Annotated in this window: 90 protein-coding genes, 1 tRNA gene, 2 rRNA genes and 2 pseudogenes (1 of these 95 running past the window's edge); 62 read left to right on the forward strand and 33 right to left on the reverse strand. The window is 71.6% G+C overall.

Features of this window, described 5'->3' with window-relative positions; all coding sequences use genetic code 11:
• From ACZ3IJ_RS00005 to ACZ3IJ_RS00015, 3 genes are all read left to right on the forward strand, one after another.
• A 23S ribosomal RNA gene (locus tag ACZ3IJ_RS00005) occupies positions 1-94 on the forward strand; the annotation flags it as partial.
• Positions 95-180: 86 nt separating this feature from the next.
• Positions 181-297, forward strand: a 5S ribosomal RNA gene (gene rrf, locus ACZ3IJ_RS00010).
• Between the two features lie 4 nt (positions 298-301).
• Positions 302-377: transfer RNA gene (locus ACZ3IJ_RS00015), tRNA-Thr, on the forward strand.
• A 260-nt stretch (positions 378-637) separates the two neighbouring features.
• Here the strand turns inward: ACZ3IJ_RS00015 and ACZ3IJ_RS00020 are convergent.
• Positions 638-3,289, reverse strand: a complete 2,652-nt coding sequence (locus ACZ3IJ_RS00020; RefSeq protein ID WP_467465348.1) for a SpoIIE family protein phosphatase — start codon at positions 3,287-3,289, stop codon at positions 638-640.
• Between the two features lie 268 nt (positions 3,290-3,557).
• Here ACZ3IJ_RS00020 and ACZ3IJ_RS00025 point away from each other — a divergent pair, with 268 nt between their 5' ends.
• The 10 genes from ACZ3IJ_RS00025 to ACZ3IJ_RS00070 all read left to right on the forward strand — a co-directional run bounded on the left by ACZ3IJ_RS00025 (position 3,558) and on the right by ACZ3IJ_RS00070 (position 18,522).
• The gene (locus ACZ3IJ_RS00025; RefSeq protein WP_467465349.1) at positions 3,558-9,053 is read left to right on the forward strand and encodes a HAMP domain-containing protein; all 5,496 of its coding nucleotides are present in this window, start codon (positions 3,558-3,560) and stop codon (positions 9,051-9,053) included.
• Positions 9,054-9,294: 241 nt separating this feature from the next.
• Positions 9,295-9,969, forward strand: a complete 675-nt coding sequence (locus tag ACZ3IJ_RS00030) for a response regulator (protein ID WP_352191990.1) — start codon at positions 9,295-9,297, stop codon at positions 9,967-9,969.
• Between the two features lie 127 nt (positions 9,970-10,096).
• Positions 10,097-12,934, forward strand: a complete 2,838-nt coding sequence (locus ACZ3IJ_RS00035; RefSeq protein ID WP_467465350.1) for a DNA translocase FtsK — start codon at positions 10,097-10,099, stop codon at positions 12,932-12,934.
• Positions 12,935-13,195: 261 nt separating this feature from the next.
• A complete protein-coding gene (locus ACZ3IJ_RS00040) occupies positions 13,196-14,026 on the forward strand; it encodes a helix-turn-helix domain-containing protein (protein WP_391801090.1) in 831 nt (276 codons plus the stop codon).
• 73 nt (positions 14,027-14,099) lie between these two features.
• The gene (gene rimO, locus ACZ3IJ_RS00045) at positions 14,100-15,590 is read left to right on the forward strand and encodes a 30S ribosomal protein S12 methylthiotransferase RimO (protein WP_467465351.1); all 1,491 of its coding nucleotides are present in this window, start codon (positions 14,100-14,102) and stop codon (positions 15,588-15,590) included.
• Positions 15,587-16,411, forward strand: coding sequence for a CDP-diacylglycerol--glycerol-3-phosphate 3-phosphatidyltransferase (gene pgsA, locus ACZ3IJ_RS00050; protein WP_467465352.1), 825 nt, complete (start codon positions 15,587-15,589; stop codon positions 16,409-16,411). The genes rimO and pgsA overlap by 4 nt, the downstream gene beginning before the upstream one ends.
• A complete protein-coding gene (locus ACZ3IJ_RS00055; RefSeq protein ID WP_391801093.1) occupies positions 16,408-16,917 on the forward strand; it encodes a CinA family protein in 510 nt (169 codons plus the stop codon). The genes pgsA and ACZ3IJ_RS00055 overlap by 4 nt, the downstream gene beginning before the upstream one ends.
• A gap of 109 nt (positions 16,918-17,026) precedes the next feature.
• Positions 17,027-17,410, forward strand: a complete 384-nt coding sequence (locus ACZ3IJ_RS00060) for a helix-turn-helix domain-containing protein (RefSeq protein WP_019889909.1) — start codon at positions 17,027-17,029, stop codon at positions 17,408-17,410.
• A 163-nt stretch (positions 17,411-17,573) separates the two neighbouring features.
• Complete coding sequence (locus tag ACZ3IJ_RS00065; RefSeq protein WP_467465353.1) at positions 17,574-18,044, forward strand: Dps family protein; 471 nt, start codon at positions 17,574-17,576, stop codon at positions 18,042-18,044.
• Between the two features lie 133 nt (positions 18,045-18,177).
• Positions 18,178-18,522 (forward strand): hypothetical protein, encoded by a 345-nt coding sequence (locus ACZ3IJ_RS00070; protein ID WP_467465354.1) that lies wholly within the window; start codon positions 18,178-18,180, stop codon positions 18,520-18,522.
• On the opposite strand, the gene ACZ3IJ_RS00075 is transcribed toward ACZ3IJ_RS00070, so the two are convergent.
• From ACZ3IJ_RS00075 to ACZ3IJ_RS00085, 3 genes are read right to left on the reverse strand one after another with little or no spacing between them, the layout of a single operon-like run.
• Positions 18,470-19,234, reverse strand: a complete 765-nt coding sequence (locus ACZ3IJ_RS00075; protein WP_391801096.1) for an SDR family NAD(P)-dependent oxidoreductase — start codon at positions 19,232-19,234, stop codon at positions 18,470-18,472. The genes ACZ3IJ_RS00070 and ACZ3IJ_RS00075 overlap by 53 nt on opposite strands.
• Positions 19,235-19,270: 36 nt before the next feature.
• A complete protein-coding gene (locus ACZ3IJ_RS00080) occupies positions 19,271-20,059 on the reverse strand; it encodes an Fpg/Nei family DNA glycosylase (protein ID WP_467465355.1) in 789 nt (262 codons plus the stop codon).
• 18 nt (positions 20,060-20,077) lie between these two features.
• Positions 20,078-24,715 carry an ATP-dependent helicase gene (locus tag ACZ3IJ_RS00085; RefSeq protein ID WP_467465356.1) on the reverse strand — a complete coding sequence of 1,546 codons (4,638 nt, stop codon included), beginning with the start codon at positions 24,713-24,715 and terminating at the stop codon, positions 20,078-20,080.
• A 91-nt stretch (positions 24,716-24,806) separates the two neighbouring features.
• Between ACZ3IJ_RS00085 and ACZ3IJ_RS00090 the strand changes: the two genes are divergently transcribed.
• From ACZ3IJ_RS00090 to ACZ3IJ_RS00100, 3 genes are read left to right on the forward strand one after another with little or no spacing between them, the layout of a single operon-like run.
• Positions 24,807-25,739, forward strand: coding sequence for an AraC family transcriptional regulator (locus tag ACZ3IJ_RS00090; RefSeq protein WP_467465357.1), 933 nt, complete (start codon positions 24,807-24,809; stop codon positions 25,737-25,739).
• A 10-nt stretch (positions 25,740-25,749) separates the two neighbouring features.
• A complete protein-coding gene (locus tag ACZ3IJ_RS00095) occupies positions 25,750-26,523 on the forward strand; it encodes an AzlC family ABC transporter permease (RefSeq protein WP_467465358.1) in 774 nt (257 codons plus the stop codon).
• A complete protein-coding gene (locus ACZ3IJ_RS00100) occupies positions 26,520-26,828 on the forward strand; it encodes an AzlD domain-containing protein (RefSeq protein WP_467465359.1) in 309 nt (102 codons plus the stop codon). The genes ACZ3IJ_RS00095 and ACZ3IJ_RS00100 overlap by 4 nt, the downstream gene beginning before the upstream one ends.
• A 74-nt stretch (positions 26,829-26,902) precedes the next feature.
• Here ACZ3IJ_RS00100 and ACZ3IJ_RS00105 read toward each other — a convergent pair whose 3' ends face one another.
• Entirely contained in the window at positions 26,903-27,832 is a 930-nt protein-coding gene (locus ACZ3IJ_RS00105) for a hypothetical protein (RefSeq protein WP_467465360.1), read from the reverse strand.
• Between the two features lie 79 nt (positions 27,833-27,911).
• On the opposite strand from ACZ3IJ_RS00105, the gene ACZ3IJ_RS00110 reads away from it, so the two are divergent.
• Entirely contained in the window at positions 27,912-28,106 is a 195-nt protein-coding gene (locus tag ACZ3IJ_RS00110; RefSeq protein ID WP_352192006.1) for a DUF3046 domain-containing protein, read from the forward strand.
• Positions 28,107-28,369: 263 nt separating this feature from the next.
• Positions 28,370-29,515, forward strand: coding sequence for an AI-2E family transporter (locus ACZ3IJ_RS00115; RefSeq protein ID WP_467466233.1), 1,146 nt, complete (start codon positions 28,370-28,372; stop codon positions 29,513-29,515).
• A gap of 73 nt (positions 29,516-29,588) precedes the next feature.
• On the opposite strand, the gene ACZ3IJ_RS00120 is transcribed toward ACZ3IJ_RS00115, so the two are convergent.
• From ACZ3IJ_RS00120 to ACZ3IJ_RS00140, 5 genes are all read right to left on the reverse strand, one after another.
• The gene (locus tag ACZ3IJ_RS00120; RefSeq protein WP_467465361.1) at positions 29,589-31,766 is read right to left on the reverse strand and encodes an MMPL family transporter; all 2,178 of its coding nucleotides are present in this window, start codon (positions 31,764-31,766) and stop codon (positions 29,589-29,591) included.
• A 21-nt stretch (positions 31,767-31,787) separates the two neighbouring features.
• Entirely contained in the window at positions 31,788-32,564 is a 777-nt protein-coding gene (locus ACZ3IJ_RS00125) for a cytochrome d ubiquinol oxidase subunit II (RefSeq protein ID WP_467465362.1), read from the reverse strand.
• A gap of 11 nt (positions 32,565-32,575) precedes the next feature.
• Positions 32,576-33,889, reverse strand: a complete 1,314-nt coding sequence (locus ACZ3IJ_RS00130; RefSeq protein WP_467465363.1) for a cytochrome ubiquinol oxidase subunit I — start codon at positions 33,887-33,889, stop codon at positions 32,576-32,578.
• Between the two features lie 269 nt (positions 33,890-34,158).
• Positions 34,159-34,824 carry a response regulator gene (locus ACZ3IJ_RS00135; RefSeq protein WP_467465364.1) on the reverse strand — a complete coding sequence of 222 codons (666 nt, stop codon included), beginning with the start codon at positions 34,822-34,824 and terminating at the stop codon, positions 34,159-34,161.
• A complete protein-coding gene (locus tag ACZ3IJ_RS00140; protein ID WP_467465365.1) occupies positions 34,821-36,047 on the reverse strand; it encodes a sensor histidine kinase in 1,227 nt (408 codons plus the stop codon). Before ACZ3IJ_RS00140 ends, ACZ3IJ_RS00135 begins: the two co-directional genes overlap by 4 nt.
• A gap of 228 nt (positions 36,048-36,275) precedes the next feature.
• Between ACZ3IJ_RS00140 and recA the strand changes: the two genes are divergently transcribed.
• The gene (recA, locus tag ACZ3IJ_RS00145) at positions 36,276-37,415 is read left to right on the forward strand and encodes a recombinase RecA (RefSeq protein WP_467466234.1); all 1,140 of its coding nucleotides are present in this window, start codon (positions 36,276-36,278) and stop codon (positions 37,413-37,415) included.
• Between the two features lie 4 nt (positions 37,416-37,419).
• Positions 37,420-37,986 carry a recombination regulator RecX gene (recX, locus tag ACZ3IJ_RS00150; protein WP_467465366.1) on the forward strand — a complete coding sequence of 189 codons (567 nt, stop codon included), beginning with the start codon at positions 37,420-37,422 and terminating at the stop codon, positions 37,984-37,986.
• A 75-nt stretch (positions 37,987-38,061) separates the two neighbouring features.
• Here recX and ACZ3IJ_RS00155 read toward each other — a convergent pair whose 3' ends face one another.
• The 8 genes from ACZ3IJ_RS00155 to ACZ3IJ_RS00190 all read right to left on the reverse strand — a co-directional run bounded on the left by ACZ3IJ_RS00155 (position 38,062) and on the right by ACZ3IJ_RS00190 (position 44,560).
• Positions 38,062-38,487, reverse strand: coding sequence for a rhodanese-like domain-containing protein (locus ACZ3IJ_RS00155; protein WP_467465367.1), 426 nt, complete (start codon positions 38,485-38,487; stop codon positions 38,062-38,064).
• The gene (locus ACZ3IJ_RS00160; protein ID WP_467466236.1) at positions 38,484-39,005 is read right to left on the reverse strand and encodes a cupin domain-containing protein; all 522 of its coding nucleotides are present in this window, start codon (positions 39,003-39,005) and stop codon (positions 38,484-38,486) included. Before ACZ3IJ_RS00160 ends, ACZ3IJ_RS00155 begins: the two co-directional genes overlap by 4 nt.
• Positions 39,006-39,148: 143 nt before the next feature.
• Positions 39,149-39,235 (reverse strand): putative leader peptide, encoded by an 87-nt coding sequence (locus ACZ3IJ_RS00165; protein WP_361441868.1) that lies wholly within the window; start codon positions 39,233-39,235, stop codon positions 39,149-39,151.
• Between the two features lie 32 nt (positions 39,236-39,267).
• Positions 39,268-40,980 (reverse strand): FAD-dependent monooxygenase, encoded by a 1,713-nt coding sequence (locus ACZ3IJ_RS00170; RefSeq protein ID WP_467465368.1) that lies wholly within the window; start codon positions 40,978-40,980, stop codon positions 39,268-39,270.
• Positions 40,981-41,143: 163 nt separating this feature from the next.
• Entirely contained in the window at positions 41,144-42,061 is a 918-nt protein-coding gene (locus ACZ3IJ_RS00175) for an amino acid ABC transporter permease (protein ID WP_467465369.1), read from the reverse strand.
• Positions 42,058-42,705 carry an amino acid ABC transporter permease gene (locus ACZ3IJ_RS00180; RefSeq protein WP_352192457.1) on the reverse strand — a complete coding sequence of 216 codons (648 nt, stop codon included), beginning with the start codon at positions 42,703-42,705 and terminating at the stop codon, positions 42,058-42,060. The genes ACZ3IJ_RS00175 and ACZ3IJ_RS00180 overlap by 4 nt, the downstream gene beginning before the upstream one ends.
• 88 nt (positions 42,706-42,793) lie before the next feature.
• On the reverse strand, positions 42,794-43,711 hold the full coding sequence (locus ACZ3IJ_RS00185; RefSeq protein ID WP_383311614.1) for a glutamate ABC transporter substrate-binding protein: 918 nt from the start codon (positions 43,709-43,711) through the stop codon (positions 42,794-42,796).
• 63 nt (positions 43,712-43,774) lie between these two features.
• Positions 43,775-44,560: an amino acid ABC transporter ATP-binding protein gene (locus ACZ3IJ_RS00190; protein ID WP_391801115.1), complete on the reverse strand. Its 786-nt coding sequence runs from the start codon at positions 44,558-44,560 to the stop codon at positions 43,775-43,777.
• 263 nt (positions 44,561-44,823) lie between these two features.
• Here ACZ3IJ_RS00190 and ACZ3IJ_RS00195 point away from each other — a divergent pair, with 263 nt between their 5' ends.
• Together ACZ3IJ_RS00195 and ACZ3IJ_RS00200 are read left to right on the forward strand one after the other, a co-directional pair.
• Complete coding sequence (locus tag ACZ3IJ_RS00195; protein ID WP_467465370.1) at positions 44,824-45,528, forward strand: response regulator transcription factor; 705 nt, start codon at positions 44,824-44,826, stop codon at positions 45,526-45,528.
• Between the two features lie 15 nt (positions 45,529-45,543).
• Positions 45,544-46,941, forward strand: a complete 1,398-nt coding sequence (locus ACZ3IJ_RS00200) for a sensor histidine kinase (protein WP_467465371.1) — start codon at positions 45,544-45,546, stop codon at positions 46,939-46,941.
• A gap of 57 nt (positions 46,942-46,998) precedes the next feature.
• On the opposite strand, the gene ACZ3IJ_RS00205 is transcribed toward ACZ3IJ_RS00200, so the two are convergent.
• Together ACZ3IJ_RS00205 and ACZ3IJ_RS00210 are read right to left on the reverse strand one after the other, a co-directional pair.
• The gene (locus ACZ3IJ_RS00205; protein ID WP_467465372.1) at positions 46,999-47,997 is read right to left on the reverse strand and encodes a TAXI family TRAP transporter solute-binding subunit; all 999 of its coding nucleotides are present in this window, start codon (positions 47,995-47,997) and stop codon (positions 46,999-47,001) included.
• A gap of 120 nt (positions 47,998-48,117) precedes the next feature.
• The gene (locus ACZ3IJ_RS00210; RefSeq protein ID WP_467465373.1) at positions 48,118-49,077 is read right to left on the reverse strand and encodes a LysR family transcriptional regulator; all 960 of its coding nucleotides are present in this window, start codon (positions 49,075-49,077) and stop codon (positions 48,118-48,120) included.
• 163 nt (positions 49,078-49,240) lie between these two features.
• Between ACZ3IJ_RS00210 and ACZ3IJ_RS00215 the strand changes: the two genes are divergently transcribed.
• From ACZ3IJ_RS00215 to ACZ3IJ_RS00240, 6 genes are read left to right on the forward strand one after another with little or no spacing between them, the layout of a single operon-like run.
• Entirely contained in the window at positions 49,241-50,425 is a 1,185-nt protein-coding gene (locus tag ACZ3IJ_RS00215; RefSeq protein WP_467465374.1) for a four-carbon acid sugar kinase family protein, read from the forward strand.
• The gene (gene pdxA / locus ACZ3IJ_RS00220) at positions 50,422-51,456 is read left to right on the forward strand and encodes a 4-hydroxythreonine-4-phosphate dehydrogenase PdxA (RefSeq protein ID WP_467465375.1); all 1,035 of its coding nucleotides are present in this window, start codon (positions 50,422-50,424) and stop codon (positions 51,454-51,456) included. Before ACZ3IJ_RS00215 ends, pdxA begins: the two co-directional genes overlap by 4 nt.
• Positions 51,428-52,111: a HisA/HisF-related TIM barrel protein gene (locus ACZ3IJ_RS00225; protein ID WP_467465376.1), complete on the forward strand. Its 684-nt coding sequence runs from the start codon at positions 51,428-51,430 to the stop codon at positions 52,109-52,111. Before pdxA ends, ACZ3IJ_RS00225 begins: the two co-directional genes overlap by 29 nt.
• Positions 52,112-52,158: 47 nt before the next feature.
• Positions 52,159-53,679 carry a tRNA (N6-isopentenyl adenosine(37)-C2)-methylthiotransferase MiaB gene (gene miaB / locus ACZ3IJ_RS00230; protein WP_467465377.1) on the forward strand — a complete coding sequence of 507 codons (1,521 nt, stop codon included), beginning with the start codon at positions 52,159-52,161 and terminating at the stop codon, positions 53,677-53,679.
• Between the two features lie 36 nt (positions 53,680-53,715).
• A complete protein-coding gene (locus ACZ3IJ_RS00235) occupies positions 53,716-54,084 on the forward strand; it encodes a hypothetical protein (protein WP_467465378.1) in 369 nt (122 codons plus the stop codon).
• A 28-nt stretch (positions 54,085-54,112) separates the two neighbouring features.
• Positions 54,113-54,820, forward strand: a complete 708-nt coding sequence (locus tag ACZ3IJ_RS00240) for a class III extradiol dioxygenase subunit B-like domain-containing protein (RefSeq protein WP_467465379.1) — start codon at positions 54,113-54,115, stop codon at positions 54,818-54,820.
• A gap of 186 nt (positions 54,821-55,006) precedes the next feature.
• Here ACZ3IJ_RS00240 and ACZ3IJ_RS00245 read toward each other — a convergent pair whose 3' ends face one another.
• Entirely contained in the window at positions 55,007-55,303 is a 297-nt protein-coding gene (locus ACZ3IJ_RS00245; protein ID WP_467465380.1) for an antitoxin, read from the reverse strand.
• A gap of 53 nt (positions 55,304-55,356) precedes the next feature.
• On the reverse strand, positions 55,357-55,593 hold the full coding sequence (locus tag ACZ3IJ_RS00250) for a gliding motility protein (protein WP_467465381.1): 237 nt from the start codon (positions 55,591-55,593) through the stop codon (positions 55,357-55,359).
• Positions 55,594-55,852: 259 nt separating this feature from the next.
• Between ACZ3IJ_RS00250 and miaA the strand changes: the two genes are divergently transcribed.
• The 6 genes from miaA (at position 55,853) to hflX (ending at position 63,914) form a co-directional block, all read left to right on the forward strand.
• Positions 55,853-56,791, forward strand: coding sequence for a tRNA (adenosine(37)-N6)-dimethylallyltransferase MiaA (gene miaA, locus ACZ3IJ_RS00255; protein WP_467465382.1), 939 nt, complete (start codon positions 55,853-55,855; stop codon positions 56,789-56,791).
• A 107-nt stretch (positions 56,792-56,898) separates the two neighbouring features.
• A complete protein-coding gene (locus ACZ3IJ_RS00260) occupies positions 56,899-57,363 on the forward strand; it encodes a hypothetical protein (RefSeq protein WP_383228591.1) in 465 nt (154 codons plus the stop codon).
• Between the two features lie 64 nt (positions 57,364-57,427).
• Positions 57,428-58,303: a diaminopimelate epimerase gene (gene dapF / locus ACZ3IJ_RS00265; RefSeq protein WP_467465383.1), complete on the forward strand. Its 876-nt coding sequence runs from the start codon at positions 57,428-57,430 to the stop codon at positions 58,301-58,303.
• Positions 58,304-58,520: 217 nt separating this feature from the next.
• Complete coding sequence (locus tag ACZ3IJ_RS00270) at positions 58,521-60,659, forward strand: RelA/SpoT family protein (protein ID WP_467465384.1); 2,139 nt, start codon at positions 58,521-58,523, stop codon at positions 60,657-60,659.
• Between the two features lie 138 nt (positions 60,660-60,797).
• On the forward strand, positions 60,798-62,291 hold the full coding sequence (locus ACZ3IJ_RS00275) for a M1 family metallopeptidase (protein WP_467465385.1): 1,494 nt from the start codon (positions 60,798-60,800) through the stop codon (positions 62,289-62,291).
• Positions 62,292-62,420: 129 nt separating this feature from the next.
• A complete protein-coding gene (gene hflX, locus ACZ3IJ_RS00280; RefSeq protein WP_467465386.1) occupies positions 62,421-63,914 on the forward strand; it encodes a GTPase HflX in 1,494 nt (497 codons plus the stop codon).
• A gap of 149 nt (positions 63,915-64,063) precedes the next feature.
• Here hflX and ACZ3IJ_RS00285 read toward each other — a convergent pair whose 3' ends face one another.
• Together ACZ3IJ_RS00285 and ACZ3IJ_RS00290 are read right to left on the reverse strand one after the other, a co-directional pair.
• The gene (locus ACZ3IJ_RS00285; RefSeq protein WP_467465387.1) at positions 64,064-65,224 is read right to left on the reverse strand and encodes a trypsin-like serine peptidase; all 1,161 of its coding nucleotides are present in this window, start codon (positions 65,222-65,224) and stop codon (positions 64,064-64,066) included.
• A gap of 157 nt (positions 65,225-65,381) precedes the next feature.
• Positions 65,382-66,557: a trypsin-like serine peptidase gene (locus tag ACZ3IJ_RS00290; RefSeq protein ID WP_467465388.1), complete on the reverse strand. Its 1,176-nt coding sequence runs from the start codon at positions 66,555-66,557 to the stop codon at positions 65,382-65,384.
• A 320-nt stretch (positions 66,558-66,877) separates the two neighbouring features.
• Between ACZ3IJ_RS00290 and ACZ3IJ_RS00295 the strand changes: the two genes are divergently transcribed.
• From ACZ3IJ_RS00295 to ACZ3IJ_RS00315, 5 genes are all read left to right on the forward strand, one after another.
• Positions 66,878-68,389, forward strand: a complete 1,512-nt coding sequence (locus tag ACZ3IJ_RS00295) for a diaminobutyrate--2-oxoglutarate transaminase (RefSeq protein ID WP_467465389.1) — start codon at positions 66,878-66,880, stop codon at positions 68,387-68,389.
• A gap of 41 nt (positions 68,390-68,430) precedes the next feature.
• Positions 68,431-70,320 (forward strand): IucA/IucC family protein, encoded by a 1,890-nt coding sequence (locus ACZ3IJ_RS00300; protein ID WP_467465390.1) that lies wholly within the window; start codon positions 68,431-68,433, stop codon positions 70,318-70,320.
• 247 nt (positions 70,321-70,567) lie between these two features.
• A complete protein-coding gene (locus ACZ3IJ_RS00305; RefSeq protein WP_467466237.1) occupies positions 70,568-71,242 on the forward strand; it encodes a GNAT family N-acetyltransferase in 675 nt (224 codons plus the stop codon).
• Between the two features lie 61 nt (positions 71,243-71,303).
• Positions 71,304-73,175 carry an IucA/IucC family protein gene (locus ACZ3IJ_RS00310; protein WP_467465391.1) on the forward strand — a complete coding sequence of 624 codons (1,872 nt, stop codon included), beginning with the start codon at positions 71,304-71,306 and terminating at the stop codon, positions 73,173-73,175.
• Between the two features lie 37 nt (positions 73,176-73,212).
• Positions 73,213-75,186, forward strand: a complete 1,974-nt coding sequence (locus tag ACZ3IJ_RS00315) for an ATP-dependent DNA helicase (RefSeq protein WP_391801138.1) — start codon at positions 73,213-73,215, stop codon at positions 75,184-75,186.
• Between the two features lie 157 nt (positions 75,187-75,343).
• On the opposite strand, the gene lexA is transcribed toward ACZ3IJ_RS00315, so the two are convergent.
• A complete protein-coding gene (gene lexA, locus ACZ3IJ_RS00320; protein WP_383168531.1) occupies positions 75,344-76,135 on the reverse strand; it encodes a transcriptional repressor LexA in 792 nt (263 codons plus the stop codon).
• Between the two features lie 479 nt (positions 76,136-76,614).
• Between lexA and nrdR the strand changes: the two genes are divergently transcribed.
• From nrdR to ACZ3IJ_RS00335, 3 genes are all read left to right on the forward strand, one after another.
• Entirely contained in the window at positions 76,615-77,127 is a 513-nt protein-coding gene (gene nrdR, locus ACZ3IJ_RS00325; RefSeq protein WP_391801140.1) for a transcriptional regulator NrdR, read from the forward strand.
• Positions 77,128-77,287: 160 nt separating this feature from the next.
• Positions 77,288-80,176, forward strand: a complete 2,889-nt coding sequence (locus ACZ3IJ_RS00330; protein ID WP_467465393.1) for a vitamin B12-dependent ribonucleotide reductase — start codon at positions 77,288-77,290, stop codon at positions 80,174-80,176.
• Between the two features lie 436 nt (positions 80,177-80,612).
• The gene (locus ACZ3IJ_RS00335) at positions 80,613-81,497 is read left to right on the forward strand and encodes a hypothetical protein (RefSeq protein ID WP_467465394.1); all 885 of its coding nucleotides are present in this window, start codon (positions 80,613-80,615) and stop codon (positions 81,495-81,497) included.
• 117 nt (positions 81,498-81,614) lie between these two features.
• Here the strand turns inward: ACZ3IJ_RS00335 and ACZ3IJ_RS00340 are convergent, their stop codons facing one another.
• Entirely contained in the window at positions 81,615-82,145 is a 531-nt protein-coding gene (locus tag ACZ3IJ_RS00340) for a TerD family protein (RefSeq protein WP_467465395.1), read from the reverse strand.
• Positions 82,146-82,286: 141 nt separating this feature from the next.
• Here ACZ3IJ_RS00340 and ACZ3IJ_RS00345 point away from each other — a divergent pair, with 141 nt between their 5' ends.
• The gene (locus ACZ3IJ_RS00345; protein ID WP_389574873.1) at positions 82,287-82,892 is read left to right on the forward strand and encodes a YdbC family protein; all 606 of its coding nucleotides are present in this window, start codon (positions 82,287-82,289) and stop codon (positions 82,890-82,892) included.
• Positions 82,893-83,039: 147 nt separating this feature from the next.
• Here the strand turns inward: ACZ3IJ_RS00345 and ACZ3IJ_RS00350 are convergent.
• A pseudogene (locus tag ACZ3IJ_RS00350) lies at positions 83,040-83,675 on the reverse strand (TetR/AcrR family transcriptional regulator); the annotation flags it as partial.
• A gap of 97 nt (positions 83,676-83,772) precedes the next feature.
• Between ACZ3IJ_RS00350 and abc-f the strand changes: the two are divergent.
• From abc-f to ACZ3IJ_RS00380, 6 genes are all read left to right on the forward strand, one after another.
• On the forward strand, positions 83,773-85,413 hold the full coding sequence (gene abc-f / locus ACZ3IJ_RS00355) for a ribosomal protection-like ABC-F family protein (RefSeq protein WP_467465396.1): 1,641 nt from the start codon (positions 83,773-83,775) through the stop codon (positions 85,411-85,413).
• A gap of 9 nt (positions 85,414-85,422) precedes the next feature.
• A complete protein-coding gene (locus ACZ3IJ_RS00360) occupies positions 85,423-86,082 on the forward strand; it encodes a histidine phosphatase family protein (protein ID WP_467465397.1) in 660 nt (219 codons plus the stop codon).
• Positions 86,083-86,094: 12 nt separating this feature from the next.
• Positions 86,095-87,006 (forward strand): ADP-ribosylglycohydrolase family protein, encoded by a 912-nt coding sequence (locus ACZ3IJ_RS00365; protein ID WP_467465398.1) that lies wholly within the window; start codon positions 86,095-86,097, stop codon positions 87,004-87,006.
• A 216-nt stretch (positions 87,007-87,222) separates the two neighbouring features.
• Complete coding sequence (locus ACZ3IJ_RS00370) at positions 87,223-89,010, forward strand: DUF4153 domain-containing protein (RefSeq protein ID WP_467466238.1); 1,788 nt, start codon at positions 87,223-87,225, stop codon at positions 89,008-89,010.
• A gap of 209 nt (positions 89,011-89,219) precedes the next feature.
• Complete coding sequence (locus ACZ3IJ_RS00375) at positions 89,220-89,930, forward strand: ribonuclease HII (RefSeq protein ID WP_467465399.1); 711 nt, start codon at positions 89,220-89,222, stop codon at positions 89,928-89,930.
• A gap of 91 nt (positions 89,931-90,021) precedes the next feature.
• The gene (locus ACZ3IJ_RS00380; protein WP_467465401.1) at positions 90,022-90,639 is read left to right on the forward strand and encodes a hypothetical protein; all 618 of its coding nucleotides are present in this window, start codon (positions 90,022-90,024) and stop codon (positions 90,637-90,639) included.
• Positions 90,640-90,719: 80 nt separating this feature from the next.
• Here the strand turns inward: ACZ3IJ_RS00380 and ACZ3IJ_RS00385 are convergent, their stop codons facing one another.
• Together ACZ3IJ_RS00385 and ACZ3IJ_RS00390 are read right to left on the reverse strand one after the other, a co-directional pair.
• Positions 90,720-91,346, reverse strand: coding sequence for a hypothetical protein (locus ACZ3IJ_RS00385; RefSeq protein ID WP_467465402.1), 627 nt, complete (start codon positions 91,344-91,346; stop codon positions 90,720-90,722).
• Positions 91,347-91,563: 217 nt separating this feature from the next.
• Positions 91,564-93,747, reverse strand: coding sequence for a RecQ family ATP-dependent DNA helicase (locus ACZ3IJ_RS00390; protein ID WP_467465403.1), 2,184 nt, complete (start codon positions 93,745-93,747; stop codon positions 91,564-91,566).
• A 134-nt stretch (positions 93,748-93,881) separates the two neighbouring features.
• Here ACZ3IJ_RS00390 and ACZ3IJ_RS00395 point away from each other — a divergent pair, with 134 nt between their 5' ends.
• From ACZ3IJ_RS00395 to ACZ3IJ_RS00425, 7 genes are all read left to right on the forward strand, one after another.
• Positions 93,882-95,321, forward strand: a complete 1,440-nt coding sequence (locus tag ACZ3IJ_RS00395; RefSeq protein ID WP_467465404.1) for a DUF4192 domain-containing protein — start codon at positions 93,882-93,884, stop codon at positions 95,319-95,321.
• 118 nt (positions 95,322-95,439) lie between these two features.
• Complete coding sequence (locus ACZ3IJ_RS00400) at positions 95,440-97,491, forward strand: glycogen debranching N-terminal domain-containing protein (RefSeq protein WP_467465405.1); 2,052 nt, start codon at positions 95,440-95,442, stop codon at positions 97,489-97,491.
• 109 nt (positions 97,492-97,600) lie between these two features.
• Positions 97,601-98,368: an NUDIX hydrolase gene (locus tag ACZ3IJ_RS00405; protein ID WP_467465406.1), complete on the forward strand. Its 768-nt coding sequence runs from the start codon at positions 97,601-97,603 to the stop codon at positions 98,366-98,368.
• A 128-nt stretch (positions 98,369-98,496) separates the two neighbouring features.
• Positions 98,497-100,242 (forward strand): ATP-binding cassette domain-containing protein, encoded by a 1,746-nt coding sequence (locus ACZ3IJ_RS00410; RefSeq protein WP_467465407.1) that lies wholly within the window; start codon positions 98,497-98,499, stop codon positions 100,240-100,242.
• 160 nt (positions 100,243-100,402) lie between these two features.
• Positions 100,403-101,290, forward strand: a complete 888-nt coding sequence (locus ACZ3IJ_RS00415) for a FadR/GntR family transcriptional regulator (RefSeq protein WP_467465408.1) — start codon at positions 100,403-100,405, stop codon at positions 101,288-101,290.
• 374 nt (positions 101,291-101,664) lie between these two features.
• A complete protein-coding gene (locus tag ACZ3IJ_RS00420; RefSeq protein WP_467465409.1) occupies positions 101,665-103,212 on the forward strand; it encodes an RNA polymerase sigma factor in 1,548 nt (515 codons plus the stop codon).
• 131 nt (positions 103,213-103,343) lie between these two features.
• Entirely contained in the window at positions 103,344-104,162 is an 819-nt protein-coding gene (locus tag ACZ3IJ_RS00425) for a S1 family serine peptidase (protein ID WP_467465410.1), read from the forward strand.
• A 104-nt stretch (positions 104,163-104,266) separates the two neighbouring features.
• On the opposite strand, the gene ACZ3IJ_RS00430 is transcribed toward ACZ3IJ_RS00425, so the two are convergent.
• Positions 104,267-104,497, reverse strand: a complete 231-nt coding sequence (locus tag ACZ3IJ_RS00430) for a DUF7455 domain-containing protein (protein WP_137992866.1) — start codon at positions 104,495-104,497, stop codon at positions 104,267-104,269.
• A gap of 432 nt (positions 104,498-104,929) precedes the next feature.
• Between ACZ3IJ_RS00430 and ACZ3IJ_RS00435 the strand changes: the two genes are divergently transcribed.
• From ACZ3IJ_RS00435 to ACZ3IJ_RS00455, 5 genes are all read left to right on the forward strand, one after another.
• Complete coding sequence (locus ACZ3IJ_RS00435) at positions 104,930-107,047, forward strand: DNA gyrase/topoisomerase IV subunit B (protein WP_467465411.1); 2,118 nt, start codon at positions 104,930-104,932, stop codon at positions 107,045-107,047.
• Between the two features lie 100 nt (positions 107,048-107,147).
• On the forward strand, positions 107,148-108,368 hold the full coding sequence (locus ACZ3IJ_RS00440; protein ID WP_467465412.1) for a sensor histidine kinase: 1,221 nt from the start codon (positions 107,148-107,150) through the stop codon (positions 108,366-108,368).
• Entirely contained in the window at positions 108,365-109,105 is a 741-nt protein-coding gene (locus ACZ3IJ_RS00445; RefSeq protein WP_467465413.1) for a response regulator transcription factor, read from the forward strand. The genes ACZ3IJ_RS00440 and ACZ3IJ_RS00445 overlap by 4 nt, the downstream gene beginning before the upstream one ends.
• 98 nt (positions 109,106-109,203) lie before the next feature.
• Entirely contained in the window at positions 109,204-109,719 is a 516-nt protein-coding gene (locus ACZ3IJ_RS00450; protein WP_467465414.1) for a DUF485 domain-containing protein, read from the forward strand.
• On the forward strand, positions 109,716-111,314 hold the full coding sequence (locus tag ACZ3IJ_RS00455; protein WP_467465416.1) for a solute symporter family protein: 1,599 nt from the start codon (positions 109,716-109,718) through the stop codon (positions 111,312-111,314). Before ACZ3IJ_RS00450 ends, ACZ3IJ_RS00455 begins: the two co-directional genes overlap by 4 nt.
• A gap of 116 nt (positions 111,315-111,430) precedes the next feature.
• On the opposite strand, the pseudogene ACZ3IJ_RS00460 reads toward ACZ3IJ_RS00455, so the two are convergent.
• Both ACZ3IJ_RS00460 and ACZ3IJ_RS00465 read right to left on the reverse strand, forming a co-directional pair.
• A pseudogene (locus tag ACZ3IJ_RS00460) lies at positions 111,431-112,084 on the reverse strand (response regulator); the annotation flags it as partial.
• Complete coding sequence (locus tag ACZ3IJ_RS00465) at positions 112,081-113,883, reverse strand: sensor histidine kinase (RefSeq protein WP_467465417.1); 1,803 nt, start codon at positions 113,881-113,883, stop codon at positions 112,081-112,083. The gene ACZ3IJ_RS00465 and the pseudogene ACZ3IJ_RS00460, both read right to left, overlap by 4 nt.
• A 277-nt stretch (positions 113,884-114,160) precedes the next feature.
• On the opposite strand from ACZ3IJ_RS00465, the gene ACZ3IJ_RS00470 reads away from it, so the two are divergent.
• Positions 114,161-115,228 (forward strand): CobW family GTP-binding protein, encoded by a 1,068-nt coding sequence (locus tag ACZ3IJ_RS00470; protein WP_467465418.1) that lies wholly within the window; start codon positions 114,161-114,163, stop codon positions 115,226-115,228.
• On the opposite strand, the gene ACZ3IJ_RS00475 is transcribed toward ACZ3IJ_RS00470, so the two are convergent.
• Positions 115,225-115,343: the end of a DNA gyrase/topoisomerase IV subunit A gene (locus tag ACZ3IJ_RS00475; protein WP_467465419.1), read on the reverse strand. It continues 2,338 nt past the right edge of the window; 119 of the gene's 2,457 nt are visible here — the last part of the coding sequence; its start codon lies off the right edge, out of view — the gene reads right to left on this strand; it ends in the stop codon at positions 115,225-115,227. The two genes, ACZ3IJ_RS00470 and ACZ3IJ_RS00475, sit on opposite strands and share 4 nt — an antisense overlap.

A 115,343-nucleotide genomic window follows, 5' to 3' on the forward strand; every position in this document is an offset into this window, starting at 1 on the left:
AGGCTCCCAGTAGACGACTGGGTTGATAGGCCGGATGTGGAAGCCCAGTAATGGGTGGAGCTGACCGGTACTAATAGGCCGAGGGCTTGTCCTCAGTTGCTCGCGTCCACTGTGTTAGTTCTGAAGTAACGAACACGCCCCCCTATTGGTCAGGGGCGCGGCGGTTCAACTTCATAGTGTTTCGGTGGTCATAGCGTTAGGGAAACGCCCGGTTACATTCCGAACCCGGAAGCTAAGCCTTTCAGCGCCGATGGTACTGCAGGGGGGACCCTGTGGGAGAGTAGGACGCCGCCGAACTCCCGCCCTTTTAGCTCAGTCGGTAGAGCGTCTCCATGGTAAGGAGAAGGTCAACGGTTCGATTCCGTTAAAGGGCTCCAGTGAAACAGAAAAAGGCCCCCGCCTCATGGCGGGGGCCTTTTTCTGTTTCTGTCCGAATGACAGAAGCCCGCTTCGGTGGGCAACCCGGCCGCTCTGGCCGACGCCGCGGCGGTCCAGGAGTCTCGGCAACGAGACCCTGGACCGGGCCAGTTCGGTGAAGGGCGGGCTCGCGCCGGCCGGTCGCCGGGCGGGCGCTCCGCCGGCGCCGGGACGCCGGGGAGGGCTGAGGGCGGGGTGGGAGAGGCCGGAGAGCCTGTCGTCAGTCGGTGTCGATGGGTTCCGGGAGGCGCATCGCCAGGATCGCCATGTCGTCCGACGCGGGCTCCTGGGCGAAGCGTTCGACCGCACGCAGGATACGGGCGGCGACCGCGCCGGCCGTCAGGCCCGTACAGGTCTTGAGGACTTCGATCAGGCCGTCGTCGCCGAGCATCCTCGTGCCCTCGCGGCGTTCGGTGACGCCGTCGGTGACGCAGAGGAGGACGTCGCCCGGTTCGAGGGTGATGGTCTGCTCGTACAGCTCCAAGTCGTCGAGGACTCCGAGGAGCGGCTGGGGATCGGCGGCCGGGACGACCGTGCCGTCCTGCCGCAGGCGCAGCGGCAGCGGATGGCCGGCGCAGACGACCTTGAGAATCGCGGAGCCGTCCTCCTGGGGCCACATCTCGCCGTACAGCAGCGTCAGGAAGCGGCTGCGGGCGCCCTCGTCGAGGATGGCCGCGTTGAGGCGTTCCAGGACGGCGGGTCCGCCGAAGCCCTCGCGGGCCAGGAGGCGCAGGGCGTGCCGGGCGAGACCCGTGACGGCCGCCGCTTCCGGGCCCGTGCCGCAGACGTCGCCGATGGCGAAGCCGTACGCGTTGTCGCGGATGGGGAAGAGGTCGTAGAAGTCGCCGCCGACCTCGTTGCCCTCGCCGGCGGCCCGGTAGATGACCTCGACCTCGACGCCGTCGATCTGGGGGAGGCCGGGCGGCAGCAGGCTGCGCTGGAGGGACTGGCTGATCGCCATGCGCTCCGAGTAGAGGCGGGCGTTGTCCAGGGCGAGGGCGGCTCGGCGTGAGAGGTCCTCGGCGAGTTCCAGGATCTCCTGGCGGAAGTGGTCGTCGGAGGGCTTGCCGAGGGTCAGCATGCCGATGACGCGGTTGCGGGCGACCAGCGGCAGGACCACCGTCTCGCCGCCGACGGCGGAGGCGGTGGCGAGTGTCGTGTCGATGCCCGAGGACAACGGGCCACTGCCGTGGCCGAGTTCGCGCCTGGAGGTGGAGAGCGCGGCCCGGTGGGCGGCCTCGCCGGGCGCGGACCAGACGCGGGCGCCGAGTGTGGGCACCGGGTCCGGCGGGGCGATCGAGGACAGGAGGGCCTTCAGGCCGTCGATGCGGTCCTCGTCCTCGTGCAGGACGTAGGAGAGGTACGGGTCCGAGGCCTGGTCGGCGATCGTGTAGACGGCGCACCAGGTGGCGAGCGTCGGCACGGTCATCTGGGCCATGAGGGCCAGGGTCTGGTCGCGGTCGAGGGTGCCGGCGAGCAGGTCGGAGGCCTCGACGAGGAAGCTGAGGGAGCCGCGGCGGAGTCGTTCGAGCTCGCCGAGGCGCGCCGACTCGACGGCGAGCGCGATGCGGTCGGCCGCGAACTGGAGGCGCAGGGCCTCCTCGTTGGAGTAGCGGTTGGAGCCTTCGGCGGCGACGCCGAGGGAACCGGTGAGCCGGCCCTCCACCTTGAGCGGCACGGTGACGACGGAGCGCATGCCGGTGCCTTCGAGGAGGGGGACGGCTCCGGGGACGGCGGCCAGGTCCTCGTGGACGGCCGGCATCCTGGCGGAGCCGTAGCGGCTGGCGCCGGTCTCGACGGGGACGCGGGCGAACCGCTGGCGGGCCGACGGGAGGCCGGTGGTCGCCCGTACCTCGAGTTCGGTCTCGTCGTCGGTGGCGAGCAGGAGGAACGCGGCGTCGCCGTCGAGCATGTCGCGGGCGCGCTCGACGGTCCGCTGGAGGAGGCCGTCGAGGTCGTCGGGGGCCGGGGAGCCGATGAAGACCTCGAAGGGGTCCGTGGACCGGTTCTCGGCGCCGGGGTCGGAGACCGCGGGGCGGTGCGGGGTCTGGAGGACGGCCCGTTCGTACTCCCGTACCAGCAGACAGACCGTGGAGGGCTCGCCCGCGGTGTCGCGGACGCGGAGGTGGGAGGCGTAGACGGGGATGACGCGGCCGTCGGCGCAGCGGATGCCGTAGCTGCCCTCCCAGCGGGAGAGGCGCAGGGCCTCGGCGAGGCCGGTGCTGATGCCGGGGGTGTGGGGCCAGGCGGCGAGGTCGCCGAGCGGCTTGCCGGTGACCTGTTCGGCGGCGTAGCCGAAGAGCTCCTCGGCGTCCTCGTTCCAGGCGGTGATGGCTCCGCCGCGGTCGATCTGGGCGACGGCGACGCGGACGCGGCTGTCGGCGGTGGGGAGGAGGGCGTCGGGGAGGACCGGTCCCGCGGAGCGGGTGCCGATCGTGCGTTCGGGGAGGTCGAGCTGGAACCAGACACGTTTGTGCGTCGGGGTGTACTCGACTCCCCAGCGGGCGGCGAGGGCGGCGCACAGGAGGAGGCCCCGGCCGTTCTCGCGGTCCGGGTGGGCGACGGTGCGTCCGCCCTGGAGGGGGATCTCGCGCTCGGGGTAGCGGTCGGCCACCTCGACCCGGATCCCGTCCTCGCTCCGCAGGCAGAGGACGTCGGCCGCCGTGCCGGCGTGGATGACGGCGTTGGTGACGAGTTCGCTGGTGAGGACGACGGCGTCGTCGACGACCTCGGCGTATCCCCAGCCCTGGAGGGTGTCCCGGACGAAGGCCCGGGCGGTCGCCACGGACCGCCCTACGGGGTCGAAGGTGGCAGCCGCCCGCGCGGTGATCACAGAACTCCTCGTACGCGTCTCGACGCCCGGCTCCGCCATGGTCGGTCCTGTCCCTCCCGCTGCCCGGTGGTCGTTTCGCGCCACCCGGCCCCTGCCGGGCGGACGGGGGCGGTTGGACAGCCGGATGCCAGGTTACTTACCTTCGCTGTCCGAGCGGATGCCGGTCGCCGCTGTTTCCGTCCCCCGAGGGTGGGGACGCTATGCGAAGCTGCCGAACTGTTATCGCCAGGTTCGCCAGCGGTGAAACACTGGGCAGGCTTGTGGTGACGGCCCGGGCAGAACGGTCAACCCCTTCGGGAGGGACACGGTGGAGTCTGGCACGGCGGCGCGGCGCGGCGGTGGCACTACGCGCGCGAAGGGCGGGCGGCCCCGGGGCGGCGGGACGGTTCAGGTGGACGCTGCGGCCATGGACCGGCTGCTCGCGGCCCTGGTCTCGATGCGGGACGGGAACTTCCGTAAGCGGCTGACCGTGTCCGGCGACGGGGTGATGGCCGAGATCTGTGCCGTCTTCAACGAGGTCGCCGACCGGCAGATGCATCTGACCGGCGAGTTGTCGCGGGTCAGGCGCATGGTGGGGCGCGAGGGCAAGCTGTCGGAGCGGCTGGAGGCGGGTCCCAGCGAGGGTGCCTGGCTGGCGGCGATCGAGCATGCGAACGCGCTGGTCGACGACATGACGCGGCCGGTCTCGGAGGTGGGGCGGGTTCTGTCGGCGGTGGCCGAGGGCGACCTCGGTCAGCGGATGGACCTGCGTTCGGACGGCCCTGACGGACGCCCGCTGCGCGGGGAGTTCCTGAAGGTCGCCCGTACGGTGAACAACCTGGTCGACCAGCTGTCCGCGTTCACGGACGAGGTGACGCGGGTCGCACTGGAGGTCGGTACGGAGGGCATCCTGGGCGGCCAGGCCCAGGTGCGCGGTATGTCCGGTTCGTGGAAGGACCTCACGGATTCGGTCAACACGATGGCGTACCGGCTGACGGCGCAGGTACGTGACATTGCTCTCGTGACGACGGCCGTGGCCCGGGGTGACCTGTCCAACAAGGTCACGGTCCATGTGGCCGGCGAGATGCTGGAGCTGAAGAACACCGTCAACACGATGGTGGACCAGCTGTCCTCCTTCTCCTCCGAGGTGACCCGGGTCGCGCGCGAGGTGGGTACCGAGGGCGAGCTGGGCGGTCAGGCCGAGGTCGCCGGGGTCGGCGGTGTGTGGAAGGACCTCACCGACTCCGTCAACACGATGGCGGGAAACCTCACCAATCAGGTGAGGGGTATCGCCGAGGTGACCACGGCGGTCGCCAACGGCGACCTGTCGCAGAAGGTCACCGTCAGCGCGCGCGGCGAGGTCGCGCAGCTCGCGGACACCATCAACCAGATGACCGAGACGCTGCGGACGTTCGCCGACGAGGTGACCCGGGTGGCGAGCGAGGTCGGTGCCGAGGGTGTGCTCGGCGGCCAGGCGCAGGTGCCCGGCGCGGCCGGTACCTGGAAGGACCTGACCGACTCCGTCAACACCGTCTTCCGGAACATCACCACGCAGGTGCGGGACATCGCGCAGGTGACGACGGCGGTGGCCAACGGTGACCTCTCGCAGAAGGTCACCGTCGACGTGGCCGGCGAGATGCTGGAGTTGAAGAACACCGTCAACACGATGGTCGACCAGCTGTCCGCCTTCGGCTCCGAGGTGACGAGGGTCGCGCGGGAGGTCGGTGTCGAGGGTCTGCTCGGCGGCCAGGCGCACGTCCCGGGCGCGGCGGGCACGTGGAAGGACCTCACCGATTCGGTGAACACGGCGTTCCGGAACCTGACGGGTCAGGTGCGGGACATCGCGCAGGTGACGACGGCGGTGGCCAACGGTGACCTCTCGCAGAAGGTCACCGTCGACGTGGCCGGCGAGATGCTGGAGCTGAAGAACACCGTCAACACGATGGTGTCCCAGCTCTCGAACTTCGCCGACCAGGTGACGCGCATGGCGCGTGACGTGGGCACGGAGGGCCGCCTCGGCGGTCAGGCGCGGGTCGACGGCGTCTCCGGTACGTGGAAGGAGCTCACCGACTCCGTCAACTTCATGGCCGGCAACCTGACGTCCCAGGTGCGGCAGATCGCCCAGGTGACGACGGCGGTGGCGCGCGGTGACCTGTCGCAGAAGATCGACGTGGACGCGCGCGGCGAGATCCTGGAGCTGAAGAACACCATCAACACGATGGTCGACCAGCTCTCCGCCTTCGCGGAGCAGGTGACCCGGGTGGCCCGTGAGGTGGGTACGGACGGCCGGCTCGGGGGCCAGGCGCAGGTGCCCGGCGTCGCCGGTGTGTGGCGCGATCTGACCGACTCGGTGAACGGCATGGCCGGGAACCTCACCGCCCAGGTCCGCAACATCGCGGGTGTCGCGACGGCGGTGGCGCGCGGTGACCTGTCGCAGAAGATCGACGTGGACGCGCGCGGCGAGATCCTGGAGCTGAAGAACACCCTCAACACGATGGTCGACCAGCTCTCCAGCTTCGCGGAGCAGGTGACCCGGGTGGCCCGTGAGGTGGGTACGGAGGGCATCCTGGGCGGTCAGGCCGAGGTGCAGGGGGTCTCCGGCACCTGGAAGGACCTCACCCAGTCCGTGAACTTCATGGCGAACAACCTGACCAGTCAGGTGCGCAACATCGCCGAGGTCACGACCGCGGTCGCCAAGGGCGATCTGTCGAAGAAGATCACCGTCGACGCCAAGGGCGAGATCCTGGAGCTGGTGACGACCGTCAACACGATGGTCGACCAGCTGTCCAACTTCGCGGACGAGGTGACGCGAGTCGCCCGTGAGGTGGGTACGGAGGGCATCCTCGGCGGTCAGGCGCGGGTGCGCGGGGTCACCGGAACGTGGAAGGACCTGAGCGACAACGTCAACCTGATGGCCAACAACCTGACGAGTCAGGTGCGGAACATCTCCCGGGTCTCGGCGGCTGTCGCCAACGGCGATCTGACGAAGAAGGTGACGGTCGAGGCGCGGGGCGAGGTCGCCGAGCTCGCCGACACCGTCAACACGATGGTGACGACCCTGTCGTCCTTCGCGGACGAGGTGACGCGAGTCGCCCGCGAGGTGGGTACGGAAGGTGAACTGGGCGGCCAGGCAAGGGTCCCGGGTGTCTCGGGTACCTGGAAGGACCTGACCGAGTCGGTGAACTCCATGGCCTCGAACCTGACGGGTCAGGTGCGCCAGATCGCCACGGTCACCACCGCCATCGCCAAGGGCGATCTCACCAAGAAGATCGACATCGACGCCCGCGGCGAGATCCAGGAGCTGAAGAACACCATCAACACGATGGTCGACCAGCTGTCCAACTTCGCCGAGGAGGTCACGCGCGTGGCCCGCGAGGTGGGCACGGACGGGCAGCTCGGCGGCCAGGCCCGGGTCCGTGACGTCGACGGCACCTGGCGGGACCTGACCGAGTCCGTGAACGAGATGGCCGGAAACCTGACCCGGCAGGTGCGCGCGATCGCGGCCGTGGCCACCGCGGTGACCCGCGGCGACCTGAACCTGAAGATCGACGGAGTGGACGCCGCGGGCGAGATCCAGGCACTCCAGGACAACATCAACACCATGATCGCCAACCTGCGCGACACCACCCTCGCCAACGAGGAGCAGGACTGGCTCAAGGGCAACCTGGCCCGTATCTCGGGTCTGATGCAGGGCCGGCGCGATCTGGACGACGTCGCCTCGCTCATCATGAGCGAGCTGACCCCGGTGGTCTCCGCCCAGCACGGCGCCTTCTTCGTGGCCGTGCCGAGCGGTTCGTCGACGGTCAGCCCCGAACTGGGCGGCCAGGGGGAGGGCTCGTACGAGCTGCGGATGCGCGGCAGTTACGGCTACTCCGCCGGTTCCATGCCCACCTCGTTCCGCCCGGGCGAGACGCTCATCGGGACGGCGGCCGAGGAGAAGCGCACGATTCAGGTCAATGTTCCGCCGGGCTATCTGAAGATCTCCTCCGGCCTCGGCGAGGCCGCCCCTGCGCATGTGATCGTGCTCCCCGTCCTCTTCGAGGGGAAGGTGCTCGGCGTGATCGAGCTGGCCTCCTTCCAGCCGTTCACCCAGATCCAGCGGGACTTCCTCAACCAGCTCGCCGAGCTGATCGCGACGACCGTCAACACCATCAGCGTCAACACCAAGACCGAGGTGCTGCTGAAGCAGTCGCAGGAGCTCACCGAGCAGCTGCGCGAGCGCTCGGCGGAGCTGGAGCACCGGCAGAAGGAGCTCCAGGGCTCCAACGCCGAGCTGGAGGAGAAGGCCGAACTGCTCGCCCGGCAGAACCGGGACATCGAGGTGAAGAACACCGAGATCGAGGAGGCCCGGCAGGTCCTGGAGGAGCGGGCCGAACAGCTCGCCGTCTCGATGCGGTACAAGTCCGAGTTCCTGGCGAACATGTCGCACGAGCTGCGCACCCCGCTCAACTCGCTGCTGATTCTGGCCAAGTTGCTCGCCGACAACGCGGACCACAACCTCTCGCCCAAGCAGGTCGAGTTCGCCGAGACCATCCACGGCGCGGGCTCCGACCTGCTCCAGCTGATCAACGACATCCTCGACCTGTCCAAGGTCGAAGCGGGCAAGATGGACGTCTCGCCCACCCGTATCGCACTCGTCCAGCTCGTCGACTACGTGGAGGCGACGTTCCGGCCGCTGACGGCGGAGAAGGGGCTCGACTTCTCGGTCCGCGTCTCGCCCGAGCTGCCCGCCACGCTCCACACCGACGAGCAGCGTCTGCTCCAGGTGCTGCGCAACCTGCTCTCCAACGCGGTGAAGTTCACCGACTCCGGCGCGGTGGAGCTGGTCATCCGGCCCGCCGGGACGGATGTGCCGCAGTCGATCCGGGAGCAGCTCCTGGAGTCCGGCTCACTGCGCGACCCGGAGGCCGAGCTGATCGCCTTCTCGGTGACGGACACCGGCATCGGGATCGCCGCGGGCAAGATGCGGGTCATCTTCGAGGCGTTCAAGCAGGCGGACGGCACGACCAGCCGCAAGTACGGCGGTACGGGCCTGGGGCTGTCGATCAGCCGGGAGATCGCCCGGCTCCTCGGCGGCGAGATCTACGCGGCGAGCGAGCCGGGCCGCGGCTCGACGTTCACGCTCTACCTGCCGCTGAGCCCTGTCGAGCTGCCGCCGCACGGCTACGGGGCGGGGGAGCCCGACCCCATGGGGCCGCGGCAGGGCCTGGAGGACGGCTCGGCCGACGAGTCCGGGTCGGGCTTCGCGCCGACGTCCAAGGCGGCCGACCTGCGTTCCGGCGCCGGGGCGCTGTTCCGGCACCGTCGCAAGGCGGTCCAGGCCGGTGCCGAGGAGCGGCCGGCGCTGCCGGGGCAGCCCGGGAGGGTGGCACAGGCCGAGCAGGCGGCCGAGGACGACCGCGTGGAGTCCGAGCCGCGCCGCACGTTCACCTTCGGCGGCGAGAAGGTGCTGATCGTGGACGACGACATCCGTAACGTCTTCGCGCTCACCAGCGTCCTGGAGCAGCACGGCCTGGCGGTGCTGTACGCGGAGAACGGCCGTGAGGGCATCGAGGTGCTGGAGCAGCACGACGACGTGACGGTCGTTCTGATGGACATCATGATGCCGGAGATGGACGGATACGCGACGACGACGGCGATCCGCCGGATGCCGCAGTTCGCCGGACTGCCGATCATCGCGCTCACCGCCAAGGCGATGAAGGGCGACCGGGAGAAGGCGATCGAGTCGGGTGCCTCCGACTACGTCACCAAGCCGGTCGACCCCGATCACCTGCTGTCCGTGATGGAGGAGTGGATGCGCGGAAACGGAACGGGGGGTTGTTGACGGACTGTGGCCGCGGGCGTGTGAGAGGGCTGGATCCGGGGAACCTTCTGGTCTCTCACCACGTTTCTGCTATGTGCACAGTGACATCGTGGTGACAGGGTGTGGCGACAGGCGGGGTGCGGCTACCATGACCGGCACAAGGACGGACGGCGCATGGGAGTCGTCTTCTGGGGCGGCGCCCGGTGCTTCCCCCGGCTCGGCGAGTCGGGGAGAGCCGTTGCCGGGGCGAGGAGGACGGGGCATGGTGCAGAAAGCCAAGATCCTCCTGGTCGATGACCGGCCGGAGAATCTGCTGGCGCTGGAGGCCATTCTCTCCGCGCTCGATCAGACGCTGGTACGGGCATCGTCCGGGGAGGAAGCGCTCAAGGCGCTGCTGACCGATGATTTCGCGGTCATTCTGCTGGATGTCCAGATGCCGGGAATGGACGGATTCGAGACCGCCGCGCACATCAAGCGGCGGGAGCGGACGCGTGACATCCCGATCATCTTCCTGACCGCGATCAACCACGGCCCGCACCACACCTTCCGGGGTTACGCGGCGGGGGCGGTCGACTACATCTCCAAGCCGTTCGACCCGTGGGTGCTCCGCGCCAAGGTCTCGGTCTTCGTCGAGCTGTACATGAAGAACTGCCAGCTCCGTGAGCAGGCCGCGCTCCTCCGGCTCCAGCTGGAGGGCGGTGGTCACGGGGGTCACGCCAAGGAGTCCGCCGGACTGCTCGCCGAGCTCTCGGCCCGTCTCGCGGCGGTCGAGGAGCAGGCGGAGGCGCTGTCCAAGCAGCTCGACGACGACTCGGCCGACGCCGCCGCGGTCGCCACGGCCGCACACCTGGAGCGCAAGCTCACCGGGCTGCGGCGGGCCCTGGACGCCCTGGAGCCCGGTGCGGGCGGCCCGCCCGTTCTCCCCTCGCAGAGCTGACGCAACGTCACGTCACGACCGCCGGTGGTGAGCGGGCGTCAGTTTCGGCCCCCTGTACGTTCGACACGAACGGGTGAGCCCGGACGGGCACGTGTCCGACACGGCTCACACCGGTAACCTCAGCACCATGGCCTCACGTACGTCCGGCAAGGGTTCCCAGGGCACGGCGGGCACCGCGAAGCCGCGCGCCGGCCGTACGAGCGGTGCCGCGAAGAAGGCGGCGCCCGCGAAGTCGCCCGCCAAGCCCCCCGTGAAGAAGACCGCGGCGAAGAAGGCCGCGCCCGCGAAGCGCGCACCCGCGAAGAAGACCGCGGCCAAGAAGGCGGCGCCCAGGCCCGCGCCGTCCCCGACCGGAGGCGTGTACCGGCTGGCGCGCGGGCTCTGGCTCGGCCTCGCTCACGGAGTGGGAGCGATGTTCCGGGGCATAGGACGCGGAGCCAAGGGCCTCGACCCCGCCCACCGCAAGGACGGTCTGGCGCTGCTGCTGCTCGGCGTCGCGCTGATCGTCGCCGCCGGGACCTGGTCCAACCTGCGCGGCCCCGTCGGCGACCTCGTCGAGATGCTCGTCACCGGAGCGTTCGGCCGGCTCGACCTGCTCGTACCGCTGCTCGTCGGCGCCATGGGCGTCCGGCTGATCCTCTATCCGGAGAAGCCGGAGGCCAACGGCCGCATCGTCATCGGTCTCTCCGCCCTCGTCATCGGCGTCCTCGGACAGGTCCACATCGCCTGCGGCTCCCCGGGCCGCGGCGAGGGGACCAAGGCCATGCAGGACGCCGGCGGCCTCATCGGCTGGGCCGCGTCCAAGCCGCTGATCTTCATGATGGGCGAGGTCCTCGCCGTACCGCTCCTGGTGCTGCTCACGATCTTCGGTCTGCTCGTGGTCACCGCCACTCCCGTCAACGCCATCCCGCAGCGCCTGCGGCAGCTCGGCGCCAAGCTCGGTCTGGTCGAGCCGGCGTACGACCCCGAGGCCGAGGGGGAGGCGTACGACGAGGACTGGCGCGAGAGCGACCCGCAGCCCGCCGCGCGCGCCCGGCGCAGGACGCCCGGACCGGACCGGGTGTACGACGTGGACCAGGCGGAGGAGGAGGCGCTCACCCGGCGCAGGCGCCCTCGCCGCCCCTCGGCGCAGCCCGCCTTCGACCGGCCCATGGACGCCGTGGACGTCGCCGCCGCGGCGGCGGCGGCGCTCGACGGCGCCGTGCTCAACGGCATGCCGCCCTCCCCGCTGGTCGCCGGCCTGACCCGGGACGTCACCGCGGAGCGCGCCGCCGCGGTCGCCGCCACGGCGGCCGCGGCCCAGGCCGCCGAAGCCGAGGCCGCGAACGGGGCCGAGGAGGCCGCCGGTACCTCGGGCTCCGCGCCGGTGCCGTCAGCCCGCGGCGGCGCGAAGGCCGGCCGCGTTCCCGGAGGCGTACCGGATCTCACCAAGCCGGCCCCCGAGCACACCGAGCTGCCGCCCCGCGCGGAGCAGCTCCAGCTCTCCGGGGACATCACGTACGCGCTCCCCTCCATGGACCTCCTGGAGCGCGGCGGGCCGGGCAAGACCCGCAGCGCGGCGAACGACGCCGTCGTGGACGCGCTCTCGAACGTCTTCTCCGAGTTCAAGGTCGACGCGGCCGTCACCGGCTTCACCCGGGGTCCGACGGTCACGCGGTACGAGGTCGAGCTCGGCCCGGCCGTGAAGGTCGAGAAGATCACGGCCCTCACGAAGAACATCGCGTACGCCGTGGCCTCGCCGGACGTGCGGATCATCTCGCCGATCCCGGGCAAGTCCGCGGTCGGCATCGAGATTCCGAACTCGGACCGGGAGATGGTCAACCTCGGCGACGTGCTGCGGCTCGCGGACGCGGCGGGCGACGACCATCCGATGCTGGTGGCGCTCGGCAAGGACGTCGAGGGCGGCTATGTGATGGCCAACCTGGCGAAGATGCCGCACATCCTGGTCGCCGGTGCCACGGGCTCCGGAAAGTCCTCGTGCATCAACTGCCTGATCACCTCCGTGATGATAAGGGCGACCCCCGAGGACGTCCGGATGGTGCTGGTCGACCCCAAGCGGGTCGAGCTCACCGCGTACGAGGGCATCCCGCACCTGATCACCCCGATCATCACCAACCCCAAGCGGGCCGCCGAGGCGCTGCAGTGGGTGGTGCGCGAGATGGACCTGCGCTACGACGACCTGGCGGCCTTCGGCTTCCGGCACATCGACGACTTCAACGAGGCCATCCGCAACGGCAAGGTCAAGCTGCCCGAGGGCAGCGAGCGCGAGCTGAAGACCTACCCGTACCTGCTGGTGATCGTGGACGAGCTGGCCGACCTGATGATGGTCGCCCCGCGTGACGTCGAGGACGCCATCGTCCGCATCACCCAGTTGGCGCGCGCCGCCGGCATCCATCTGGTGCTCGCCACCCAGCGGCCGTCGGTGGACGTCGTCACCGGTCTGATCAAGGCGAACGTGCCCTCGCGGCTCGCCTTCGCCACCTCGTCGCTGGCCGACAGCCGGGTCATCCTCGATCAGCCCGGAGCCGAGAAGCTCATCGGAAAGGGTGACGGTCTGTTCCTGCCGATGGGGGCGAACAAGCCCGTCCGCATGCAGGGCGCCTTCGTCACCGAGGCCGAGGTCGCGACCGTCGTCCAGCACTGCAAGGACCAGATGGCCCCGGTCTTCCGGGACGACGTGACCGTCGGCACCAAGCAGAAGAAGGAGATCGACGAGGAGATCGGCGACGATCTCGACCTGCTGTGCCAGGCCGCCGAGCTGGTCGTCTCCACCCAGTTCGGCTCCACCTCGATGCTCCAGCGCAAGCTGCGCGTCGGCTTCGCCAAGGCCGGCCGGCTGATGGACCTGATGGAGTCGCGGAACATCGTCGGGCCGAGCGAGGGGTCCAAGGCGAGGGACGTGCTCGTCAAGCCGGACGAGCTGGACGGGGTGCTGGCCGTGATCCGCGGGGAGTCCGACGCCTGATCGGGGGTACACGGGACGGGCGGGTGAGTCCGCCGGTCGGGCCGGGGTCCGGGCGCGCGCCGGAACGAGACCGGGTCGAGACTCACTCGTAAGGGAACCAGGGCAACCGTTTCCCTTGGTCGTACGTCAAGTTGGAGGGAGGGACAGAAGGATGTCCCAGCCTCATGGCGTACAAACTGCGTCCGCCCGGTTGCCCCACCCTTTCGTACCACCCATAGACTGAACGTCCAGCAGGTGGTTACACGCTCGAAAGGCGCTCTCGTGTCCATCGGCAACTCCCCCGAATCCCCCGAAGACGACCGGAACTCCCCGGCAGACGACCGGGATTCGATCGGTCGTGCACTCCAGCAGGCCCGGATCGCCGCCGGTCTCACCGTCGACGAGGTCAGTGCCTCCACGCGGGTCCGCATCCCGATCGTGCACGCGATCGAGGAGGACGACTTCTCGCGCTGCGGTGGCGATGTCTACGCCCGCGGGCACATCCGCACGCTCGCCCGTGCCGTCGGCATCGATCCCGCGCCGCTGATCGAGCAGTACGAGTCCGAGCACGGCGGCCGGCCCGCGCCGACCCCCGCGGCGCCGCTCTTCGAGGCGGAACGCATCCGACCCGAGCCGCGGCGCCCCAACTGGACCGCGGCGATGGTGGCCGCGATCGTCGCCGTCGTCGGTTTCGTCGGCTTCACCATGTTCAGCGGGAACGACACCCAGGGCGGCGCAGGCGCGGTCGCCGAGGGTCCGGCCCCGGAGAAGAAGACCACCAGCCCCACCACGAAGCCCACCAAGACCCCCGGGACCAAGCCGGCGCCCAGCGCCATCGCGGCCGTCCCGAAGGACAAGGTCACGGTCAAGCTGACCGCGATCGACGACAAGAGCTGGATCTCCGCCAAGGCCAGCGACGGCAAGCTCCTCTTCGACGGGCTCCTCCTCGAGGGCGAGTCCAAGACCTTCCAGGACGACGAGCGCGTCGACCTGATCCTCGGCAACGCCGGCCCGATCGAGCTCTTCGTGAACGGCAAGAAGATCGAAGAGAAGTTCGAGTCGGGCGCCGTCGAGCGGCTCTCGTACACCAAGGGCGCCCCCGAGTCCGGGTGACCTTCGGCGCAGCCGTCGCGCAGGTGAACCCTGCGCGGCGGGGGTACGGCCGGGACGAAGTAGTCTTGAGTCCATGCCCGAACGCCGTACCGTCGCCCTTGTCACTCTTGGCTGCGCCCGTAACGAGGTGGACTCGGAGGAGCTCGCAGGCCGCTTGGCAGCGGACGGCTGGGAGCTCGTCGAGAACGCCGAGGACGCCGATGTCGCCGTCGTCAACACCTGTGGGTTCGTCGAGGCCGCCAAGAAGGACTCCGTCGACGCCCTCCTCGAAGCCAATGATCTGAAGGATCACGGCAAGACCCAGGCCGTCGTCGCCGTCGGCTGCATGGCCGAGCGGTACGGCAAGGAGCTCGCCGAGGCCCTGCCGGAGGCCGACGGAGTGCTCGGCTTCGACGACTACTCCGACATCTCCAACCGCCTCCAGACCATCCTCAGCGGTGGCAGTGTCGAGGCCCACACCCCGCGCGACCGCCGCAAGCTGCTCCCGCTCTCCCCGGTGGAGCGCCAGCAGGCCGCCGCCGACGTGGCCCTCCCCGGCCATGGCGCCGCCGAAGCCCCCGAGAACGTGCCGGCGGACCTGCCCGAGGGCCTCGCGCCCGCCTCCGGGCCGCGCGCCCCGCTCCGGCGCCGCCTGGACACCAGCCCCGTCGCCTCGGTGAAGCTCGCCTCCGGCTGCGACCGCCGCTGCTCCTTCTGCGCCATCCCGTCGTTCCGCGGCTCCTTCGTCTCGCGACGTCCCTCCGACGTCCTCAACGAGACGCGGTGGCTCGCCGAGCAGGGTGTGAAGGAGATCATGCTGGTCTCCGAGAACAACACCTCGTACGGCAAGGACCTCGGCGACATCCGCCTCCTGGAGTCCCTGCTGCCCGACCTCGCGGCCGTCGACGGCATCGAGCGCGTCCGGGTCAGCTACCTCCAGCCCGCCGAGATGCGGCCCGGCCTGATCGACGTGCTCACCTCGACCGAGAAGGTCGTCCCGTACTTCGACCTGTCCTTCCAGCACAGTGCGCCGGCCGTCCTGCGCGCCATGCGCCGCTTCGGCGACACGGACCGCTTCCTGGAGCTTCTGGAGACGATCCGCGGCAAGGCCCCGCTGGCCGGTGCCCGGTCCAACTTCATCGTCGGCTTCCCCGGCGAGACCGAGGCCGACTTCGCCGAGCTGGAACGCTTCATCACCCACGCGCGGCTGGACGCCATCGGCGTCTTCGGCTACTCCGACGAGGACGGCACCGAAGCCGCCACCTACGAGCAGAAGCTCGACCAGGACGTCGTGGACGAGCGGCTCGCCCACCTCTCCCGGCTCGCCGAGGACCTCACCGCCCAGCGTGCGGAGGAGCGGATCGGAGAGACCCTGGAAGTACTCGTCGAATCGATCGACGAGGAGGACGGCGTCGTGGGCCGCGCGGCCCACCAGGCGCCCGAGACGGACGGCCAGGTCGTTCTCACCGCGGACTCCGCCGCGCGCCGGGACCTGGCTCCCGGCCGTATGGTCGTGGCGAAGGTCGTGGGCACGGAAGGCGTCGACCTGGTGGCCGAGTGTCTTTTCGAGGAGGCGGGCAGATGACGGGAGCCCCGGCATCCGCGACGGGCGGGACCGGTAGGCCCGCGCCCGGCGGCAAGCTGGGCTCGGCGGCCGTCAACCAGGCCAGCCTCTGGAACATCGCCAACATCCTCACCATGATCCGCCTGGTCCTCGTGCCCGGCTTCGTGCTGCTGCTCCTGCAGGACGGCGGGCACGACCCGGTCTGGCGCGCCTGGGCCTGGGCCGCGTTCGCCGTCGCCATGATCACGGACGTCTTCGACGGCCATCTGGCGCGGACGTACAACCTGGTCACGGACTTCGGGAAGATCGCCGACCCGATCGCCGACAAGGCGATCATGGCGGCCGGGCTGATCTGTCTGTCGTCGCTCGGTGACCTGCCCTGGTGGGTGACGGCCGTGATCCTCGCGCGGGAGCTCGGGATCACGCTGATGCGGTTCTGGGTGATCCGGCACGGGGTGATTCCGGCCAGCCGCGGCGGCAAGATGAAGACATTGGCGCAGGGGACGGCGGTCGGCATGTACGTGCTGGTGCTGACCGGTCCACTTGCCACGTTGCGCTTCTGGGTGATGACGGTGGCCGTCGTGCTGACGGTCGTCACCGGTCTGGATTATGTGCGACAGGCGATCGTCCTCCGGCGCCGCGGCCTGGCGGCGGAGCGCGCCGAGCGCGCTGCGGGGGCGGGTGCCGCCGGTGCTCCGCAGCAGGGTGTCGTCGGGTCTCCGCAGGCGAGTGCCGCCGGTGCGATGCCGGGGCCGGCGGGGGCGCCCGCGGACGAGGCGCCCGGTGTGCCCGAGGTCTCCGACACGTCCGCGAAGGGACCGGCGGCGGGGTCGGCGCGATGAGCACGGCCGCCCGGGTGCTGGGGCTGCTTGCGGAGCGTGGTCAGACCCTCGCCGCCGCGGAGTCCCTCACGGGCGGTCTGGTGGCCGCGGAGCTCACTTCCGTACCAGGGGCGTCGGCGTCGTTCCGCGGGTCCGTCACGGCGTACGCCACGGCCCTCAAGCGGGATCTCCTCCAGGTCGACGGGACCCTCCTGGCGGAGCGCGGAGCGGTCGATCCCGAGGTGGCGCTGCAGATGGCGGCCGGTGCCCGCCTCCGGCTGGGCGCCGACTGGGGTGTCGCGACGACCGGCGTGGCCGGGCCCGAGCCGCAGGACGGACAGCCCGTCGGCACCGTCTACGTGGCCGTGGCGGGGCCCGTAGGGGCCGGGAAAGTGGCGGCGTTGCGGTTGAACGGCGATCGTGCGGAAATCCGTAGAGAGAGCGTACGGAGCGTGCTGGAACTGCTCGGCGACGAACTCTCGGGAAATGGGCGGGCACAGGATACGGAACAGAACGGGGGGAATTGATGTTTGCAGCCCTGAGTGAACACGACATCGCTCCCCGCACGGCCGCAGCGCGAGGCGGTACGGTGGGGCGTGAAGGATGCGGCTACGCGGTCCGAGGAGGGAGCCACCGATGATTCTGCTCCGTCGCCTGTTGGGTGACGTGCTGCGTCGGCAGCGCCAGCGCCAGGGCCGTACTCTGCGCGAAGTCTCCTCGTCCGCCCGAGTTTCGCTCGGCTATCTCTCCGAGGTGGAGCGGGGGCAGAAGGAGGCTTCCTCCGAGCTGCTCTCCGCGATCTGCGACGCGCTGGACGTACGGATGTCCGAGCTCATGCGTGAAGTGAGCGACGAGCTGTCGTTGGCCGAACTGGCCGAGTCGGCAGCGGCGAGCGAACCGGTGCCTGCGCCGGTACGCCCGATGCTCAATTCGGTGTCGGTGACGTCGGTGGCAGGTGTGCCCACCGAGCGGGTGACCATCAAGGCGCCCGCGGAAGCGGTGGACGTCGTCGCTGCCTGACGCTAAGTGGGCTAAGGCCCCGGAGGGTGTCCCATGTGGGCATCCACCGGGGCTTTAGTGCTGTTGAGGGGGGTTGGCGGAGTTCTTTCGGCTGGGTTTGAGATGCCCGATTTCGGTCAGGCGTGCCATGGTGGGAAACCGTACGACTGGTTGGAGAACACGCATGTCCGTGGTGAAGAGTTCGCTTTCCGAGGCCGACCGGAAGACGGTCGGCGATGCCCTGCAGGGGGCGCTGGTCGATCTGGTCGACCTCAGCCTCGTCGCCAAGCAGGTGCACTGGAACGTGGTCGGACCGCGCTTCCGCTCGGTCCATCTGCAGCTCGACGAAGTCGTCGTCACCGCACGTCAGCACTCCGACGTGGTGGCTGAACGGGCGTCCGCGATCGGTGTCAACCCGGACGGCAGGGCCGCCTCCGTGGCCTCCGGAAGCGCCATCGGCGACGTCCCGACCGGTTGGATCAAGGACGTCGAGGCCGTGAAGATCCTGGTCGACGCCCTGGTCGCGGTGATCGCCCGCATGCGCGAGCGCATCGAGGCCACGGACGAGCCGGATCCGGTGACGCAGGACATCCTGATCGCGCTCACCGCCGACCTCGAGAAGCATGCCTGGATGTTCCAGGCCGAGAGCGCCTGACGTGGCGCCCCGTTCCGTGCCGGGCGCGCCTGGTGTGGCGCCCGCGTCGTGCGCTTTGTGCGCCGGGTCTGCCTCCGGTGCGCCCTCCCGCCGGGTGATACCTCCGGTCTAGCGTCGACCGCAGGAGGCGGCCATGGTACGGCGACGGGTTCCGCTGGTGGTGCTCGCGTGGGTGGCGGGCGGGCTGGTGGCCGGCGGGCTGTGGTGGTGGGCGGTGCTGCGACTGGTGCTGGTTCCCGATCAGGCGGGACTGGTGGAGGGGGCGGTCGCGGCCGGCGGCTGGGGGCTGAGTCTGCTGCCGGTGCACGTGACGGCGTCCGCCGCCGCGGGCGGACGGGTGAGCGCCGGACGCGGGGGCGTCGGCGGTCCGCACGCTGTTCGGGGGGATGGCGGACGGGCCGTGGAGGGCGCAGCGGGCGCACAGGTCACCACGGCATCGCGACGCCGCCGTTGGGGCGGAGGATCTGACCCGTCGTGAAGGAGGCGGCGTCGGACGCGAGGTGGAGGACCGCGTGCGCGATGTCCTCCGGTTCGCCCACCCTGCCCAAGGGGGAGTGGCGGGCCATGGCCGCCTCCGCCTGCTCCTGGGCGGCGGGCTCGTGCCGGTCGGTCATGGGGGTACGGATCCAGCCGGGGGCGATCGCGTTGACCCGGATGCCGTGCCGCCCGACCTCGGTGGCCAGCGTCTTGGTGAGCTGGACGACGGCCGCCTTGGTGACGCTGTAGCAGAGCAGGCCCGGGCTCGCGGTGTCCATGGCGCCCGAGGCCATGGTGACGATGGAGCCCGGGGTCCCGGTCGCGATCATCGAGCGGGCCGCCTCCTGGCAGGCGTGGAGTACCCCCTTGAAGTTGACCGCGAGGATGCGGTCGAGGTCCTCGTCGCGGGTCTCCAGGACCGAGCTCGTATGCATGATCCCGGCGACGGCGGCCATGGTGTGGAGCGTGCCCGCGCTCGCGACGGCGGTGGCGAGGGCCGTGCGGTCGGTGACGTCGAGGACGTGGGTGTGCGCGGTGCGGCCCTGTTCGGTGACGAGTTTCGCGGTCTCACGCAGGCCGAGTTCGTCGCGGTCCGCGCAGTGGACGGTGGCGCCCGCCTGGGCGAGGAGCACGGCGGTCGCGCGGCCGATTCCGCTCGCTGCGCCGGTGACGAAGGCGGTGCGGCCGGTGAGGTCGTACGCGGTGAGGGCCATGACGGGACCGTACGACCAAATCTGACGGCCCGTCAATTAGTGGGTCGGTCCCTCCTGGCAGCCGGGGCACCAGTACGTGACGCGGTCCCCCAGCTCGGCGCGGCGTACGGAGGCGCCGCAGCGCAGGCAGGCGCGGTGCTCGCGTCCGTAGACGTAGAGGGGGTGCGCCGGATGGCGGGTCGTGGTCGTGCGCCGCTCCGGACGGTCCTTGTTCGCCTCCAGGAGACGGTGGGCCGTGGCGACCAGCCGTTCGGGGACGTCCGGAGCGAGCTCGCCCACCGGGAGCCAGGGCGTGACAGCGGCCAGGAACGCCAGCTCGGACTTGTAGACATTGCCGATGCCCGCGAGATTCCGCTGGTCGAGCAGGGCCTCGCCGAGCGTACGGGCGGGGTCGGCGGTGAGTCGCCGTACGGCCTCCGCCGGATCCCAGTCCGGGCCGAGGAGGTCCGGGCCCAGATGGCCGACGACGCTCTGCTCGTCGGCCGTGCGGATCAGCTCCAGGACGGGGAGGCGGTAGCCGACCGCGGTGTGCTCGGTGTTGCCGAGGATCGCCCGGATCTGGTGTGCCGGGCCACCGCTCCAGCGCTCACCGGTGGCGAACACTCGCCAGGAGCCGTCCATCCGTAGATGCGAGTGGAGCGTCAGCCCGTCCTCGAACCTGGTCAGGAGGTGCTTGCCGCGCGGAGTCACGTCCAGGACGGCGCGACCGGTGAGATCGGCGGTGGCGAAGCGGGGCACCCGCAGATCGGACCGGGTCAGGACGCGGCCCGCCAGCGCGGTGTGCAGACGGTGCGCGGTCCGCCAGACGGTGTCTCCTTCGGGCATGGCTCCATGATGGATCTCTTACGGGCGCAGGCGCAGCCCTCGCGGCGTGGCGTGGAACCCGGCCCCCTCCAGCGGGCGGGCGAGCGGAGAGGTGAGCGCGGGGGAGCCGTTGACCCGCTCCACCGTGACCGTGCCGAGCGACCCCGCGAGCGCCGCGGCGGCCAGGGCCTCGGCCGCGGCTCTCAGCGCCGGGTCCTCGGGGTCGGCGGGCCAGCACAGCAGCGTCTTGCCTCCGCGCTCCATGTAGAGCGTGAGCTCCCCGTCGACCAGCACCACCATCGAGCCCGCCTTGCGGCCGGGCTTGTGCCCCGCGCCGCTGGGCGGCTCGGGCCAGGGCAGCGCCGCCCCGTACGCGTTGGCCGGGTCGGCGGCGGCCAGTACGACCGCGCGCGGGCCCGTCCCGGCCTCGGCGCCCCTGTCCCGGGCGGTCGCCGAGGCGCGGAGCCGGTCCACGGCCCCGTCCATCGCGAACTGGGCGGCGCCCAGACCCTCCACCACATAGCCGCGCCGCGCCTGCCCGCTGTCCTCGAAGGCGGACAGGATGCGGTACGTCGCCGAGAACCCGCCCTCGACACCTTCGGCGGCCACGGCGCCCCGCGTGACCACGCCGTGCCGGTCCAGGAGCGTGCGGGCGAGCGCGTGGGCGCGGTGCGTCGCCTCCGGCTCGACGGGCGGAAGGAGGGACCAGCGGCCGCTGACCGTCGGCGGGCCGGTCCGGGAGACGGGCCGGGCGGCCGCCGTGAGCGTGCCGTAGCGGCCGCGCGGGATCGTGCGCTTGGCGCGGTGGGCGGTGGATCCCGCCGTACGGCCCGAGCCGAGGAGGGAGCGCAGGGGCGCGAGGGTGTCGTTGGTGAGCCGGCCCGACCAGGCCAGGTCCCAGACCGCGTCGGAGAGTTGGGGATCGGTCGCGTCGGGGTGGGTGGTGGCCCGGACCTGGTCGGCGATCTGGCGGAAGAACAGGCCGTACCCGCCGGAGAGGGCGGTGAGCACCGATTCGTGGAGGGCGGTCAGCTCCAGCGGATGCGGAGGCGGGATCAACAGCGGGGCCGCGTCGGCCAGATAGAGCGAGATCCAGCCGTCCTTGCCCGGCAGGGCTCCCGCCCCCGCCCAGACGACCTCGCCGGTGGTCGTCAGCTCGTCCAGGAGACCGGGGGAGTAGTCCCGGACCCGGGACGGCAGGATGAGCTTCTCCAGGGCCGAGGCCGGTACGGGCGCGCCCTGCAACTGCTCGACGGCACGGGCCAGTCCGTCGATCCCGCGCAGGCTGTTGCTCCCCAGGTGCTGCCACTGGGGGAGGAACGTGGCGAGCGCGGCCGGAGCCACGGGCTCCAGTTCGTGCCGGAGGGCGGCGAGCGAGCGGCGGCGCAGGCGGCGCAGCACGGCCGCGTCGCACCACTCCTGGCCGATCCCGGACGGGTGGAACTCGCCCTGGACGACGCGCCCCGCCGCGGCCAGCCGCTGGAGAGCTCCGTCGGTGACGGCGGCGCCGAGACCGAAGCGGGCGGCGGCCGCGGCGGAGGTGAACGGGCCGTGCGTGCGCGCGTGCCGGGCCAGGAGATCGCCCAGGGGGTCCTTCACCGGCTCGGTGAACGCCTCGGGCACACCCACCGGCAGGGCCGTGCCGAGGGCGTCCCGCAGCCGGCCGGCGTCCTCGATCGCCGCCCAGTGCTCCGTGCCCGAGATCCGGACCCGGATGGCCCGGCGGGCGGCTCCCAGCTCGTGGACCCAGTCCGGCTCGCCGCCGCGCTCGGTCAACTCGGCCTCGGTGAGCGGGCCGAGGACCCGCAGCGCGTCGGCGACGCCCTCCGCGTCCTTGATCCGGCGGTCCTCGCTGAGCCACTGGAGCTCCCGCTCCAGCTCCGTCAGCACCTCCGCGTCGAGCAGTTCGCGCAGCTCCGCCTGGCCGAGCAGCTCGGCCAGGAGCCGCGAGTCCAGGGAGAGCGCGGCCGCCCTGCGCTCGGCGAGCGGGGAGTCTCCCTCGTACAGGAACTGGGCGACATAGCCGAAGAGCAGGGAGCGGGCGAACGGCGACGGCTCGGTCGTGGTCACCTCGACCAGACGGACGCGGCGGGACTCGATGTCGCCCATCAGCTCTTCGAGTCCGGGAACGTCGAAGACGTCCTGGAGGCACTCGCGGACCGCTTCCAGGACGATCGGGAAGGAGCCGAACTCGCTGGCGACCTGGAGCAGCTGGGAAGCGCGCTGGCGCTGCTGCCAGAGCGGGGTGCGCTTGCCCGGGTTGCGCTTCGGCAGCAGCAGGGCGCGGGCCGCGCACTCGCGGAAGCGGGACGCGAACAGGGCGGAGCCGCCGACCTGGTCGGTGACGATCTGGCCGATCTCGCCCTTGTCGAAGAGCGCGTCCGCCGCGCCGATCGGGGCCCGGTCGGCGTCGAACGTGGTGTCCAGGTGCCGCCCGGGGTCGACCGGCTCCTGGTCCAGCAGGTCCAGGCCCATCAGATCGGCGTCCGGCAGACGCAGCACGATCCCGTCGTCGGCGTGCATCACCTGGGCGTCCATGCCGTACCGCTCGGAGAGCCTGGCCCCCAGGGCCAGCGCCCACGGGGCGTGCACCTGGGCCCCGAACGGTGAGTGGACGACGACCCGCCAGTCCCCCAGCTCGTCGCGGAACCGCTCCACCAGGATCGTCCGGTCGTCCGGCACATGCCCACATGCCTCGCGCTGCTCGGCCAGATAGGCGAGGACGTTGTCGGCGGCCCAGGCGTCGAGACCGGCGGAGACCAGCCGGAGCCGGGCGTCCTCCGGTTCGAGCGAGCCGACCTCGCGCAGGAACGCGCCCACCGCGCGCCCCAGCTCCAGCGGGCGGCCGAGCTGGTCGCCCTTCCAGAACGGCAGCCGGCCCGGTACACCGGGAGCCGGGGTGACCAGGACCCGGTCCCGGGTGATGTCCTCGATCCGCCAGGTCGTGGTGCCCAGCGTGAAGACGTCGCCGACCCGGGACTCGTACACCATCTCCTCGTCCAGCTCCCCGACCCGGCCGCCGCCCTTCTTGGGGTCGGAACCGGCGAGGAAGACCCCGAACAGGCCACGGTCGGGGATGGTCCCGCCGGAGGTGACGGCGAGCCGCTGGGCACCGGGACGGCCCGTGACCGTCCCGGCCACCCGGTCCCAGACCACGCGGGGACGCAGCTCGGCGAACGCGTCGGAGGGATAGCGGCCGGCCAGCATGTCCAGGACGGCCGTGAACGCGGACTCGGGCAGCGAGGCGAAGGGCGCCGCGCGGCGGACCGTCGCCAGCAGGTCGTCCACCTGCCAGGAGTCCAGGGCCACCATCGCCACGAGCTGCTGGGCGAGCACGTCCAGCGGGTTGGCGGGGATACGCATCGACTCGATGGACCCGCTGCGCATCCGCTCGGTGACCACGGCGGCCTGGACCAGGTCACCGCGGTACTTCGGGAACACCACGCCCGTGGAGACCGCCCCGACCTGGTGTCCGGCGCGGCCCACGCGCTGGAGACCCGAGGCGACCGACGGCGGCGACTCGACCTGGACGACCAGATCGACCGCGCCCATGTCGATGCCCAGCTCCAGGCTGGACGTGGCCACCACGGCGGGCAGCCGGCCCGCCTTCAGGTCCTCCTCGACCTGCGCGCGCTGCTCCTTGGAGACCGAGCCGTGGTGGGCGCGGGCGAGGAGCGCCGGCGCGCCCTGGGCGGCGCCCGACTGTGCCATGATCTCGGCCGGCGGCGACCCTTCCGGAAGGGGCTCGCCCGTCGCCCGCTCGTACGCGATCTCGTTGAGCCGGTTGCAGAGGCGCTCGGCGAGCCGGCGCGAGTTCGCGAAGACGATCGTGGAGCGGTGGGCTTGGACGAGATCGGCGATGCGCTCCTCGACGTGCGGCCAGATCGACGGCTTGTCGCCGCCGTCCGTGCCCTCGGAGGCGGGTGAGCCTCCGAGCTCCCCCATGTCCTCGATCGGCACGACGACCGACAGGTCGAACTCCTTGCCGGACGGCGGCTGGACGATCTCCACCTTGCGCTGCGGGGAGAGATAGCGGGCCACCTCGTCCACCGGCCGGACGGTCGCCGACAGGCCGATGCGGCGCGCGGGACGGGGCAGCAGCTCGTCGAGACGTTCCAGGGAGACCGCGAGATGCGCGCCGCGCTTGGTCCCGGCCACGGCGTGGACCTCGTCCAGGATCACCGTCTCGATCCCGGCGAGCGCGTCCCGCGTGGCGGACGTCAGCATCAGGAACAGCGACTCGGGGGTCGTGATCAGGATGTCCGGCGGCTTCGTGGCCAGCGCGCGCCGCTCGGCGGGCGGGGTGTCGCCCGAGCGGATCCCGACCCGGACGTCCGGCTCGGGCTGCCCGAGCCGGACCGACTCCTGACGGATACCGGTCAGCGGGGAGCGGAGGTTGCGCTCGACGTCGACGGCCAGGGCCTTCAGCGGCGAGACGTACAGCACGCGGCAGCGCTTCTTGGGGTCGGCGGGCGGTGGGGTGGAGGCCAGCCGGTCGAGGGAGGCGAGGAAGGCGGCCAGGGTCTTGCCGGACCCCGTCGGGGCCACCACGAGCACGTCCGAGCCCGCGCCGATGGCCTGCCAGGCGCCCTCCTGCGCGGCGGTGGGCGCGTGGAAGGCCCCGGTGAACCAACCGCGGGTCGCGGGGGAGAACGAGTCGAGCGCGGACCTGACCATGCCACCCATCGTGCACCCCGCCACTGACAACCGCCCGGACCTGGGGAAACCGGGTTGGTGGCGGCGCCGGTCCGTGGCGGAGAATGGAGACATGGCGACTGGGGAGCGGGCACGGTACTGGCAGTACTCCGAGCTGCCGGGGGTCGATCTGCTGCACGCCCACTACGTCCGCAAGGCCTTCGCCCGGCACACGCACGAGTCCTTCGTCTTCGCCGCCATCACCGACGGCGTCGAGGCGTTCCACTACCGCGACGACCTCGTGCACGCCGGGCCCGGCCAGATAGCCCTGGTCAACCCCGACACCCCGCACACCGGCCACGCGGGCGTGCCCGAGGGCTGGACGTACCGGACGATCTACCCCGACGCGGAGCTGATCCGGTCCATCGCGGCCGACACCATCGCGCTGCGGGGGGACGTCGGGTTCACCGACCCGGTCGTGGACGACCCGTACGCGGCGCAGCTCGTCATCGGGGTCCACCGGGCCGCCGAGGAGGGCAACGCGCTGGCCGCCGACAGCCTCCTGCGGCTGGTCACCGCCAGGATGCTGCGCAGCCACGGGGGCCGGATCGCACCGCTCGCCCCGCGCTCGGCCGGCGCCCGTAACGCGGCACGCGCGCGTGCGGTCCTGGAGGAGCGGATGATCGACCCGCCGACCCTGGAGCGGCTCGCCGCCGATCTCGGCACCAGTCCCTTCGCCCTGCTGCGGGCCTTCCGGGACGCGTACGGGATGCCGCCCCACACCTGGCTCACCGACGCGCGCGTGCGGAGGGCCCGCCACCTGCTCGACACCGGGACGGCACCGGCGGAGGCGGCCGTCACGGTCGGCTTCACCGATCAGTCGCACCTCAACCGGCACTTCGTACGGAGTGTGGGCGTCCCGCCGGGGGCGTACCAGCGCTCGCGGGGTGGCGCGGGCTCGCGCGAGAGTGGGGGCCCGCGGGGCGGCGCGGCGGAGACAGGGACCGCCGGGGCGGGAACGTGGGGTGCAAGAACGTACAAGACCGCAGGCGGCCGGCGTACGTAACGTCGTCGGCGTGGCAGAACAGACAGCAACCCCAGTCATACGGGAGAGCGCCGGCAAGACGGACTCGGCGGTGGTGCGCGACGCGCTCGGCGTCGGGATCGCCGTCGGCCTCTCCGGCTTCGCCTTCGGCGTGACCGCCGCGGGATCCGGCCTCACCCTGCTCCAGACCTGCGTGCTCAGCCTGCTCGTCTTCACCGGCGCCTCGCAGTTCGCGCTGGTGGGAGCGCTCGCGGCCGGCGGGAACCCGTTCACGGCCGCGGCGGGCGCCTTCTTCCTGGGCACCCGCAACGCGTTCTACGGCCTGCGCCTGTCCCAGCTCCTCGCCCTGCCCCGCGCGGTCAGGCCGTTCGCCGCGCAGTGGGTCATCGACGAGACGACCGCCGTGGCGCTCGCCCAGCCGACACGGCGGGCCGCGCGGATCGGCTTCACCGTCACCGGACTCACGCTCTACGTCCTGTGGAACCTGACGACCCTGCTCGGCGCCCTCGGGGCCGAGGCCATCGGCGACACCGAGGCGTGGGGCCTGGACGCGGCCGGGCCCGCGGTGTTCCTCGCGCTGCTCGCGCCCATGCTGAAGACGGCGACGGAGCGGTACACGGCGGGGCTCGCCGTCCTGCTCGGCCTCGGGCTGCTGCCCGTACTTCCGGCCGGCGTCCCGGTCCTCGCGGCGGCGCTCGCCGCACCGGCGGTGCTGTGGCTGCGAGGCCGGCGCATGGCCGGTGGGACGGACGGGACGGACGGTCCGGGCGCTTCGGGCGGCTCCCGGAAGGGGGAGGAGCGATGACCGTCTGGATCGCGATCGGTCTCACCGTCGTCGGCTGCTACCTGGTCAAGCTGCTCGGGCTCCTGGTGCCCGCCGGCACCCTCGAACGACCGCTCGTCCAGCGTCTGGCGGCCCTGGTGCCCGTGGCGCTGCTGGCGGCACTCACGGCCCAGCAGACCTTCGGCGCGGGGGCCGGCCTCACCCTGGACGCCCGCGCGGCGGGGGTGGCGGCCGCGGCCGTGGCCCTGGTCCTGCGGGCCCCCTTCCTGGTCGTCGTGGCCGCGGCCGTCCTCGTCACGGCGGGGGTACGGGCGCTGGGCGGCTGACGGCGCGCCCCTCGGACCGACCGAGCCGCCCGCTCCCACCCCCTCGCGCCCTCCGCGATTCCGCGGCACGCGCCTCAGGCGATGGGTCGGCCGTGGGCGCGCAGGGTGCGCAGGGCCTCGATCGTCACCATCGGACGTGCCTCCAGGGCCGTGCCCGGGGCCCACTCGCGCCAGGTGACGGGCCAGCCGCCGTCCTCCTGCTGGCCGGCCGCCAGGTGGTCGAGGGAGCGCGCCATCTCCTCCCCCGTGAACCAGCGGCGCGCCAGCGAGTCCGGCACGCGCGCGTAGTCGTACGGGAAGTGGTGCTCGCCCGGCGCGTACCCCGGCGCGACGGGGAGCTCGTCGAGCCGGTCGGGATCCAGGGCCGCCAGACCCTGGTCCCGCACCAGTCGCCCGAGCCGGTCGGCCACCGACTGCGCCCGTGACCGGTCGGGGACCCCGTCGAGGAAGGCGACGGCGGCCTCGATCTCGTACGGGTGCGACTTCTCCAGCGACTCGACCGCCGACCAGCAGAACTCGGTCGCACGGAACAGCCAGGCGTGCCAGACCTGGTTCCGGTGGAGCAGTCCGACCACGGGGCCCGTGGACAGCAGCGCGCTCGGCGGGTTGTCGACGATCGGTACGAAAGGCGCGCTCGGATAGCCGCGCTGCGACGGATGGATCGCGGGCAGCGCCCCGTCGAGCGTGGACACCTCGGTGAGGTAGCGGCAGATCCGTTCGACCCGCAGGCCGCCGCAGCGGCCGATGGAGTCCAGGACCCGCAGCGCGTGCACGGTGTGGAGCGGCTGGCTGACCGGACCGCGCAGATCCGGTTCGAGCGCGTGTCCGTAACCGCCGTCCTCGTTGAGGTACGCGGTGAGCGCGACCTCGACGGGCTCCGCCCCGCCGCGGAGGAAGTGGTAGGCGAACCGGCGCTGTTCGAGCACACGGGCCGTCAGCCAGACGAACTGTTCGGCGCGTGCGAGCGGCGTGGGGTGCGGTACCGCGAGAGGAGTTCCAGCCATGGTCCGACCGTAGGCCGCCCGGGACGTGTGACAAGGCATACCGGCCCGGCTGCACTCTTGGGGGCGGGATACTGGGGTCATGCGGTTGACGATTTTCTGGGAGCGGATGGCGGACCACTTCGGTGGCTCCTACGCCGAGTCCTTCGCACGGGACCATGTGATGTCCGAACTGGGCGGACGTACGGTGCACGAGGCACTGGACGCCGGCTGGGAGGCGAAGGACGTGTGGCGGGCGGTCTGCGCGGCCATGGACGTACCGGCCGAGAAGCGCTGACCCGGCCCGGGCGGGGAGGGAATGTCCGCGCGGTGCGCGAGACTGGCCGGGTGGCTCCGACTGACGAAACCGACGAGACAGGCACGACGACCGCCGACGGGCCCCCCGGCCAGGCCGTGACCGGCCGTCCCCCCAAGGCGCGGTCGGCCGCGGACAGCGACCCCGGGCCCGCGACGCCCGGGCCCGTGGCGGCGGCCGCGGCGGATGGGGGATCCGGCTCCGGTGGGCCGGGCTCCGGCGGCGTGTCCGCGCCCCCCGCCCGGATGCCCCGCTGGCTGCCGCGCGCCCTGGTGCTCGCCCTCGCGCTCTACGCCTGCTTCCAGCTCGGCAGCTGGGCGTTCTACCAGCTCGTCGGGCTCCTCATCAACGTCCTGGTCGCCTTCTTCCTGGCCCTCGCCATCGAACCCGCCGTCGGGCGGATGGCCGCCCGTGGCATGCGGCGAGGACTCGCCACGTTCCTGGTGTTCCTCGCCGTCCTGGTGTTCGGGGTCGGCTTCGTCGTCCTGCTGGGCTCCATGCTCGCGGGCCAGATCGTCGACATGGTCGAGAACTTCCCGAAATACCTCGACTCTCTGATCAACTGGACGAACCAGCACTTCCACACGGAGCTGTCCCGGGTCGAGGTGCAGGACAGCCTGCTGCGCTCCGACTGGCTGCAGAAGTACGTGCAGAACAGCGCCTCCGGTGTCCTGGACGTCTCCGCCACCCTCCTCGGCGGTCTGTTCAAGCTCCTGACGATCTTCCTCTTCGCGTTCTACTTCGCGGCCGACGGGCCCCGGCTCCGCAGGGCGCTGTGCTCCGTCCTGCCGCCGGCCAAGCAGACCGAGGTGCTGCGGGCCTGGGAGATCGCGGTCGACAAGACCGGTGGCTACCTGTACTCGCGCGGCCTGATGGCACTGATCTCCGGTGTGGCGCACTTCGTGCTCTTCGAGATCCTCGACGTGCCGTACGCGCCCGCGCTCGCCGTGTGGGTCGGCCTGGTGTCGCAGTTCATCCCGACCATCGGCACCTACCTCGCGGGCGCGCTGCCGATGCTGATCGCCTTCACCGTCGACCCCTGGTACGCGCTGTGGGTGCTGGGCTTCGTCGTGATCTACCAGCAGTTCGAGAACTACGTCCTCCAGCCCAAGCTGACGTCCAAGACCGTCGACATCCACCCGGCGGTGGCGTTCGGCTCGGTGATCGCCGGTACGGCGCTGCTCGGCGCGGTCGGCGCGCTGATCGCGATCCCGGCCGTCGCCACGCTCCAGGCCTTCCTCGGCGCCTACGTGAAGCGCTACGACGTGACCGACGATCCGCGCGTCCACGGCCACCGGCGCTACGGCGAGGCCGTCGTGGCCCGGGTGCAGAAGGCGCTGCACCACAAGAAGAAGCAGGGCCAGGCGGCGTCCGGGGAGGACGGCACCTGACCCTGCCGGCCGATCCGGCACCCGCGACCGGGTCACGCGCGGGGGTGACCGCCCGCGTGGCCGGCCGCCCGCGTCAGTGGTGCTCCAGCCGCACCTTCGGCAGCATCCGCTCCAGCGGGGCCGGGAGCCACCACGCGCGCCGCCCGAGCAGCTGCATGACCGCCGGCACGATCAGACAGCGGATGACCACCGCGTCCAGCAGGATCGCCACCGCGAGGCCGAGGCCGAACTGCTGGAGCATCCGGTCGGGGCTGAGGACGAAGGCCGAGAACACCACGATCATGATCGCCGCGGCGGCCGTGATGACCTTCCCGGTCGCCGCGAGGCCCTCCCGTACCGCGCCCTGCGGGTCCCTGGTGCGCTCCCACTCCTCATGGATCCGGGAGAGCAGGAAGACCTCGTAGTCCATCGAGAGTCCGAAGACGATCGCGAAGATCATCACGGGGATGAACGCCTCGATCGGGCCCGGCTGCACGCCGAACCAGCCGTGCTGGAAGACCAGGGTGATCACCCCGAGGGCCGCTCCGATGCTCACGAGGTTGAGCAGCGCCGCCTTGACCGGGATGAGGACGGACCGGAAGACGAGGAGCAGCAGGAGCGCCGAGAGACCGACGACGATCGCGACGAAGAGCGGCATCCGGTCCGCGACGGTCGCGGCGAAGTCCTCGGTCGCCGCCGTCGGACCGCCGACCAGCAGATCGGCGCCCGTCGCCCGCTCCACCGGCGGCAGGACGTCGGACCGCAGCCGGTCGACGAGCTCCGAGGTCGCCTCGGCCTGGGGAGCGGACTCGGGGAAGGCGATGACCGTGGAGACCGCCGCGTCCTTCGTCGGGATCGGGGCGCTCGCCGCCGCGATGCCCTCCGTGTTCTCCAGGGCCTGGCGCAGGGCGCTCGCGGCCCGCTCGCCGCCACCGTCCGCGACCACGATCAGCGGCCCGTTGAGGCCCGGCCCGAAGCCCTCGGCCAGCAGGTCGTACGCCTGCCTGCTGGACTTCGCCGGGGCGTCGTTCCCCGCGTCGGCGAAGCCGAGCCGCATGTCGAGCGCCGGCGCCGCCAGCGCACCGAGGGCCGCCACCGAGACCAGCAGCGCCGCCCAGGGCCGCTTCTGCACCGCCGTCGCCCAGCCGCGCCACCGGGCGCCCTCCTCGCGCGTCGCCTTCGCCGCGCGCCTGGCGACCTGCCGCCGGACGCGCCGGCCGAAGATCCCGAGCAGCGCAGGGAGCAGCGTGAGCGAGGCCGCCATCGTGACGAGGACGGTCAGGGCGACGGCGAGCGCCACGCCCTGCAGCGAGCCCAGTCCGAGCGCGACCAGACCCATCAGCGCGATGATCACCGTGCAGCCGGCGAAGAAGACCGTGCGCCCCGCCGCGTCCAGTGCGGTGCGCGCCGCCCGCTCGGGCTCCGCGCCGTGCAGCAGCTCGCCCCGGTAGCGGGAGAAGATCAGCAGCGCGTAGTCGATGCCGACGCCGAGGCCGACCAGCATCATGATCGGCGGGGTGAAGTCGGCGACGTCCGCGAGGTGCGAGGCGAGGGCGATCAGCCCGATGGAGCTGCCGACCGCGAAGACCGCGGTCACCACGGGCAGGCTCGCCGCGACCAGGGAGCCGAACAGGAAGACCAGGATCACCAGCGCTCCCAGCATGCCCGCGCCCTCGGCCGCTCCGCCGCCGCCCTCCTCGGCGCCGCGGGCCGCGTCCCCGCCGACGGCGGCGGTCAGCCCGTCGCCCTGTGCCGCCCGTACGGTGTCGATGATCTTCAGGACCTCGGCGCGGTCGGTGTTCTCCGCCGGTCCCTCGAGGGTGACGGTCGCGTACCCGACGGCTCCGTCCCCGGAGACCGCGGCCCTCTCCTCGTACGGACCGCGCACGTCCGTCACTCCCGGGAGATCCTCGACCGTGTCGAGAAGACCCTCCACGCGCGCCTGGACCGTCTTCTCACGGACACCCCGCTCGTCCTTGACGACGATCTGCAGCGTGGCGTCCGTGGCCTGGGCGGAGCCGTGCCGTTCCAGGACGGTCCGCGCGGACTGCGAATCGGTGCCGGGCAGCGAGAAGTCGTTGTGGTAAGCGCTGCCGACGGCCGTCGAGGCACCGGTCGCCGCGACCACGACCACGATCCACAGCAGCACGGCGGACCAGCGGTGGCGGTACGAGAAGGTGGCCAGGCGCTCGAAGACGCTTCCCCGCCGGGCCGGTGGCTTCGGCGGACTCGCCGGGTTCGTCGTGGGACCGGTGTCCCGCGTGCTGGTCATGATGGTTTCCCCTTCTGGGAGTCACAGGTACGAGGGACGGGTCACCCGGTGCCGGAAAGTGCGCCAGGTCCACACCTGGGCGGCGGCGATGAGCGGGGTGACGCCGAGCAGAGCGGGGACGAGCAGGGCGAGCGTGGCGCCGTCGGCGGCCCGCTCGGTGAGCGGAAGGGCCGTACCGGCGAGGAGCGGCAGGGCTCCGAGGAGGACCGCGGTGAGGGCGAACGACTGCCGGGGCCCGGTCCGCCCCACCAGGAGCCGGGCGCGTTCGTACGGCGCTCCGGTGAGCCGGAGAGCGGCGAAGCCGAGCCCGTGCGCGGCGAACAGGGCGGCCACGGCGAGAGCGACGAGGACCGCGGTGGGCCCGGAGGCCCGCTCGTACGGCGCGCCGGTCAGCGGTGCGGCCAGCAGCCACCCCCAGGCCAGCGCGACCGTCCAGCTGCCGCAGACGACCACCCCGTCGCAGACCGCCCGCCAGCGGGGCCCCGGCCCGCGTCCGCGCGACCAGAGTCCGGCGTCACGGAGGATCCAGCCGGTCAGGAGGGGCACGACCACCGTGAACTGGCCGGACAGCAGCTCCCCTTCGACGTCCGGGAAGCAGCCGACGAGGACGCCCGCGGTGGCGATCAGCCACACCTCGTTGCCCAGGAAGAAGGGCGCGAAGGAGGTGATGACGAGGCGCCGCTCGTGGTCGGTGCGGCCGAGGTACGGAGTGAGCATTCCGGTTCCGATGTCCGCGCCCGCGAGTACGAAGTAGCCGGTGGCGAAGAAGGCGAGCAGGGCGATGGCGAGGGTTTCCACGGCCGGTCTCCTCAGTAGCGGGTGGCGGGCAGGGAGTCGGCGGGATCATCGGGACCGTCCGGATCCTCCGGGCCGCGCCGGTCGCCGTTCCGGTCGTCGTGACCGAGCCCCTGGTCGACCGGGCCCCGGCGGGCGTGCCGGGCGAGCAGCCACGCGTTGAGGACGACGAGCAGGCCGAAGAGGGTGGTGAAGACGATCAGGGAGGCGCGCATCGCGCCGGGGGAGAGGTCGGAGACCGCGTCCTCGGTCTTCAGGAGGCCGTACACGACCCAGGGCTGGCGGCCCGTCTCGCGGAAGACCCAGCCGCTGATCATCGCGAGATAGGGCAGCGGGACGGCCGCCATGAGGACCAGGTGCCAGAGCCGGAAGCGGAAGACGACCTTCTTGAAGCAGGCGAGGATCACGCCGGCGAAGGTGAGGTACATCATCAGGGCGAAGCTGAGGAGCATGACCAGGCCGCCGCCACGGGTCCACGCCTCGGAGGGGACGTAGTCGCCGGGGCCGAAGCGGACGACCATGTCCGCCTGTATCTGAGCGATTTCGGCCGACTTCTGGCTGAACACCGCGGACTTCATGGGCTGGAGGGTGCGGAGTGCCGCCAGCTGGACGCCTCCGAACGCGGCCGTGACCACCAGTGCCGGGAAGGAGAGGAAGACCCCGATCCGCAGGCTCCGCCCGAAGAACTCCCACTCGGGCGACCGCCGGAACAGGTGGTACGCGCTGACACCGGCCACGAAGAAGCCGGCCGTGAGCAGCGCCCCGGCGACGATGTGCCCGAAGGCGAGCAGCGCCGACGGGTTGGTGAGCACGGCGACCGGATCGTCCAGGACGAGCTTGCCGGCCTCGGTCCGGTACCCGACCGGGTTGTTGAGGAAGCCGTTGGAGACGAGGATCCAGTACGCCGAGAGGTACGCGGTCAGGGTGACGACCCAGATCATCGCCAGGTGGACCCAGCGGTTGAAGCGGTGCCAGCCGAAGATCCACAGGCCGAGGAAGGTCGACTCGACGAAGAACGCCACGATCGTCTCGACCGCGAGCGAGGCGCCGAGGACGTTGCCCGCGAAGTGCGTCAGGCCGCTCCAGCTCAGCCCGAACTGGAACTCCATCACGATGCCCGTGACGATCCCGACCGCGTAGTTGATCACGTACAGCTGGCCCCAGTAGCGGACCATGCGCGCGTGCAGCGGTTTCCGTCCGACGGTCGCCACCGTCTGGAGGACGGCGACCACGGTCGCGAGCCCCAGCGTCAGCGCGACGAAGAGGAAGTGGCCGCCCGCCGTGAGGGCGAACTGCAGCCGGGCGAGATCGAGGACGTCTGGATTCACCCCGCAAGCGTCGGCGTACGGCTCCGGGGCCCGCGTCGCCCGGCGGTGGTCAGTGGGCGTACCCCCGCGGTTGCGCCGCCCCACGCGCGTGTACCCCAGGAGTTGCGACCAGGCGCGCGTGCCCCCTAGGGGACGGTGTCCAGGTGGGCGTGCCCCTTAGGAGCCGGCGCCCATGCGCGGCTGCCCCTGGAGGGCGGCGCCCAGGCGCGGCCGTCCGCAAGGGGGCGGCGTCCACGCGCGGCTGCCCCCTAGGGGGACGCCGGCGCGCGTCACCCCAGCCAGCCGGGCGTGATCATCCCCGACTCGTACGCCAGGATCACCAGCTGCGCCCGGTCGCGCACGTCCAGCTTGGTCATGATCCGGCTGACATGGGTCTTGGCCGTGGCCGGGGAGAGGACGAGGCGCCGGGCGATCTCGTCGTTGGAGAGCCCCGCCCCGACCAGGCCCATCACCTCGCGTTCCCGCTCCGTGAGGGCGTTCAGGCGCGGGCCGGGATCCGGCTGCTTCGAGCGGCCGGCGAACTCCGCGATGAGCCGGCGGGTGACCGCGGGGGCGATCAGCGCGTCGCCGCGTGCCACCACCCGTACGCCGTGGAGCAGTTCCATCGGCTCGGTGTCCTTCACGAGGAAACCGCTCGCCCCGGCGCGCAGCGCGCCGTAGACGTGGTCGTCGACGTCGAAGGTGGTGAGGATGACCACCCGGACGCCTTCGAGGCGGGTGTCGGCGGTGATCCGACGGGTGGCTTCGAGACCGTCGAGCCCCGGCATCCTGATGTCCATCAGGACCACGTCCGGACGCAGTTCGCGGGCGAGGGCGATCGCCTGCTCGCCGTCCGCGGCCTCCCCGACCACCTCGATGTCGTCCTCGTCGGTCAGGATCGAGCGGAACCCGGCGCGGACCAGTGTCTGGTCGTCGGCGAGTACGACGCGGATCATCGGGAGTCCCCCTCGGACGTGGTGGTGGTCGACGCGGGTGCGCCGATCGGGAGCCGGGCGTCGACCCGGAAACCCTCGGTGGTGCTGAGGGCGGTCAGTTCGCCGCCGAACGCCCGCGCGCGTTCGGCCATGCCCCGGATGCCACTGCCCAGCGGCCGCTCCTCCGGAGCACCCTCCCCGCCGTCCTCGATGCGAAGGCGCAGCTCGTCCGCGCGCCAGTCGAGCGCGACCGTGACCGTGCGGGCACCGGAGTGCCGGGTCACGTTGGTCAGGGACTCCTGCACGATCCGGTACGCGGCGAGATCGACCGGCGGCTCGAGCGGTACGGGGGCGCCGGTCACCTCCGTGCGGACGTCGAGCCCCGTGCCCCTGGCCCGCTCCACCAGCTCGCCGAGAAGGGCGAGGCCGGAGGTCGGTCCGGTCGGCGCGGGCTCGTCGGCCTGGCGCAGCACTCCGAGCGTGGCGCGGAGCTCGCGCAGCGCGTCCTTGCTGGTGGCCTTCACCGCTTCGAGGGCCTCCTCGGCCGCGGCCAGCGCGACCTCCGGCTCGGGCTTCTTGCTCAGCCGGTGCAGCACGGCGCCCGACTGCACGTTGATCAGCGAGATGCTGTGGCCGAGCACGTCGTGCAGTTCCCTGGCGATCCGCAGCCGCTCCTCGGTGGCGCTCTGCAGGGCCCGTGCCTCCTGCTCCCGCTCGGCGGCGAGCGCCCGCTGCTCCACTTCGTGGAGATAGGCGAGCCGGGTCCGCTGGGCACGGCCCACGGCGACGAGGCTGATCAGCCAGCCGGCCAGCATCGCGAGCGAGGTGTCGTCGATCTGGCGGTGGCCTTCCTCCTGCCGGATCTCGCCGAGCCCGACGGCGAGCAGCGTGACCGAGGCGAGCGCGACGGCGGCGGCGAACCGGCCTTCGGCCGCCGTGGTGTACAGCGCGAGCGCGAAGGCGATCATCAGCGGACCGTCCTGCGCGGACGCGGGGTAGTAGACCGCGCAGGCGAGGAGGGTGACGACGGCGACCGTGACAGGGGCCCGCCGCCGGAAGGCGAGGGCTCCACAGCCGACCGCGATCAGCGCCCAGCCGATGACCGTACGGCTCACGGGCTCGCTCGAGTACCGGGCGGACACCAGCGTCCAGACGACCACGACGAGGGTCACGACGAGCGCCACGACGGCGTCGGCGACCCGCGGGGACATGCGGCCGCCACGGTCGTGGAAGGGGAGGGCCATGCCAGGAAGGATAGGCGGGCGCCGGGCGGCGGGGCCCCGCCGAAGGATGGCCGCGGGCCCGCGTGGTGCGCTTGACACCAAAATCGAACATCCATTCTTATGGGGTTCCGGCCCTTGGAATCGCGGGGTTGTGGGCGAGTTATCCACAGGTCGGAGGGACGTCGGGGCCCATTGTCAGTGGCAGGGGTTAGCGTCTTTCACATGAAGCGATCGACTCAAGCAAACCGGGTGGAACCCATGGCAGGTACCGACCGCGAGAAGGCCCTCGAAGCCGCGCTCGCTCAGATTGAACGGCAATTCGGCAAGGGTGCCGTGATGCGCATGGGCGACCGCACCCAGGAGCCGATCGAGGTGATCTCCACCGGTTCGACCGCCCTCGACGTCGCGCTCGGCGTCGGCGGACTGCCCCGCGGCCGTGTCGTGGAGATCTACGGACCGGAATCCTCCGGTAAGACGACCCTGACCCTGCACGCCGTGGCGAACGCCCAGAAGGCCGGCGGTCAGGTCGCCTTCGTCGACGCCGAGCACGCCCTCGACCCCGAGTACGCGAAGAAGCTCGGCGTCGACATCGACAACCTCATCCTGTCCCAGCCGGACAACGGTGAGCAGGCCCTCGAGATCGTCGACATGCTGGTCCGCTCCGGCGCCCTCGACCTCATCGTCATCGACTCCGTCGCGGCGCTCGTCCCGCGCGCCGAGATCGAGGGCGAGATGGGCGACTCGCACGTCGGTCTCCAGGCCCGGCTGATGAGCCAGGCGCTCCGGAAGATCACCAGCGCGCTCAACCAGTCCAAGACCACCGCGATCTTCATCAACCAGCTCCGCGAGAAGATCGGCGTGATGTTCGGCTCGCCGGAGACCACGACCGGTGGCCGCGCCCTGAAGTTCTACGCCTCGGTGCGCCTGGACATCCGCCGCATCGAGACCCTCAAGGACGGCACGGACGCGGTCGGCAACCGCACCCGCGTCAAGGTCGTCAAGAACAAGGTCGCGCCGCCCTTCAAGCAGGCCGAGTTCGACATCCTCTACGGCCAGGGCATCAGCCGCGAGGGCGGCCTGATCGACATGGGCGTGGAGCACGGCTTCGTCCGCAAGGCCGGCGCCTGGTACACGTACGAGGGCGACCAGCTCGGCCAGGGCAAGGAGAACGCCCGCAACTTCCTGAAGGACAACCCCGACCTCGCCAACGAGATCGAGCGGAAGATCAAGGAGAAGCTGGGCGTCGGCGTCCGGCCGGGCGCCGAGACGGCCGAGGCGGCTACGGACGCCGCGGGTGCCACGGAGCCGGTCGCCGCGGACGACACGGCCAAGTCCGCCCCGGCGGCCAAGGCCACCAAGGCGACCAAGGCCCCGGCGGCCAAGAGCTGAGCCAGTGACCGGTCGCACCGAATGGCCGGGCGACAGCGCCGACTCGTCGAGGGCCGAGAAGGAGCTGTCGCCCCAGGATCCGGCTGAGCGGGCGCGGGCGATCTGCCTGCGCCTGCTCACCGGGACCCCTCGTACCCGCAAGCAGCTCGCCGACGCCCTGCGCAAGCGCGAGATCCCCGACGACGTCGCGGAGGAGGTCCTCTCGCGTTTCGAGGACGTCGGGCTGATCGACGACGCCGCGTTCGCCGACGCCTGGGTCGAGTCCCGGCACCACGGGCGCGGGCTCGCCCGCCGCGCCCTCGCCCGCGAGCTGCGCACCAAGGGCGTCGACGCCTCCCTCATCCAGGAGGCCGTGGGGCAACTGGACTCCGAGCAGGAGGAGATCACCGCGCGCGAGCTCGTGGACCGCAAACTCCGCGCCACCCGTGGCCTCGAGCGGGACCGCCGGCTGAGACGGCTCGCGGGCATGCTCGCCCGCAAGGGCTACCCGGAGGGCATGGCCCTGCGGGTCGTCCGCCAAGCCCTGGAGGCCGAGGGCGAGGACGCCGAGGGCCTGGACGAACCCTTCTAGCGGGAGCGGCACCGGGGGAATTGCGCCGACGTCACGCCGCCCGGGAGGGCGTCGGCGTCGGTGTTCGCGTACCGGTCAGGCCGTTGCCGCGCTGTCCGGCCGTACGACCGGGAGGCCCGCTGCCTTCCAGGCCTGGAAGCCGCCGATCACGTCCGTCGCCCGGTGCAGGCCCAGCTGCCGCAGCGAGGCCGCCGCCAGCGAGGACGCGTACCCCTCGTTGCAGAACACCACCACGCGCAGGTCGTGGCTGTCCGCCTCCGGCGCGCGGTGGCTGCCCAACGGGTCGAGCCGCCACTCCAGTTCGTTGCGCTCCACGATCAGCGCGCCCGGGATCACCCCGTCCCGCTCACGCAGCGCCGCGTACCGGGTGTCCACCAGAAGCGCGTCACCCGCCTCGTACGCCTCGTGGGCCACGCGCGGCTCGATCCGGTCGAGCCCGGACCTGACCCGCTCGAGAAGCTCGTCGATTCCCACCCGTTCGGCCGTCTCGTACTCGCTCACTGCCAGTCCTCCGGACGCTCGACCTGCTCAAGACGGAGCACCGCGCCCGACCGGCTGAAGCGCCGGATCAGCGGGAGCGGCGGATAGTACGCGTGGACCGACACCGCGTGCGTGTCGCGGGACCCGTTGAGCACCTCGTGCACATGGTGCTGCCCGAACGCGCGCCCCTTGCCCGCCGGCAACCGCCGCTCACGGTCGACGCCGTCGGCCAGTTCCAGGGTCTTCCAGCCACTCGAAGGCAGCCGCACCGCGAGGGAGTTCTCCGTCAGGGTTCCCCGCGCCGTGGCGAACGCGCCCTGGGACTCGGCGTGGTCGTGCCACCCGGTGCCCGTGCCGGGCGGCCACCCGATGAGCCACGCCTCGCTGCCGCCGGGGCCCTCCAGCCGTACCCAGGTACGGCCCTCGGGGTCGAGCGGCAACGAGTCGATCAGCTCGGTGTCGTCCGCCGTGCGGCGGACGAAGTCCAGTAGATCGGCGGCGGTGGGCGGGGCCGACGCTGCGGTGGGCGCGGCCGACAGCGCGGAGGCGGAGTCGGAGGACGCGCCGGAGGGAGCGGAGACATGCTGGGGCACGGGGGACCGTCCTGAGGGTTCGCGGGAGAAGCGCGTCACACGGCGCGCCGAACGCGTCGGCGGCGGAGATCACGCGAAGGGGGGCGAATTCAGCAGGACGGGCGACACACGCAGCCCGCGAAACGGAGGAGATCCATATGGACCCTCCGCCACAGGCGCACATCGGTGTCGGTCACGCTCCGGAGTACACCATGTGCGCCCGTGAGGGTCAATTGATGTCCGCGGTACGGTCGCTCGTCGCCGTCCGCGAGGCGGCCCCGCTCTCCCCGGTACGGGCGCTCTTCGCCGCCTCCGGGACGACGCCGCTCTCCGTGGGCTCCGCCTTGCCGCCCCGGGTCGCGTCCGCCGCCGCGTACAGCTCGTCGGGCCGGACCCCGGGGAACGAGGCGACCAGATGCCCGTCCGGACGTACGAGCAGGACCGTGTGGGCCACGGCCCCCGGATAGGCCTCCGTGACCAGCAGCTCCGCCTTCACCGGCAGGGCCCGCACCGCCTCCACGAGCCGCGGCATCACGCCCGCGCTCATCCAGTGCCGACGGTCCCAGACACCCGTGCCGGGCGCGACGAGCACCACGAGCAGCCGGCCACGGCCGAGCCGGTCCCGGAGCCGTACCGTCGTGCCGTCCGGCGCCGTCACGCGGACGTCCTCGACCGGCGCGCCGGTCCCCGTGCCCACCGCGCTCCGGGATGTCCCGGCGTCCTGGGGCGCGAGGGGGGAGTGCGGGTAGGCGGGGGGCGCGCCCAGCGGGCCGCGCCCCAGGTGACCATCCGTCAGCAAGGTGTCGTGGCCACGCGAGCCACCGGGCAGATACGTCCGCAGCCCTCCGCCACCGCGCAGTACCGGCAGCGACTGGTCGGCGGCTCGCAGCCGGGAGGCGACGGCGGCCCGCCGCTCGCTCTGGTAACTGTCGAGGAGCGTGTCCGAGGCCCCGTGGTGCCAGGCGTACGCGAGCTTCCAGGCCAGGTTGTCGGCGTCCCTGAGCCCCTCGTCGAGGCCCTGCGTCCCGACCGCCCCGAGGAGGTGGGCCGCGTCGCCGGCCAGGAACACCCGGTCCACGCGCCAGCGCCGCGCGAGCCGGTGGTGCAGCGTGTGGACACCGGTGTCGATCAACTCGTACGGAGGCGTCTCCCCGCCGCACCAGCCGGCCAGCGTCTCCCGGATCCTGGAGACGAGCGCGTCCGGTGTGACGAGATCGCCCCGCGGGGGCAGCAGCCAGTCGATCCGCCAGACCCCGTCCGGCAGCGGACGGGCCGTGACCTCCTCGCCGCCGCCCCGCCACGGCGGCTGACGGTGCAGCAGGGCCTCACCCGGCCAAGGCAGTTCCACGCGCAGCGCCGCCACCGCGTGCCGCTCCACCGCCGTACGGCCGGGAAAGCGGATCGAGAGCAGTTTGCGTACCGTGGACCGGGCGCCGTCGCAGCCGACCAGGTGGCTGCCGCGCCACCACGTCCCCTTGCCGCCGGAGTCGGGGCCACGGGTGTGCGCCGTGACGCCGCGCTCGTCCTGCTCGATCGTGTCGAGGCGGGCGTCGCCGACGAGCTTGATCAGCTCCTGCCCGGCGATCGCGTCGCGCAGGCCACGGGCGAGCGCGTGCTGGGGGATGTGCAGCGGAGCCGCCGGGCCGGCGTCGTCACTCTCCGTACCGCCGAGACCGAGGCTCAGCTCGATGTGCCTCATCTGTTGCTTCCGGCGCAGAGAGCGCCAACCGACCCAGCGGACTCCCTCGTCACGCAGCGTGGCGCAGCCCAGCCGCTCCACCATCGCGGCCATGTCGGCACGGAGCACGACGGTCCGTGCGGGGCGTGGCTCGTCCTTGCCGGGGCCCTCGTCGAGCACGACGGAGGGGACGCCCTGCGAGGCCAGGGCAAGGGAGAGCGCGAGGCCCACGGGCCCCGCGCCGACGATGATCACCGGGTCCACGGCGCGGCTCCTGAAGGCCGTTCGGTCATGCGGGTAGCACAGCGAAGTGTGGCGCGAGCCCGGTGCGTGATCACAGAACGTATGCAACCCATTGCGGGTGCTTGCGTCAAGCGACGGGGGCAGCGGCGCGACCGCCACTGCCCCCGGATGATGTCACATACTGTCAGTTCTTCGTGATGCCAGGACGGTCGGGACCGGCGTCCACGCCACCGCCGCCGCCCGCGGGGTCGCTGCTCAGCACGATCGCCTCCGCCCTGGCGGCAGGGATGGCGATCCCCGTCTTGGCCCGACGGCCCCGCTTCTCGATCCAGGTGGCGAGCGCGGAGAGCGCCAGACACAGCGCGATGTAGATGGCGCCGAAGACCACGATCGTGGAGACGTACGGGTACTGGCCGTTGACCTGCGTGTTGGAGGCGATCAGCCGGGCCGAGTAGAGCAGCTCGGGGTAGAGGATGACGAAGCCGAGGGAGGTGTCCTTCAGGGTGACCACCAGCTGGCTGATGATCGTCGGCAGCATCGCCCGGACGGCCTGCGGCATCAGGACCGTCGTCATGACCTGCGTCTTGCTCATGCCCAGGGCGTACGCGGCCTCCCGCTGCCCCTTCGGCACGGCGTTCACGCCGGCGCGCAGGACCTCGGCCTGGACACAGCCGTTGTAGATCGACAGGCCGATGGCCAGCGCCCACATCGAGTAGTCGGTGAGGAACGCGACCCAGACGGCGTAGATCGTGATCAGCAGCGGGATCGAGCGGAAGAGCTCGATGAATCCGGTGGCCACCAGGCGGACCGGGGCGTGGTCGGAGAGCCGGGCGACGGCGAGCAGGACACCGAGGACGAGCGAGCCGACCGCCGCGAGGCCGAAGGCCTTGAGGGTGGCGACGAGGGCGTCGGCGATGTTCTGCCGGATACCCGCGTAGTTGAAGATGTCCCACATCGCGGGGTCGAGGTGACCCTTGTCGGCCAGCCGGAGCACGCTCACGGCGAGCAGCGCGACGATGACGAGGGTGCCCACGACGGCGAAGATCCGGTTGCGGACGCGCGCCTTGGGGCCGGGGGAGTCGTAGAGAACGCTGGCACTCATCGGGCGACCTCCATGCGGCGCTCAAGGAGACGGAAGATCCCGCTGATGGTGAAGGTGACGACCAGGTACGCGGCGGCCACCCAGGCGAAGATGGGGCCGATGGCGTAACCCTGCTCGCTCATCAGCGTCTGCCAGCCGAAGAGTTCGGTGACGCTGAACGCGCCCGCGATGGCCGAGTTCTTGGTGAGCGCGATGAAGATCGAGCTCAGCGGCGGCAGTACGGTCCGGGTGGCCTGCGGCAGCACGATCATCCGCAGGGTCTGCGAGAAGGTCATGCCCAGCGAACGGGCGGCCTCCGCCTGGCCGAGCGGCACCGTGCTGATGCCGGAGCGGACGGCCTCGCAGACGAACGCCGAGGTGTAGAAGCCCAGCGCGAGCGAGCCGAGCACGAAGGGGCTCATACCCGGGAAGAGGATCTCGGGGACGACGAAGAACGAGACGAGGAAGAGCAGCGTCAGCGGGGTGTTGCGCAGGAGCGTGACCCAGGCGGTCCCGAAGAAGCGCAGCGGCGGGACGGGCGACACCCGGAAGCCGGCGACGACGACGCCGAGGACCAGCGCGATGACCGAGCTGACGGCGGTGATCGACACGGTTCCTATGAAGCCGTCGCGGAACTCCGGGAAATGGTCGAGCAGTACGTTCATGAGGTCTCCGCGTCGGCTGTCAGCGGCTTACGGGCAGGAGGAGCGGCGCCCCGTACTCCCGTACGGGGCGCTCGACTTCAGGTGAGGATCAGTAGCGGACGAGCGCCGGCGGCTCGACGTACGTGGAGCCGGAGAGACCCAGGGTCGCCTCGTAGATCTTCTTGTACGTGCCGTCCTTGGTGTACTTCTCGAGGATGTCGCTGATCTTGTCGCGCAGGACCTTGTCGTCCTTGTTCATGCCGACGCCGTAGGGCTCCTCGGTGAACGGCTTGCCGACGACCTTGAGCTTGCCGGCGTTGGCGGCGGCGTAGCCCTTGAGGATCGCGTCGTCGGTGGTGACCGCGTCGACCTGCTTGGTGAGCAGCTGCTGCACGCAGTCGGAGTACTTCGCCAGCTCGGTGGTCTGGGCGCCGTACTGCGGCTTCTTGATCTCCTGCAGCGGGGTCGAGCCCGTGATGGAGCAGACCTTCTTGCCCTTGAGGGTCTCCGGACCGGTGATCGCGGTCTCGTCCTTGCGGACCAGGAGGTCGGCGCCGGCCTTGTAGTACGGACCCGCGAAGCCGACCTGCGCCTTGCGCTTGTCGTTGATCGTGTACGTGCCGACGTAGTAGTCGACCTGGCCCGTCGAGATCGCCGTCTCACGGAGCTTGGAGTCGACGGTCTTCCACTCGATCTTGTCCTCGGTGAAGCCCAGGTCGGCCGCGATCATCTTCGCGATCTCGACGTCGAAGCCGGACCGCTCCTTGGTGGCCTGGTCCTCGAAGCCGAGGTACGGCTGGTCGGCCTTGGAGCCGATGATCAGCTTGCCGCGCTTCTGCGCCTCCTTGAAGGTGGGCGACTCCAGCTTCACGTCGGTGGCGACGATGTACTTGGGGAGCTGCGGGGCGCTCGAGTCGCCGGGCTTCACGGCGGGCTTGTCGCCGGCGGAGCCCTCCTTGCCCCCACAGGCGGTCGCGGTGAGCGCGAGCACGGCGACGGCCACGGCCGCGGACTTGCGGAGCTTCATGGTGAACATCCCTTGGTTCGTGGGTTGTTGGTCAGCAGGGTGAATGATGAAGGCTGACCGTCGTCAGTGGTGGAGGATTTTCGAGAGGAAGTCCTTCGCCCGGTCGCTGCGCGGGTTGCTGAAGAACTGGTCCGGCGTGGCCTGTTCGACGATCTTGCCGTCCGCCATGAACACCACGCGGTTGGCGGCCGAACGCGCGAAACCCATCTCGTGGGTGACGACGACCATCGTCATGCCGTCGCGCGCCAGCTGCTGCATGACCTCGAGGACCTCGTTGATCATCTCGGGGTCGAGGGCCGACGTCGGCTCGTCGAACAGCATCACCTTCGGCTCCATCGCCAACGCACGCGCGATCGCGACACGCTGCTGCTGACCTCCGGAGAGCTGCGCCGGGTACTTGTCCGCCTGGGTGCCGACACCCACCCGGTCGAGCAGGGTGCGGGCCGTGGACTCGGCGTGCGCCTTCGTCGTCTTGCGGACCTTGATCTGGCCCAGCATCACGTTCTCGAGCACGGTCTTGTGTGCGAAGAGATTGAAGGACTGGAACACCATGCCGACGTCGGCGCGCAGCCGGGCCAGCTCCTTGCCCTCCTGGGGCAGTGGCCGGTTGTCGATCGTGATGGTGCCGGAGTCGATCGTCTCCAGGCGGTTGATGGTGCGACACAGTGTGGACTTACCGGACCCCGAAGGCCCGATGACGACCACGACTTCGCCCCGGGCGATCGTCAGGTCGATGTCCTGGAGCACATGCAGCGCGCCGAAGTGCTTGTTCACGTTGGACAGTACGACCAGGTCGCCCGCCGCCGTACCGGCGTCTTCCGAGCCCTTGGTCACTGACACTCCGCTCATCGGCTTTTGCTCCGTCCTCCTCGGTTGGGGAGGACACTAGGCACGCGGTGCGACGAGCGTCATTACATCTGAGCGGAAATTGAGGATAACGATAAGGCCTCGGCCGGACACAGTGCGTGAACGGGGCGCGCGACGGCGTACCGGGTGCATAACGGAAACCCGGTCGCCACAGGGGGACACTTGACTGTGACACCGACCATCGGCGTTCATGCCCTGGTAGACCGAAAGCCATCACACGATCACGAAGCCACCGGAGGGGGGCCATGAGACTCCTGCTCGTCGAAGACGACGATCATGTCGCCGCGGCCCTGTCCGCGGTCCTGGCGAAGCACGGCTTCGCGGTCACGCACGCCCGGAACGGCGAGGAGGCGCTCCAGGCCGTGCTGCCCGCCGTGCACGGCGAGCGCCCCTCGTACGGTGTGATCCTGCTCGACCTGGGCCTGCCCGACCAGGACGGCTACCAGGTCTGCGGCCGGATCCGTAAGCTCACCACGACCCCCGTGATCATGGTGACGGCGCGCGCCGACGTACGGTCCCGGATACACGGCCTCAACCTCGGGGCCGACGACTACGTGGTCAAGCCGTACGACACCGGGGAACTGCTCGCCCGTATCCACGCCGTCAGCCGGCGCAACGCGGGCGGCGACGAGGGCGGCGCGGCCGGCGACGACGCCGCGCTGCGGCTCGGCTCCGTCGTCATCGAGCTGCCCACCCGCCGCGTCAGCGTCGACGGCGCGCCCGTCCAGCTCACCCGCAAGGAGTTCGACCTGCTGGCCCTGCTCGCCGGACGGCCCGGTGTGGTCTTCCGGCGCGAGCAGATCATCAGCGAGGTCTGGCGCACCAACTGGGAGGGGACCGGCCGCACGCTCGAGGTGCACGTCGCCTCGCTCCGCTCCAAGCTGGCCATGCCCGCCCTGATCGAGACCGTGCGCGGCGTCGGCTACCGCCTGGTCGCCCCGGCCGCGTAGCCGCCCGGGCCCCACGTGCGCACGCGTCTTCTCCCGCTCCTCCTCGCCCTGATGGCCGGGGTGCTGCTCGCCCTCGGCTTCCCGCTCGCCGCCAGCCTCGCCGCGGCCGAGCAGCAGCGCGTCGTCGTCGACCGGCTCGACGACGCGGCGCGGTTCGCCGCGCTCGCCCAGTTCGTCAGCGAGTCCGAGCCCACGGTCGACGAGCGCCGCACCACCCTCAGGGGTGAACTCGCCAGCTACCACGACGTGTACGGCATCAGGACCGGCATCTTCTACCGCGACAACCGGGCCATGGCAGCCGCGCCGCAGGACTGGGTCGTCCCCTACGAGGGAGAGGGCCGCCGCGCCTTCAACGAGGCGCTGCTCGGGCGCCGCAGCCACGACCCGCCGCAGGTGTGGCCGTGGCAGCCGGACGCCCGTCTGACGATCGCCTCCCCGGTCGTGCGGGACGGGGACGTCGTCGCCGTCGTGGTGACCGACTCGCCCACCGGGCAGCTGCGTTCGCGCATCCTCACCGGCTGGCTGATCATCGTGGCCGGGGAGTCGGCCGCGATGCTGCTCGCCGTCGGCGCCGCCTTCCGGCTCACCGGCTGGGTGCTGCGGCCCGTCCGCGTCCTGGACGCGGCCACCCACGACATCGCCACCGGCCGTATGAAGTCCCGGGTCGCCGAGGCCGGCGGACCGCCCGAACTGCGCCGTCTGGCGCGCGCGTTCAACGAGATGGCCGACAACGTCGAAGACGTCCTGGAACAGCAGCGGGCCTTCGTCGCCGACGCCTCGCACCAGCTGCGCAACCCGCTCTCGGCGCTGCTGCTCCGCATCGAGCTGCTCGCTCTGGAACTCCCCGAGGGCAACGAGGAGATCGCCTCCGTCCGTACCGAGGGCAAGCGGCTCGCCCAGGTCCTCGACGATCTGCTGGGCCTGGCGCTCGCCGAGCACGCCGCCGCCGACCTGCGCCTGACCGACATCGGGGAGCTCGCGGCCGAGCGGGTCGCCGCGTGGCGCCCGCTCGCCGAGGAGAAGGGCGTACGGCTCGGGGGCGAGCGGCGCGCGGTCACGGCCTGGGCGGACCCGGTGGCGCTCTCCAGCGCGCTCGACGCGGTGATCGACAACGCGCTGAAGTTCACCCCGGAGGGGGAGCAGGTCACGGTCGCCGTGGCGTCCGAGGGCGACACCTGCACGGTGGTGGTGGCGGACGCGGGCCCGGGGCTCACGCCGGAGGAGCTCGACCGGGTCGGCGACCGCTTCTGGCGCAGCAACCGCCACCAGAACATCAAGGGCTCGGGGCTCGGTCTGTCGATCGCCCACGTCCTGCTCGGGGCGGGCGGCGGCTCGATCGCCTACGCGCCGAACGAGCCGCACGGGCTGCGTGTGACGGTCACGGTGCCGAGGACGGGGCCGCAGGGGCGCTGAGGGGGCCGCCCGCTCACCGGGTGGGCCGCGGCCCCGCGGAGCGGCGGTGCGCGGTGGTCACGGCTTCACGGAGCGGTAGTAGCGGCGCGCGCCCTCGTGCAGGGACAGCGGCTCCGTGTAGATCGCGGTGCGCAGGTCCACCAGCTGGGCGGGGTGGACCTGGCCGCCGATCCGGTCCCGGCTTCTGATCACGGTACGGGTCAAACCCTCCACCAGTGCCGAATTCGCCGTGTCCGTCGTCACGAGCAGGTTCGCCACGGCCACGGTCTCCACCGGCTGTCCGTCCTGAGCCCGCTTGTAGGCGTCCGCGGGGATGACCGCGGAGCGGTAGTGGCGCGTCGACTCGCCCGCGTCGTGCAGCGTGTCCACCAGGGCCGCCTCAAGCGAGACCAGCCGCACAGGCATGCGCTCGGACAGCGCCTGGACGGCCTGTGTGGGCAGACCGCCGGACCAGAAGAACGCGTCCAGTCTCCCGCTCTCGAGCAGGCCCGGCATCGTGTCGATGCCGGCCGAGACCGGCTTGATGTCGGTGTCGGGGGCGAGTCCGCCCGCCGCGAGGACCCGATCGGCGATGAGCCGGACACCGGAACCCTCCTGGCCGACTCCGACACGGAGCCCGCGCAGATCGGCGACGGACCGGACGGGCGAATCCTTGGGGACGACGAGCTGGACGTAGTCGTCGTAGAGGCGCGCGGAGCCCCGGAGCCTCTCGAACCCGGGCTTCCGGTCGCGCTGGTACTGGGCCACGGCGTCGGCCGTCGCGATGGTGAAGTCCGCCTCGCCCGAGGCCAGGCGCGCGAGGTTCTGCTGGGAGCCCTCGCTGTCCTTGAGCGCTATCGAGACATCCGGCAGATCGGTGGCGAGTGCCTGCCGCAGGAGTTCGCCGTACCGCTGGTAGACGCCGGTCGGAACGCCCGTACTGAAGGTGACCCGGCCACTCGGGTCCGACGGACCGAAAGGAACCAGCCACCACACCAGCAGCCCGCACACCACCAGAAGCGCCGCCGACACCTGGAGCAGGCGGCGACGGACGACACGGGAGAGCGAGGCGAGCATGGCGCGATCCTGCCAGTTCCCTCCCCGCTCTGGCCAGGGCCGGCGTGCGAGCTGCCGGTCGTCGGCCTGCACGCGCGCGTGCCCGTGCCGTCCGCACGGGGGGTACGGGGGGTTTCGTCGTCAGAGACCGGTCGCCTGGGCGCGCAGCCACGCGAGCAGCGCGGCGATGCGCTCGTCCCGCTCGGGCGGCTGCGGGCTGAGCAGGTGGTATCCCGTGCCGTCCTCGACCAGGCCGAAGGGCGCCACCAGCTGGCCGCGCACGAGGTCGTCGTGGACCAGCGCGTACGGGCCGATGGCCATGCCCACGCCGGCGACGGCCGCCTGGAGCGCCAGGTAGAAGTGCTCGAAGGTCTGCTCACCGTCGGGTTCGACGCGTCGACGCGTGAGGCGCTGCCAGTCGGCCCATGCTCCCGGCCGCGTGCTCGCGTGCAGGATCGTCACACCGGCGACCCCGGTCCCGCCTGTGCCCGCGACCCCGGTCCCGCCGGCGCCCACGCCCCCGCCCGCGATCCCGCCCGTGCCCGCGAACCCGTGCCCGTCGCGGAGACGCTCGGCCAGGTCCGGGCTGCAGACCGGACCGATCCGCTCCAGAAAGAGGGGGGACCGGCACACGTCCGGCGGTACGGGAAAGTCGTCGCGCCGCAGGGCGACGTCGACGGGGTCCCGGTCGAAGGAGACGGGCCCGCCGCCCGCCGACAGATGCACCGTGAGGCCCGGCACCTGGCTCGCGAGGTCCGGCAGCCGGGGAATGAGCCAGCGCATCAGGAGCGTCGGCTCGCAGGACAGGGCGAGTGGACCACCGCGCTCACGTCGTGCCACCTCCCGGGCCGCGGTGTCGACCTGGTCGAGCGCGTCGCGTACGGCGGCGGCGAGGCGGCGGGCCTGAGCGGTCGGCCGCAGGGAGCGGGTCGCGCGCTCGAAGAGCGTGACGCCCAGGGACTTCTCCAGATTCTGGATCTGGCGGCTGACCGCGCCATGGGTCACGTGAAGCTCCTCGGCGGCCCGGGTCATGCTCGCGTGCCGCACGGTCGCCTCGAACGGGAGCAGCGAGTTCAGCGGGGGAAGGTCGGGCCAGCGCATGCGTGAAATCTACTCACAGGTGGAGTGAGAAGGAATCGCTTGTCCAGCGGCTTTCCGCCCGCCAGGGTTGACGTCGGTGGCGATCGCGTCACGCGGGCGACGGGCCGTTGCGGGAGCGGTCGTCGCACCGGGTCCGGCGGTACGAATCGAAGGAGGACGAGGCATGAGGCGGGAACCCCCGGCAGAGCTCGTGACGAGCGTCGCGGTCCTCGCGGACGACCTCACGAGCGCGGGCGACGGCGCGGCGCCGTTCCGCGGGGCGGGGCATCGGGCTCAGGTCCTGTTGTCGCGAGACGGCGTGATCGGCGCGGCCCGTGAGGGAGTCGTCGCCGTCGACCTCGCCAGCCGCACGCTCGACGAGGCGACGGCCGTGGCCGTGACCTGGCGGGCCGCGGGCGCCTTCGCGGGCGCCGATCTGCTGATCAAGACCGTCGACTCCACGCTCCGGGGCCATCTGGCGGACGAGATCCGCGCCGCCCACTCCGGATCGGGCCGCCAGGCCGTCGTCGTCGCACCGGCCTTCCCCGCCGAGGGCCGGACGACGGTCGGAGGGATCCAGCACGTCCAGGGTGTTCCGGTGCACGAGACGGAATTCGCGCACGACCCGACACACCCCGTCCGCACCGCGGACCTGGCCCGCCTGCTGCCCGAAGCGGAACTCCTCGAACCCGAACAGTTCGCGAAGCTGCCGGAGCTCATCGACTCCGGGGGAGTGTTCGTCTGCTCCGCGGTCACCGACGCCGACCTCGACCTTCTGGTCTCCTCCGTGCCCCGACCGCACGACGTCCTGTGGGTCGGTTCCCCGGGCCTCGCCGCGGCGCTGGCGACCCACCACTCCCGTACCCCCGCCGTGCCCGCGCTCGCACCGCCCGTGTCCCGGCGCCCGTTGGTGGTGGTCGGCAGCGCGCACCCGGCCTCACGCCGTCAGCTGGACCGGCTGCGTACGCGCGGAGACGTGGGCGCGGCCGAAGCCGGAGACGACCCGGCCGCGGCCGTCGAGTCCCTGCGCCGATCCGGCGCGCCCGTGCTCGCCGTCCACACCCCCGACGCGCGCCGTGCGTCCTCCGACGCCCTGACGGGGGACCTCGCCGCCGCCGTGGGCGCATCGGTGGCGGAAGGGCTGGTCGACGGGCTCGTACTGACCGGCGGAGAGACGGCGGCGACGGTACTGGAAGCCCTCGGCGCCGGCGGTATCGACCTGGTCGACGAGCCGGAACCGGGAGTGGCACGGGGCGTACTGCTCGGCTCTCGACGCCTCCCCGTCCTGATCAAGGCCGGCGGCTTCGGCGACGACGACACGCTCGACCGCCTCCGCCGCATCCTCGCGGAAGGGTCGCCGGTCTCATGACGCGACCCATCGCCCTCACCATGGGCGACCCGTGCGGCATCGGCCCCGAGATCACCGTCAAGGCGTACGCCGACCCCCGGCGCCGCCCTCCGGTCGTCGTCATAGGCGACCTGGACACCCTGGCCCGGGCCTGCCGGGTCACCGGCACCGGGCTGACCCTCCGACCGATCTCCTCCGTCACGGAAGCGGCCCACAGCCCCGGGGTGATGGACGTCCTCCCCGTAGGGGCGCTCCCCGCGGACCTGCCGCTCGGCACGGTTGACGCCCGCGCCGGCGCCGCCTCGTTCCACTACGTACGCCGAGGAGTGGAGCTCGCCCTCCAGGGCGAGATCCGGGCGCTGACCACCGCCCCGATCAACAAGGAGGCACTCGGACACGCGGGTCTGCCCTACCCCGGCCACACCGAGATCCTCGCCGAGCTCTCGGGCACCGGCGACTACGCCATGATGATGGCCAACGGCGAGCTGCGGGTCGTCCTGGTCACCGTCCACCAGTCCCTGCGCACGGCGGTCGACTCCCTCACCCCCACCCGTGAGCTGGAGATCATCCGGCTCACCCACCGCACGCTCCTGTCCGTACGCGGGGAGGGCGACCGTCCCCGAATCGCCGTCGCCGCACTCAACCCGCACGCCGGTGAGCACGGGCTCTTCGGCCGCGAAGACCTCGACATCATCGAACCGGCCGTGCGCGCCGCTCGCCGGGAGGGCATCGACGCCAGCGGCCCCTGGCCCGCCGACACGGTCTTCATGCGCGCCCGCGCGGGCGAGTTCGACGTCGTCGTGGCGCAGTACCACGACCAGGGGCTCATACCGGTCAAGTACCTGGGCCTGGAGCACGGCGTCAACATCACCATCGGACTGCCCTTCGTACGGACCAGCGTCGACCACGGCACGGCCTTCGACCTCGCCGGTCGCGGCACCGCCGACCACAGCAGCCTGCTCACCGCCCTGCACCACGCGGACGAGCTGGCACCACCATCCGCATCCGAGCCGGAGGACCCCCGTGGACTTCATCTTCATGCTCACCCGTGAGGACAGGACCGTCACGGACTGCCTCGACGTACTCGACACCGTCCGCGGCCTCGGCATCGGCCACATCGGGTTCAAGGACGTCGGGGTCGACGCCTCCACCCTCGACCGGCTCCACCGGCAGATCAAGGACATCGGGGCCACCAGCTACCTCGAAGTCGTCAGCACCACCCGCGAGGAGGCCCTCACCTCCGTCCGGCAGGCCGTCGACCTGGGAGTCGACCGGCTCATGGGAGGCACCTGGATCGAGGAGACGCTGGCCCTCCTCGACGGCACCGCCATCGAGTACCTCCCCTTCGCGGGTGAACCGGTGGACCACCCCACCCGCCTCGCGGGCGGCCCCGAGCGGGTCGCCCAGGACTGCCGCCGGGCCGAGGCCGCAGGCTGCGCGGGCGTCGACCTCCTCGCCTACCGGGCGACCGACGCGGACCCGCTCGACCTCGTCCGCGCAGCACGGGCGGCCACCACCGGGCGCCTGGTCGTCGCGGGCGGCATCAGCGGCAGGGAGCGCATACGGGACCTGGCAGCCGCCGGAGCCGACGCCTTCACCATCGGTTCGGCCGCCTTCGACGGCTCCCTGCGCCCCGACGCGGGCACCCTCGCCGCCCAGCTCACAGAGGCCCTCGACGCCGCCGGGAGCGTCCCCGTGCCGTCGTAGCGGCAGCGAGGGCCGGGGCTGTCCCCGGCACCGCATACCCTTGTTCCATGACCAGCAGCGACCGGAGCCAGGCAGTGGACGTCCAGCGAACCTACGAAGTGCGCACCTACGGGTGCCAGATGAACGTCCACGACTCCGAGCGGCTCTCCGGTCTGCTGGAGGACGCCGGCTACGTCCGCGCCCCCGAGGGCTCGGACGGCGATGCCGACGTCGTCGTCTTCAACACCTGCGCGGTCCGTGAGAACGCCGACAACAAGCTCTACGGCAACCTCGGCCGGCTCGCCCCCAGGAAGACCTCGCGCCCTGGCATGCAGATCGCCGTCGGCGGCTGTCTCGCCCAGAAGGACCGCGACACCATCGTCAAGAAGGCCCCCTGGGTCGACGTCGTCTTCGGCACGCACAACATCGGCAAGCTGCCGGTCCTCCTGGAGCGAGCCCGCGTCCAGGAGGAGGCCCAGATCGAGATCGCGGAGTCGCTGGAGGCCTTCCCCTCCACGCTGCCGACCCGCCGCGAGTCCGCCTACGCCGCCTGGGTCTCGATCTCCGTCGGCTGCAACAACACCTGTACGTTCTGCATCGTCCCCGCGCTGCGCGGCAAGGAGGAGGACCGCCGCCCCGGCGACATCCTCGCCGAGATCGAGGCCCTGGTGGCCGAGGGCGTCTCGGAGATCACCCTCCTCGGCCAGAACGTCAACGCGTACGGCTCCGACCTGGGCGACCGCGAGGCCTTCTCCAAGCTGCTGCGCGCCTGCGGCGAGATCGAGGGCCTGGAGCGGGTCCGCTTCACCTCGCCGCACCCCCGCGACTTCACGGACGACGTCATCGCCGCGATGGCCGAGACCCCGAACGTGATGCCGCAGCTCCACATGCCGCTGCAGTCCGGCTCGGACACGGTCCTCAGGGCCATGCGCCGCTCCTACCGGCAGGAGCGTTTCCTCGGCATCATCGAGAAGGTGCGCGCCGCCATCCCGCACGCCGCCATCTCCACCGACATCATCGTGGGCTTCCCCGGCGAGACGGAGGAGGACTTCGAGCAGACGATGCACACGGTCCGCGAGGCCCGTTTCGCCAACGCCTTCACCTTCCAGTACTCCAAGCGGCCCGGGACGCCCGCGGCCGAGATGGACGGGCAGATCCCGAAGGACGTCGTGCAGGCGCGCTACGAGCGCCTCGTCGCGCTCCAGGAGGAGATCTCCTGGGAGGAGAACAAGAAGCAGGTCGGCCGGACGCTGGAGGTCATGGTCGCCGAGGGCGAGGGCCGCAAGGACGGCACCACCCACCGCCTCTCCGGCCGCGCCCCCGACAACCGGCTCGTCCACTTCACGAAGCCGGACGAGGAGGTCCGCCCGGGCGACGTCGTGACCGTCGAGATCACCTACGCCGCCCCGCACCACCTCCTCGCCGAGGGCCCGACCACCGCCGTCCGCCGGACCCGCGCCGGCGACGCCTGGGAGAAGCGCACCACCGAGGCCGCCGCGAAGCCCGCGGGCGTCCTGCTCGGACTTCCGAAGATCGGTGTGCCGGACCCGCTCCCGGCGGCTGCGGCACCCGCCTGCGGAAGCCACTGACACCGACATCCGAAGAATCCACAACGGGGGGCCGTGATGGGGAAGTGGGTCGTCGTCGCGCAGCGCGGCAGCAACGGGGACACGTACCGCAGCGAGGTGGTGCGGAGAGTCACCGGGTCGAAGGAGGACGCGCGGGAGGCGATGCGTGCCGCCTCGCTCACCTTCTACCAGCCGTGGAAGGAGAAGTCGCGTGAGGTGTACCGGTACCCCAGCGGTGACGGCTGTCTGCTGATCGTCAGAGGGCTGATGTCGGAGACGTTGATCACGCTCACCATCGCCGAACTCGTCCACGACTCGGCCGACCCCGACCCCGGTGCCGCCGACAACCCCTGCGCGGCCCCCGACCCCGGCGTCGACCCCGAACCGCCGACGCCGGAACCGCAGGACAGCGTCCCGCCCATGTGACGGAGTCCGTCGCAGTAGGCTGCGGATCATGCTTGTCGCCGCAGCCGTCTGTCCCTGTCCTCCCCTGCTCGTGCCCGAGGTGGCCGCAGGGGCCGCCGGTGAACTCGACGGAGCCCGGACGGCCTGCGCCGACGCCCTCGGGCTGCTCGCCGCGTCCCGGCCCGATCGGCTCTATGTCGTCGGTCCCGCCGACGAGGGGGCCCGCGGAACCTTCCCCGCCGGCTCGACCGGCAGCTTCGCGGGCTTCGGCGTCGACCTCTCCGTACAGCTCGGGGCCGGGCCCGCGGCGGAGCGTCCGCTGCCCACCTCCCTCGCCGTCGCCGCGTGGCTGCTGCAGCGCGCCGACTGGGCCGACGCGCCTGTCGAAGGCCTCGGCGTCGGGGAGCCCCTCGAGGCCGAGCGGTGCGTCTCGACCGGCCGTCAGCTGGCCGCAGCGGCCGACCGCGTGGCACTGCTCGTGATGGGGGACGGCAGCGCCTGCCGGACCCTCAAGGCGCCCGGCTACCTGGACGAGCGCGCCGTCGCCTTCGACGCCGCGGCCTCGAGCGCGCTGGGCACGGCGGACGTCGACGCCCTCCTCGGCCTGGACGAGAGCCTGGCGTACGAGCTGAAGGCGGCCGGCCGCGCCCCCTGGCAGGTCCTCGCGGGCGCGGCCGAGGGCGCGGGCCTCGACGGCAGGCTGCTCTACGAGGACGCTCCGTACGGCGTCGGCTACTTCGTCGCGGCCTGGTCGTAGCACCGCCCTGGCAGGTCGGGACAGAACGGCGGACGGCCGCGGAGCATCGTGCTCCGCGGCCGTCCGCCGTGCGGGAGGGACCGTCGGGTGAACCCGGGCGGCCGCGCCGGTCGGGATACCGGGCGGTGGTGCCAGGCGGTCGGTGCCAGGCAGTCGTGCCGAGCGGCGGTGCCGGGCGTGGAGGCGTCAGGCGGCCGGAGGGGTGGGCGGCGTCGGCGGGGTGGGACCCTGGCCGTCTCCCTGAACCGTGCCCGGACCCGTGGTGCCGCCGTCGTCCTTGTGGGCGATCCGCCCCAGGGCGTCCTTGGCCTTGCCGGTGCCCGACTCGATCTTGGCGCTGTACTTGCCCTTGGTCTTGTCGTCGATCACCTTCGCGGCCCGCTCCAGGCCGTGGTCGATCTTGGCCTCATGCTGCTGCGCGAGGTCCGAGACCTTGTCCTTCGCCGGGGCGAGCTTGGCCTTCAGTGAATCCAGGAGACCCATGGGTCACCTTCCCTCCGGTGAGTCCGTCTGGCAGGCCCTGTCGCCAGGTACCTCTACTTCCGAGCGCCTTCTCCGGCCTCGTTGTCCGCGGCCTCCTCCGCCGACTGCTGCTTCGGAATCTCCACGGCCTCGACGGCCTCGGCGACCTCCGCCACGGCTTCCCCGTCGCCCGCCTCCGACACGTCGGCCGCCGGCGCGGTCGAGCCCGCCTCGGCACCGTCCTTCGTCCCGGCCTCGGTGGCCTCGTCGCCCGGCGCTCCGGCCTCCGCCACGTCCGGCGTGTCCGTCACGACGACAGCCTGGGCCTCCTCCGTCGACGCCTCGGCAGCTTCCTTGCCCTTCCGCCGAAACAATGCAAAAACGCCCATTTCAACTCCATAGCGTACTCGTGTGGGAAAGCCCCGCGGCGCCCGGGGCGCCCTGTTGCGCCACCCGGTGCAGCCGGTACGGAAACCGGCGGTCGGAACCTCGCAACTGGCAACGAACCCGGTTGCCGGCCGTCACGTCGCTCGTTCGGGGACCGGTCGGGAGGTTTGCGAGACTGTGACGGTGAGAAGTGCAGCTCCCGCCTCGCGGGTCATCGCCGTCGTCGGTCCCACAGCGGCCGGAAAGTCCGATCTGGGCGTATTCCTCGCCCGGCAACTGGGCGGCGAGGTCGTCAACGCCGACTCGATGCAGCTCTACCGGGGGATGGACATCGGGACCGCCAAGCTGACGCTCGAGGAGCGCGGCGGTGTCCCGCACCACCTCCTCGACATCTGGGAGGTGACGGAGGCCGCCAGCGTCGCCGAGTACCAGCGCCTCGCGCGCGCCGAGATCGACCGGCTGCTCGCCGAAGGCCGTACCCCCGTCCTGGTCGGCGGCTCCGGACTGTACGTACGCGGCGCCATCGACGCGCTCGAGTTCCCCGGCACCGATCCGGCCCTCAGGGCCCGCCTGGAGGCCGAACTGGAGGAGCGGGGCTCCGGTGTCCTGCACGCCCGCCTCGCCGAGGCCGACCCCGAGGCCGCCCGCGCGATCCTGCCCAGCAACGGCCGCCGCATCGTCCGGGCCCTGGAGGTCATCGAGATCACCGGCAAGCCCTTCACGGCCAACCTGCCCGGCCCGGACTCGGTCTACGACACCGTGCAGATCGGCGTCGACGTGGCCCGCCCCGAGCTCGACGACCGCATCACCACGCGCGTGGACCGGATGTGGGAGGCCGGACTCGTGGACGAGGTGCGCACCCTGGAGGCGCGGGGACTGCGGGAGGGGCGCACCGCCGCCCGCGCCCTCGGCTACCAGCAGGTGCTCGCGGCGCTCGCGGGGGAGTGCACGGAGGACGAGGCGCGCGCGGAGACCGTACGCGCCACCAAGCGCTTCGCGCGCCGCCAGGACTCGTGGTTCCGGCGCGACCCCCGGGTCCACTGGCTGAGCGGAGCGGCGGAAGACCGCGGGGAACTCCCGCGAGAGGCGCTGACGTTGGTCGAACGAGCGGTCACAGCCTGATCACGTGATGGCATCGGGACGCCATGCCCGTCATTCCGGGGGTCTCTGGCGTGCCATCATCGAGCATCGATCGACCAAGTGGAGTCCGAGTGGGAGGGCGCGTGGCGATGGAGGCCGGCCCTCGCGACAGAGAACAGCACGAAGCGGTCACGGACGAAGCTCCGGGTGACGCGCCCGGTTTGAGCCCGGACGGACCGGACGACGCCGAAGGCACGTCCGTCGAGGTCGACCCCGACGAGGTCGAGGTCGAGCTCCGGCCGCAACGCCGTCTCCGGATCTGGCAGCTCGCGCCCATCGTGGGCCTCGCCGCCCTCGGCTCGCTGATGTTCGCCTTCCCCCTCGCCTTCGGGTCCGGCGACGGCGGCGCCGTCGTCGCCATGCTCGGTCTGCTGATCAGCTCCTGCGCGGCCGGCTGGGGCATGATGGCCGCCCGCCGGGTCGGCTCCGCCTGGCCGGGGCTCCCGGCCCGCGGTTCCGGCGAGCGGCCGAACTGGCGCGTGATCGCCCTCTACGTGTTCTTCAGCGCGCTCCTGGTCGCCCTGGCCGTCTGGCGCGTCGCCCGCCTCCGCTGAGGCCACCTCGCCCGAGGGGTGGATCTTCGGGCGGCTGTCGGACCCGCCCCGTAGAGTTGATCCCGTGACCAGCACACAGACCTCAGCCATCGCGTTCCTCAAGGGCCACGGGACCGAGAACGACTTCGTGATCATCCCGGACGCCGACAACGCCCTCGACCTTCCGGCCGCCGCCGTCGCGCGGATCTGCGACCGGCGGGCCGGAATCGGCGGCGACGGTGTGCTGCGCGTGGTCCGCAGCGCGGCCCACCCCGAGGCCCGCGCCATGGCCGACGAGGCCGAGTGGTTCATGGACTACCGCAACGCGGACGGCTCGGTCGCCGAGATGTGCGGCAACGGAGTCCGGGTCTTCGCCCGCTATCTGGAGCACGCCGGACACGTCACGGCCGGCGAGGTCGCCATCGCCACCCGCAGCGGGGTGAAGCGCACCCACCTGGACAAGGACGGCTCCGTCACCGTCGCCATGGGCCGAGCCCGGCTCCCCGAGGACGGCGTCACCGTCACCGTCGACGGCCGCAGCTGGCCGGCCCGCAACGTGAACATGGGCAATCCGCACGCCGTCGCGTTCGTCGAGTCCCTCGACCACGCGGGCGACCTGTTCACCGAGCCCCCCTACGCGCCGGCCGAGGTCTTCCCCGACGGGGTGAACATCGAGTTCGTCGCCGACCGGGGCGCGCGCCACGTGGCCATGCGCGTCCACGAGCGAGGCGCCGCCGAGACCCGTTCCTGCGGCACGGGCGCCTGCGCCGTCGCCGTGGCCGCGGCCCGCCGGGACGGCGTCGACCCCGCCGTGAGCGGTGAGCCCGTCGCGTACACCGTGGACGTCCTGGGTGGCACGCTGATCATCACCGAGCACCCCGACGGCGAGGTGGAGATGACCGGTCCGGCCGTCATCGTCGCCGAAGGCACGATCGACCCGGCCTGGCTCGCCGGCCACTGAGACACCTCGGTACCGAGCTCGCCATCGGTAAGCACCAAACGCACCCGACGGACACATTCGAAACAGTCAACGACTGATCCTTCGCTCGATTGGGTGATCCGTTTCACGCTGAGCGAGAGCGGCACTGCGCCACGTGGTGGGGTCGGTAGCATCAAGCACCGGCCCCGCGGGCACGCCTTGCCCGTCCACCGCCGGTCGACGTCGCCGGAGGTGCCCCATGAGTGCAGAGGCCACCAACCCTGTGAGCGCAGCGGAGGCCATGGGTCCCGACGCTCCCAGTCGCAGCCGCGGCCGAGCGGCGCGCGCGAGGCTCGACCTCCGCCGGCTCGGCCGCGCGGCCCTGGCCGGCCCCACCACCAGGGACCGTCTGCCGGACGCCATCGGTCATGTGGCCGAGGCCCATCGGGCCCACCACCCGAACGCCGACCTGGCCGTGCTGCGCCGCGCGTACGTCCTGGCCGAGTCCTCGCACCGCGGACAGTTCCGCAAGAGCGGTGAGCCGTACATCACCCATCCGCTCGCGGTCACCCTCATCCTCGCCGAACTGGGCGCGGAGACGACGACGTTGACCGCCGCGCTGCTCCACGACACGGTGGAGGACACGGAGGTGACGCTCGATCAGGTACGGGAGCAGTTCGGCGCCGAGGTCGCCTACCTCGTCGACGGCGTCACCAAACTGGAGAAGGTCGACTACGGCGCCGCCGCGGAACCCGAGACCTTCCGCAAGATGCTCGTCGCCACCGGCAACGACGTCCGCGTGATGTCGATCAAACTCGCCGACCGGCTCCACAACATGCGCACCCTCGGGGTGATGCGCCCCGAGAAACAGGTCCGGATCGCCAAGGTGACCCGTGACGTCCTCATCCCACTCGCCGAACGGCTCGGCGTCCAGGCGCTGAAGACGGAGCTCGAGGACCTCGTCTTCGCCATCCTCCATCCCCAGGAGTACGAGAACACCCGCGCCCTCATCGCCGGGAACACCGGCGCCGGCGATGTCCTGGCCACCGTCGCCGACAGCGTCGCCGCGGCCCTGCGCGAGGCGGACATCGGCGCCGAAGTACTCGTCCGCCCACGGCACTTCGTCTCCGTCCACCGCGTCCGGCTCAAGCGCGGCGAGCTGCGGGGAAGCGACTTCGGGCGGCTTCTCGTGCTGGTGGCCGAGGACGCCGACTGTTACGCCGTCCTCGGCGAACTCCACACCTGCTTCACCCCGGTGATCTCCGAGTTCAAGGACTTCATCGCGGCCCCCAAGTTCAACCTGTACCAGTCGCTGCACACCGCCGTCGCCGCCCCCGACGGGGCCGTCGCCGAAGTCCTCATCCGTACGCACCAGATGCACAAGGTCGCCGAGGCCGGGGTCGTCGCGCTGGGCAACCCCTACACACCCCCGGCGGGCGGTGACGGCGCCGAACCCGCCGACGACGGCGAGCGCGCCGACCCCACCCGGCCCGGCTGGCTCTCCCGGCTCCTCGACTGGCAGCAGTCCACCCCCGATCCCGACACCTTCTGGACCTCGCTGCGCGCCGACCTCGCCGAGGACCAGGAGATCACCGTCTTCCGCGCCGACGGCGGCGCCCTCGGCCTGCCCGCCGGGGCGAGCTGCGTCGACGCCGCGTACGCCCAGCACGGAGCCGCCGCCCACGGCTGCCTGGGCGCGCGCGTCAACGGCAGCCTGGCGACGCTCAGCACGGTCCTGAACGACGGCGACACCGTCCAGCTGCTCCTCACCCAGGACAGCGGCTCGGGGCCGTCCCCCGAGTGGCTCGAGCACGCCCGTACACCCGCAGCGCGGATCGCGATCACCGCCTGGCTCCAGGCCCACCCGGAAGCCGTCCGTGCGCCCGAGGCCGACCCGAGGCCACCGGTCTCCGTCACGGCCGACCGGCGCTCGGGCGCCAAGCTCCACGCCGACCTTCCCGGCGCGCCGACCGCCGCCGCCCGGCCGGCGGGCTGCTGCACCCCGGTACCCCCCGACGCGATCACCGGCTTCCAGGTGCGGGGCGGCTCCGTCACCGTGCACCGCATCGGCTGCGCGGCCGTCGGCACGATGAGACGGCTGGGACGGGCACCCGTCAGCGTCCGCTGGGGCGACACCGCCGAGTGCCGCGTCACGCTCGTCGCCGAGGCCTTCGGCAGGCCCCGTCTCCTCGCGGACCTCACCGAGGCCATCGCCGGCGAGGGAGTCGCCGTCGTCTCGGCGACCGTCGAGCCCCCGAGCGAACAGCGCGTCCGGCACACGTACACCCTGCAACTCCCGGACGCGGCCGGACTGCCCGCCCTGATGAGGGCCATGCGTGACGTCGCGGGCGTGTACGACGTGAGCCGCGCCCGCCACCCCGCCACGCACGACGAGTGAGGCCGGGCCGAGCGTGACAGGCCCCGTCAGCACGGGGTGACGTCACTACGGGGTGACGTCAGCACGTCGGTGACCCCTTCGGGTGGCGGGTGAGCGCGCCGTCCGGGGGAGGGGTGGCGGCACTGGTAGCCGTAGCCCATGCCGCTCACACCCCGAAACCCCTCCCCACGCGCGCGGTGGACGCGCGCCGCCGTCCTCGTCGCCGCGTCGGCCGGGCTTGTCGCCGCCGCCCTCCCCGCGCCGACGCCGCTCGGCATCGGAGACCCGCTCTTCCCCCACCTCGGCAACCCCGGCTACGACGTCCTCTCGTACGACATCTCCCTCACGTATCCGGGGAAGAACACCGAACCGCTTGCCGCCGTGACCCGGATCGAGGCAACGGCCACGGCCGACCTGGAGCGCATCAACCTGGACTTCACGCACGGGACGGTCCGGTCCGTCACCGTCGACGGGGCTCCGGCGGCCTTCCAGTCCAGCGGCGAGGACCTGGTGATCACCCCCGTCACGGCGACGGAGAGCGGCGACGAGATCACCATCGCCGTCACCCACACCAGCGACCCCACCGGCCCCGCCGACGCCGGGGGCTGGATCCGCACCGGCGACGGCCTCGCCATGGCCAACCAGGCCGACGCCGCCCACCGCGTCTTCCCCTCCAACGACCACCCCGCCGACAAGGCCTTCTTCACCTTCCGGATCACCGCCCCCAGCACGCTGACGGCCGTCGCCAACGGCCTTCCGACGGGCCGGACCACGGACGGTCCCAGCACGACCTGGACGTACCGCACGGCCCACCCCATGGCCACCGAACTCGCCCAGGTGTCCATCGGCCGCACGACCGTCGTCCACCGGGCGGGCCCGCACGAACTGCCGCTGCGCGACGTCGTCCGGACGGCCGACCGGGACCTCCTGGAGCCCTGGCTCAAGCGCACCCCCGCCCACATGGAGTGGATGGAGAGCCAGGTCGGCCCCTACCCCTTCGAGACGTACGGGCTGCTGGTCGCCGACGCGGCCACGGGCTTCGAGCTGGAGACCCAGACCCTCTCTCTCTTCGAGAGAAGGCTCTTCACCGAGCCCGGGTTCCCGGAGTGGTACGTCGACTCGATCATGGTCCATGAGCTGGCGCACCAGTGGTTCGGCAACAGCGTCTCGCCCCGTACCTGGTCCGACCTCTGGCTCAACGAGGGGCACGCCAGCTGGTACGAGGCGCTGTACGCCGAGGAGACGGCCGGACAGTCCATGGAGCGGCGCATGAAGGCCGCCTACGCCGCATCCGACGCCTGGCGCGCGGACGGCGGACCGCCGGCCTCCCCCGCACCTCCCACGCCCGGCAAGAAGATCAGCCTCTTCCGTCCCGTCGTGTACGACGGGAGCGCCCTCGTCCTCTACGCCCTGCGCGAGGAGATCGGGACCGAGGCCTTCCGGACACTGGAGCGCCGCTGGGTGAGCGAGCACCTGGACGCCACGGCCACCACCGCCGACTTCACCGCGCTGGCCTCCGACGTCGCGGGGCGTGACCTCACGTCCTTCTTCGCCGGCTGGCTGTACGCCGAGAAGACCCCGCCGATGCCCGGGCACCCGGACTGGCGCTCGCGCCCGGCGGGCGAGGTACGCGGCGCCGCGAAGTCCAGGTGAAACCCGGATGACGGGTCCGGGCCGACCGTGTCACCATCGTCAGGTCGACGACGCGGCCGGCCCGGGAATCTTTCCGTGCCGTCACACGTTGTGATCGACGCAACGACTTTCCATCGACGTAAGGATCAAATGACCTCCTCTTCATCCCCTTCCCAGGACGAGCAGAGCTTCGCGGACACGAACCGCACCGAGAGCCTTCGGGCCGATGCCCTGATGGAAGAGGACGTCGCCTGGAGCCACGAGATCGACGGAGAGCGGGACGGCGATCAGTTCGACCGCTCCGAGCGCGCGGCCCTGCGGCGCGTGGCGGGCCTCTCCACCGAGCTCGAGGACGTCACCGAGGTCGAGTACCGGCAGCTGCGCCTGGAGCGCGTCGTGCTGGTCGGCGTATGGACCTCGGGGACCGTGCAGGACGCGGAGAACTCCCTCGCTGAGCTCGCGGCCCTCGCCGAGACGGCGGGCGCCCTCGTGCTCGACGGCGTGATCCAGCGCCGTGACAAGCCGGACCCGGCGACCTTCATCGGCTCCGGCAAGGCTCGAGAGCTGCGGGACATCGTGCTCGAGTCCGGCGCCGACACCGTCGTCTGTGACGGCGAACTCAGCCCCGGCCAGCTCATCGCCCTCGAAGACGTCGTCAAGGTGAAGGTGGTCGACCGGACCGCCCTGATCCTCGACATCTTCGCCCAGCACGCCAAGTCCCGAGAGGGCAAGGCGCAGGTCGCGCTCGCGCAGATGCAGTACATGCTGCCGCGACTGCGAGGCTGGGGTCAGTCGCTCTCCCGTCAGATGGGTGGCGGCGGCGGTGGCGGAATGGCCACCCGTGGTCCCGGTGAGACCAAGATCGAGACCGACCGGCGTCGGATCCGCGAGAAGATGGCGAAGATGCGCCGGGAGATCGCGGAGATGAAGACCGGCCGTGACATCAAGCGGCAGGAGCGCCGCCGTCACAAGGTGCCCTCGGTCGCCATCGCCGGCTACACCAACGCGGGCAAGTCCTCCCTGCTCAACCGGCTGACCGGCGCGGGCGTCCTGGTGGAGAACGCGCTGTTCGCCACCCTCGACCCGACCGTGCGCCGGGCCGAGACGCCGAGCGGCCGGGTGTACACCCTGGCCGACACCGTCGGGTTCGTACGGCACCTGCCGCACCACCTCGTCGAGGCGTTCCGCTCCACGATGGAGGAGGTCGGGGACTCCGACCTGATCCTTCACGTGGTGGACGGCTCGCACCCGGCTCCGGAGGAGCAGCTCGCGGCCGTACGCGAGGTGTTCCGCGACGTCGGCGCGGTGAACGTGCCGGAGGTCGTGGTCGTCAACAAGGCGGACGCGGCCGACCCCCTCGTCCTGCAGCGGCTGCTGCGGGTCGAGCGGCACGCGATCGCCGTCTCCGCCCGCACGGGCGAGGGCATCGAGGAGCTGCTCGCGCTCATCGACGCCGAGCTGCCGCGGCCGCAGGTCGAGATCGAGGCACTCGTGCCGTACACGGAAGGCGGTCTCGTCTCCCGGGTGCACACCGAGGGCGAGCTGCTCTCCGAGGAGCACACGCCCGAGGGCACGCTGCTCAAGGCGCGTGTGCACGAGGAGCTGGCGGCGTTCCTGACGCCGTACGTCCCGGCCGCTCACTGACCGGTTCGCCACGGACCGGCCTGCTCACCGACCGGCCGGCTCCCTGACCGGTTCGTCCACGCGACAGACGGAAGGCCCCGCCCCCCATGGGGGGCGGGGCCTTCCGTCTGTGTGCGCCGGGTACGGCCCCGGGCGTCAGGCGCGCCGGGTCAGCGGGCGAACTTCTTGCTCACCATGTCGTGCGCGTTCTTCGCACCCCGGCCGAGCTGCGGTCCCGCCAGCCAGCCGTTGCCGCCGGCCGGGCCGATCGAGGTGTTCGACACCAGCGCGGTCGTCCCGTTCGGCAGTGCGCGGAACCAGCCGCCGCCGGACGAGCCACCGGTCATGGTGCACCCGATGCGGTACATGGTCGGCGTGGCCGGTGACGTGGTGTACCGCTTCGCCCGGTCGAGGCACTTGTGCATGATCAGACCGTTGTACGGCGGCGCCGCCGGGTAGCCCCAGGCGCCCACCGTTCCGGCCTGCGCCGCCGTCGGCGCCGAGAAGTCGACCGGCAGCGCGGCGCCGACGGTCTCCTCCAGGGACTTCCTGCCCTGCGCCGGCTTCACGTGCAGGACGGCGTAGTCGTACGGCCAGGCGGCGTTCGTCCCACCGCGCTGGATCCACTCGCCCGAGGTCACCGCCCAGTCGGCCCAGTACTGGCCGTAGGGCGCCTCCTCGTGCGGCTTCGCGTTGCGCAGCGCGGACGGCGACTTGCCGAGGTCGTTGTAGGCCGGGACGAAGGTGATGTTGCGGTACCAGCCGCCCCGCTGGCCCGCGTGGACGCAGTGGCCCGCGGTCCACACCATGTTGGACTTCCCGGGCCGGCGCGGGTCCTTCACGATGGTGCCCGAGCAGACCATGTGGCCCTGGGGCGAGTCGAAGAAGATCTTGCCGACCGGCGCCGCGTTGCGGTGGTAGGGAGTCTTCTCCCGCTGGGCCCGTACGGGCCGCGGTACGGGGTCGCTGCCCCCGGAGCCGGCCGCCGTGGTCACCGTCTGGTCCGGGCTCTTGGCGGACTGCATCCGCTGGGAGTCCCAGAGCCCCTCGATCACCGGGTTGACGAAGTCCTCGGCCTCACGGAGCCAGGTGTCCTTGTTCCAGTTCTTCCACTCGCCGTTCTTCCACTTGTCCGGGTCGACGCCGTGCTTCTTCAGCTTGTCGGCGAGATCCTGCGGAAGCGCGGAGTCTCCGCCTCCGGTGGCGGGGGCGCTCGTCTCCGCCGCGGGCTTGTCGGCCGCCGGTGTCTCGGTCGGGCCGCAGGCGGTGGCGGTCAGGGCGAGCGCCGATGCCAGCGCGGCGAACGTCGGTATGAGTCGTGCGGAACGCATGCGTGGAGATTCCCCCAGTTGATGTTTCCCGCGTCCGGGCAAGGCCACGGACCGAATGCCACGGTCACGTTGCCATGGACGCGTCACTTGTGGTGCGGAGTATGCCCGTAGGCAGGGGCGGGACCCCGCAGGGTCCCGCCCCTCGGACACCGGCTGCCTAGCGGCCGGCGTACTTCTTGCTGACCTCGTCGTAGATGCCCTTCGCCTCGGCGCCCAGGCGCGGACCGGCAAGCCAGCCCGCCGTCACCGGGCCGATCGAGGTGTTGGACACCAGGGCCGGCCGGCCGTCCTTACCCGTGGCCACCCAGCCGCCGCCGGACGAGCCACCGGTCATGGTGCAGCCGATGCGGTGCATCGTCGGCTGATCGGCCTTCACCGAGAGACGGCCCGGCTTGTCCTTGCACTGGTACATCTTCTGGCCGTCGAACGGCGGGCCCGCCGGGTAGCCGGTCGCCTCCATGTTCGCGATCTTCGACACCGCGGGAGCGTTGAACTCCACCGGGAGGGCCGAACCGACCGTCTCCTCCAGCGACTTGCCCGTGCCGCCCTTCTCCGGCGTCACGTGGATCACCGCGAAGTCGTACGGAGCACCCTGACCGCCGGTCGCCGCACCCTCGGAGATCCACTGCTCGGAGGTCTGCGCCCAGTCGCCCCACCACACGCCGTACGGCGCGACCTGCTCGCGGGTCGCGTTCTCCAGCTGCGAGGTCGGCAGAGCCTTGTCGTTGTACGAGGGCACGAAGGCGATGTTGCGGTACCAGCCGCCCTTCTTGCCGGCGTGCACGCAGTGGCCCGCCGTCCAGACCATGTTGGACTTGCCGGGGTTGGCCGGGTCCTTCACGACCGTGGCCGAGCAGACCATCGACCCCTCGGGGCCGTCGAAGAACACCTTGCCCGCCTCAGGGGCGTTGGAGTGGTACGCCGCCGGGACACCCTTCGCCCTGACCGGCACGGGGGTCGGGTCGGTCACGCCCTTGTCGCCGGAGATGTCCTCCTCCTCGACCGGCTTGTCGGGCCGCTGCGCGTCCCGCATCCGGTCCGGGTCCCAGAGGTCCTCGATGATCGGGTTGACGTAGTCCTTGGCCTCACGCAGCCACTTGTCGCGGTCCCAGTTCTTCCACTCGCCGTTCCTCCACTTGTCCAGATCGATCCCGTGCTCCTTGAGCCGGTCCTTGAGGTCGTCCGGAATCGTGATCTTGTCGCCGGTGGACGGGCTCGCGGGAGCGCTGGGCTTGTCGCCCGCGTTCTCCTCGGTCGGGCCGCAGGCCGTCGCCGTCAGCGTCAACGCCGCGACGGCGGCTGCCGCGGCCAGCAGCGGACGAATCGATCGCATCTCGTGATCCCCCTGGGACTACGTCAACTTGTGCATGAGTGAACAGTGGTGGCGCCTGACCGGCGCCGAAGTGCGGCCCCCACTATGCCGGTGCCGGAGGGGACGGTACCCGGCAGGTCCACGGTTCCGGCCCTCGTACGGTCGTTGCCGGGCCGTGATCCCCACCACGCCAAGGATCTTGAGATTCGCCCGTGATCCTTGGCAGTTCCCGTCGTTGGTACGTACGGGGGACACAGAGGAGGCGCTCCGCGCTGCCCTTCGCAGGGCGGAGCAACGTACCGATGTGCAACGCAACTGTTACAGCGGGAGGACACCGAGTCGTGGCCGTGACCGAACCAGCTCCGGCCGTACCATCGGCCGCGCAGGCGCACCAGGGTGAACGGAAGACCGGAGAGGCGGGTGCTCTCGAAGGCATCCTGCGCCGACAGTCGTTGCGCGAATCGGCGGCGCGCACCTACGCGCGCTCCTTGCCGATCGTTCCCGTGCGGGCCAGAGGACTCACCATCGAGGGAGCCGACGGACGGCGTTATCTGGACTGCCTCTCCGGCGCCGGGACCCTGGCCCTCGGGCACAACCATCCGGTGGTCCTCGAAGCCATCAAGAAGGTGCTCGACTCCGGCGCCCCGCTCCATGTCCTCGACCTCGCCACCCCGGTCAAGGACGCCTTCACCACTGAGCTGTTCGCCACGCTGCCCGCCGGACTCGCCGACGACGCGCGCATCCAGTTCTGCGGACCGGCCGGCACGGACGCGGTCGAGGCAGCCCTCAAACTCGTCCGCACGGCCACCGGCCGCAGCGGGCTGCTGAGTTTCACCGGCGCCTACCACGGCATGACGGCCGGCGCTCTGGACGCCTCGGGGGGAGCGACGGACGTACGGGTCGCCCGGCTGCCCTACCCGCAGAACTACCGCTGTCCCTTCGGCGTCGGCGGCGAGCGCGGCGCCGAACTGGCCGCGCGCTGGACCGAGAACCTCATCGACGACCCCAAGAGCGGGGTCACGCATCCGGCCGCGATGATCCTCGAACCGGTGCAGGGGGAGGGCGGCGTCATCCCCGCCCCCGACGACTGGATGCGCCGCATGCGGGAGATCACCGCGTCCCGGTCCATCCCGCTCATCGCCGACGAGGTCCAGACGGGCGTCGGCCGCACCGGTGCCTTCTGGGCCGTCGAGCACAGCGGCATCGTCCCCGACGTGATGGTCCTCTCCAAGGCCATCGGCGGCTCCCTCCCGCTCGCGGTCATCGTCTACCGGGCGGAACTCGACGCCTGGGAGCCCGGCGCACACGCGGGCACGTTCCGCGGAAACCAGCTCGCCATGGCCGCGGGCGCCGCCACCCTCGCGTACGTACGGGAGAACCGGCTCGCCGACCGCGCCGCCACCCTCGGCGCCCGGATGCTCGGCCGCCTCCAGGGACTCGCCGCCGCGCACCCCAGCATCGGCGACGTCCGGGGCCGCGGGCTCATGATCGGCGTCGAACTCGTCGACCCGCACAGCCCCGGCGACGACGCCGGCGCCCCACCGGTCGACCAGGCCCTCGCCGTTGCCGTGCAGCAGGAGTGCCTGCACCGAGGCCTCATCGTCGAACTCGGCGGCCGTCACTCGGGTGTCGTCCGCCTCCTGCCCCCGCTCACCCTCACGGACGAGCAGGCCGAGGCCGTCCTCGACCGCTTCGCCGACGCCCTGGCCGCCGCCGAACGCGCCCACCGCCCGCGCCCGCAAGCCACCCCCCTCCGGAACGCCACAGGAACCACAGGAACCACAGGAACCACAGGAACCACCAGAACCACCGGAACCACCGGCCAGGCCGCGCCGACCGGGCCGTCCCACTGACCCGGACCGATCCCGGACACCCTCACAAGGAAGCCCCCTCCGTGAACGCCAGCCACGCCTCCGAAGCGTCCGACACCGGCAGCGCCGCCCGCGGACCGCTCACCGTCGAGCAGAGCCCCGTCGAGCAGGCCACCGTCCCACGCCAGCACTCCGGCCCGTACGACCCCCAGCCCTCGACCTCGGTCACCGCCACGGGCGGTGCAGACACCCGTCAGGACCCGCTCGACGACCCGGACCCGCTGCGCGCCGCCGACGCGGCGACCATCGAGAACCTGCTGCGCTGCTGGGTACGGGAGAAGAACCTGCCCGCCCCCGGCTCCACGACCCTGCGCATCCCCCTCGAAGCCAGCGGCACCGCCCTCCTCGTTCCCGTCCTCTACTGGTCGCCCACGGGATGGCACCGCTTCGGCCCGCCCGCGCTGGAGGGGCTGCACCCCACCGCCCCCCGCGCCGACGCCGTCACCGTCGCCGCCCTGATCAGCCGCGAGACCGGCCGCCCGGAAGGCACCGAACTCGTCGGCCGCGTCGCCGACTCCGCCCGCCGCACCGCCGACTTCATCACCGACCGCCGACGCCGCCCCACCCCCGGCCCCGAAGCCGACCTCTTCCTCACCGCCGAGCAGTCCCTGCTGCTCGGCCACCCGCTCCACCCCACCTCCAAGAGCCGCGAGGGACTCTCCGACGGCGAGGCCCGGCTCTACTCACCCGAGCTGTACGGCTCCTTCCCGCTGCACTGGATGGCCGTGGACCACTCGGTCCTCACCTCCGACTCCGCCTGGACCGAACAGGGCCGCGCCGTGACCGCCGCCCAGCTCGCCACCGGCCTCGCCGACGGGATCGACCTGCCTCCGGGTACCGTCCCGTTGCCCCTGCACCCCTGGCAGGCACGCGAACTGCCGCACCGCCCCGCCGTCGCCGCCCTGCTCGCATCCGGCCTCCTCCACGACCTCGGCCCCTCCGGAGCCGCCTGGCACCCCACCTCCTCCGTCCGCACCGTGCACCGGCCCGGAGCGCGGACCATGCTCAAGCTCTCCCTCGCTGTCCGCATCACCAACTCCCGCCGGGAGAACCTCCGTAAGGAACTCCACCGCGGCGTCGAGGTCCACCGGCTCCTGCGCACCGGCCTCGTCGACCAGTGGCAGGCCGCCCACCCGGGCTTCGACATCGTCCGCGACCCCGCCTGGCTCGCGGTCGACACCCCGGACGGCGAACCCGTCCCCGGGCTCGACGTGATGATCCGCCACAACCCCTTCACCGCCGGGGACGACGCCGTCTGCATCGCCGCCCTCACCGCTCCGCGCCCCTGGCCCGGCACGACGCGGATGCGATCCCGCCTCGCCGACATCGTGACCCGGCTTGCCGCCCGCACCGGCCGGCCCACCACGGCCGTCGCCGCCGAGTGGTTCCTGCGCTACCTCGACCAGGTCGTCCGCCCCGTACTCTGGCTCGACGGAGTGGCCGGCGTCGCCCTGGAGGCCCACCAGCAGAACACTCTCGTGCTCCTCGACCCCGACGGCTGGCCCATCGGCGGTCGCTACCGGGACAACCAGGGCTACTACTTCCGCGAGTCACGCCGCGACGAGCTGGAGAGCCGCCTCCCCGGCATCGGGTCGATCAGCGACACCTTCGTCTCCGACCAGGTCACCGACGAGCGCTTCGCCTACTACCTCGGGATCAACAACGTCCTGGGACTCATCGGAGCCTTCGGCGCCCAGCATCTCGCCGACGAACGTGTCCTGCTCGCCGCGTTCCGCCAGTTCCTCACCTCCGCCACCGGCCTCGGCTCCCCGCTGCCGCACCGGCTGCTGGAGGCCGCGACGCTGCGCTGCAAGGCCAACCTCCTCACCCGGCTGCACGGCCTCGACGAACTCGTCGGCCCTGTCGACACCCAATCCGTCTACGTCGCCATCACCAACCCCCTCCGACCCTGAGAACCACACCCCACCCGACCGTGCGGCCGAGGCCCGCCGGCCGAAACCACCACCCGACCGAACCCGCCGAGAGGAGACCACCACCGTGCCTCCCACCGATGCGCGTCCCGGCACCGACACGAGTCCCGATACCGGCACCGACACAGGTCGCGACACCGGCCCGGGTCCGGATCCCGGCCTCGGCCTCGGAGCAGGCACCCGTATCCGCCCCGACGCCGGTACGCGCCCCGTCGCCGCGACCGACTCCCTGCACGCGTCCGGCACGGGCAGCGAGGACACGCTGGACCTGCACCTCTCGGACGAACTGATCTCGCTCATCGCGGCCGGCGAGGGCACGGCGACCACCCAGGGCGACCTCCTCGACACGGTCGCCACCTGGGGACCCGCCACCACCCCCGTCGGCACGTTCCGCCTCGTGCCCGTCCGGCTGGAGCGCGACCTGCCCCTCGTCACGCGGTGGATGAACGACCCGGCCGTCGCCGCCTTCTGGGAACTCTCCGGACCCGAGACCGTCACGGCCGCCCACATCGGCGCGCAACTCGACGGCGACGGCCGCAGCGTGCCCTGCCTCGGAGTGCTCGACTCCACCCCGATGAGCTACTTCGAGATCTACCGCGCCGACCTCGACCCGCTCGCCCGGCACTATCCCGCCCGCCCGCACGACACCGGTATCCACCTGCTCCTCGGCGGCGTCGCCGACCGAGGCCGAGGGGTCGGCACCGCGCTCCTCCGCGCCGTAGCCGATCTCGTACTCGACCACCGTCCGCGCAGCACGCGTGTCATCGCCGAACCCGACCTGCGCAACACCCCCTCCGTCTCAGCCTTCTTGAGCGCCGGCTTCCGCTTCTCGGCGGAAGTCGACCTTCCCGACAAGCGAGCCGCCCTCATGGTCCGCGACCGGGCCCTTCGTCACGTCCTGTGAACGCCTCCCTGCCTTACTTACACCGCTCGACCCACAGCGGTTCCCACCCCGAGGAGTCCCCGTGCCGACGTCCCCTGCCACCCATGACTCCGCACTGCTCTCACCCGCCGAGCTGACCCCCGAGGCCTGGACGCGCGCTGCCTCGCGCCTGCTCGCCAAGACCATCGCCGAGTTCGCCTACGAGGAGATCGTCGAGCCCGTACCCGCGCCCGGCACGGAGCCCCGCCCCGACGGCACCCCCGGCCCCGACGGCACCCCGGACGCCCTCAGCGCCCCCGGCGACGCGAGCGCGGCGCATGGCCCTCGGCCGTACCTCCTCCGCCTCGACGACGGCTCCGCGCTGACCTTCACGGCCCGCCGCGGTGCCTACGGAAGCTGGCGTCTCGACCCCGACTCCCTGGCGCGGGACGGACAGCCGCTGGCCGACCCGCTCGACTTCCTCGTCCGGGCCCGCCGGCTCCTGAACCTCGACGGTGCCACCCTCGGCCATCTGATCCGCGAGCTCACCACCACGCTCGCCGCCGACGCACGCCTCGACAGGACGGCGCTCACCGCCGACCGACTCGCCGATCTCGGGTACGCCGAGCTCGAAGGACACCAGACCGGTCACCCCTGGCTCGTCCTCAACAAGGGCAGGATCGGCTTCTCCGCCACCGATGCCGCCCGCTGGGCCCCCGAAGCCCGCCGCCCGGCCCGGCTCCCCTGGATCGCCGTCATCACCGACCTCGCGGCCTACCGCGGAGTCCCGGGCCTCGACACCCCCGATCAGCTCTACGCCCGCGAGCTGGACGCCGAGGTCCGTGAGGCATTCCGGGCGGAGCTCAGGGGCCGCGGGCTCGACGCCGACCGGTATCTCCTCCTGCCCGTCCACCCCTGGCAGTGGGACGAGGTGATCCTCCCGCTCTACGCCCCCGCCGTCGCCGCGGGCGCGATCGTGCCCCTTCCCGCCGACGGCGACCTGCGCCTGCCGCAGCAGTCCATCCGTACCTTCCTCAACACGAGCAGGCCCGACCGGCACACCGTGAAGCTGCCGCTCTCCGTGCTCAACACCCTTGTCTGGCGCGGCCTCCCCACGGAGCGGACCCTCGCCGCCCCCGCCGTCACCTCCTGGGTCCACGGGCTGCGGGACGGCGACCCGTTCCTGCGTGACGAGTGCGGCGTGATCCTCCTCGGCGAGGTCGCCTCGGTCACCGTCGAGCACCCTCTCTACGACCGGCTGCCCGAGGTCCCCTACCAGTACAAGGAACTCCTCGGCGCGATCTGGCGCGAACCCCTCAGGCTCCCGGCCGGCGAACACGCCCGGACCCTGGCCGCCCTGCTGCACACCGACCCGGAAGGGCGCGCCTTCGTCGCCGAACTCGTCGAGCGGTCCGGACTGGCCCCCGCCGTCTGGCTTCAGCGGCTCTTCGCCGCTCTGCTGCCTCCGCTGCTGCACTTCCTCTACCGGTACGGCACCGTCTTCTCCCCGCACGGAGAGAACGCCATCGTCGTCTACGACGACCAGGACGTGCCCGTCCGGCTGGCGATCAAGGACTTCGTCGACGACGTCAACATCAGCGCGCACCCGTTGCCCGAGCACGAGCCGATGCCGGACGACGTCCGGGCCGTCCTGCTCACCGAGGAGCCCGGATTCCTCACCCAGTTCATCCATTCAGGGCTGTTCGTCGGTGTCTTCCGCTATCTGGCGCCACTCTGCGAAGAACAACTCGCCGTGTCGGAGAACGACTTCTGGGCGCTCCTGCGTGCCGAGATCCTGCGTCATCAGGCACGCTTCCCGGAGCTGAAGGAACGGTTCGAGCTCTTCGATCTCCTCACACCTCGGATCGAGCGACTCTGTCTCAACCGCAACCGTCTGCATCTGGACGGCTACCGCGACCGCCCCGAGCGGCCGCACGCCGCCGTCCACGGGACGGTCGCGAACCCGCTCGCGTGATCCGACTGTCAGTGCAGCGCCGTAGGGTGGACGCGCTATGACGAAGCCATCCCTCCCCGACCTCCTGCACGCCGCCGTCACCGCCGTCGGCGGTATGGAGCGGCCCGGCCAGGTCACCATGGCCGAGGCTGTTGCCGAGGCCATCGACGACAGCTCCCACCTGCTGGTCCAGGCCGGTACCGGCACCGGAAAGTCCCTCGGCTATCTGGTGCCGGCCCTGGCGCACGGTGAGCGCGTGGTGGTCGCCACGGCCACGCTGGCGCTCCAGCGCCAGCTGGTGGAGCGCGACCTTCCGCGGACGGTCGACGCCCTGCACCCGCAGCTTCGGCGGCGCCCGGAGTTCGCGATGCTCAAGGGAAGGTCGAACTACCTCTGCCTCCACCGCCTTCACGAGGGCGTGCCCCAGGACGAGGAGGAGGGTCTCTTCGACCCCTTCGAGGCCGCCGCGCCCACGAGCAAGCTGGGGCAGGACCTGATGCGGCTCCGCGACTGGTCGGACGAGACGGAGACGGGTGACCGGGACGATCTGACGCCCGGCGTCTCCGACCGGGCCTGGGCCCAGGTGTCGGTCTCCTCGCGGGAGTGCCTGGGCGCGAGCAAGTGCGCGTACGGAGCGGAGTGCTTCGCCGAGGCGGCGCGTGAGAGGGCCAAGCTGGCCGAGGTCGTCGTCACCAACCACGCGCTGCTGGCCATCGACGCGATCGAAGGCGCCCCGGTGCTGCCTCAGCACGAAGTGCTGATCGTCGACGAGGCCCATGAGCTGGTCTCCCGGGTCACGGGCGTCGCCACGGGCGAACTCACCCCCGGCCAGGTGAACCGCGCGGTCCGCCGCTCCGCGAAGCTGGTCGACGAGAAGGTCGCCGACCAGCTGCAGACCGCCGCGGAGGGCTTCGAGCGGCTGATGGAGCTGGCGCTCCCCGGCCGTCTGGAAGAGATCCCGGAGGACCTGGGCTATGCCCTCATGGCGCTGCGCGACGCCTCGCGCGCGGTGATCTCGGCGCTCGGCTCCACCCGCGACAAGTCCGTCCAGGACGAGGACGCCGTCCGCAAGCAGGCCCTGGCCTCCGTGGAGACCGTGCACGGAGTCGCCGAGCGGATCACCCAGGGCTCCGAGTACGACGTCGTCTGGTACGAACGCCACGACCGATTCGGGGCCTCGCTGAGGGTCGCCCCGCTCTCCGTGTCCGGGCTCCTGCGCGAGAAGCTCTTCGCGGACCGGTCGGTCGTCCTCACCTCGGCGACGCTGAAGCTGGGCGGTGACTTCAACGGCGTCGGAGCCTCGCTGGGCCTGGCCCCCGAAGGAGCCCAGGGCGATGACATGCCGGTGTGGAAGGGCATCGACGTCGGCTCGCCGTTCGACTACCCCAAGCAGGGCATCCTCTACGTCGCCAAGCACTTGGCCCGCCCCGCGCGGGACGGCGACCGTACGGACATGCTCGACGAGCTCACGGAGCTCGTGCAGGCGGCGGGCGGCAGGACGCTCGGTCTGTTCTCGTCGATGCGCGCCGCCCAGCTGGCCGCCGAGGAGCTGCGTTCCCGCATCCCCGAGTTCCCGATCCTGCTCCAGGGCGAGGACACGCTGGGTGAGCTGATCAAGAACTTCTCCGCCGACCCGCAGACGTGCCTCTTCGGGACGCTCTCCCTCTGGCAGGGGGTCGACGTCCCGGGCGCCAGCTGCCAGCTCGTCGTCATGGACAAGATCCCGTTCCCGCGCCCCGACGACCCGCTGATGAGCGCCCGCCAGAAGGCGGTCGAGGACGCGGGGGGCAATGGCTTCATGGCCGTCGCCGCCACGCACGCGGCCCTGCTGATGGCCCAGGGCGCGGGACGTCTCGTACGGGCCACCGGCGACCGTGGCGTCGTCGCCGTACTCGACCCCCGGCTGGCCACGGCGCGCTACGGCAGCTATCTGAAGGCTTCGCTGCCCGACTTCTGGTACACGACGGACCGTAACCAGGTGCGGAAGTCGCTGGCGGCGATCGACGCCGCATCGAAGGCAGCCGGGGTCTGACGCGGAAGGGGGCCCGGCCAGGAACAGGCCGGACCCCATGCCGCGTCACGTCCACACGGGACCGCGGGCGGCCGGCACGGGCCTGCCGCGGAACAGAGCAGGGCCCCGGAACCGGCGCAGTGGGTTCCGGGGCCCGGTCAGAGCCGACGAGGTGGTGTCACACCCGTCGCAGCACCGCCACGACCTTGCCGAGGATGGTGGCCTCGTCGCCGGGGATCGGCTGGTACGCCGCGTTGTGCGGCAGCAGCCAGACGTGGCCGTCCTCGCGCTTGAAGCGCTTGACCGTGGCTTCGCCGTCGAGCATGGCGGCGACGATGTCGCCGTTCTCCGCGACCGGCTGCCGACGGACGGTGACCCAGTCGCCGTCGCAGATCGCGGCCTCGATCATGGAGTCGCCGACGACCTTCAGGACGAAGAGCTCACCGTCGCCGACGAGCTGCCGGGGGAGCGGGAAGACGTCCTCGACCGACTCCTCGGCGAGGATCGGGCCACCGGCCGCGATCCGGCCGACGAGGGGCACATACGAGGCGGCCGGCTTGCCGGTGGTGTCCGTCGGCTGGGTGCTCGGCTGGTCGGAGCCACGGACCTCGTACGCCCTGGGGCGGTGCGGGTCGCGGCGCAGGAAGCCCTTGCGCTCCAGCGCCATCAGCTGGTGTGCCACGGAGGAGGTGCTGGAGAGGCCGACCGCCTGACCGATCTCCCGCATCGACGGCGGGTACCCCCGCCGCTGGACCGAGTCACGGATGACCTCGATCACCCTGCGCTGCCGGTCCGTGAGGCCGGAGCTGTCGGCCCTGATGCCTGGAGGTCGTCCGGGCAGTGAGCGCGCAGGTCGACCCGGCTCCCCGTCCCCGTTCATGGCTGCGTCATTCATGGCATGCACCGCCTCGAGTCGGCCCTGGGAGCGGTCCTGGGCAGTGATGGTGGCACTGTCTGCGGTGGTGGTCACGTCGGCGGCCCCTCTCGAATGGTCTCCCTGGCTGGCACAACGGTAGTGGCTTTCGAAAGGTTGCGCCAAACACACGTTCGAGTGAAAAACCGCAGATTGTCTTACGTCTATGCGCTGGTGGGTGTATACGCAGGCCCGGGCGCCGGTAGCAATTCGGTCATTACGGTACCGTTCGGCGTCGGCCCGCATGCGGGCGGGGGTGCCCTTCCAGTCTCGCACTCGCGGGCCCCGGATCGGTGGCGCCGCGCGCTTCCCGTACTCTCGTGGCCGGTCCTCGATGCCAGGCCCGCGCGACACGCGCGAAGTGCCGGAAATCGGGCCCAACACCAGATCTAGTGGTTGGATTGCATCAGCCACCTAGAAGTTGTGGTCCCCCGTCTATCGGGGGCGCCTGCATCGCCTATGCTGGTGGTCGCTTCGAGGGGCCTTGACGGGCTCGGCGAGGCTATTCAGTCGTGCCGTGAGGGAGGGTCGGAACCATGCATTGCCCCTTCTGCAGGCACCCCGACAGCCGTGTCGTCGACAGTCGCACCACCGACGACGGGACGTCGATCCGACGCCGCCGCCAGTGCCCCGACTGCTCCCGTCGTTTCACGACGGTGGAGACGTGCTCGCTCATGGTGGTGAAGCGCTCCGGAGTCACGGAACCCTTCAGCCGCACCAAGGTCATCTCCGGCGTGCGCAAGGCGTGCCAGGGGCGGCCCGTGACGGAGGACGCCCTCGCCAAGCTCGGCCAGCGGGTCGAGGAGGCGGTGCGCGCCACCGGAAGCGCCGAGCTGACCACCCACGACGTGGGCCTGGCCATCCTCGGCCCCCTGCAGGAGCTCGACCTCGTCGCGTACCTGCGCTTCGCATCCGTTTACAAGGCTTTCGACAGCCTCGACGACTTCGAGGCCGCCATCGCGGAACTCCGTGAGCAGCGGCCTCCCGCAGTGGACTGCGGGACCGGAGCGACCCCCGAGGTCCCCGTTCCCGCCACCGCCGCCGACTGACCGGTCGGCCGGACCGTCGGTCCGGCCGAGGCCGGCCGCGCGCGGCCGAGAAAGACGTGTCACGGGCGCCCCGAGCGGTGCTCGCGACAGCAGACAAGAAGACAGTGCCCTGGGACTATCTGGGCATTTATAGGTGTTTTGCCCGTATATGGGAGGCGGCATGACAGAGACGGCGAGCGGTCCGGCACGAGGTTCCCGAGCCAAGGGAGCCAAGGCGAGCAAGGGCCTGCGTATCGAGCGCATCCACACCACCCCGGGCGTGCACCCGTACGACGAGGTGGTCTGGGAGCGCCGTGACGTCGTCATGACCAACTGGCGCGACGGCTCGGTCAACTTCGAGCAGCGTGGCGTCGAGTTCCCCGACTTCTGGTCGGTGAACGCGGTCAACATCGTCACCAGCAAGTACTTCCGCGGGGCGGTCGGCACCCCGCAGCGCGAGACCGGCCTGAAGCAGCTGATCGACCGGATCGTGAAGACCTACACGAAGGCCGGCGAGGAGTACGGCTACTTCGCCTCGCCCGCCGACACCGAGATCTTCGAGCACGAGCTGGCGTACGCCCTCCTGCACCAGATCTTCAGCTTCAACTCGCCGGTCTGGTTCAACGTCGGCACGCCCCAGCCGCAGCAGGTCTCCGCCTGCTTCATCCTGTCCGTCGACGACTCCATGGAGTCGATCCTCGACTGGTACAAGGAAGAGGGCATGATCTTCAAGGGCGGCTCCGGCGCCGGCCTGAACCTCTCCCGCATCCGCTCCTCCAAGGAGCTCCTCTCCTCCGGCGGCAACGCCTCCGGCCCGGTCTCCTTCATGCGCGGCGCCGACGCGTCCGCAGGAACGATCAAGTCGGGCGGCGCCACCCGTCGCGCGGCCAAGATGGTCATCCTCGACGTCGACCACCCCGACATCGAGAACTTCATCGAGACCAAGGTCAAGGAGGAGGAGAAGATCCGCGCCCTCCGTGACGCGGGCTTCGACATGGACCTGGGCGGCGACGACATCACGTCCGTCCAGTACCAGAACGCCAACAACTCGGTCCGCGTGAACGACACGTTCATGAAGGCGGTCGAGTCGGGCGGCACGTTCGGCCTGACCTCCCGTATGACCGGCGAGGTCATCGAAGAGGTCGACGCCAAGTCGCTCTTCCGCAAGATGGCCGAGGCGGCCTGGGCCTGCGCCGACCCGGGCATCCAGTACGACGACACGATCAACCACTGGCACACCTGCCCCGAGTCCGGCCGCATCAACGGCTCGAACCCGTGCAGCGAGTACATGCACCTGGACAACACGTCCTGCAACCTCGCCTCGCTGAACCTGATGAAGTTCCTCAAGGACGACGGCAAGGGCAACCAGTCGTTCGACTCCGAGCGCTTCGCCAAGGTCGTCGAGCTCGTCATCACCGCGATGGACATCTCCATCTGCTTCGCCGACTTCCCCACCCAGAAGATCGGCGAGAACACCCGCGCCTTCCGTCAGCTGGGCATCGGCTACGCCAACCTCGGCGCCCTGCTCATGGCCACCGGCCACGCGTACGACTCCGACGGCGGCCGCGCCCTGGCCGGCGCCATCACCTCGCTGATGACCGGAACCTCGTACAAGCGCTCCGCCGAGCTCGCCGCGGTCGTCGGCCCGTACGACGGCTACGCCCGCAACGCCGAGCCGCACCAGCGCGTCATGAAGCAGCACGCCGACGCCAACACGGTGGCCGTCCGCATGGACGACCTCGACTCGCCGATCTGGGCCGCGGCCACCGAGGCCTGGCAGGACGTCCTGCGCCTGGGTGCCAAGAACGGCTTCCGCAACGCGCAGGCGTCGGTCATCGCCCCGACCGGCACCATCGGTCTCGCGATGTCCTGCGACACCACCGGCCTCGAGCCCGACCTCGCCCTGGTCAAGTTCAAGAAGCTGGTCGGCGGCGGCTCGATGCAGATCGTCAACGGCACCGTCCCGCAGGCCCTGCGCCGCCTGGGTTACCAGGAGGAGCAGATCGAGGCGATCGTCGCCCACATCTCCGAGCACGGCAACGTGATCGGTGCCCCCGGTCTGAAGACCGAGCACTACGAGGTCTTCGACTGCGCCATGGGCGAGCGTTCCATCTCCGCGATGGGCCACGTCCGCATGATGGCCGCGATCCAGCCGTGGATCTCCGGCGCCCTCTCCAAGACCGTGAACCTGCCGGAGACGGCCACGGTCGAGGACGTCGAGGAGGTCTACTTCGAGGCCTGGAAGATGGGCGTCAAGGCGCTCGCCATCTACCGCGACAACTGCAAGGTCGGCCAGCCCCTCTCCGCGAAGAAGAAGGAGCAGGAGAAGGCCGAGGTCACCGCGAAGTCCGAGGCGACGATCCGCGAGGCCGTCGAGAAGGTCGTCGAGTACCGCCCGGTCCGCAAGCGTCTGCCCAAGGGCCGCCCGGGGATCACCACCTCGTTCACGGTCGGTGGCGCCGAGGGCTACATGACCGCCAACTCCTACCCGGACGACGGTCTCGGCGAGGTCTTCCTGAAGATGTCCAAGCAGGGTTCGACGCTCGCCGGAATGATGGACGCGTTCTCCATCGCCGTCTCCGTCGGTCTGCAGTACGGCGTCCCGCTGGAGACCTACGTCTCGAAGTTCACCAACATGCGCTTCGAGCCGGCCGGCATGACGGACGACCCGGACGTGCGGATGGCCCAGTCGATCGTCGACTACATCTTCCGCCGTCTCGCGCTGGACTTCCTGCCCTTCGAGACCCGCTCCGCGCTCGGCATCCACTCCGCCGAGGAGCGTCAGCGTCACCTGGAGACGGGTTCCTACGAGGCCGCCGACGACGAGATGGACGTCGAGGGCCTGGCCCAGTCGGCTCCGCGTCAGACGGAGACCCTGAAGGCCGTCGCGACGCCGCCGAAGGTGGAGGTCCCGGCCCCGAAGCAGGCGCACACCTCCGCCGAGCTCGTCGAGATGCAGCTGGGCATCAGCGCGGACGCCCCGCTCTGCTTCTCCTGCGGTACGAAGATGCAGCGGGCCGGCTCCTGCTACATCTGCGAGGGCTGCGGTTCGACCAGCGGTTGCAGCTGACCCCACGGGGTCGGCTGACGGCTGAAGTTGCCGCATGAGGGCGGTGGGGCCGATTCTTCGGCGCCACCGCCCTTGGCGTTCGTGGGCCTGGTCGGGGCTTGTGCCGGACGGCGGGCGGTGACAGGGTTCTGGGCATGATCAAGAGAGTCGAGTCGTCCGCCCGCCTGTGAGCGAGACGCCTGGGGCAGGACTGCCCGGAACCCCGATCACACTGTTCGACCACGCCCTCCGGCTGCATCGCCTGACGCCGGACGCGCCTCTCTTCCGAGGTGGAGCACCGTTTCCGGGCGCGGACCGGCGCGGGCGCGGAGCGGAAGGAAAGTCTCCACCCGACCGCACCCTGGGCGGGGCGGACGCCGTGAGCGTCCTCAACGCGTACGCCGACGACGCAACCGCCACTCCGCGCGAACTGGCCCAGAGACTTCGGGGACTTCCAGTGTCGACACGCCACGACGACCGCATCACCGACGCTGCTCGGAGGACGCCGGCCGTCAGGGCCCGGGAAACCGGCCGGTGGCTGGTACGCCACGGAACCGACACCGGCTCCGTCGCCGTCGGGCTGGTCCTGCTCGCCGAGGCCGGCACGGTGGCCGACATCGGCAGGATCCAGACCATCGGCCTCCTCTCCAACGCCTTCGGCCCGCTCGCGGCACGGGCGCTGGAACGCCTTCCGGGTGGTGTCGACGCCCTGATCTGGCTGGCGGAACGGGCCACTGAGTGGGGCCGGGTGCATGCGGTGGAGACCCTGTGCGGTCACGTGGACGACCACCCGGCCGTACGCCCCTGGCTGCTGCGGAACGCCGCCGCCGACGGGGAGTTCCTCAACAGCTACGTCGTCTCGGACGTCGCGCGCCTGACCGGCCTCCACGACGTCATCGTGGAGCCCGGGCCCGATGCCGCCGTGGTGGACCAGACAGGGCGGATCCTCCACACCATGACGTACTGCGAGGGCATGGGGACATCACTTCGCCACTACCCGCACGCGCTCACGGTGCTGGAGGCGCACGTCCGCCACATCGCGGACCTGGGGCCGACGGCCGAGCGCTACTGCGACGCCACGACGGTCGCCCGCTATCTGGGCGCAGAGGCGCCCGCCTGGTCGGACGAGGCGGGTCTCAAGGCACGGTGGGGCGACGTCAGGAGGTCGTATCTCGACCTGCTCGGCCGTACGGAGTGGCGCGACACGGCGAGGGAGGGCCTGGCGGGGGGCCATGAAAGGCTGACGTGGCTCGTGGACTCCGCCGCACCTGAACTCGATCTACGGGCCGCCCCGGCGGCCGAGGGGGACCGGCCCTGGGCCGGTCCCCTCTCGGATGCGTGACGCTCCCCGCGCCGGGCACGGGGCAGGCGGCAAGAGTGCCTGGGTGCTTGGGCGGTCAGGTGGTCAGGCGGTCGGGCGGTCGGGCGGTCAGGTGGTCAGGCGGTCGGCGGTCGGCCGTCAGGCGGTTCTGGCGCCCATCTCCGCGGCGAAGGTCTGCGGGTCCGTGTCGAAGCCGCGGCGGATCGACCGGTAGGACCAGCCGTCCGGAGCGTCGCGGGTGAACTCCACGACCGTCGCCGCCGTGGCTCCGGCGACGTCCTCGAAGCCGTGAACGGCGAGCTCGGTGTAGCCCTCACGCACTCGTACGCCGGTGTTGGCGATGGCGCCGAACGTCAGCCTGCCGGAGCCCTGCTGAATGGCCACTCCCACCACCACGCGCGCGTAGCGGGGCGCGAGGCGGTCCAGTTCGAGGATCATCGCCTCGTCGTAGCCGAACCCCTGGCCCGTACGGCTGTCCCGGCTGAGCGTGATCGTCCCGTCGGGGGAGCGGCTGTCGAAGTGCACCAGATACGCGGGCGAGCCGTACGGATCGTCCACCGTGTAGACCCCGGCGATGATGTCGAGATCATGCGCCGCGGCGCCGATCGGACTCGGGTCCCACTTGAGCGTCACCTCGACTTTGCCGACCCCCTTGTTGAGTCCGCTCACCGTGAATCCCCTCTCTGTGTACGACTGATAACCCCTGGGCCAGGTCAACTGCCCATGGTCCCGGACCGGTTGCTCATGGTGTCATGCGCACTCCGTGCGAGAACGGGGTGGCGGAAGGTGAATGCCCCGTACGATGGCGCCGTGCTGGTCAAGTGGATTCGCTGCACCGTGGTGGACCGTCGCGGGTTCGAGCGGGGGCAGCGGAAATGGGCGGGTCTGCTCGGTGAGCCGGGATTCCGGGGCCAGGGCGGTGGATGGAGCCGGGCGCGGCCCGATGTCGCCCATGTCTTCTCGTTCTGGGAGAGCCGCGCGTTCTACGACTCCTTCATGGCGCGCTCGCACGACCGGCTGGCGGCGACGCAGTCCGGCTCGTTCAAGGACAGCCAGGTCAAGCTCTTCGACCACCGCTTCGACGTGAAGACCGGCTTCGAGCCGAAGTTCGCGGACGCCGATGTGGCCAGGGTGGCGCACTGCAGGGTCCACGAAGGCCGGGTCGAGCACTTCGCGCTGATGCAGGAGAAGGTGTGGAACCCGGCGATGGCCGGCTCCCCGGGCATGCTGCGCGGGGTCTTCGGCGAGGCGCCCGGGAACGAGTTCGTGGTGCTGTCGATGTGGCGGTCCGCCGCCGAACACGGCAAGTACCGGGTGGAGCGGGTCGAACGGCTCGGGCTGCGTGCCCAGACGGAGGCGGATGTGGCAGCGCTCAGCGGGGACGTGGTGCAGCTCGAGCCGTCCTGGACGGTCTGATCACCCCTCGCCTGGACCGGCTGGACCGGCTGGACCGGCTGGACCGGTGGTGTCGCCGGGGCTGGCAGGGCCGGTGGGATCGGCTGGGCCGGTGAGGTCGGGCCGGCTGCCGCGCTCGGCTGGTTCGGCAGGGTTGAACGGGGTGAGGTAGGCCCCCGCAGCGACGGCGGCCGCAGTCGCCCGGGCCGACTGGTCGGCCATCGCCGTGTCGACCGGCTCACGGGTGACGAAGAGGCGCAGGAACAGGGGCGCCGAGACGGCGCGTACGACAGCGCCCGCGTCGGTCCCCTCCGGCGCTTCGCCGCGGGCCACGGCCCGCTCGACGACCGCCTCGCAGCGGGTGAAGCGCTCCGTGTAGAAGTCCCGCAGCGCGTCCGCGGCGCGCTCCGACTGGAAGGCGGCGCCCACGAACGCGGTGGGAGCCGCTGCTGCCGCGGGGTCGGAGAAGGAGTCGACCACCTCGCGGGCAAGCGCCCGCAGGTCCAGCTCCAGGCGTCCGGTGTCCGGCGGAGACCAGCTGTCCTCGCCGGCGAGGGCCAAGGCGTCCGCGAGGAGCCCTTCGAGGCTGCCCCAGCGGCGGTAGAGCGTCGTCTTGTGCACGCCGGAATGCTCCGCCACGTACTCGACGGTCAGGGCCGGATAACCGTGTTCGGCCAGCCCTGTCAGCACGGCGTCGCGCACGGCCGCCCGGGTGCGTGCGGTGCGGCCGCCGGGACGGCGGCTACCGGGCGGGGGTGTCCGGTCACTTTCCATCGACGCGTTCAATTGCGACTCCCGTTGCATTAGTGGGTCGAGTCTGCCATGGTTCTGGTAATGCCACTTCCGTCGCGTTAGCGGAGGGAGGTGGGCTTTCCCCTGTCGATCGAAGCCGGAGGCGCCCTTGCCTACACAGATCTCTCTCTCTCTGCATGACGTGACCGTGTCCCGCGGCGAACGCCTCCTGCTCGACCGGATCTCGCTCACGGTGCGCCCGGGTGAGCGCATAGGGATCGTGGGGGAGAACGGGGCGGGGAAGTCCACCCTTCTCCGTCTGCTCGCCGGTCTCGAAGCGCCCGACGAGGGGGAGGTCACGACCCTCGTCGAGGGCGGCACGGGAATGCTCGCGCAGACCCCCCGCCTCTCGGGCGGCCACACCGTGGGCGACGCGATCGACGATGCCCTGGCCGAACTGCGCACCATGGAACGCCGGCTCCGCGAGAGAGAGGCGACCCTCGCCACGGCCGGAGCGAGGGAACTCGACGCTTATGGAGAGCTGCTCACGGTCTTCGAGCTGCGCGGTGGCTACGAAGCGGACGCACGCGTCGACAAGGCCATGCACGGTCTCGGACTCGCCTCGGTAGGTCGACAGCGCCTGCTCGGCAGCCTGTCGGGCGGCGAGCAGGCCCGGCTCGGCATCGCCTGCGCCGTTGCCGCCGCGCCCGAGGTGCTCCTGCTGGACGAGCCCACCAACCATCTCGACGAACAGGCCCTGGACTGGCTGGAGGAGGCGCTGCTGGCCCACCGCGGCACGGTCGTGGCCGTCTCTCACGACCGCGTCTTCCTCGAACGGGTTGTCACGTCCGTCCTGGAGGTCGATGCCGACCGGCGCACGGTCGTCCGGTACGGGAACGGGTACGCCGGCTTCCGCGCCGAGCGTGAGGCCGCCCGGCAGCGCTGGGAGCAGGAGTACGAGGCCTGGCACGAGGAGACGGCCCGACTCGAGGCCTACGCCACCACCGCCGCCCACGGAGTGGCTCTGGGGCGCTCGATCAGGGACAACAACAAGATGGCGTACGACCGGGCGGGCGGCCGCGTCCAGGCATCGGTCTCCGGCCGGGTCCGCAACGCCCAGGAGCGGCTGCGCCGACTCCGCGCCGAACCGGTCGCCAAGCCCCCGCGACCGCTCGCCTTCGCCGCGCGACCGGTCGCAGGAGGCGCCGAAGGGGAGCTGATCTCGCTGACCGGGGTGCGTGTCGCGGACCGGCTGGCCGTCGACCGGCTGACCGTCCGGGCGGGGGAGAAGCTCCTGATTCACGGCGGCAACGGGGCGGGCAAGTCCACGTTGCTCCGGGTCATGGCGGGGCTCATGAAGCCGGACGGCGGGGAAGTCCGGCGCAGTGGGCGGATCGGGTTCCTCGCCCAGGAGATACCGACCCATCGGCCCGCGGAGCGTGTCCTCGCCGCCTTCGGCCGCGGGCTAGGGCTCACGGACGACGAGCAGCGGGAGCTGCTCCTCTCGTACGGACTGTTCCGGCCGAGTGACCTCCACGTACCGGTCGGCAGCCTCTCCGCCGGGCAGCGCCGCAGGCTCGCCCTCGCCCGCCTGCTGGCCCGGCCCGTCGACCTGCTGCTGCTCGACGAGCCCGCCAACCACCTGGCCCTCGGCCTTGTGGAGGAGCTGGAGGAGGCGCTGCAGCAGTGGGCGGGAGCCCTGGTCGTGGTCTCGCACGACCGTCAGCTGCGCCGCCGGTTCACCGGCGCCATACGCCGGATGGACGCCGGACGCCTCCCCGGCCGAGCCCGCCCGGGGGCGGCCATCTAGGGTCATGACATGGCACGACCGCGGCGCATCGTCCTCGTACGGCACGGAGAGTCCGAAGGAAACGCCGACGACACGGTGTACGAGCGGGAGCCCGACCACGCGCTCAGACTCACCGAAACCGGTCTGCGGCAGGCGCGCGAGACGGGGGAGCGGCTGCGGGACCTGTTCGGGGAGGAGCAGGTCAGCGTGTACGTCTCTCCGTACCGCCGCACCCACCAGACGTTCCGGGAGTTCCGGCTCGCCCCCCGGCAGGTCCGGGTGAGGGAGGAGCCGCGGCTGAGGGAGCAGGACTGGGGGAACTGGCAGGACCGGGACGACGTACGCCTCCAGAAGGCCTACCGCGACGCGTACGGGCACTTCTTCTACCGCTTCGCGCAGGGCGAGTCGGGAGCGGACGTGTACGACCGGGTCGGCGCGTTCCTGGAGAGCCTCTACCGCAGTTTCGAGGCGCCCGACCATCCCCCGAACGTCCTGCTCGTCACCCATGGACTGACGATGCGGCTGTTCTGTATGCGCTGGTTCCACTGGACCGTCGCCGAGTTCGAGTCGCTGTCCAACCCGGGCAACGGCGAGACGCGGACGCTGCTGCTCGGCGAGGACGGCCGATACAGCCTGGACCGGCCGTTCGAGCACTGGCGTACCCCGGAACCGTACGGCCACACCGGATAGAGTGGTTCAGCGATGACCGCTGACTCCTCTCTCGACCGGCGCTTCGAACGCGCCCTGGCCAGCCTTCGAGGGCTGGCCGTGGGAGACGCCCTGGGCTCCCAGTTCTTCGTTCCCGCCAACTATCCGCTGCTCAAACGACGCGAACTGCCGTCGGGGACCTGGCAGTGGACCGATGACACCGAGATGGCCTGCTCGGTCCTGGCCGTGCTCGCCCGGCACGACCGGATCGACCAGGACGCGCTCGCTCAGTCGTTCGCCGAGCATCACGACTTCGACCGGGGCTACGGTCCCGCGGTCAACCGGATGCTCCGGCTCATCCGGGAGGGCGGCGACTGGCGTGAACTGGCCGCCGCGCTCTTCAACGGACAGGGTTCCTGGGGCAACGGTGCCGCGATGAGGATCGCCCCGCTCGGCGCCTGGTACGCGGACGACCCGGAGCAGGCGACCCATCAGGCCGAGATCTCGGCGTACACCACGCACCAGCACCGCGAAGCCGTCGTGGGGGCGATGGCCGTGGCTGCCGCCGCCGCGCTCGTGGCGAATCCCGCGGGTCCGCCGAAGCCCACGGAGCTGCTGGACGGAGTCGTCGCCCTCGTGCCGCGCAGCGCCGTCGGCGCGGGGCTGCGCCGCGCACGCGACATGCTCGACTACGGCGACGCCGCCACGGTCGCGGCGGTGCTCGGCAGTGGGCGCCGCACCAGCGCCCACGACACCGTTCCGTTCGCACTCTGGTCGGCGGCCCGGGCCCTCGGCGACTACGAGCAGGTGTTCTGGACGACCGCCCAGGTCGGTGGGGACGTCGACACCACCTGCGCGATCGCCGGTGGTGTCGTGGCCTCCAGTACGGCCGGTGCGCCGCCGGCTTCGTGGCTGGAGCGGACCGAGGCCCTGCCGGAGTGGCTGCCGACGGCCGTCCGTCCCTGAGGTCGACGTCGGCCCGTACCCCTCGGACGGGCCGGCGAGTGTCACGGTCCTGACACAGCGCCGCCCCGCTGGGTACCACGGGCCGGACCGGCGTTAGAGTCGGCCACTCCGCAGCGCTGATCATGACGAGAGCGCGCCGACGCGACACCCGGACCGCTCCCTTCCGCCGCCACGGCGCCGAACGCGACCGGGTAGGGAGGGGGTCCCGTGTCCGACATGCCGTCCGAACCGCCACCGCAGGACAGAGCTGAGGCGAAGCCTGTCTCCGAGCCGCAGCGCCCCGCAGGTCCGACGCCGCCCAGTGCCGCACCGACTGCGCAGCCGCAGCCGCAGCCGCAGCCGCAGCCGCAGCCGCAGCCGCAGCCCCAGCCGCAGCCCCAGTCGCAGCCCCAGCACCTGCCGCAGCAGGCGCGGGCCGTGGCGGCTGCCGGGGGGCCTGGCGGCAGGCCGGCGTACCCCTGGGCGCCACCCGTGCCTCCGAGCGAGCCCTGGCTCGAGCGACTGCGCCCCGCCGCCCCGGGCCCGGTGACGGCCCCGACACTCTGGGCCGTCCTGGCGACCGCGCTGCTCAGTGCTCTGCTCCTCGACGAGGGCCTCGGGCTCAATCTGATGATCGTGGCCGCACCCGCGGTCCTCGCCGCCGCCTTCGCCGCTCGGGCTGCCGGTCGCCGACTGCGGCCCTGGACGCTGGTCTGGGCGATCGGCGGCCTCGCCCTTCTCGCCGTACCCGCGCTGCGGGACGCCGGCTGGCCGACCTTCCTCGCGATCATCACCGCCCTCGGGGTGACGGCCCTGGCTCTGCACGGTGGCCGAGGCTGGCCGAGCGTCCTGCTTTCGCCCGTCGGACTCTTCGACTCCTTCGGCTCCGGCGCCGTCTGGATCTGGCAGGGCGTGCGTGAACGGGCCGACGGCTCACGCGGCCGGTGGGGGCCGGTCGTACGGACCGTCGCGGTGGCCGTCGTTCTGCTCGTCGTCTTCGGCGCGCTGTTCGCCGGCGCCGACGCCGCCTTCGCCGATCTGCTCGGCGCGCTCATCCCCGACATCTCGCTGGAGCAGGCGCCCTGGCGGCTCTCCTTCTTCCTGCTCGGTCTGTTCGGCGGCATCGCCGTCGCCCGTACCGCCGCCGCACCTCTGCGCTGGGATCGGATGGCCGTCCGCCCCGGCAAGGCACGGGCCCGTCTGGAGTGGGCGCTGCCCCTCATCGTGCTGAACCTGCTCTTCGCGGCGTTCAACGCGGTCCAACTCGCCGTCCTCTTCGGCGGATACGACAAGGTCCTCCAGGAGACCGACCTGACCTACTCGGAGTACGCCCGGCAGGGCTTCTGGCAGCTCCTGACGGCGACCCTGCTCACCCTCGTGGTGATCGGCCTCGCCCTGCGCTGGGCGCCGCGTTCGACCGCGGGGGACCGCACGCTCGTACGCTCCGTCCTGGGCACCCTGTGCCTCCTCACCCTGGTCGTGGTCGCTTCGGCACTGCGCAGGATGGACCTGTACGTGGACGCGTACGGGCTCACGCGGCTGCGGATCTCGGTGGCCGCCATGGAGATGTGGCTGGGCCTGGTCATCCTGCTGATCATGGCCGCGGGGATCTTCGGTGCCCGTCTTCTGCCCCGCGCGGTGGCCGTGAGCGCCGCCGCGGGCATGCTCCTCTTCGGGCTGGCCTCCCCTGACGCCATCGTCGCCGAACAGAACGTCGAGCGGTTCAGCAGCTCCGAGAAGATCGACGTCCCCTATCTCGCAGGCCTCTCGGCCGACGCCGTACCCGCGCTCGACCGCCTTCCCGAGCCACAGCGCTCCTGCGCGCTCCTCGACATCGAGGAGCGCCTGCGTGAGGACGAGGGCAGCTGGTACGCCACCAGCTGGTCGGAGGCGCGGGCACGCTCGATCCTGGCGGAGCGTGGGATCGACCGGACTCCTGCCGAATGCGGGAGGCCGAGCAGGGAGGACGAGTACGACCCGTACGCGGAGGGCGACTGGTACGGCGATTCGTACGGCTCCCCCTGAACCTGGACGTGAGCATCCGTCCGTTCGTACATGTGGACCTGTGTTCCTCCCCGTCTCGGGGAGGAACACAGGTCCGCGTCCGATCGTCACGATGATCGATCGGAACGCGCCGCAACGGGGTCGCCGAGAGCTTCTTCCAGCCGCTTCGGACGTCCGATGGGAATCCGGGTATCGCGGGGGGTCCCGATCGGCGTAATCTGTCTGGCGCCATGCCCTACGAACCACCCACTCACACCGTCGAGCGCTCGCTCCGAGCCACCACCGGCGCCAAGATCATCGCCGGGGTCGATGAGGTCGGACGCGGGGCATGGGCCGGTCCCGTCACGGTCTGCGCGGCCATCACCGGTCTGCGACGGCCTCCCGAGGGACTCACGGACTCCAAGCTGATCACCCCCAAGCGCCGTACCGCCTTGGCCGCGGAGCTGGAGAAGTGGGTCACCGCCTACGCCCTCGGCGACGCGTCACCCGAGGAGATCGACGAACTCGGCATGACCGCCGCGCTCCGGCTGGCCGCCGTGCGCGCGCTGGAGGCCCTGCCCGTACGCCCCGACGCGGTGATCCTCGACGGCAAGCACGACTACCTCGGCAGCCCTTGGCAGGTCCGCACGGTGATCAAGGGTGACCAGTCCTGCGTCGCCGTGGCGGCGGCCTCGGTCATCGCCAAGGTGCGACGCGACGCGATGATGGCCGAGCTGGAGACCGAGGCGCAGGAGTGTGTCGCGTTCGGCTTCGGTGACAACGCGGGCTACCCCTCGCCGGTCCACAAGGCAGCGCTGCGAGAGCTGGGACCCACGGCGTACCACCGTCTCTCCTGGGCGTACCTCGACGCGCTGCCTCAGTGGAGCCACCTCAAGAAGGTCCGGATCTCCCCCGAGGCGGTCGCACTGGAAAGCGGGGGCCAACTCGGCTTCGACTTCTGAACTTCCCGGCAGGCCCACGCCGACAGCCGGGTCGCACGATTGTGCCCACCCGCCGGAGCGTCGCGCACCGGCGTTTGATAGACATCCACCTATGCCTCTCATCCCCGAGGAGCCTCAGATTCACGAGAGTGCCCAGGGTCCCCGCGGCACGGCCGCAGGCCACCCCGCGCCGACCCCCCGTCCCGTACCCGGTCCGCGTTCCGCGGCTTCGCCGCGTCCCGGGCGTCCCGGTCCTGGACCGGCTCGCCCCGCGCCGCCGGTACCGCGCCCGCACCCCGGTGCCGGGCAGTCCCCGTCGTCTCGCGCGGAGAATCGTTCCGGACCGCAGATCCAGCTGATCCCGGCCCCGGTCGACGGCGCGCTCGACGCCGCCGAAGAGGCCGTCGATCTGCTCCTGGACAGCGGCCGCGCCCCCGGCGACATCCTCGTGCTCACCACCGGTGAGCAGCACCCGTGGGCGGCGCACGAGCTGTCCTTCGGCGAGGCGTCCTACTGGGCGCAGCAGGACGCCGGTGACGACGTGTTCTTCGCCGACGCCTCGGTCGCGGAGCGTGCCGCGGCACGGCCCGTCGTCGTCGTGGCGGTCAACGGTCCGAGCGACGAGGTCGCCGCTCGGACGCTGCCCCTGGCGATGGGACGCGCGACCACGCTGCTCATCGTCTGCGGCGACCCGCAGCGCATCAACGCCGTGCTCGGCGCGGGTGTCTGAACCGGAGAGCCATCCGCGGTCCTGACCCGGCCGCCCCTCACGGGCGGCCGGGCCGTGGTCCCGCACACAGGCGGTCCGCCTCAGCGGGCCGCGGTCCGGCGCAGTGGTTCGGCGGCGCCGCCCGCCGTGCGCGGCGCGAAGACGCCCCGTTCGGAGGCGGCATCGCCGAGCGCATCGGGACGTGAGCCCAGGCTCGGGTGGCGGCCGCCGCGGCCCTCGCCCAGCACCTGCCAACCATTGCGGGTGAGCGCGATGTACGCACCGCAGCGCAGTCCGTGGAGCGTGCAGGCGTCCCGCAACCCCCACATCCAGGCGCCGTCCTCCTCCGTCCAACGCTCGTCGCCTTCACGGCAGTAGAGCAGCACGGCAGTCCGTACCGGCGTACGCCGGCGCAGGTCGTGCGGGATCACACGTCGCAGATGGGCCAGGAGCGCGTTACGGAACTCCCAGCCGTCCGCGACGACCGGGCGACGCGTGAACGACGCGCTGGCGATGAGCCGTTCTTCGTGGTCGAGCACCGCGACCACCGCCGTCGCGGGCGTCGGCCGATGGCGTGTGTGCAGCCCGCCGACGACCTCACGGGGGTTGCGGAGCAGCGGGATTCCGGCGGCCGCCCACTCGGCGGGCTCCAGTATCCGAGCGAGGCGGCTGGCGGACTCGGACGAGGCGATCGAGGTGGCTGCGGACGGAGCAAATCCGAAGGTCACGGTCCTCCCTTCGGATACGCGCCCGTTGGGCGGGCAGGGGCGAGTGAGGGCGCACCACGGCACAGTCCTTCCGGACCGCGTACGGGGCCATGCCGGGCGGTTTCCCAATTCTTGCGGGCCTGTGCGCGGGCGGCAACGAGCAATTGAGGCCGCTGACTGGAATGGGTTGGTATGGCACTCATATCCCTGCCCAGACACCCACTGTTCACTCCCCGTTTCACGCTTGGACGGCCAACACCAGGGGATACACCCCCTCGGCACCCGACCGGCGCAGCAGCCGGGCCGCCACGGCGAGCGTCCAACCACTGTCCGACAGATCGTCAACAAGCAGCAGGGGACCCCCCGCCGAGCCCAGTCGCTCCGCCACGGCGGGAGGCACCGTCAAGGCCTGGTGCAGCCCGACCACCCGCTGGGCGCTGTTGGTCCGGGAGATCCGCAGTTCCTCGGCCTCCGGCGCGTACTCGACGGTCCCCAGCAGCGGCATCCGTCCGATCTCCGCGATCCGCTGCCCGAGCGAGCCGACCAGCTGCGGCCTGCTGCGCGAGGCCACCGTCACCACGCCGACAGGCCGGGCGGGAGCGTCCGGGGCGCCGGACGCCCAACCCCCGGGCCCCTTCGCCCAGTCGGCGAGCACCTGAACCACCGCCTGCACGACATCGTCCGGCACCGGACCGTCCGAAGCCCGTTCGGACAGCAACGGACGCAGCCGGTTTCCCCAGCCGATGTCCGAGAGCCGCCCCAGCGCCCGCCCGCCGTACGACTGCTCGCCCGCGGGGATACGGCCCTTCAGATCGACGCCCACCGCCGCGAGTCCGGTCGGCCACATCTTGCGAGGCTCGACCTCCACACCGGGACGGCCCAGCTCCCCCTTGGCGGCATCGAGCGCCGCCTCGCTCACCTTCGGGTCGAACCGGGAGCCCGCGCAGTTGTCGCAACGGCCGCACGGCGCGGCCTCCTCGTCGTCCAGCTGGCGCCGCAGGAACTCCATCCGGCAGCCCGTCCCCGCCGCGTACTCGCGCATCGCCTGCTGCTCCGTCGCCCGCTGCCGCGCCACCCAGGCATAGCGCTCGGAGTCGTACACCCAGGGTCGTCCCGTACTCGTCCAGCCACCCTTCACCCGGTGTACGGCGCCATCCACGTCGAGCACCTTGAGCATCGTCTCCAGCCGGGTCCGCCTCAGCTCCACGAGCGGCTCCAGGGCGGGGAGCGACAGCGGACGGTCCGCCTGCGCCAGGACGTCGAGGGTGCGGCGCACCTGCTCCTCGGGCGGGAAGGCCACCGACGCGAAGTACTGCCAGATCGCCTCGTCCTCCTTGCCCGGCAGCAGCAGCACCTCGGCATGCTCCACACCGCGCCCCGCCCGGCCCACCTGCTGGTAGTACGCGATGGGGGAGGACGGCGAACCGAGGTGCACCACGAAACCCAGGTCCGGCTTGTCGAAACCCATGCCCAGAGCCGAGGTCGCCACCAGGGCCTTGACCCGATTGGCCTGCAGGTCCTCCTCGGCCTGCTGCCGGTCCGCGTTCTCGGTGCGGCCGGTGTACGACGAGACCGTGTGGCCGCACTGGCGCAGGTATGCGGTGACCTCCTCGGCGGCGGCCACCGTGAGCGTGTAGATGATTCCCGAACCGGGCAGCTCGCCGAGGTGATCGGCCAGCCAGGCCAGCCGGTGCGCGGCATCAGGGAGCCGCACGACACCGAGGCTCAGGCTCTCCCGGTCCAACGGGCCACGCAGCACCAGGGCGTCGGTCCCCGCGCCCGTACCGAGCTGCTCGGCGACGTCGGCCGTCACCCGGGCGTTGGCCGTGGCCGTCGTGGCGAGCACCGGAACACCCGCCGGCAGTTCGGCCAGCATCGTCCGCAGACGGCGGTAGTCGGGCCGGAAGTCATGGCCCCAGTCGGAGATGCAGTGGGCCTCGTCGACCACGAGCAGGCCCGTGGCGGCGGCAAGGCGGGGAAGGACCTCGTCGCGGAAGCCAGGGTTGTTGAGCCGCTCGGGACTGACCAGCAGAACGTCGACCTCGCCCGCCGCAACCTCCTCCTGGACCGTCTCCCACTCCTCCGTGTTCGACGAATTGATCGTGCGGGCGCGGATGCCCGCACGGGCAGCCGCCTCCACCTGGTTGCGCATCAGCGCCAGCAGGGGAGAGACGATCACGGTGGGGCCGCTGCCGGACTCGCGCAGCAGCGACGTCGCGACGAAGTACACCGCGGACTTGCCCCACCCCGTCCGCTGCACGACCAGCGCACGCCGCTTGTCCGCGACAAGCGCCTCGATGGCACGCCACTGGTCCTCGCGCAGTCTCGCCGTGCCCGTGGGATCGCCGACAAGGCGGGCGAGTACGGCGTCGGCGGTGGCTCGGAGGGCCGCGCGGTCGGGGAGGCGCTCTGCGTTGGTCATGCCCCCATGCAACCCGATGACTCGGACAATGCGCGAACGAGCCTCGAAACCTGTGGAAAACCTGGTGAGGGCCGCGCGGCAGAGTTATCCACAGGGCTTTCGGAGTCGGCCCGCCTCGCGAGACCGTCGTGACCATGAACACGAACCCGCACGAATTCCGTGGAACGACCGAAACCCAGCAGATCACCCTGCGCGGCCCCGCCGAGCTGGCCGACGCCCTGCCTTTCATGCTCGGCTTCCATCCCAGCGACTCCGTCGTCCTCGTCGCCCTCCACGGCGAGCTCGGACGATTCGGCGGCCGGGTCAGGCTCGGCATTCCACGGTCGTCGAAGGAATGGGCCTCGACGGCGGAACAACTCGCCGAGTGCCTCGTCGACGGCTGCACCCGCCGTGGCACCCGCCCGGACGGCATCGTCGTCTTCCTCTGCCAGGACCCCGCACCGGGTGAGACGGGCCGGCACGTCATGGAGCGGCTGCGCCCCTTCTCGCAGCGCCTGCGCACCGCCTGCGGCGCACTCGACATTCCCGTCTACGAAGCCCTCTGCATCTCCGACGGCCTGTACTTCTCCTACTGCTGCCCCGACACCCGCTGCTGCCCGCCCGACGGCACACCCATGGCGCTCACCGGAACGTCGGTGATGGCGGCCTCGGCCGCCTACGCCGGAATCCAGGTCCGCGGATCCCTGCGGGACATGGAGGCACGACTGAAGCCGCATCCCTCGTGGCCCGGCGAGGAGCAGCAGCGCAAGGCGCTGAACGCGGGCTCGACCCTGATCGTCCCCAAGATCTTCGACGGCCCGCCCGGCGCAGGGCGGACCGAGGTCAGGGAGGCGACGCTCAAGCTCGCCCGGGACGTGCTCACGCGGTTCGGCGTCCCGTCCGACGAAACCGACGCCGCGGTGAGCACACCCGTGTCGAGCTCCGGACGCCGCGACGGTACGGCCGAACAGGACGCGGCGGACGACGCGTCGATCGGGGCCGACGAGGCCGCGGCCCTCATTCTCGGCCTTCAGGACAGGGACACGCGGGACCAGGCCGCCGAGTGGATGGAGGGCCGCGAGGGCGCCGCAGCCCTGCGCCTGTGGCGCGCGCTGGCCCGACGCTGCGTCGCCCCCTTCGACGAGCACGCGGCGGCCCCGCTCGCCCTCGCCGGCTGGGTCGCCTGGTCCACCGGGGACGAGCCGGCGGCCCGCGCCGCCCTGGGCCTCGCGCTGGACGCCGACCCCGAATACGTCTTCGCCCGACTGCTGCACCAGGCCTGCAACGAGGGGCTCGATCCCGAGTCGCTGCGCAGCTGCCTGAGGCACGAACGGGAATCGAGGGCGACCGCCGCCGTGGAGGGCCGCGTCGCGGCCCGACCGGCCGGCTCCCAGGACGCCCTTCCGCCGGCGGTCGACGTGGAACCGGAGGAGAGGACCGTCAAGCGGCCCAGGCCGGTGAAGGTGGCCGATCCGGCCAAGGCCGTCAGGCAGGGCCGGAGGGGTGCCGGAACCCGGCCCGGCAAGATCGCGCCCAGGCCGCCGCGGGATGCTGCGGCGCGGCGTGGCGCGCGGCGCGGGACGAGGAGGGGGTGATGACGCCCGTGACCCGGCCGCCCACAGCAGCGTTCACGTCAGTGGCGGAGCCCGACGACCCGTGCCGCCGACCCCTCCTCGGCAGTCCGGATCGCACAGAGAGCACCGCACACCACCCATGGCCACCCGTCCCGCCCCCGCCCCCGGACTCCCGGCCGGACAAGCACCCGCCACCGGGCCCAGGCCCCCTGGAGCCGTACGACCGCCGGAGCTCCCGTCGGTGCACGACGCGCTCCTCTGCGTCGCCCTGCCCGCCCTCGCCGTCTGCTCCGAGCACGGACAGCTCACCGGACACGGTCTCGAAGGGGTCTACGCCTCGGGACGCCGTCTCCTCTCCCGCTGCGTGCTGCGGGTGGCCGGCCGTGAGCCGCTCGCCCTCGCGGGCCGCCAGGACGCCGCGGACCGTGCCGTCTTCCTCTCCGTCGTCCGTACGGCGGGCGACTCCGGACCCGACCCCGGACTCAGCGTCGAGCGCTCCCGGAGCGCCGACGGAACCGAGCGGATCACGCTGCGCAGCTTCGCCGGCAGGCCGCTCAGGCTCCCGGTGGAAATCTCTCTGGGGACGGATCTGGCGGATCTGGGCGCCGTCGCGGCCGGGAGAGCGGGACCCGAGATCGTCGCGAGCGTCCACGGCACGGGGATGCGCTGGACCGCCGCCGACGGCCGTTGCGCCTCCGTCAGTGCCGACCCGCCGCCGACGGACGCCCTGGCGGCTGCGGGGCTCCTGCGCTGGGAGGTCGATCTCGCTCCCGGATCCGCCCGGACCATCGAGCTCAGAGTGCGGGGCGACCGCCCCCACGGACTCCCCGGTCCCTCCGGGACGGGTGCCGGCCGCCCCGGAGGCGTCGGACTCGCGCAGGCCCGCGCGGAAGGGGACGACCCTCGGGTCGGCGAACTGCTGCGGGTCGCCGTCGACGACCTGCGGGCGCTCCTCCAACGCGACCAGGAACACCCGGCCGACGTCCATCTCGCCGCCGGGGTGCCCTGGCGCTGTGGACCGGTCACCGCCGAGGCCCTCTGGGCCGCGCGGATGGCGCTCCCGCTCGGGACTCGGCTCGCCGTCACGACGCTCCGGGCCATGGCCCGCACCCAGCTCGACGGACCCGGGCCGACGGCCGGGCGCATTCCCGGCCCGCTCAGAGACGCGGGCCCCTACCTTCCGCCTCGCTGCACGGGAGTCGAGGCGACTCTCGCCTTCCCCACGGTCCTCGCGGAGGCCAGGCGCTGGGGCCTGCCGGAGCAGGACCTCGCGGACCTCCTTCCCGTGGCGGAGAGGTGCCTCAGCTGGCTCCGTAGCGCGGCCGGCCCCCACGGATTCGTCCCGGACCCGGGGCCCGCCGGGCCGTGGCGGGCCGAGACGCAGGCCCACGCCCACCGCGCGGCCGTGCTCGGCGCCGATCTGCTCGACGCCTGCGGCCGGCCCGGGGGAGACGGCTGGCGGGACTGGGCCCGCACGCTGCGCGAGCGGTTCAGGGCGGAGTTCTGGATCGACGACCGGTCAGGAGGTCGGCCCGCCGCAGCCTTGGCACCGGGCGGCCGGCCGTGGACACAGCTCGGCGGCTGGGCGGCGCACCTCCTCGACACCGGGCTTCTGGGCGGTGGCCGGTACGCGCCCGGCCTGCTGGACGGGTCCGCGACCGACCAGCTGGCGCGGCTACTGGGCACTCCCGTGCTGGACTCGGGATGGGGTCTGCGCAGCCTCGGTACCAAGGAGCCGGGCCACAACCCGTTCGGTCACCGGGCGGGAGCGGTCAGGGTCCACGAGACGGTCGTGGCCGTGGCCGGTCTCGCCGCGGAGGGCTACGAGAGGGAGGCGGCGTCGTTGCTCAAGGGCACCCTCGACGCGGCGGAGGCCTTCGGCTACCGCCTGCCCGAGATGTACGCGGGCAGCGCGCGGACGGCAGGCGCGGTCCCGGTTCCGCATCCGGCGGCCTGTCGCCCCGCCGCGGTCGCCGCCGCCGGCGCCGTCCACCTCATGACGGCACTCGTGGGGATCCGGCCCGACGCGCCGGGGGGCACGGTCGCCCTCCACCCCGTCCGGTCGGTTCCACTCGGCGCGGTCCGCCTGTCGGACGTCCGGGTCGCCGGTGAGCCGTTCTCGGCGCGGGTGAGCCGTCTCGGTCTCGGCATGGTCGAGGAGGCCGCCGACGGCCTCCAGCTGGGAGGCTGATCGGATGCCGCTCGACATGGCGAGGGACGCCACGGGGAAGCGCGAAGAAGTCGTCGTGGATGCACGGCAGGGGCGTGTTTATCGTCAGGAAGACGACTATGATCACGGCATGCCTCCCTACGACCCGTCGGCCTTTCCGCCCTTTGCCGTCACCGTCGATCTGGTCGTGCTCACCGTGCGGCGCCACGCCCTGTGCGCCCTCATGGTGCGACGGGGAGAAACGCCGTTCCAGGGCAGGTGGGCGCTGCCCGGCGGCTTCGTCCGGGCCGACGAGGACCTCGGCGCGGCTGCCGCGCGTGAACTGGTGGAGGAGACCGGGCTCTGCGTCCACGACCCGGGCACCCCGGCACCCGTGCCGGGCAACGGCGCGCACCTGGAGCAGTTGGCCACCTACGGCGACCCGCAGCGCGACCCCCGGATGCGGGTGGTCAGCGTGGCTCATCTGGCTCTCGCCCCGGATCTGCCCGCCCCGCGCGCGGGCGGCGACGCTAACAGTGCACGCTGGGCACCGGTGGAGGAGGTGCTCGGCAAGGACGGTTCGGCGGAGGGCGAGGGGCAGGCCGAGCCGCTCGCCTTCGACCACGCGCGGATCCTCGCCGACGGTGTGGAACGGGCCCGATCGAAGATCGAGTACTCATCCCTGGCAACGGCGTTCTGTCCGCCGGAGTTCACGGTGGGCGAGCTCCGCAGGGTCTACGAGGCGGTGTGGGGTGTGGCGCTCGACCCGCGCAACTTCCACCGGAAGGTGACCGGCACACCCGGGTTCCTGGTTCCGGCGGGCGGGACCACGACCCGTCAGGGAGGGCGCCCCGCACAGCTGTTCAGGGCCGGTGGCGCGACGCTGCTCAACCCGCCCATGCTCCGCCCCGAAGTCTGATCGCGTCGATCCGTCCCGACCCCGGCGACCCGGAGTCCCAGCCATGCACCAAAAGTCCGAAATGTAGCGTTATCTTGCTTGGGTAGCCGCCCTGCCGCGGAGCGGTCTCACCTACCGCGAGAGAAGCGATGCTCCAGGCCATCGGACTCACCAGCAGCCCCCGCCGTGACCTCCCGCCCGCCGTGGACGATCTCACCTTCGACGCCCACCCGGGTCAGGTCACCGCCCTTCTCGGCCCCGCCGGATCCGGCAAGACCACGGCCCTGCGGCTGATGCTCGAACTCGAGCCGGGACGAGGCGTCACCTACTTCCGCGGACGTCCGCTGCAGCGCATCGCGCACCCTGGCGGCGAGGTCGGGGTGCTCTTCGGCGACGTGCCCGGACACCCCTCGCGGACGCTGCGCAGTCAGCTGCGGATGCTGTGCGCCGCGGCCGGGGTCCCCGGATCCAGGGCCGACGACATGCTCGAGTTCGTGGGACTCTCCGGCCTCCATGACCAGCGCATCGGCAGGCTGGCCCGCGGCATGGACCGCCGACTCGGCCTCGCCTCGGCTCTGTTGGGCGATCCGCACACGCTGGTGCTCGACGAGCCGGGGGCCGGGATCTCGGCTCGCGAGAGGGCCTGGCTGCACCACCTCCTGCGCGCTCACGCCGCCGACGGCGGCACCGTCCTCTACACCACCGCGGACCCCAAGGACGCGGCCCGCAACGCCGACCGGGTCGTCACGCTCGACAAGGGGCGGCTCGTCGCGGCACAGGACGCGGCCGACTTCGCCCGTACCCGCCTTCGCCCCCGCGTTGCCGTGCGGACGCCCCACGCTGCGCGGCTCGCCGCCGCGGTCGCCCAGGAGGCGCGCGCGGCCCGGCGTACCGTCGAAGTGATCGCCGAGCGAGGAAACCGTCTCTCCGTCTACGGCAGCGACTGCGCCACGATCGGCGAGACGGCCTTCCGGCACGGAGTCCTCATCCACCAACTGGCCGACGAGGTGGGCCACACCGGCCCGCTGGACACGCGGGACCCCGTCGGTCCGGCCCCTGAGTCCGAAGAACGCCGGACGGCACCCTCCTCCGAGCCCGGACCGCGAAGGGCCCGGCGGCCGGCGCGTTCGCCCCTGAGGCCGCTGCGGTACGAGATCCGCAGGCTGCTCGGCGTACCGACGACTCCGCTCGTCGCGGCCGCCGTCCTCGTCGCCTCCGTGGTGATCTCGGTGCTTCTCGCGCGCAGCGGCCGGACACCTCTGCCCACGGTGCTCGCAGGCTGGCCCGCGCTGTCACCGCTGCCACCCGCCGCCCTGGGCGCCGGACTGCTCGGTGCCTTCTCGTTCGGCGACGAGTACCGGTACCCGGCACTCACCACGGGGCGCGGCGTCGTGCCGCGCAGACTCGGGCTGCTGCTCGCCAAGCTGACGGTCTCGGCCGCCGTGGCCCTGGTCCTCGCCGTGCTCGTCGTGGTGGCCGACCTGGAGGTGCTCCGCCTCGTCTACGGCGGAGAGTTGGTTCCCGTACCCGAAAACTGGCCGACACTCTGTGCGAGTTGGCTGGGTCTGATCGTCGGCTGCGCCTGGGCAGGGGTACTCGGGGCGGGCGTCTTCCGGGTCGCCACGGCGGGAGTGGCGGCGGTGCTCTCGGTGCCCGTCGTCGTGGCCCCCCTGCTGCGGCTGGTGAGCTGGGAGCCGGCGGGCCGGTCCCTCACCGGACTCCCGGGTCGGCTGCGGGAATTCGCCAGCGTGCAGTGGCCGGTGGCGGCCGACCGCTGGCTGCTGGGGGCGCTGCGCGTGGTGGCGCAGCCCGTGGGGGTGGCGCTGGCAGTGGCGTTGACCGCTCTGCTCTGCGCGTATCTGATCACCGGCCTTCATCGCAGAGCGCGTTGGTGATCACTCCAAGATCGGAAGTTTCCGCTTCCTCGGCAACTCTCTTGAAAATGCCCCTTTATGTCCGATTAATCGTCAATTGTGTAGCGAGTGCCGATCACCCTTTCGTGTGCTTTTCACCAAAGACCTCAAGGGTCACCGGGGCAACGCCGACAAAGGATGCGTGAGTACCCTTGCGCACACCATGATGACCGCCGCCCGCCCCGTCGATTCCGGCCTCGGCGCCCCGGGCGATCTCGATCGCTACCCGTACGCGGAGGCGCCCGTCGCCGAGCGCGTGGGTCCGCCCTCCTGGGAGGGGGTGGAGACGGACCTCGGCCGGGTCGGGCGCCGCAGCGCCGGCAGCCGCGGCCGAGGCCTGCACGGCCAGCTCGTCCAGCAGCTCGGTCAGATGATCGTCTCCGGCGACCTCGGCGCCGACCGTCCGCTCGTCCCGGAGGAGATCGGGCAGCGCTTCGAGGTCTCGCGCACCGTCGTGCGCGAGTCGCTGCGTGTGCTGGAGGCCAAGGGCCTGGTCAGTGCCCGTCCCAACGTCGGCACCCGGGTCAGGCCCGTCAGCGACTGGAACCTGCTCGACCCCGACATCATCGAGTGGCGCGCCTTCGGGCCACAGCGCGACGACCAGCGTCGCGAGCTGAACGAGCTGCGCTGGACGATCGAGCCCCTCGCCGCCCGGCTCGCCGCGGGCCACGGCCGCGAGGACGTCCAGCAGCGACTGTCCGACATGGTCGAGATCATGGGCCATGCCTACGCCCAGGGTGACGGCATCACCTTCACCCGCGCCGACGCCGAGTTCCACTCCCTCCTGATCCAGCTCGCCGGCAACCGCATGCTGGAGCACCTCTCGGGCATCGTCGCCGCCGCTCTGCAGGTCTCCGGTGGCCCGGCCACCGGCTGTGACCGCCCCGGCGAGTCCAGCCTGGGGCACCACGCGCGTATCGCCGACTGCCTCGCGGCCGGCGACGCCCAGGGGGCCGAAGCGGCCATGCGCCAGCTGCTCACGGTCCACCCGGAGGTGGAGCGCGTCGTGCCCGCTCCACGCGAGCACTGACCCCGGCTGTGGCAGGGTGGGCGGACGTGCGCGCATCGCGTGTCGCCGGACCCGCGCGGAACCCGGGGATCATGGTGTGATCCCCGGGGCCGCGGGGGTTCCGGCGGCGCGAATGCGCCACGAACACCCGTTCTGACCGATTAGTCGTACATGGGGTGTGACTCGGGCCACGCGGATTGGGCGTAACACTCTTCGAAGTCGTGCGATGACCTAAGAGGTGACAGCCGAGGAAGGAATACAGCAGCCGTGTCAGGCGCTGTGCAGTTCCCCGGTCCAGCCCGCGCCGTCGGCACATTCCCCGTCGACGGTCGTCGGCTCCGGCCCGATCATGGGCGGGGCCGGAAGCCGTTTTCCATCGTTCCGAGAGGTTGTTCGTGTCGGCCAGCACATCCCGTACGCTCCCGCCGGAGATCGCCGAGTCCGAGTCTGTGATGGCGCTCATCGAGCGGGGAAAGGCTGATGGGCAGATCGCCGGCGATGACGTGCGTCGGGCCTTCGAGGCTGACCAGATTCCGCCAACCCAGTGGAAGAATGTTCTGCGCAGCCTCAACCAGATCCTCGAGGAAGAGGGTGTGACGCTGATGGTCAGTGCAGCGGAGTCGCCGAAGCGCGCCCGCAAGAGCGTCGCAGCGAAGAGCCCGGCCAAGCGCACCGCCACCAAGACCGTCACCGCCAAGACGACCGTGACGAAGACCGTCTCGGCCGCCGCGGCGGCTCCGGCGGCAGAGGGCGCGGACCCGGCCGACGAGGCCGGAACCCCGGCCAAGAAGGCGGCCGCCAAGAAGACCGCGGCCAAGAAGACGGTGGCCAAGAAGACGGCCGCCAAGAAGACCACGGCCAAGAAGACCGCCTCCAAGAAGGACGCCGACGAGGTCGTCGAGGGCGAGGAGCTCCTCGAGGACGTCGCGCCCGGCAAGGGTGAGGACGAGGAGGCCGAGGGCGAGAACAAGGGCTTCGTCCTGTCCGACGAGGACGAGGACGACGCTCCGGCGCAGCAGGTCGCCGTCGCCGGTGCCACCGCCGACCCGGTCAAGGACTACCTCAAGCAGATCGGCAAGGTCCCGCTGCTCAACGCCGAGCAGGAGGTCGAGCTCGCCAAGCGCATCGAGGCCGGTCTGTTCGCCGAGGACAAGCTGGCGAACTCCGACAAGCTGGCGCCCAAGCTCAAGCGTGAGCTGGAGATCATCGCCGAGGACGGCCGCCGCGCCAAGAACCACCTGCTGGAGGCCAACCTCCGACTCGTGGTCTCGCTGGCCAAGCGCTACACCGGCCGCGGCATGCTCTTCCTGGACCTGATCCAGGAAGGCAACCTGGGTCTGATCCGTGCGGTCGAGAAGTTCGACTACACCAAGGGCTACAAGTTCTCCACGTACGCCACCTGGTGGATCCGCCAGGCGATCACCCGCGCCATGGCCGACCAGGCCCGCACCATCCGTATCCCGGTGCACATGGTCGAGGTCATCAACAAGCTGGCGCGCGTCCAGCGCCAGATGCTCCAGGACCTGGGCCGCGAGCCCACCCCGGAGGAGCTGGCCAAGGAACTCGACATGACCCCGGAGAAGGTCATCGAGGTCCAGAAGTACGGCCGCGAGCCGATCTCCCTCCACACTCCGCTGGGTGAGGACGGAGACAGCGAGTTCGGTGACCTGATCGAGGACTCCGAGGCGGTCGTCCCGGCCGACGCGGTCAGCTTCACACTCCTCCAGGAGCAGCTGCACTCCGTCCTCGACACGCTCTCCGAGCGTGAGGCGGGCGTGGTCTCCATGCGCTTCGGCCTCACCGACGGCCAGCCGAAGACGCTGGACGAGATCGGCAAGGTCTACGGCGTGACGCGTGAGCGCATCCGCCAGATCGAGTCGAAGACCATGTCGAAGCTGCGCCACCCGTCCCGTTCGCAGGTGCTGCGCGACTACCTCGACTGATCCGCGGTCGTACGAGCCGAAGGGCCCGGTTCCCCGAGAGGGAACCGGGCCCTTCGGCCTTGCGAGGTGCACTGCGCGGGTCTCTGCACGACGCTGGGTTAACCGACATCATCGGAGAGTCAGGAGGCTCTATGCGTCGCCCCATCGCCCGAGCAGTCACCGCTGCACTGGGCCTGATCTCGACGGCGGCCGGGCCGTTCGCCGCCGCCGCTCCCGCGGCCGCCGACAGTGTCGTGGTGGGCGGGCAGCCCGCCCAGATCGCGGACGCGCCCTGGGCCGTGGCCCTCTCCAGCCGTGACCGGTTCGGAGGTACGCGGGCGGGTCAGTTCTGCGGGGGAGCGGTCGTGGCGCCCACGCGGGTGCTGACAGCCGCCCACTGCCTGGGCCGGGACGTCCTGGGCGGCGAGCCCTGGGAGCTCGCCGACTTCAAGGTCATCGCGGGCCGCAGCGCCCTCGGCGGCACGGGCGGGCGGGAGGTCCGGGTCACCGGCACCTGGATCAGCCCTGACTACGACCCGACGGCCAACGCCAACGACCTGGCCGTACTGACGCTGGCGACCCCACTTCCCGACTCGTACGTGATCACACCGGCCCGCGCCGGTGACGCGGCCGAGGCGCCGGGGACGGCTGCGGACGTGTACGGATGGGGGGACACCACCGGGAACGGGACCTACGCCTCCGCGCTCCGTGCGGCGCGTGTCCAGGTCCTGCCCGACACCGCGTGCGAGCGTGCCTACCCCAGCGGCTTCGGGACCGCTTACCGCGCCGACACGATGCTGTGCGCGGGTGACCCGCAGGGTGGCAAGGACGCCTGCCAGGGCGACAGCGGCGGGCCGCTGGTGGCCGGAGGGCGGCTCATCGGCCTGGTGTCCTGGGGCAGCGGCTGTGGTCAGGCCGAGAACCCGGGTGTCTACACCCGCGTCTCGACCGTGCTGCCGGCGAACTTCTGAGCCTCGGGGCGGCGCGAGAACGGGCGGCCACCCCCCTGAACGCGGGGGTGGCCGCCCGTCGTCCGGTCAGCGACCGGCCCATGGCTCGTCGTGAATGCGAGGCGTCAGCGGTCCTCGTCTACTGCCTTGGCCGGCACGTCGGTGAGCCGGTCCGTCTCATCCTGTATTTCCGCGGCGATCTTCTTGAGTTCCGGCTCGAACTTGCGCCCGTGGTGGGCACAGAAGAGCAAGTCACCACCGCTGGTCAGGACGACGCGCAGGTACGCCTGGGCGCCGCAGCGGTCGCAGCGGTCAGCGGCCGTCAGGGGGCTCGCGGGGGTCAGAACAGTAGTCACGTCGCCTCTTCTCTAGCTCGACGAGCTGTCGTACCAGGGTCAACATCCAACCAGGCCGAAAACGTTCCCGCTCGTGGCTTTTCCTCGAAACTTCTTCCCGAGGTGGCTGCTGCTGCCGGTTGGCGGCGAATGAGCCGTATTGCGTCGCTCTACGGATTTCGCATTGCTTGTCTCGGTTTCGTCCTCCCGGCTGGGTTGCCGGTTGTTCATGAGGACGTGCCCGGAGCCTAAATGGTTCATGCGCGGAAGGGAACGTGATGTTCACGTCACCCCATCGAGGGATCGAACACCCATGCGACTCTGCACTAGCATGAGAAATCAGGAGGGTGGCGTGACAACGGCTCTACCAGGCATCGGTACCCTCTGACCGGTGACCGACGCCGGGCCTTACCCCACCGGGCCAGTTTTCAAATTCAGCGAGGAGCGAACCGCGTGACCGCCGAAACGTCCGTGCCGTCCAGTGCGCTGCTGACCGCAGACCGTGACGGTTCCAACTACACCGCGCGGCACCTGCTCGTACTCGAAGGGCTCGAAGCGGTCCGCAAGCGCCCTGGCATGTACATCGGGTCCACCGACAGCCGCGGCCTGATGCACTGCCTCTGGGAGATCATCGACAACTCGGTCGACGAGGCTCTCGGCGGCTACTGCGACCACATCGACGTGATCCTCCACGACGACGGCTCCGTCGAGGTGCGCGACAACGGCCGGGGCATCCCGGTCGACGTCGAGCCCAAGACCGGGCTGTCCGGCGTCGAGGTCGTCATGACCAAGCTGCACGCCGGCGGAAAGTTCGGCGGCGGCTCGTACGCGGCCTCCGGCGGTCTGCACGGCGTGGGCGCCTCCGTGGTGAACGCGCTGTCGGCCAGGCTCGACGTCGAGGTGGACCGCAACAGCTCCACCCACTCGATCAGCTTCCGCCGCGGTGTCCCGGGCATCTTCACCGAGCAGGGCCCCGACAGCCCCTTCGACCCGGGCAACGGGCTGCTGAAGGGCAAGCGCGTCCCCAAGACCCGCACCGGTACCCGCGTGCGGTACTGGGCGGACCGCCAGATCTTCCTCAAGGACGCCAAGCTCTCCCTGGACCACCTCCACCAGCGCGCCCGCCAGACCGCCTTCCTGGTGCCGGGCCTGACCATCGTGGTCAGGGACGAGCGGGACCTGGAGGGTGTCGGAAAGAGCGAGGAGACGTTCCGCTTCGACGGCGGCATCAGCGAGTTCTGCGAGTTCCTCGCGCAGGACAAGGCCGTGTGCGACGTGCTGCGGCTGACGGGTCAGGGCACCTTCAAGGAGACCGTCCCGGTCCTCGACGACCGGGGGCACATGACCCCCACCGAGGTCACCCGCGAGCTGGGCGTCGACGTGGCCCTGCGCTGGGGCACCGGTTACGACACGACGGTCAGGTCGTTCGTCAACATCATCGCCACCCCCAAGGGTGGCACCCACGTCTCCGGCTTCGAGCAGGCCATCACCAAGACGGTGAACGAGGTCCTGCGCTCCGCCAAGATGCTGCGCGTCGCCGAGGACGACATCGTCAAGGACGACGCCCTGGAAGGCCTCACGGCCGTCGTGACGGTCCGGCTCGCCGAGCCGCAGTTCGAGGGGCAGACCAAGGAGGTCCTCGGCACCTCGGCCGCCCGCCGGATCGTCGCCACCGTGGTCGCCCGGGAGCTGAAGGCCTTCCTGACCTCGACCAAGCGTGACGCCAAGGCGCAGGCCCGCGCCGTCCTGGAGAAGGCCGTCGCGGCCGCCAGGACGCGCATCGCGGCCCGCCAGCACAAGGAGGCACAGCGCAGGAAGACCGCGCTGGAGTCCTCCTCGCTCCCCGCCAAGCTCGCCGACTGCCGCAGCGACGACGTGGAGCGCAGCGAGCTCTTCATCGTCGAGGGAGACTCCGCGCTCGGCACCGCCAAGCTCGCCCGCAACAGCGAGTTCCAGGCGCTCCTGCCGATCCGGGGCAAGATCCTCAACGTCCAGAAGTCCTCCGTCTCGGACATGCTCAAGAACGCCGAGTGCGGAGCGATCATCCAGGTCATAGGAGCCGGCTCGGGCCGCACCTTCGACATCGACGCCGCCCGCTACGGCAAGATCGTGCTCCTCGTCGACGCCGACGTCGACGGCGCGCACATCCGCTGCCTGCTGCTGACCCTCTTCCAGCGCTACATGCGCCCGATGGTCGAGGCGGGCCGGGTCTTCGCCGCGGTTCCGCCGTTGCACCGCATCGAGCTCGTCCAGCCCAAGAAGGGCCAGGACAAGTACGTCTACACCTACTCGGACAACGAGCTGCGGCAGACCCTGCTCGAGTACCAGCGCAAGGGCGTCCGCTACAAGGACGCCATCCAGCGCTACAAGGGCCTCGGCGAGATGGACGCCGACCAGCTGGCGGAGACCACGATGGACCCGCGCCACCGGACCCTGCGCCGGATCAACATCGGCGACCTCGACTCGGCCGAGCAGATCTTCGACCTGCTCATGGGCAACGACGTGGCGCCCCGCAAGGAGTTCATCACCAGCTCCGCGGCGACGCTCGACCGCTCGCGGATCGACGCCTAGCCGACTGTCCACCCAGGGGTGGAGCCACCAGGCTCCACCCCTGAGCCGATCACAGCCGCCCTCCCGCTCCGTAGCATCGAAGCGACGGAGGGGGACGGACGTGAAAAGCAACAAGTCGACAGCCCGCTGGCTCGCATGGCCCGCGCCGGAAGCGCTGACCCGGGTCGGCGTGCCACGGGGCCGCCTCGTGCTCGACGGACTGCTGCTCGCCGCGATCAGCGGCGGGATCGTGGTCAGCGCCTTTCGGTCGGGCGCCTTCCCCGGCTGGTACGGAGCGATGGTCCCACCGGGGCTTGTCCTCGCGGCGGCCCTGATCGCCGCCTACCATCGGGCGACCCTCGCCAACCGGCTCGCAGGCTCCCTCGGGCTGCTGGCCGCCGTCGCCGGCCTCGGCCTCGCGGCGCATGTCGCCGGAGCCGACGTGGCAGCCACCCTGCTCTGGATCGTCGTCTCCGTGACCGCCATGGAGCGGCTGCCGCTGCTCGTCGCCTTCGTCACCGTGCTCGTCCTCTCGGGGGGATTCGTGGACGCGGACGAGACCGGGGTCCTGGGGGCCGGAGTCACCACCGCCGCCGTACTGCTCACCGGGTACTCCCTCCGCCTGGACGGCGAGGCCCGCAGCGCCGGGTTCCGGCTGCTGGCCCAGGAGCGCGCGGCACGCGAGGCCGAGGCGGCCTCCGCGGCCCTGGCCGAGCGGGCCAGAATCGCCCGCGAGATCCATGACGTCCTGGCGCACAGCCTCTCCGCGCAGATGGTCCACCTGGAGGCGGCCAGGCTGCAGATAGAGGCGGGCGCCGAGCGGGAGACGATCCTGGAACGGGTGGTGGCCGCCCGCTCGATGGCCCGGGAAGGGTTCGCCGAGACCCGGCAGGCGCTCTCCGCGCTGCGCGGCGACATGGTGCCGGTGGAGGACTATCTGCTGGAGCTGGCGCGCGAGGACAGGGCCGAGGTCAAGGTGATCGGCGCCCGCAGACACCTTCCGGCGGAAGCCTCGCAAGCGGTACGGCGAGTGGCACAGGAAGCCCTCACCAACGTTCGCAAACACGCACCCGGGGCCAGGACACGGTTGCTGCTCACCTACGAGAAGGGGGAGGTCGCCTTGGAGATACGGGATTCGGGGGCACCAGTCGCCCCTGACAGGCCCGGGACGACGCCTGGCGTGGTCGGTGTGGCCGGCGCGGCCGGGGCGGCGGGGCTCGGCACCTCCGGCTCGGGATACGGACTGCTCGGCATGCGGGAGCGCGCCGAACTGCTGGGCGGGACGCTGGACGCGGGGCCCGAAGGCAGCGGCTTCGCGGTACGGCTGCGAGTGCCGGCATGAGCGCCCCTGAGGAGCGGTACGGCGACCGCAAGGTGGCGCGGGTGATCGTGGCCGACGACCAGTCCATGGTGAGGGAGGGCATCGTGCTCGTCCTGGGGCTGCTGCCCGGCATCGAGGTCGTCGGGGCCGCCAGGGACGGCGAGGAGGCCGTCGCCCTGACCGCCGAACTGGCGCCCGATGTGGTGCTGATGGACCTTCGGATGCCTCGCTGCGACGGCGTGGAGGCGACCCGGCGGATCCGCGCCGAACACCCGGACACCGAGATCGTCGTCCTCACCACGTACGCCGACGACGATTCGCTCTTCCCGGCCCTCCGGGCGGGAGCGCGCGGTTATCTCACCAAGGACGCCGGAGGGGAGGAGATCGTACGGGCCGTGCACGACGTGCTCGACGGACGGGCCGGACTCGCGCCTTCCGTCCAACGGCGCCTCCTGGAACAGCTGATGACCCAGCCCGAGAGAGGAGGACGACCTTCCCGCGACCTGTCCAGCGGCTCACGGCGGCGGGCGGATCCGCTGCCCGACGGGCTCACCGACCGCGAGGCCGAGGTGCTCGCCCTGGTCGCGGACGGCCTCTCCAACCAGGAGATCGGCGCCCGATTGAGCATCTCCACCGCCACCGTGAAGACGCACATCAACAATCTTTTCGCCAAAGCGGGGGTGCGGGACAGGGCGCAGGCGGTCCGGTACGCATATCAGCACGGGCTCGGCGCACCACCTGGGAGAACCATCACCTGATGGGGTGAAGTGAGGAGGGAGAAGAGTCCGGGATCTTCCCGCTCTGTCCATCCTTGGGCACGCGGCCGAAACGGTTCGCTGACAAGGAGAGTTCAGCGGTGGAGAAGGACGAAGAGCCGGGCGCCCCCGCGGTGCGGATCGACGACCCCTGGTACGACGCGCTCGCTTCCGGCTGGGGCGAGTCGGCCGACACGGAGACGCCCGCCGCCGAGGCAGAACCTGGCGCGGCGCCGACCGGGGCAGTACCGCGCCAGCAGCAGGGTCGCCACGCGGCCGCCGACATCTACCTGGAGGTCCAGCGCAGCCCCGCCTTCCAGGAAGTGCGCAGCCGCTACCGGCGGTTCGTGATCCCGGCGGCCCTCGCCTTTCTCATCTGGTACCTCGCCTATGTCGTGGCGGCGACGGCGGCACCCGGACTGATGGCCCGGCCCGTCCTCGGGATGGTGAACGTCGCGATGCTCGCCGGGCTCGGGCAGTTCCTCACCACCTTCCTGCTGACCTGGGCCTATGCCCGGCATGCCCGGCTGCGGCGGGACCGCGCCGCCTTGGAGCTGCGCTGGACGGTGTTCGACGAGACGCGGGCACAGGAGATGACACGGGGAGGCCGAGGGTGAACGGCGACCACCAGACACTCGCGCTGCTGCTGTTCAGCGTGTTCATCGCGGTGACGCTCGGGATCACCACCGGGGTGAGCCGCAACCGGCGCGGTTCGGCCGAGGAGTTCTACGCGGGCGGCAGGCTCTTCTCCCCACTGGAGAACGGTTTCGCCATCGCCGGCGACTACATGTCCGCCGCCTCCTTCCTCGGCATCTCCGGACTGATCGCCCTCTTCGGCTACGACGGCATGCTCTACTCCGTCGGATTCCTCGTCGCCTGGCTGGTGGTGCTGCTCCTCGTCGCCGAACTGGTCCGGAACTGCGGCCGGTTCACCCTCGCCGACGTCGTCGCGGCCCGGATGGCCGAGCGCCCCGTCCGGATCGCCGCCGGCACCTCCTCCGTCACGGTCTCCGTGCTCTATCTCGTCGCCCAGATGGTCGGCGCCGGGAGTCTGGTCGCCCTGCTCCTCGGGGGCACCAGCGAAGCCGCCCGTTCCTGGACCGTGATCGGCGTCGGCGCCCTGATGGTGATCTACGTGTCGCTCGGCGGGATGCGGGCCACCACCTGGATCCAGATCGTCAAGGCCGTCCTGCTGATGGCCGGCACGATCACCCTCACCGTGCTCGTCCTGCTCCGCTTCCACGGGGACTTCAACCACCTGCTCGCCACCGCCGCCGAACGCAGCGGCCACGGACGGGACTTCCTCGCCCCCGGCCTGCGCTACGGCGGTGAGTGGACCGCACGGCTCGACTTCATCAGCCTCGGTGTCGCCCTCGTGCTCGGCACCGCGGGCCTCCCGCACATCCTGTCCCGGTTCTACACGGTGCCGACCGCGCGGGCCGCCCGACGTTCCGTCGTCTGGGCCATCGGGCTCATCGGCGGCTTCTACCTGATGACGATCGTCCTCGGCTTCGGCGCGGCCGCGATCATCGGCCCCGACGCCGTCCGCGCCTCCAACGCGGCCGGGAACACCGCCGTACCGCTGCTCGCCCTCGATCTCGGCGGGGGAGCGGGTTCGACCGGAGGCACGGTGCTCTTCGCGATCGTCGCCGCCGTCGCCTTCGCGACCATCCTGGCCGTCGTCGCCGGCATCACCCTCGCCTCCTCCGCCTCCGTCGCCCACGACCTGTACGCCTCACTGCGCCGCCGGGGGAGGCGCGCGAAGCCGTACAGCGAGGTGACCGTGGCGCGGCTCGCCGCGGCCGGCATCGGCGCGGCGGCGATCGGACTCGGCCTGCTCGCCCGCGACCTCAACGTGGCGTTCCTGGTCGGTCTCGCCTTCGCGGTCGCCGCGTCCGCCAACCTGCCCGTACTGCTGTACTCGCTGTTCTGGCGGAACTTCACCACACGAGGCGCCGTGTGGTCGGTGTACGGGGGGCTTGTCCCGGCGGTACTGCTCGTCGTGCTCTCGCCCGTCGTCTCCGGGAGCCCCGACGCGCTCTTCCCAGGGGTCGACTTCCAGGTGTTCCCGCTCCAGAACCCGGGGGTGGTCTCCATCCCGCTCGGCTTCCTGGCCGGCTGGATCGGGACCGTCACCTCCTCGGAGCCCCCGGACGTCGCCAGGCACGCGGAGACGGAGGTCAGGGCGCTGACCGGCGCCGGGGCGGTGTGAACTGTTGGTGTGAACCGGTGGTGTGAACTGTTGGTGTGAACTGGCGGTGTGGGGCCGGTGGTCTGAACTGGCGGTACGGACGCTACGGGCTCAGCCGGTGGACTTCGCCCAGACGTATGCTCGGGGCGGCCCGTCTCGCCGTACTTCAGCGAGAGCCGCACCCGGCCGGTCCGTTCGAGCAGCTTGAGATAGCGCTGGGCGGTCTGCCGGCTGACACCCGCCCGCTCGGCGATCTCCTGCGCCGACAGGCCTCCGTCGGCGGCGAGCAGCACCTGCCGCACCAGCTCTGCGGTGGTGGGGGAGTGCCCCTTGGGAAGGTCGGGCGCCACCGCGCCCGCCGAGAGGGCGCCGAAGATGCGGTCGACCTCGGCCTGTTCCGCCTCGCCGCCGCCGTCGAGGGTGTCGCGCAGCGCCGCGTACGCCTCCAGCTTGGCGCGCAGTCCGGCGAAGGCGAAGGGCTTGACCAGGTACTGCAGTGCGCCGTGGCGCATCGCCGCCTGCACGGTCGCCACATCGCGCGCGGCGGTCACCATGATCACGTCGGTCTGGTGGCCCAGCCGCCGCAGTTCCCGTACGACCGCGAGTCCGTTCCCGTCCGGCAGGTAGTGGTCGAGCAGGATCAGGTCGACGGGCATCTCGGCGAGGCGGGCGAGCGCCTCGGCCGTCGAGTGGGCGGTGGCGACGACCTGGAAGCCGGGCACCTTCGCCACATAGGCGCCGTTGATCTGCGCGACGCGGCGGTCGTCGTCGACGACCAGGACGTCGATCACTGCGGCTCCTTGAGCGCGGAAGCCCCGAGCGCGGAAGCCCCGAGCGGGGACGTGCCGAGTGCGGGCACGTCGAGTGCGGGCTCGTTGAGCGCGGGTGCGTGTCGCTCGGATGCGTCGAGTACGGGCTCCCCGAGCGGGGACTCCGGTCGTTCTTCCTGCCGTGTCGAGGGCTCCGGCTCGTTCAGCGCCTCGGGGAGGACGACCGTGAACTCGGCGCCACCGTCCGGGCCCGTGTCCACCCGGGCACTGCCGCCCTGACGTTCGGCGAGCCGGCGGACGAGAGCGAGCCCCAGGCCCCGCTTGCCGTGGGCGGGTGGCTCCTTGGTGGTCCACCCCTCGGTGAAGATGAGTTCGCGCCGGTCGTGCGGGACGCCGGGGCCGCTGTCGGTGACGCACAGGACGGCGGTGCGGCCCTCGGCCCGCAGGGCGATCTCGACGCGTGCGTCGGCGCTGCCCGAGGCGGCGTCCAGGGCGTTGTCGACGAGGTTGCCGACGACCGTGACCAGCTCGCGCGGGTCGACCAGCCGGTCGGGGAGCAGCGAGTCGGCCGAGATCCGCAGGGAGACGCCCCGCTCGGCGGCGACCGTGGCCTTGCCGACCAGAAGCGCGGCGAGCAGCGGGTCGTGGATCTTCTCGGTGACCTGCTCGGCGGTGGCACGGTGGACTCCGACGACCTCGGTGACGAACTCCACCGCCTCGTCGTGCATCTCCAGCTCCAGCAGGCCCAGGAGAGTGTGCAGCCTGTTGGCGTGCTCATGGTCCTGGGCGCGGAGGGCGTCGATCAGGCCACGGGTGGAGTCGAGCTCGCGGCCGAGCCGCTCCAGCTCGGTGCGGTCGCGCAGGGTGGCGACGGCGCCGCCGTCGTCCGTCGGCATGCGGTTGGCGATCAGCACACGGTGGCCCCGGACGGTCACCAGGTCCTCGCCCGTGACACGTCCGGCCAGCACATCGGCCGTACGGCCGGAGCCGAGCGCCTCCTCCAGCGGGCTTCCGGTGGCCTCGGGGCCGATGCCGAGAAGACGCTGGGCCTCGTCGTTCATGAGCCGGACGCGGCCGGCGCGGTCGAGCGCCACGACGCCCTCGCGGATGCCGTGGAGCATGGCCTCCCGTTCGGCGAGGAGCGCGGAGATGTCCGAGAAGGCGAGGTCGTGGGTCTGCCGCTGAAGCCTGCGGGAGATCAGGTACGCGGCCAGGGCGCCGGCCGCCAGGGCGCCGCCGGCGTAGGCGAGGAGCCCCGGGATCGCCCCCAGGAGCCGGTCGTGGACGCTGTCGTACTCGATGCCGACGGACACCGCGCCGACGATGGTCCCGTCCGCGTCGCGCAGGGGCGCCTTGCCGCGCGCGGAGCGGCCGAGTGTGCCGCTGTCGATCTCCATGACCTCCTGCCCGGAGAGGGCGGCGCTGGGGTCCGTGGAGACGATCCTGCCGATCTGTGCGGGGTCGGTGTGGGACCAGCGCACGCCTCGGGTGTCCATGACGACCACGTACTCGGCGCCGGTGGCCTGCCGGATCCGCTCGGCCTCGACCTGCACGGGGCCGACGGGGGAGGGGCCGGAGGCGCGCAGTGAGGCGGCGACCTCGGGCGAGGCGGTGGTCTCGGCGATGGCGAGGGCGCGGCGCATGGCCTGGTCGTCGAGCTCGTCGCTGAGCGGTGCGAGGAAGAGGCCGGTGGCCAGCACCGTGACGCCGGTGGCGATGGCCAGCTGCATGAGGAGGACCTGCGCGAAGACCCGCCGCGGCCAGCCGAACCGCCGACGGCGCGGGGTGGGGCGCGCGGGGGTGGTCGGTGCGGGGCTCATGGCAGGAACGGTACGGGGAGGGGGCTTGGGACCGGAAATGTGCGGGGGCGCGGGGCGGAGGGGGCGGGTGGGGGTGCGCCTGGCCTTCGGCCGGGCTGGGGGCTTCCACCCGCACCACCGGTGCGGGTGGGAGGGCAGAGGTGCGGGTCGTCCCGTGGGCGGTGGATCGCCGTCGGCGGCTGCGGCCGGTCGGGGGCGCGGCGGCTCTGGGGGGCGGGATCGTGCTGCGGTCGGGCTACTCTGGGGGCTTTGTGAATTGCGGGTCGGAGGGGTTTCCTTGGGTAGGCAGCAGATTCCCGTCGTCGTCCTTTCCGGGTTCCTCGGGTCGGGGAAGACCACGCTGCTCAACCATCTCCTGCGCAGCGCCCGGGGGACCCGGATCGGGGTCATGGTCAACGACTTCGGGGACATCGGGATCGACGCCATGACGGTCGCAGGGCAGGTCGGTTCCACCGTCTCGCTCGGTAACGGGTGCCTGTGCTGTGCCGTCGACGTGAGCGAGCTGGACGAGTACCTCGAGGTCCTCACCCGGCCCGAGATGCGCCTCGACGTGATCGTCGTCGAGGCCAGCGGGCTGGCCGAGCCCCAGGAGCTCGTCCGGATGGTGCTCGCCAGCGACAACGAGCGGATCGTGTACGGCGGGCTCGTGCAGGTCGTCGACGCGGCCGAGTTCACGCGGACGCGAGCCCGGCACCCCGAGACGGACCGGCATCTCGCCCTCGCCGACCTGGTGGTCGTCAACAAGGCCGACCGCGTGGGGGAGCGGGAGCTGGACGCCGTCCACGAGGCCGTCACGCGGCTCGCGGGGCCCGCCGCGGTGGTCCGCGCCGCCCACGGACGCGTCGACCCCGAGCTCCTCTTCGAGAGGGTCGTCCCGGAGGGGGAGATCGAGGGCCAGATGTCGATCGAGGACCTGCTGTACGGCGACCCCGACGACGCGCACGACCACCCGCACGCCTCCTACGAGACCCTCTCCCTCGCCTCCGGCACGGCGCTGCACCCCCGCAGGCTCATGACGTTCCTGGACTCCCGGCCCGAGGGGCTCTACCGCATCAAGGGATGGGTGGACTTCGGCGACGCCGACCCCGACAACCGCTACGGCGTGCACGCCGTCGGCAGGTTCCTGCGCTTCTACCCCGAGCCCTGGCCGGCCGGCGAGGACCGGCTCACCCGGCTCGTCCTCATCGGCTCGGGCATCGACGGCGACGCGCTCCGCAAGGAGCTCGTCGACTGCCACGTGAACGGCCCGCAGGACGCCCCCGACGAACACAGCATGTGGGGCGTCCTGCGGTACGTACAGGAGATCGACCAGGAGACCGGTCCGGAGACCGGTCCCGCGCTCTAGCTCGCCGGGCCCGCCACCACCGTGACCGGCTTCGGCAGCGGGGTGCCCGAGCCGTCGCGGCGCGGGTCGGCCTCGGGCAGCTCCACCGGCGTGCCGTTCGCCTGCGCGGCGTGCG

This window comes from Streptomyces sp. NPDC013317, assembly GCF_055563155.1.

Bases quoted from the DNA above. Each gene is read 5' to 3' on its own strand.
- ACZ3IJ_RS00020 (WP_467465348.1), bottom strand. From the start codon at position 3,289: ATGGCGGAGCCGGGCGTCGAGACGCGTACGAGGAGTTCTGTGATCACC.
- ACZ3IJ_RS00030 (WP_352191990.1), top strand. From the start codon at position 9,295: ATGGTGCAGAAAGCCAAGATCCTCCTGGTCGATGACCGGCCGGAGAAT.
- ACZ3IJ_RS00035 (WP_467465350.1), top strand. From the start codon at position 10,097: ATGGCCTCACGTACGTCCGGCAAGGGTTCCCAGGGCACGGCGGGCACC.
- rimO (WP_467465351.1), top strand. From the start codon at position 14,100: ATGCCCGAACGCCGTACCGTCGCCCTTGTCACTCTTGGCTGCGCCCGT.
- pgsA (WP_467465352.1), top strand. From the start codon at position 15,587: ATGACGGGAGCCCCGGCATCCGCGACGGGCGGGACCGGTAGGCCCGCG.
- ACZ3IJ_RS00055 (WP_391801093.1), top strand. From the start codon at position 16,408: ATGAGCACGGCCGCCCGGGTGCTGGGGCTGCTTGCGGAGCGTGGTCAG.
- ACZ3IJ_RS00060 (WP_019889909.1), top strand. From the start codon at position 17,027: ATGATTCTGCTCCGTCGCCTGTTGGGTGACGTGCTGCGTCGGCAGCGC.
- ACZ3IJ_RS00065 (WP_467465353.1), top strand. From the start codon at position 17,574: ATGTCCGTGGTGAAGAGTTCGCTTTCCGAGGCCGACCGGAAGACGGTC.
- ACZ3IJ_RS00070 (WP_467465354.1), top strand. From the start codon at position 18,178: ATGGTACGGCGACGGGTTCCGCTGGTGGTGCTCGCGTGGGTGGCGGGC.
- ACZ3IJ_RS00075 (WP_391801096.1), bottom strand. From the start codon at position 19,234: ATGGCCCTCACCGCGTACGACCTCACCGGCCGCACCGCCTTCGTCACC.
- ACZ3IJ_RS00080 (WP_467465355.1), bottom strand. From the start codon at position 20,059: ATGCCCGAAGGAGACACCGTCTGGCGGACCGCGCACCGTCTGCACACC.
- ACZ3IJ_RS00085 (WP_467465356.1), bottom strand. From the start codon at position 24,715: ATGGTCAGGTCCGCGCTCGACTCGTTCTCCCCCGCGACCCGCGGTTGG.
- ACZ3IJ_RS00090 (WP_467465357.1), top strand. From the start codon at position 24,807: ATGGCGACTGGGGAGCGGGCACGGTACTGGCAGTACTCCGAGCTGCCG.
- ACZ3IJ_RS00100 (WP_467465359.1), top strand. From the start codon at position 26,520: ATGACCGTCTGGATCGCGATCGGTCTCACCGTCGTCGGCTGCTACCTG.
- ACZ3IJ_RS00105 (WP_467465360.1), bottom strand. From the start codon at position 27,832: ATGGCTGGAACTCCTCTCGCGGTACCGCACCCCACGCCGCTCGCACGC.
- ACZ3IJ_RS00110 (WP_352192006.1), top strand. From the start codon at position 27,912: ATGCGGTTGACGATTTTCTGGGAGCGGATGGCGGACCACTTCGGTGGC.
- ACZ3IJ_RS00115 (WP_467466233.1), top strand. From the start codon at position 28,370: ATGCCCCGCTGGCTGCCGCGCGCCCTGGTGCTCGCCCTCGCGCTCTAC.
- ACZ3IJ_RS00120 (WP_467465361.1), bottom strand. From the start codon at position 31,766: ATGACCAGCACGCGGGACACCGGTCCCACGACGAACCCGGCGAGTCCG.
- ACZ3IJ_RS00135 (WP_467465364.1), bottom strand. From the start codon at position 34,824: ATGATCCGCGTCGTACTCGCCGACGACCAGACACTGGTCCGCGCCGGG.
- ACZ3IJ_RS00140 (WP_467465365.1), bottom strand. From the start codon at position 36,047: ATGGCCCTCCCCTTCCACGACCGTGGCGGCCGCATGTCCCCGCGGGTC.
- ACZ3IJ_RS00175 (WP_467465369.1), bottom strand. From the start codon at position 42,061: ATGAGTGCCAGCGTTCTCTACGACTCCCCCGGCCCCAAGGCGCGCGTC.
- ACZ3IJ_RS00180 (WP_352192457.1), bottom strand. From the start codon at position 42,705: ATGAACGTACTGCTCGACCATTTCCCGGAGTTCCGCGACGGCTTCATA.
- ACZ3IJ_RS00185 (WP_383311614.1), bottom strand. From the start codon at position 43,711: ATGAAGCTCCGCAAGTCCGCGGCCGTGGCCGTCGCCGTGCTCGCGCTC.
- ACZ3IJ_RS00190 (WP_391801115.1), bottom strand. From the start codon at position 44,560: ATGAGCGGAGTGTCAGTGACCAAGGGCTCGGAAGACGCCGGTACGGCG.
- ACZ3IJ_RS00195 (WP_467465370.1), top strand. From the start codon at position 44,824: ATGAGACTCCTGCTCGTCGAAGACGACGATCATGTCGCCGCGGCCCTG.
- ACZ3IJ_RS00205 (WP_467465372.1), bottom strand. From the start codon at position 47,997: ATGCTCGCCTCGCTCTCCCGTGTCGTCCGTCGCCGCCTGCTCCAGGTG.
- ACZ3IJ_RS00210 (WP_467465373.1), bottom strand. From the start codon at position 49,077: ATGCGCTGGCCCGACCTTCCCCCGCTGAACTCGCTGCTCCCGTTCGAG.
- ACZ3IJ_RS00215 (WP_467465374.1), top strand. From the start codon at position 49,241: ATGAGGCGGGAACCCCCGGCAGAGCTCGTGACGAGCGTCGCGGTCCTC.
- pdxA (WP_467465375.1), top strand. From the start codon at position 50,422: ATGACGCGACCCATCGCCCTCACCATGGGCGACCCGTGCGGCATCGGC.
- miaB (WP_467465377.1), top strand. From the start codon at position 52,159: ATGACCAGCAGCGACCGGAGCCAGGCAGTGGACGTCCAGCGAACCTAC.
- ACZ3IJ_RS00235 (WP_467465378.1), top strand. From the start codon at position 53,716: ATGGGGAAGTGGGTCGTCGTCGCGCAGCGCGGCAGCAACGGGGACACG.
- ACZ3IJ_RS00240 (WP_467465379.1), top strand. From the start codon at position 54,113: ATGCTTGTCGCCGCAGCCGTCTGTCCCTGTCCTCCCCTGCTCGTGCCC.
- ACZ3IJ_RS00245 (WP_467465380.1), bottom strand. From the start codon at position 55,303: ATGGGTCTCCTGGATTCACTGAAGGCCAAGCTCGCCCCGGCGAAGGAC.
- ACZ3IJ_RS00260 (WP_383228591.1), top strand. From the start codon at position 56,899: ATGGAGGCCGGCCCTCGCGACAGAGAACAGCACGAAGCGGTCACGGAC.
- ACZ3IJ_RS00270 (WP_467465384.1), top strand. From the start codon at position 58,521: ATGAGTGCAGAGGCCACCAACCCTGTGAGCGCAGCGGAGGCCATGGGT.
- ACZ3IJ_RS00275 (WP_467465385.1), top strand. From the start codon at position 60,798: ATGCCGCTCACACCCCGAAACCCCTCCCCACGCGCGCGGTGGACGCGC.
- hflX (WP_467465386.1), top strand. From the start codon at position 62,421: ATGACCTCCTCTTCATCCCCTTCCCAGGACGAGCAGAGCTTCGCGGAC.
- ACZ3IJ_RS00285 (WP_467465387.1), bottom strand. From the start codon at position 65,224: ATGCGTTCCGCACGACTCATACCGACGTTCGCCGCGCTGGCATCGGCG.
- ACZ3IJ_RS00290 (WP_467465388.1), bottom strand. From the start codon at position 66,557: ATGCGATCGATTCGTCCGCTGCTGGCCGCGGCAGCCGCCGTCGCGGCG.
- ACZ3IJ_RS00315 (WP_391801138.1), top strand. From the start codon at position 73,213: ATGACGAAGCCATCCCTCCCCGACCTCCTGCACGCCGCCGTCACCGCC.
- nrdR (WP_391801140.1), top strand. From the start codon at position 76,615: ATGCATTGCCCCTTCTGCAGGCACCCCGACAGCCGTGTCGTCGACAGT.
- ACZ3IJ_RS00330 (WP_467465393.1), top strand. From the start codon at position 77,288: ATGACAGAGACGGCGAGCGGTCCGGCACGAGGTTCCCGAGCCAAGGGA.
- ACZ3IJ_RS00360 (WP_467465397.1), top strand. From the start codon at position 85,423: ATGGCACGACCGCGGCGCATCGTCCTCGTACGGCACGGAGAGTCCGAA.
- ACZ3IJ_RS00365 (WP_467465398.1), top strand. From the start codon at position 86,095: ATGACCGCTGACTCCTCTCTCGACCGGCGCTTCGAACGCGCCCTGGCC.
- ACZ3IJ_RS00370 (WP_467466238.1), top strand. From the start codon at position 87,223: ATGCCGTCCGAACCGCCACCGCAGGACAGAGCTGAGGCGAAGCCTGTC.
- ACZ3IJ_RS00375 (WP_467465399.1), top strand. From the start codon at position 89,220: ATGCCCTACGAACCACCCACTCACACCGTCGAGCGCTCGCTCCGAGCC.
- ACZ3IJ_RS00380 (WP_467465401.1), top strand. From the start codon at position 90,022: ATGCCTCTCATCCCCGAGGAGCCTCAGATTCACGAGAGTGCCCAGGGT.
- ACZ3IJ_RS00390 (WP_467465403.1), bottom strand. From the start codon at position 93,747: ATGACCAACGCAGAGCGCCTCCCCGACCGCGCGGCCCTCCGAGCCACC.
- ACZ3IJ_RS00395 (WP_467465404.1), top strand. From the start codon at position 93,882: ATGAACACGAACCCGCACGAATTCCGTGGAACGACCGAAACCCAGCAG.
- ACZ3IJ_RS00400 (WP_467465405.1), top strand. From the start codon at position 95,440: ATGGCCACCCGTCCCGCCCCCGCCCCCGGACTCCCGGCCGGACAAGCA.
- ACZ3IJ_RS00405 (WP_467465406.1), top strand. From the start codon at position 97,601: ATGCCTCCCTACGACCCGTCGGCCTTTCCGCCCTTTGCCGTCACCGTC.
- ACZ3IJ_RS00410 (WP_467465407.1), top strand. From the start codon at position 98,497: ATGCTCCAGGCCATCGGACTCACCAGCAGCCCCCGCCGTGACCTCCCG.
- ACZ3IJ_RS00425 (WP_467465410.1), top strand. From the start codon at position 103,344: ATGCGTCGCCCCATCGCCCGAGCAGTCACCGCTGCACTGGGCCTGATC.
- ACZ3IJ_RS00445 (WP_467465413.1), top strand. From the start codon at position 108,365: ATGAGCGCCCCTGAGGAGCGGTACGGCGACCGCAAGGTGGCGCGGGTG.
- ACZ3IJ_RS00465 (WP_467465417.1), bottom strand. From the start codon at position 113,883: ATGAGCCCCGCACCGACCACCCCCGCGCGCCCCACCCCGCGCCGTCGG.